Origin of the sequence: Pseudomonas sp. ANT_J12 (genome assembly GCF_008370045.1) — a bacterium.
Taxonomy (GTDB): domain Bacteria; phylum Pseudomonadota; class Gammaproteobacteria; order Pseudomonadales; family Pseudomonadaceae; genus Aquipseudomonas.
The window spans coordinates 1-111,851 of sequence record NZ_VOBN01000002.1 but is presented as its reverse complement, the minus strand read 5'-3'; the positions used below and the strand labels follow the sequence as shown (position 1 = coordinate 111,851).

The 111,851-nt window shown below is 58.9% G+C and carries 107 protein-coding genes, 4 tRNA genes, 1 pseudogene and 1 riboswitch (1 of these 113 running past the window's edge); of the genes and pseudogenes, 64 read left to right on the top strand and 48 right to left on the bottom strand.

Going from position 1 to position 111,851, the window contains the following annotated elements; translation table 11 throughout:
• On the top strand, positions 1 to 28 hold the 3' end of the coding sequence (locus tag FQ192_RS06405) for an intradiol ring-cleavage dioxygenase (RefSeq protein ID WP_256672232.1). Its footprint begins 713 nt before the window's first position; 28 of the gene's 741 nt are visible here — the last part of the coding sequence; its start codon lies beyond the left edge, outside the window; it ends in the stop codon at positions 26 to 28.
• A 187-nt stretch (positions 29 to 215) separates the two neighbouring features.
• On the top strand, positions 216 to 938 hold the full coding sequence (locus FQ192_RS06400) for an intradiol ring-cleavage dioxygenase (RefSeq protein ID WP_149657851.1): 723 nt from the start codon (positions 216 to 218) through the stop codon (positions 936 to 938).
• Positions 939 to 941: 3 nt separating this feature from the next.
• Here FQ192_RS06400 and FQ192_RS06395 read toward each other — a convergent pair whose 3' ends face one another.
• Together FQ192_RS06395 and FQ192_RS06390 are read right to left on the bottom strand one after the other, a co-directional pair.
• Positions 942 to 2,123 (bottom strand): aminotransferase class V-fold PLP-dependent enzyme, encoded by a 1,182-nt coding sequence (locus tag FQ192_RS06395; RefSeq protein ID WP_149657850.1) that lies wholly within the window; start codon positions 2,121 to 2,123, stop codon positions 942 to 944.
• Positions 2,124 to 2,139: 16 nt separating this feature from the next.
• A complete protein-coding gene (locus tag FQ192_RS06390; protein ID WP_149657849.1) occupies positions 2,140 to 2,376 on the bottom strand; it encodes a DUF3820 family protein in 237 nt (78 codons plus the stop codon).
• Positions 2,377 to 2,579: 203 nt separating this feature from the next.
• Here FQ192_RS06390 and FQ192_RS06385 point away from each other — a divergent pair, with 203 nt between their 5' ends.
• Entirely contained in the window at positions 2,580 to 3,047 is a 468-nt protein-coding gene (locus tag FQ192_RS06385) for a PA2169 family four-helix-bundle protein (RefSeq protein WP_149657848.1), read from the top strand.
• Positions 3,048 to 3,266: 219 nt separating this feature from the next.
• Here FQ192_RS06385 and FQ192_RS06380 read toward each other — a convergent pair whose 3' ends face one another.
• Both FQ192_RS06380 and FQ192_RS06375 read right to left on the bottom strand, forming a co-directional pair.
• The gene (locus FQ192_RS06380; protein WP_054044906.1) at positions 3,267 to 3,737 is read right to left on the bottom strand and encodes a MaoC family dehydratase; all 471 of its coding nucleotides are present in this window, start codon (positions 3,735 to 3,737) and stop codon (positions 3,267 to 3,269) included.
• 54 nt (positions 3,738 to 3,791) lie between these two features.
• A complete protein-coding gene (locus tag FQ192_RS06375; protein ID WP_149657847.1) occupies positions 3,792 to 4,736 on the bottom strand; it encodes an alpha/beta hydrolase in 945 nt (314 codons plus the stop codon).
• 225 nt (positions 4,737 to 4,961) lie between these two features.
• Here FQ192_RS06375 and fadD2 point away from each other — a divergent pair, with 225 nt between their 5' ends.
• A complete protein-coding gene (fadD2, locus tag FQ192_RS06370) occupies positions 4,962 to 6,650 on the top strand; it encodes a long-chain-fatty-acid--CoA ligase FadD2 (protein ID WP_149657846.1) in 1,689 nt (562 codons plus the stop codon).
• Between the two features lie 376 nt (positions 6,651 to 7,026).
• Positions 7,027 to 8,727 (top strand): long-chain-fatty-acid--CoA ligase FadD1, encoded by a 1,701-nt coding sequence (fadD1, locus tag FQ192_RS06365; RefSeq protein WP_149657845.1) that lies wholly within the window; start codon positions 7,027 to 7,029, stop codon positions 8,725 to 8,727.
• Between the two features lie 168 nt (positions 8,728 to 8,895).
• Here fadD1 and FQ192_RS06360 read toward each other — a convergent pair whose 3' ends face one another.
• On the bottom strand, positions 8,896 to 9,273 hold the full coding sequence (locus FQ192_RS06360; RefSeq protein WP_046032015.1) for a hypothetical protein: 378 nt from the start codon (positions 9,271 to 9,273) through the stop codon (positions 8,896 to 8,898).
• Between the two features lie 200 nt (positions 9,274 to 9,473).
• On the opposite strand from FQ192_RS06360, the gene FQ192_RS06355 reads away from it, so the two are divergent.
• The 3 genes from FQ192_RS06355 (at position 9,474) to def (ending at position 11,330) form a co-directional block, all read left to right on the top strand.
• Positions 9,474 to 9,665 carry a CsbD family protein gene (locus FQ192_RS06355; protein ID WP_149657844.1) on the top strand — a complete coding sequence of 64 codons (192 nt, stop codon included), beginning with the start codon at positions 9,474 to 9,476 and terminating at the stop codon, positions 9,663 to 9,665.
• Positions 9,666 to 9,837: 172 nt separating this feature from the next.
• The gene (locus FQ192_RS06350; RefSeq protein WP_149657843.1) at positions 9,838 to 10,788 is read left to right on the top strand and encodes a YihY/virulence factor BrkB family protein; all 951 of its coding nucleotides are present in this window, start codon (positions 9,838 to 9,840) and stop codon (positions 10,786 to 10,788) included.
• Positions 10,789 to 10,790: 2 nt separating this feature from the next.
• Entirely contained in the window at positions 10,791 to 11,330 is a 540-nt protein-coding gene (def, locus tag FQ192_RS06345) for a peptide deformylase (protein ID WP_149657842.1), read from the top strand.
• An 83-nt stretch (positions 11,331 to 11,413) separates the two neighbouring features.
• Here def and FQ192_RS06340 read toward each other — a convergent pair whose 3' ends face one another.
• Both FQ192_RS06340 and FQ192_RS06335 read right to left on the bottom strand, forming a co-directional pair.
• Positions 11,414 to 12,235, bottom strand: coding sequence for a class I SAM-dependent methyltransferase (locus tag FQ192_RS06340; RefSeq protein ID WP_149657841.1), 822 nt, complete (start codon positions 12,233 to 12,235; stop codon positions 11,414 to 11,416).
• 60 nt (positions 12,236 to 12,295) lie between these two features.
• The gene (locus tag FQ192_RS06335) at positions 12,296 to 12,733 is read right to left on the bottom strand and encodes a GNAT family N-acetyltransferase (RefSeq protein ID WP_149657840.1); all 438 of its coding nucleotides are present in this window, start codon (positions 12,731 to 12,733) and stop codon (positions 12,296 to 12,298) included.
• A gap of 412 nt (positions 12,734 to 13,145) precedes the next feature.
• Between FQ192_RS06335 and FQ192_RS06330 the strand changes: the two genes are divergently transcribed.
• The 4 genes from FQ192_RS06330 to FQ192_RS06315 all read left to right on the top strand — a co-directional run bounded on the left by FQ192_RS06330 (position 13,146) and on the right by FQ192_RS06315 (position 16,694).
• A complete protein-coding gene (locus FQ192_RS06330) occupies positions 13,146 to 14,087 on the top strand; it encodes a fatty acid desaturase (RefSeq protein ID WP_149657839.1) in 942 nt (313 codons plus the stop codon).
• 18 nt (positions 14,088 to 14,105) lie between these two features.
• Positions 14,106 to 14,897: a phosphate/phosphite/phosphonate ABC transporter substrate-binding protein gene (locus tag FQ192_RS06325; protein ID WP_149657838.1), complete on the top strand. Its 792-nt coding sequence runs from the start codon at positions 14,106 to 14,108 to the stop codon at positions 14,895 to 14,897.
• Between the two features lie 244 nt (positions 14,898 to 15,141).
• Positions 15,142 to 15,684 carry a sigma-70 family RNA polymerase sigma factor gene (locus tag FQ192_RS06320; RefSeq protein WP_149657837.1) on the top strand — a complete coding sequence of 181 codons (543 nt, stop codon included), beginning with the start codon at positions 15,142 to 15,144 and terminating at the stop codon, positions 15,682 to 15,684.
• Positions 15,681 to 16,694 (top strand): ABC transporter substrate-binding protein, encoded by a 1,014-nt coding sequence (locus FQ192_RS06315; RefSeq protein ID WP_149657836.1) that lies wholly within the window; start codon positions 15,681 to 15,683, stop codon positions 16,692 to 16,694. Before FQ192_RS06320 ends, FQ192_RS06315 begins: the two co-directional genes overlap by 4 nt.
• Before the next feature lie 51 nt (positions 16,695 to 16,745).
• On the opposite strand, the gene gstA is transcribed toward FQ192_RS06315, so the two are convergent.
• Complete coding sequence (gene gstA / locus FQ192_RS06310; protein ID WP_149657835.1) at positions 16,746 to 17,348, bottom strand: glutathione transferase GstA; 603 nt, start codon at positions 17,346 to 17,348, stop codon at positions 16,746 to 16,748.
• A gap of 99 nt (positions 17,349 to 17,447) precedes the next feature.
• Here gstA and FQ192_RS06305 point away from each other — a divergent pair, with 99 nt between their 5' ends.
• From FQ192_RS06305 to FQ192_RS34945, 3 genes and pseudogenes are all read left to right on the top strand, one after another.
• Entirely contained in the window at positions 17,448 to 18,320 is an 873-nt protein-coding gene (locus FQ192_RS06305; RefSeq protein WP_149657834.1) for a LysR family transcriptional regulator, read from the top strand.
• A 529-nt stretch (positions 18,321 to 18,849) separates the two neighbouring features.
• Positions 18,850 to 19,626, top strand: a pseudogene (locus tag FQ192_RS34950) (PAS domain-containing protein); the annotation flags it as partial.
• Positions 19,600 to 20,169, top strand: a complete 570-nt coding sequence (locus FQ192_RS34945) for a methyl-accepting chemotaxis protein (RefSeq protein WP_372242328.1) — start codon at positions 19,600 to 19,602, stop codon at positions 20,167 to 20,169. The pseudogene FQ192_RS34950 and the gene FQ192_RS34945, both read left to right, overlap by 27 nt.
• Before the next feature lie 180 nt (positions 20,170 to 20,349).
• On the opposite strand, the gene FQ192_RS06295 is transcribed toward FQ192_RS34945, so the two are convergent.
• From FQ192_RS06295 to FQ192_RS06275, 5 genes are all read right to left on the bottom strand, one after another.
• A complete protein-coding gene (locus tag FQ192_RS06295) occupies positions 20,350 to 20,892 on the bottom strand; it encodes a hypothetical protein (RefSeq protein ID WP_149657832.1) in 543 nt (180 codons plus the stop codon).
• 182 nt (positions 20,893 to 21,074) lie between these two features.
• A complete protein-coding gene (locus FQ192_RS06290; RefSeq protein ID WP_149657831.1) occupies positions 21,075 to 21,626 on the bottom strand; it encodes a hypothetical protein in 552 nt (183 codons plus the stop codon).
• 137 nt (positions 21,627 to 21,763) lie between these two features.
• Entirely contained in the window at positions 21,764 to 23,188 is a 1,425-nt protein-coding gene (locus FQ192_RS06285; protein ID WP_149657830.1) for an MFS transporter, read from the bottom strand.
• Between the two features lie 178 nt (positions 23,189 to 23,366).
• A complete protein-coding gene (locus FQ192_RS06280) occupies positions 23,367 to 23,999 on the bottom strand; it encodes a glutathione S-transferase family protein (RefSeq protein WP_149657829.1) in 633 nt (210 codons plus the stop codon).
• A gap of 42 nt (positions 24,000 to 24,041) precedes the next feature.
• Positions 24,042 to 24,473, bottom strand: coding sequence for a PACE efflux transporter (locus tag FQ192_RS06275; RefSeq protein WP_149657828.1), 432 nt, complete (start codon positions 24,471 to 24,473; stop codon positions 24,042 to 24,044).
• Positions 24,474 to 24,592: 119 nt separating this feature from the next.
• Here FQ192_RS06275 and FQ192_RS06270 point away from each other — a divergent pair, with 119 nt between their 5' ends.
• Positions 24,593 to 25,468 carry a LysR family transcriptional regulator gene (locus tag FQ192_RS06270; protein ID WP_149657827.1) on the top strand — a complete coding sequence of 292 codons (876 nt, stop codon included), beginning with the start codon at positions 24,593 to 24,595 and terminating at the stop codon, positions 25,466 to 25,468.
• A 463-nt stretch (positions 25,469 to 25,931) separates the two neighbouring features.
• Positions 25,932 to 26,180 carry a DUF6124 family protein gene (locus tag FQ192_RS06265; protein WP_149657826.1) on the top strand — a complete coding sequence of 83 codons (249 nt, stop codon included), beginning with the start codon at positions 25,932 to 25,934 and terminating at the stop codon, positions 26,178 to 26,180.
• Between the two features lie 155 nt (positions 26,181 to 26,335).
• On the opposite strand, the gene FQ192_RS06260 is transcribed toward FQ192_RS06265, so the two are convergent.
• The gene (locus FQ192_RS06260) at positions 26,336 to 27,367 is read right to left on the bottom strand and encodes a LacI family DNA-binding transcriptional regulator (protein WP_149657825.1); all 1,032 of its coding nucleotides are present in this window, start codon (positions 27,365 to 27,367) and stop codon (positions 26,336 to 26,338) included.
• Positions 27,368 to 27,583: 216 nt separating this feature from the next.
• Here FQ192_RS06260 and FQ192_RS06255 point away from each other — a divergent pair, with 216 nt between their 5' ends.
• Together FQ192_RS06255 and FQ192_RS06250 are read left to right on the top strand one after the other, a co-directional pair.
• Positions 27,584 to 28,117, top strand: a complete 534-nt coding sequence (locus FQ192_RS06255; RefSeq protein ID WP_149657824.1) for a gluconokinase — start codon at positions 27,584 to 27,586, stop codon at positions 28,115 to 28,117.
• Between the two features lie 82 nt (positions 28,118 to 28,199).
• Positions 28,200 to 29,552 carry a GntP family permease gene (locus tag FQ192_RS06250; RefSeq protein ID WP_149657823.1) on the top strand — a complete coding sequence of 451 codons (1,353 nt, stop codon included), beginning with the start codon at positions 28,200 to 28,202 and terminating at the stop codon, positions 29,550 to 29,552.
• A 214-nt stretch (positions 29,553 to 29,766) separates the two neighbouring features.
• On the opposite strand, the gene alaC is transcribed toward FQ192_RS06250, so the two are convergent.
• Positions 29,767 to 30,984, bottom strand: a complete 1,218-nt coding sequence (alaC, locus tag FQ192_RS06245; RefSeq protein ID WP_149657822.1) for an alanine transaminase — start codon at positions 30,982 to 30,984, stop codon at positions 29,767 to 29,769.
• Between the two features lie 139 nt (positions 30,985 to 31,123).
• On the opposite strand from alaC, the gene FQ192_RS06240 reads away from it, so the two are divergent.
• From FQ192_RS06240 to FQ192_RS06230, 3 genes are all read left to right on the top strand, one after another.
• Positions 31,124 to 31,783 carry a LysE family translocator gene (locus FQ192_RS06240; protein WP_149657821.1) on the top strand — a complete coding sequence of 220 codons (660 nt, stop codon included), beginning with the start codon at positions 31,124 to 31,126 and terminating at the stop codon, positions 31,781 to 31,783.
• Positions 31,784 to 31,850: 67 nt separating this feature from the next.
• Positions 31,851 to 32,339 carry a GyrI-like domain-containing protein gene (locus FQ192_RS06235; RefSeq protein ID WP_149657820.1) on the top strand — a complete coding sequence of 163 codons (489 nt, stop codon included), beginning with the start codon at positions 31,851 to 31,853 and terminating at the stop codon, positions 32,337 to 32,339.
• Between the two features lie 313 nt (positions 32,340 to 32,652).
• Entirely contained in the window at positions 32,653 to 33,141 is a 489-nt protein-coding gene (locus FQ192_RS06230; protein WP_149657819.1) for a GNAT family N-acetyltransferase, read from the top strand.
• Between the two features lie 112 nt (positions 33,142 to 33,253).
• Here FQ192_RS06230 and FQ192_RS06225 read toward each other — a convergent pair whose 3' ends face one another.
• On the bottom strand, positions 33,254 to 33,859 hold the full coding sequence (locus tag FQ192_RS06225) for a pyridoxamine 5'-phosphate oxidase family protein (protein ID WP_149657818.1): 606 nt from the start codon (positions 33,857 to 33,859) through the stop codon (positions 33,254 to 33,256).
• A gap of 18 nt (positions 33,860 to 33,877) precedes the next feature.
• The gene (locus tag FQ192_RS06220; RefSeq protein WP_149657817.1) at positions 33,878 to 34,363 is read right to left on the bottom strand and encodes an N-acetyltransferase; all 486 of its coding nucleotides are present in this window, start codon (positions 34,361 to 34,363) and stop codon (positions 33,878 to 33,880) included.
• A gap of 141 nt (positions 34,364 to 34,504) precedes the next feature.
• On the opposite strand from FQ192_RS06220, the gene FQ192_RS06215 reads away from it, so the two are divergent.
• The 4 genes from FQ192_RS06215 (at position 34,505) to FQ192_RS06200 (ending at position 37,107) form a co-directional block, all read left to right on the top strand.
• A complete protein-coding gene (locus FQ192_RS06215; RefSeq protein ID WP_149657816.1) occupies positions 34,505 to 34,930 on the top strand; it encodes a nuclear transport factor 2 family protein in 426 nt (141 codons plus the stop codon).
• 79 nt (positions 34,931 to 35,009) lie between these two features.
• A complete protein-coding gene (locus FQ192_RS06210; protein ID WP_054044847.1) occupies positions 35,010 to 35,354 on the top strand; it encodes a YciI family protein in 345 nt (114 codons plus the stop codon).
• 26 nt (positions 35,355 to 35,380) lie between these two features.
• Positions 35,381 to 35,872 (top strand): SRPBCC family protein, encoded by a 492-nt coding sequence (locus FQ192_RS06205; protein WP_149657815.1) that lies wholly within the window; start codon positions 35,381 to 35,383, stop codon positions 35,870 to 35,872.
• A complete protein-coding gene (locus FQ192_RS06200; RefSeq protein WP_149657814.1) occupies positions 35,872 to 37,107 on the top strand; it encodes an RNA polymerase sigma factor in 1,236 nt (411 codons plus the stop codon). The genes FQ192_RS06205 and FQ192_RS06200 overlap by 1 nt, the downstream gene beginning before the upstream one ends.
• A 178-nt stretch (positions 37,108 to 37,285) precedes the next feature.
• Here the strand turns inward: FQ192_RS06200 and FQ192_RS06190 are convergent, their stop codons facing one another.
• Positions 37,286 to 38,140 (bottom strand): LysR family transcriptional regulator, encoded by an 855-nt coding sequence (locus FQ192_RS06190; protein ID WP_149657812.1) that lies wholly within the window; start codon positions 38,138 to 38,140, stop codon positions 37,286 to 37,288.
• An 89-nt stretch (positions 38,141 to 38,229) separates the two neighbouring features.
• Here FQ192_RS06190 and FQ192_RS06185 point away from each other — a divergent pair, with 89 nt between their 5' ends.
• Positions 38,230 to 38,664 (top strand): multidrug/biocide efflux PACE transporter, encoded by a 435-nt coding sequence (locus FQ192_RS06185; protein WP_149657811.1) that lies wholly within the window; start codon positions 38,230 to 38,232, stop codon positions 38,662 to 38,664.
• A gap of 167 nt (positions 38,665 to 38,831) precedes the next feature.
• On the opposite strand, the gene FQ192_RS06180 is transcribed toward FQ192_RS06185, so the two are convergent.
• Positions 38,832 to 39,743 (bottom strand): LysR family transcriptional regulator, encoded by a 912-nt coding sequence (locus FQ192_RS06180; RefSeq protein WP_149657810.1) that lies wholly within the window; start codon positions 39,741 to 39,743, stop codon positions 38,832 to 38,834.
• Between the two features lie 114 nt (positions 39,744 to 39,857).
• Between FQ192_RS06180 and FQ192_RS06175 the strand changes: the two genes are divergently transcribed.
• On the top strand, positions 39,858 to 40,709 hold the full coding sequence (locus tag FQ192_RS06175; protein ID WP_149657809.1) for an NmrA family NAD(P)-binding protein: 852 nt from the start codon (positions 39,858 to 39,860) through the stop codon (positions 40,707 to 40,709).
• A gap of 146 nt (positions 40,710 to 40,855) precedes the next feature.
• Here FQ192_RS06175 and FQ192_RS06170 read toward each other — a convergent pair whose 3' ends face one another.
• Entirely contained in the window at positions 40,856 to 41,614 is a 759-nt protein-coding gene (locus FQ192_RS06170; protein WP_149657808.1) for an SDR family NAD(P)-dependent oxidoreductase, read from the bottom strand.
• A gap of 118 nt (positions 41,615 to 41,732) precedes the next feature.
• Here FQ192_RS06170 and FQ192_RS06165 point away from each other — a divergent pair, with 118 nt between their 5' ends.
• Positions 41,733 to 42,629, top strand: coding sequence for a LysR family transcriptional regulator (locus FQ192_RS06165; protein WP_149657807.1), 897 nt, complete (start codon positions 41,733 to 41,735; stop codon positions 42,627 to 42,629).
• A gap of 110 nt (positions 42,630 to 42,739) precedes the next feature.
• On the opposite strand, the gene FQ192_RS06160 is transcribed toward FQ192_RS06165, so the two are convergent.
• Complete coding sequence (locus FQ192_RS06160; RefSeq protein ID WP_149657806.1) at positions 42,740 to 44,359, bottom strand: inorganic phosphate transporter; 1,620 nt, start codon at positions 44,357 to 44,359, stop codon at positions 42,740 to 42,742.
• 349 nt (positions 44,360 to 44,708) lie between these two features.
• On the bottom strand, positions 44,709 to 45,731 hold the full coding sequence (locus tag FQ192_RS06155; protein ID WP_149657805.1) for a transporter: 1,023 nt from the start codon (positions 45,729 to 45,731) through the stop codon (positions 44,709 to 44,711).
• 275 nt (positions 45,732 to 46,006) lie between these two features.
• On the opposite strand from FQ192_RS06155, the gene FQ192_RS06150 reads away from it, so the two are divergent.
• Both FQ192_RS06150 and FQ192_RS06145 read left to right on the top strand, forming a co-directional pair.
• Positions 46,007 to 47,629, top strand: coding sequence for a methyl-accepting chemotaxis protein (locus tag FQ192_RS06150; protein ID WP_149657804.1), 1,623 nt, complete (start codon positions 46,007 to 46,009; stop codon positions 47,627 to 47,629).
• Between the two features lie 111 nt (positions 47,630 to 47,740).
• Positions 47,741 to 48,178 (top strand): hypothetical protein, encoded by a 438-nt coding sequence (locus FQ192_RS06145; RefSeq protein ID WP_149657803.1) that lies wholly within the window; start codon positions 47,741 to 47,743, stop codon positions 48,176 to 48,178.
• On the opposite strand, the gene FQ192_RS06140 is transcribed toward FQ192_RS06145, so the two are convergent.
• The 3 genes from FQ192_RS06140 to FQ192_RS06130 form a co-directional block, all read right to left on the bottom strand.
• A complete protein-coding gene (locus FQ192_RS06140) occupies positions 48,175 to 49,350 on the bottom strand; it encodes a GAF domain-containing sensor histidine kinase (RefSeq protein ID WP_149657802.1) in 1,176 nt (391 codons plus the stop codon). The two genes, FQ192_RS06145 and FQ192_RS06140, sit on opposite strands and share 4 nt — an antisense overlap.
• Before the next feature lie 309 nt (positions 49,351 to 49,659).
• Entirely contained in the window at positions 49,660 to 49,965 is a 306-nt protein-coding gene (locus tag FQ192_RS06135) for a PepSY domain-containing protein (protein ID WP_149657801.1), read from the bottom strand.
• A gap of 119 nt (positions 49,966 to 50,084) precedes the next feature.
• On the bottom strand, positions 50,085 to 51,212 hold the full coding sequence (locus FQ192_RS06130) for a glycerophosphodiester phosphodiesterase (RefSeq protein WP_149657800.1): 1,128 nt from the start codon (positions 51,210 to 51,212) through the stop codon (positions 50,085 to 50,087).
• A gap of 236 nt (positions 51,213 to 51,448) precedes the next feature.
• Between FQ192_RS06130 and FQ192_RS06125 the strand changes: the two genes are divergently transcribed.
• Complete coding sequence (locus FQ192_RS06125; protein WP_149657799.1) at positions 51,449 to 51,775, top strand: DUF2025 family protein; 327 nt, start codon at positions 51,449 to 51,451, stop codon at positions 51,773 to 51,775.
• Between the two features lie 102 nt (positions 51,776 to 51,877).
• Here FQ192_RS06125 and FQ192_RS06120 read toward each other — a convergent pair whose 3' ends face one another.
• Positions 51,878 to 52,597, bottom strand: a complete 720-nt coding sequence (locus FQ192_RS06120) for a CTP synthase (RefSeq protein ID WP_149657798.1) — start codon at positions 52,595 to 52,597, stop codon at positions 51,878 to 51,880.
• A gap of 31 nt (positions 52,598 to 52,628) precedes the next feature.
• Between FQ192_RS06120 and FQ192_RS06115 the strand changes: the two genes are divergently transcribed.
• Positions 52,629 to 53,594, top strand: coding sequence for a LysR family transcriptional regulator (locus tag FQ192_RS06115; protein WP_372242326.1), 966 nt, complete (start codon positions 52,629 to 52,631; stop codon positions 53,592 to 53,594).
• Here the strand turns inward: FQ192_RS06115 and FQ192_RS06110 are convergent.
• From FQ192_RS06110 to FQ192_RS06100, 3 genes are all read right to left on the bottom strand, one after another.
• Positions 53,591 to 54,136 carry a DUF1003 domain-containing protein gene (locus tag FQ192_RS06110; RefSeq protein WP_149657797.1) on the bottom strand — a complete coding sequence of 182 codons (546 nt, stop codon included), beginning with the start codon at positions 54,134 to 54,136 and terminating at the stop codon, positions 53,591 to 53,593. The genes FQ192_RS06115 and FQ192_RS06110 overlap by 4 nt on opposite strands.
• A 34-nt stretch (positions 54,137 to 54,170) precedes the next feature.
• Positions 54,171 to 55,253, bottom strand: a complete 1,083-nt coding sequence (locus FQ192_RS06105; RefSeq protein ID WP_149657796.1) for a diguanylate cyclase — start codon at positions 55,251 to 55,253, stop codon at positions 54,171 to 54,173.
• Between the two features lie 157 nt (positions 55,254 to 55,410).
• Positions 55,411 to 56,019, bottom strand: a complete 609-nt coding sequence (locus FQ192_RS06100; RefSeq protein ID WP_149657795.1) for a TetR/AcrR family transcriptional regulator — start codon at positions 56,017 to 56,019, stop codon at positions 55,411 to 55,413.
• A 214-nt stretch (positions 56,020 to 56,233) separates the two neighbouring features.
• On the opposite strand from FQ192_RS06100, the gene FQ192_RS06095 reads away from it, so the two are divergent.
• Complete coding sequence (locus tag FQ192_RS06095; protein WP_149657794.1) at positions 56,234 to 57,283, top strand: MBL fold metallo-hydrolase; 1,050 nt, start codon at positions 56,234 to 56,236, stop codon at positions 57,281 to 57,283.
• A gap of 62 nt (positions 57,284 to 57,345) precedes the next feature.
• Here the strand turns inward: FQ192_RS06095 and FQ192_RS06090 are convergent, their stop codons facing one another.
• The 3 genes from FQ192_RS06090 to FQ192_RS06080 all read right to left on the bottom strand — a co-directional run bounded on the left by FQ192_RS06090 (position 57,346) and on the right by FQ192_RS06080 (position 58,754).
• Entirely contained in the window at positions 57,346 to 57,564 is a 219-nt protein-coding gene (locus FQ192_RS06090; RefSeq protein ID WP_256672231.1) for an XRE family transcriptional regulator, read from the bottom strand.
• An 11-nt stretch (positions 57,565 to 57,575) separates the two neighbouring features.
• Positions 57,576 to 57,893 (bottom strand): helix-turn-helix transcriptional regulator, encoded by a 318-nt coding sequence (locus FQ192_RS06085; RefSeq protein ID WP_149657793.1) that lies wholly within the window; start codon positions 57,891 to 57,893, stop codon positions 57,576 to 57,578.
• A 93-nt stretch (positions 57,894 to 57,986) separates the two neighbouring features.
• Positions 57,987 to 58,754, bottom strand: coding sequence for a helix-turn-helix transcriptional regulator (locus FQ192_RS06080; RefSeq protein WP_149657792.1), 768 nt, complete (start codon positions 58,752 to 58,754; stop codon positions 57,987 to 57,989).
• 112 nt (positions 58,755 to 58,866) lie between these two features.
• Between FQ192_RS06080 and FQ192_RS06075 the strand changes: the two genes are divergently transcribed.
• The 5 genes from FQ192_RS06075 (at position 58,867) to FQ192_RS06055 (ending at position 64,046) form a co-directional block, all read left to right on the top strand.
• The gene (locus FQ192_RS06075; protein WP_149657791.1) at positions 58,867 to 59,676 is read left to right on the top strand and encodes a sulfite exporter TauE/SafE family protein; all 810 of its coding nucleotides are present in this window, start codon (positions 58,867 to 58,869) and stop codon (positions 59,674 to 59,676) included.
• A gap of 26 nt (positions 59,677 to 59,702) precedes the next feature.
• Positions 59,703 to 60,395: a hypothetical protein gene (locus tag FQ192_RS06070; protein WP_149657790.1), complete on the top strand. Its 693-nt coding sequence runs from the start codon at positions 59,703 to 59,705 to the stop codon at positions 60,393 to 60,395.
• Between the two features lie 93 nt (positions 60,396 to 60,488).
• Complete coding sequence (locus tag FQ192_RS06065; RefSeq protein ID WP_149657789.1) at positions 60,489 to 61,643, top strand: hypothetical protein; 1,155 nt, start codon at positions 60,489 to 60,491, stop codon at positions 61,641 to 61,643.
• A gap of 34 nt (positions 61,644 to 61,677) precedes the next feature.
• Positions 61,678 to 62,832 (top strand): hypothetical protein, encoded by a 1,155-nt coding sequence (locus tag FQ192_RS06060; protein WP_149657788.1) that lies wholly within the window; start codon positions 61,678 to 61,680, stop codon positions 62,830 to 62,832.
• A gap of 32 nt (positions 62,833 to 62,864) precedes the next feature.
• Positions 62,865 to 64,046, top strand: coding sequence for a hypothetical protein (locus FQ192_RS06055; protein WP_149657787.1), 1,182 nt, complete (start codon positions 62,865 to 62,867; stop codon positions 64,044 to 64,046).
• Between the two features lie 8 nt (positions 64,047 to 64,054).
• On the opposite strand, the gene FQ192_RS06050 is transcribed toward FQ192_RS06055, so the two are convergent.
• Positions 64,055 to 65,044 (bottom strand): hypothetical protein, encoded by a 990-nt coding sequence (locus FQ192_RS06050; RefSeq protein ID WP_149657786.1) that lies wholly within the window; start codon positions 65,042 to 65,044, stop codon positions 64,055 to 64,057.
• A 201-nt stretch (positions 65,045 to 65,245) separates the two neighbouring features.
• On the opposite strand from FQ192_RS06050, the gene FQ192_RS06045 reads away from it, so the two are divergent.
• The gene (locus FQ192_RS06045) at positions 65,246 to 66,343 is read left to right on the top strand and encodes an HNH endonuclease signature motif containing protein (protein ID WP_149657785.1); all 1,098 of its coding nucleotides are present in this window, start codon (positions 65,246 to 65,248) and stop codon (positions 66,341 to 66,343) included.
• Positions 66,344 to 66,480: 137 nt separating this feature from the next.
• Here FQ192_RS06045 and FQ192_RS06040 read toward each other — a convergent pair whose 3' ends face one another.
• From FQ192_RS06040 to FQ192_RS05990, 9 genes are all read right to left on the bottom strand, one after another.
• The gene (locus FQ192_RS06040; RefSeq protein ID WP_149657784.1) at positions 66,481 to 67,014 is read right to left on the bottom strand and encodes a Bro-N domain-containing protein; all 534 of its coding nucleotides are present in this window, start codon (positions 67,012 to 67,014) and stop codon (positions 66,481 to 66,483) included.
• Between the two features lie 723 nt (positions 67,015 to 67,737).
• A complete protein-coding gene (locus FQ192_RS06035; RefSeq protein ID WP_149657783.1) occupies positions 67,738 to 69,228 on the bottom strand; it encodes an Hsp70 family protein in 1,491 nt (496 codons plus the stop codon).
• Positions 69,229 to 70,548: 1,320 nt separating this feature from the next.
• A complete protein-coding gene (locus FQ192_RS06030) occupies positions 70,549 to 70,809 on the bottom strand; it encodes a PAAR domain-containing protein (protein WP_123404753.1) in 261 nt (86 codons plus the stop codon).
• Between the two features lie 179 nt (positions 70,810 to 70,988).
• Positions 70,989 to 71,312, bottom strand: coding sequence for a hypothetical protein (locus FQ192_RS06025; protein ID WP_178129026.1), 324 nt, complete (start codon positions 71,310 to 71,312; stop codon positions 70,989 to 70,991).
• Positions 71,313 to 71,371: 59 nt separating this feature from the next.
• Positions 71,372 to 72,649: a T6SS immunity protein Tli4 family protein gene (locus FQ192_RS06020; protein ID WP_149657782.1), complete on the bottom strand. Its 1,278-nt coding sequence runs from the start codon at positions 72,647 to 72,649 to the stop codon at positions 71,372 to 71,374.
• Between the two features lie 2 nt (positions 72,650 to 72,651).
• Positions 72,652 to 74,358, bottom strand: a complete 1,707-nt coding sequence (locus FQ192_RS06015; protein WP_149657781.1) for a triacylglycerol lipase — start codon at positions 74,356 to 74,358, stop codon at positions 72,652 to 72,654.
• Positions 74,359 to 75,493: 1,135 nt separating this feature from the next.
• Entirely contained in the window at positions 75,494 to 76,744 is a 1,251-nt protein-coding gene (locus FQ192_RS06000) for a ribonucleotide-diphosphate reductase subunit beta (RefSeq protein WP_092279009.1), read from the bottom strand.
• A 508-nt stretch (positions 76,745 to 77,252) separates the two neighbouring features.
• Positions 77,253 to 77,507 carry a hypothetical protein gene (locus FQ192_RS05995; protein WP_149657780.1) on the bottom strand — a complete coding sequence of 85 codons (255 nt, stop codon included), beginning with the start codon at positions 77,505 to 77,507 and terminating at the stop codon, positions 77,253 to 77,255.
• Between the two features lie 189 nt (positions 77,508 to 77,696).
• Positions 77,697 to 77,963 carry a DUF2790 domain-containing protein gene (locus FQ192_RS05990; protein WP_149657779.1) on the bottom strand — a complete coding sequence of 89 codons (267 nt, stop codon included), beginning with the start codon at positions 77,961 to 77,963 and terminating at the stop codon, positions 77,697 to 77,699.
• Positions 77,964 to 78,378: 415 nt separating this feature from the next.
• Here FQ192_RS05990 and acs point away from each other — a divergent pair, with 415 nt between their 5' ends.
• The 7 genes from acs to argR all read left to right on the top strand — a co-directional run bounded on the left by acs (position 78,379) and on the right by argR (position 86,448).
• Positions 78,379 to 80,334: an acetate--CoA ligase gene (acs, locus tag FQ192_RS05985; protein WP_149657778.1), complete on the top strand. Its 1,956-nt coding sequence runs from the start codon at positions 78,379 to 78,381 to the stop codon at positions 80,332 to 80,334.
• A 731-nt stretch (positions 80,335 to 81,065) separates the two neighbouring features.
• Positions 81,066 to 81,839, top strand: a complete 774-nt coding sequence (locus FQ192_RS05980; protein ID WP_149657777.1) for an ABC transporter substrate-binding protein — start codon at positions 81,066 to 81,068, stop codon at positions 81,837 to 81,839.
• Positions 81,840 to 81,930: 91 nt separating this feature from the next.
• Positions 81,931 to 82,620 (top strand): ABC transporter permease, encoded by a 690-nt coding sequence (locus FQ192_RS05975; RefSeq protein ID WP_123407311.1) that lies wholly within the window; start codon positions 81,931 to 81,933, stop codon positions 82,618 to 82,620.
• On the top strand, positions 82,617 to 83,315 hold the full coding sequence (locus tag FQ192_RS05970; RefSeq protein WP_123514330.1) for an ABC transporter permease: 699 nt from the start codon (positions 82,617 to 82,619) through the stop codon (positions 83,313 to 83,315). Before FQ192_RS05975 ends, FQ192_RS05970 begins: the two co-directional genes overlap by 4 nt.
• 1 nt (position 83,316) lies before the next feature.
• Positions 83,317 to 84,429 (top strand): M14 family metallopeptidase, encoded by a 1,113-nt coding sequence (locus FQ192_RS05965; RefSeq protein ID WP_149657776.1) that lies wholly within the window; start codon positions 83,317 to 83,319, stop codon positions 84,427 to 84,429.
• 27 nt (positions 84,430 to 84,456) lie between these two features.
• Positions 84,457 to 85,221, top strand: coding sequence for an ABC transporter ATP-binding protein (locus tag FQ192_RS05960; RefSeq protein WP_123407318.1), 765 nt, complete (start codon positions 84,457 to 84,459; stop codon positions 85,219 to 85,221).
• A gap of 246 nt (positions 85,222 to 85,467) precedes the next feature.
• Positions 85,468 to 86,448 carry a transcriptional regulator ArgR gene (argR, locus tag FQ192_RS05955; RefSeq protein WP_054044763.1) on the top strand — a complete coding sequence of 327 codons (981 nt, stop codon included), beginning with the start codon at positions 85,468 to 85,470 and terminating at the stop codon, positions 86,446 to 86,448.
• 37 nt (positions 86,449 to 86,485) lie between these two features.
• Here the strand turns inward: argR and FQ192_RS05950 are convergent, their stop codons facing one another.
• The gene (locus FQ192_RS05950; protein WP_149657775.1) at positions 86,486 to 91,522 is read right to left on the bottom strand and encodes a dermonecrotic toxin domain-containing protein; all 5,037 of its coding nucleotides are present in this window, start codon (positions 91,520 to 91,522) and stop codon (positions 86,486 to 86,488) included.
• A 308-nt stretch (positions 91,523 to 91,830) separates the two neighbouring features.
• On the opposite strand from FQ192_RS05950, the gene FQ192_RS05945 reads away from it, so the two are divergent.
• The 7 genes from FQ192_RS05945 to astE all read left to right on the top strand — a co-directional run bounded on the left by FQ192_RS05945 (position 91,831) and on the right by astE (position 99,807).
• Complete coding sequence (locus FQ192_RS05945) at positions 91,831 to 93,051, top strand: aspartate aminotransferase family protein (protein WP_149657774.1); 1,221 nt, start codon at positions 91,831 to 91,833, stop codon at positions 93,049 to 93,051.
• 297 nt (positions 93,052 to 93,348) lie between these two features.
• On the top strand, positions 93,349 to 94,368 hold the full coding sequence (gene aruF / locus FQ192_RS05940) for an arginine/ornithine succinyltransferase subunit alpha (protein ID WP_149657773.1): 1,020 nt from the start codon (positions 93,349 to 93,351) through the stop codon (positions 94,366 to 94,368).
• 61 nt (positions 94,369 to 94,429) lie between these two features.
• Complete coding sequence (astA, locus tag FQ192_RS05935) at positions 94,430 to 95,455, top strand: arginine N-succinyltransferase (protein WP_133837982.1); 1,026 nt, start codon at positions 94,430 to 94,432, stop codon at positions 95,453 to 95,455.
• Positions 95,452 to 96,921, top strand: coding sequence for a succinylglutamate-semialdehyde dehydrogenase (gene astD / locus FQ192_RS05930; RefSeq protein WP_178129042.1), 1,470 nt, complete (start codon positions 95,452 to 95,454; stop codon positions 96,919 to 96,921). The genes astA and astD overlap by 4 nt, the downstream gene beginning before the upstream one ends.
• 166 nt (positions 96,922 to 97,087) lie before the next feature.
• Positions 97,088 to 98,434 carry an N-succinylarginine dihydrolase gene (astB, locus tag FQ192_RS05925; RefSeq protein ID WP_149657770.1) on the top strand — a complete coding sequence of 449 codons (1,347 nt, stop codon included), beginning with the start codon at positions 97,088 to 97,090 and terminating at the stop codon, positions 98,432 to 98,434.
• Positions 98,435 to 98,496: 62 nt separating this feature from the next.
• Positions 98,497 to 98,784: a hypothetical protein gene (locus FQ192_RS05920; protein ID WP_010457234.1), complete on the top strand. Its 288-nt coding sequence runs from the start codon at positions 98,497 to 98,499 to the stop codon at positions 98,782 to 98,784.
• Positions 98,785 to 98,796: 12 nt separating this feature from the next.
• Positions 98,797 to 99,807 (top strand): succinylglutamate desuccinylase, encoded by a 1,011-nt coding sequence (gene astE, locus FQ192_RS05915; RefSeq protein WP_149657769.1) that lies wholly within the window; start codon positions 98,797 to 98,799, stop codon positions 99,805 to 99,807.
• A 117-nt stretch (positions 99,808 to 99,924) separates the two neighbouring features.
• Here astE and FQ192_RS05910 read toward each other — a convergent pair whose 3' ends face one another.
• On the bottom strand, positions 99,925 to 100,434 hold the full coding sequence (locus FQ192_RS05910) for a 6,7-dimethyl-8-ribityllumazine synthase (protein ID WP_149657767.1): 510 nt from the start codon (positions 100,432 to 100,434) through the stop codon (positions 99,925 to 99,927).
• Between the two features lie 102 nt (positions 100,435 to 100,536).
• Positions 100,537 to 100,707, bottom strand: a riboswitch (FMN riboswitch).
• A gap of 197 nt (positions 100,708 to 100,904) precedes the next feature.
• On the opposite strand from FQ192_RS05910, the gene ltaE reads away from it, so the two are divergent.
• The 7 genes from ltaE (at position 100,905) to FQ192_RS05875 (ending at position 106,870) form a co-directional block, all read left to right on the top strand.
• Positions 100,905 to 101,909 carry a low-specificity L-threonine aldolase gene (ltaE, locus tag FQ192_RS05905; protein WP_149657766.1) on the top strand — a complete coding sequence of 335 codons (1,005 nt, stop codon included), beginning with the start codon at positions 100,905 to 100,907 and terminating at the stop codon, positions 101,907 to 101,909.
• Between the two features lie 146 nt (positions 101,910 to 102,055).
• A complete protein-coding gene (gene alaS, locus FQ192_RS05900) occupies positions 102,056 to 104,674 on the top strand; it encodes an alanine--tRNA ligase (RefSeq protein ID WP_149657764.1) in 2,619 nt (872 codons plus the stop codon).
• A gap of 90 nt (positions 104,675 to 104,764) precedes the next feature.
• Complete coding sequence (locus FQ192_RS05895; protein WP_123407338.1) at positions 104,765 to 106,006, top strand: aspartate kinase; 1,242 nt, start codon at positions 104,765 to 104,767, stop codon at positions 106,004 to 106,006.
• 189 nt (positions 106,007 to 106,195) lie between these two features.
• Positions 106,196 to 106,384, top strand: coding sequence for a carbon storage regulator CsrA (gene csrA, locus FQ192_RS05890; protein ID WP_003178872.1), 189 nt, complete (start codon positions 106,196 to 106,198; stop codon positions 106,382 to 106,384).
• Positions 106,385 to 106,446: 62 nt separating this feature from the next.
• Positions 106,447 to 106,537 (top strand) — tRNA-Ser (locus FQ192_RS05885).
• 107 nt (positions 106,538 to 106,644) lie between these two features.
• A tRNA-Arg gene (locus FQ192_RS05880) sits at positions 106,645 to 106,721 on the top strand.
• A gap of 72 nt (positions 106,722 to 106,793) precedes the next feature.
• Positions 106,794 to 106,870, top strand: a tRNA-Arg gene (locus tag FQ192_RS05875).
• Between the two features lie 19 nt (positions 106,871 to 106,889).
• Here the strand turns inward: FQ192_RS05875 and FQ192_RS05870 are convergent.
• Complete coding sequence (locus FQ192_RS05870; RefSeq protein ID WP_149657763.1) at positions 106,890 to 107,408, bottom strand: cell envelope protein SmpA; 519 nt, start codon at positions 107,406 to 107,408, stop codon at positions 106,890 to 106,892.
• A 319-nt stretch (positions 107,409 to 107,727) separates the two neighbouring features.
• Between FQ192_RS05870 and mgtE the strand changes: the two genes are divergently transcribed.
• Positions 107,728 to 109,170 carry a magnesium transporter gene (mgtE, locus tag FQ192_RS05865; protein ID WP_149657762.1) on the top strand — a complete coding sequence of 481 codons (1,443 nt, stop codon included), beginning with the start codon at positions 107,728 to 107,730 and terminating at the stop codon, positions 109,168 to 109,170.
• 101 nt (positions 109,171 to 109,271) lie between these two features.
• Here mgtE and FQ192_RS05860 read toward each other — a convergent pair whose 3' ends face one another.
• Positions 109,272 to 109,598 carry an Arc family DNA-binding protein gene (locus tag FQ192_RS05860; protein ID WP_003178899.1) on the bottom strand — a complete coding sequence of 109 codons (327 nt, stop codon included), beginning with the start codon at positions 109,596 to 109,598 and terminating at the stop codon, positions 109,272 to 109,274.
• Positions 109,599 to 109,985: 387 nt separating this feature from the next.
• Here FQ192_RS05860 and phnN point away from each other — a divergent pair, with 387 nt between their 5' ends.
• Entirely contained in the window at positions 109,986 to 110,558 is a 573-nt protein-coding gene (phnN, locus tag FQ192_RS05850; RefSeq protein ID WP_149657759.1) for a phosphonate metabolism protein/1,5-bisphosphokinase (PRPP-forming) PhnN, read from the top strand.
• Here the strand turns inward: phnN and FQ192_RS05845 are convergent.
• Together FQ192_RS05845 and FQ192_RS05840 are read right to left on the bottom strand one after the other, a co-directional pair.
• Complete coding sequence (locus tag FQ192_RS05845) at positions 110,533 to 110,712, bottom strand: PA3371 family protein (RefSeq protein WP_149657758.1); 180 nt, start codon at positions 110,710 to 110,712, stop codon at positions 110,533 to 110,535. The two genes, phnN and FQ192_RS05845, sit on opposite strands and share 26 nt — an antisense overlap.
• Before the next feature lie 22 nt (positions 110,713 to 110,734).
• Entirely contained in the window at positions 110,735 to 110,968 is a 234-nt protein-coding gene (locus tag FQ192_RS05840) for a hypothetical protein (RefSeq protein WP_149657756.1), read from the bottom strand.
• A gap of 290 nt (positions 110,969 to 111,258) precedes the next feature.
• Between FQ192_RS05840 and FQ192_RS05830 the strand changes: the two genes are divergently transcribed.
• Positions 111,259 to 111,335, top strand: a tRNA-Arg gene (locus FQ192_RS05830).
• Positions 111,336 to 111,851: the final 516 nt, after the last annotated feature.

Genomic DNA, 111,851 nt, shown 5'->3' with positions numbered 1-111,851 from the left:
AGAAGACTTTTATAAAGACACCGTTTAAAACACAAAAGGAAGTGCCGGCAAAGTCCGGCACTTTTGTTGTGTACGTCCTGTACGACGAGGGCATCGGTTGTCTGCGTACAAGATCCTCCGCACCGACATAAAAAACATTTTCCGATACATAGTTATCGCCTCCCGCACGGCCTCTCTCTCTATCCTTGGCAGCATCTTATGGAAGAGAGAACCTCATGGATTACACCTCAGCTACTCCCCGCGAACCGGTTTGCCTGCTCACCCCGGAACAGATCGCCGGCCCGTATTTTCGCAACCCCAAGCTCATCCGAAGAAACATCAGCGAAGGCCAGGACGGCATTCCGCTGGTGCTGCGGCTGGTGATTGTCGATGCCATGACCGGCGAGCCGGTAACCGGGGCGTTGGTGGATATCTGGCACTGCAATGCCAGGGGCGCGTATTCGGGCTGGAGCAAGGTCAACCCGGACCAGGAAGTCGATGCTGACAGCATCGGTTCGATTCCACGCACCGACGACGACACTTACCTGCGCGGCGGGCAGTTCAGCGACAACAAGGGCGTGGTGCGCTTTACCACGGTTTATCCGGGCTTCTATGCCGGCCGTGCGCTGCATATTCATGTGGCGGTGCGAATCACCGGTGGTAACAACTATCTGGAAGAGCGGCACGTTGCCTGGGTCGGGCAGCTTTATTTTCCGGAGGTCGCCTCACGGTCGGTGCTGAACGCCAAGGCGTATAGCGGCCGGACAGTGACGGCGCCAACCAACGCTCAGGATGAGATCTACGCCAACATGGGCGGTGAAGCCTCGACCCTGACCGTTCACAGCATCGGCCGTGATACCCATGAAGACGGTTTCTTCGGGCACCTGACCATCGGCATCGACACCTTTGCAGTGTCGACGCAGATCAGGCCCGAGGACTTCGACAAGTACACGGTGTAGGCCTCAACGCAGCTCGGTCAGCGCCTGGGCCAGCCGCTCCACGTCGGCGGCGGTGGTGGTCAGTCCCGGGGTGATGCGGATGCACGGTCCGCTGGCGGCGCCGCTGCGGGCCACGGTGAACAGGTTGTACTCATTGAGCAGCCGTTCGGCCATGAGGTGCTGATCGGCGTGGCGGGTAAAGCGCATCGAGGTAATGCCGCAATACAGCCGGGGATCGTCCGGGGTCATGACTTCGATGCCCGGCAGGTCGCGCACGGCGTTGACCCAGCGATTACGCAGGTAGTTGAGCCGTGCGCCCTTGGCGGCGGAACCTCCCATGGCCTGATGCTCTTCGAGCACCAGTGGCAGGGTCATCAATGCCGGGATGTTCGGTGTGCTGTACGGCGTGCGGGCGCGGATGTCGTTGATCGGGAAATGCATCTCGCCCATGTCCGGGTCGATGTCGGCCAGACGCTGGGGCGCGATGTAAATGAAGCCCAGGGTCAGCGGGGCGCCGATCCATTTGTGCAGGTTGTAGCCGGCGAAGGCGATGCCCAGGGATTCCAGATCGAATTCCATCTGGCCCAGGGCGTGGGCGCCGTCGAGGATCACATCGACGCCGTGCTCCTTGGCGAGCGCGGCAATCGCCTCCACCGGCATCACCAGGCCGGTGCGGTGGGTGACGTGGGTCAGGGCCATCAGCTTGAGGCGCGGATAACGCACGAACGCTTCGCGGTAGGTGGCGAGCAAACTGTCGAAAGTGGCAGGGTGCTGGTGGTCGATTTCGATCACTTCCACGCCGCGATGACGGGCTAGCCAACGCATGGCGCCTTTGACCGTGTCGTACTCCAGATCGCAGAGCAGCACCTGATCGCCGGGTTGCAAGCGGTTGTAGTTGCGGATCAGCGATTGCAGGCCGTCCGAGGCGTTGCGGGTGAGGGCGATGGAATGCGCCCGCACGCCCATCATCTCGGCCAGCTGCGCCCGGATGTCCAGGCTTTCGGTCTGCTCGAAATGCTGGCGCACATGCACCGAGTTACTGCGGTTGATCAGCTCGATATTGCGCTGATACTCCTCGACCACCGTGCGCGACATACGCCCGAAGTAACCGTTCTCCAGGTTGATGGGGCCAGGTTCGACCGCGTAACGGTCGGCAAAGGTTTGCCAGAAGGACTCATCACGGGCACGGCGGGTGTTATCGGGCATGGGCTACTCAGTCGGTTCAGTGGCGGGGGGCTGGCTTGCCATGTTTGGCGCGCAGCGGGTCGAGCAGTTCCGATAAACCGTTGTGGTCGATTTCCTGCATCAGCGCCAATAAGCCGCCCAGTTCGCCGTGAGGAAATCCTTCGCGGGCGAACCAGTTCAGGTACTGGCCGGGCAGGTCGGCGATGATGCGGCCCTTGTATTTGCCGAAGGGCATTTCGCGGGTAATCAGCAGTTCGAGCTTTTGAGGATTCATCAATCAGTCGTCTTGATTCAAACAGCTTCGAAAATACAGGCATTCTGCATGCAGGCCAAATGACAGATCATGCAAATAAAGCGGATACAGATTTTTACTTATAAATTAACTTATTGAAAAATAAGGAATAAATGTTCAATTCAAAGCTGGCATGCGGGCTGCAATAGCTATTGCATCTTTCATCAAACCGCGAGGAATTGAAAATGACCGACGTGAATAAAGAAGCCATCTCTGTACTCAACGACCTGATTGAAACCAGCAAAGACGGTCAGGAAGGGTTCAAGACTTGCGCTGAAGACATCAAGCACCCAGAACTCAAAACGCTGTTCGTGACCCGTTCTGCCGATTGCGCCACCGCAGCTGCCGAACTGCAAGCGGAAGTTCGTAGGCTGGGCGGCGATCCGGAAACCTCGACCAGCGTCAGCGGTGATCTGCATCGTCGCTGGGTGGACGTGAAAGCAATATTCACCGGCAAGGATGAAGAAGCCGTGCTGAACGAAGCCGAACGCGGTGAAGACCATGCGTTGAAGGCGTACAAAGAAGCGCTGGAAAAAATCACCAAGCATAACCTGGTGGGTATTCGTGACCTGGTTGAACGTCAGTACCACGGCGTGCAACGTAATCACGATCAGGTCAAAGCCCTGCGTAACCAGGCGCGTGCTCGTTCTTAAGCACTTGTCGCGGTAATAAAAAACGCCAGTCTGACTGGCGTTTTTTTTGTGCTCGCAGTTAGTGCGGCCACATCGACCATTGTGGCGAGGGGGCTTGCCCCCGTTCGGCTGCGCAGCAGTCGTGAAACCGGTATTCGCGGATTACCAGACCAAACGAGGTGCCGGTTTTTTTGGGGGGGGCGCTTCGCCCCCCAACGGGGACAAGCCCCCTCGCCACAGTCAGCCAATGCTGATCGCTGGCAACACTGGCAACGTCACGGTCTGCTGCTTGCGCGGTGCCAGAATCTCGGCCTCGCCATCCACCACCAACTCATCGCGCTGGTTGAACACGCGAGTGGCAATGCGCACGCGAAACTTCGGCAGTTTCTCGAGGATTTCCAGACGCACGGTCAGGGTGTCGCCGATTTTTACCGGTTTCTGGAAGCTCATCTGCTGACCGATATAAATAGTCCCCGGCCCGGGCAACTCGCAGGCCACGGCGGCACTGATCAGCGCGCCGCTGAACATGCCGTGGGCGATGCGTTCCTTGAACATGGTGCCGGCCGCGAATTCGGCGTCCAGGTGCACCGGGTTGTGATCGCCCGACATCGCGGCGAACAACTGAATGTCGCGCTCTTCGACGGTCTTGCTATAGCTGGCGGTCTGGCCGACTTCAAGGGCTTCGTAAGGGGTGTTGGTAACCTGGGTCATCTGTCTCAATTCCTGTGACGAATAAAAAAATCCACAAAAAAACTGTTCGAAAAACTATTCGGTTCTGGCCGGACGGCGGTGGCTGAGCGCCTGGGCGATCCAGTTCAGTACATCGGCGGTCACTTCATCGCGGTTGCTCTCGTTGAACAGTTCGTGGCGCGCCTGCGGGTAAATATTCAATTGCAGGTTCTGGCTGCCGGCCGCGCGCAGCGCATGGGCCAGATCTTTCAGACGCTTGCCTTCGCTCACCGGATCACATTCGCCGCCCATTACCAGCAAGGGCAGGCCCGGATCGACCTGGGCGAGATTGGACGCTTTGCTGATTTGCTGCAACCCGCCGAGCAAGTCGATCCACAGTTGATTGGTGCAGCGAAAGCCGCAGAACGGGTCGTTGGCGTACAGATCGACTTCTGTCGGATCGCGGCTCAGCCAATCGAATTTGGTACGCGCGGGTTTGAATTGCTTGTTGAACGAGCCGAACGACAGGAACTCGATCAGCGCGCTGCGGCCCTTCGGTCCCTGACGCAGCCGTTCGAGCCGGGCGATTTGCCGCGCCGCGCGATAAAGCGCCACGGGCTGGAAGTTCGAACCACTGAGAATCGCCCCGTGCAGGCTGGCGCTGTGGTGCAGCAGGTAGGCCTGGGCGATGTAGCTGCCCATGCTGTGGCCGAGCAATACGATTGGTACGCCAGGGTGGTGCTGGCCGATGTGCTGGTTGAGGCTGGCGAGGTCGCCGACGACTTTGCACCAGCCATCGTCATCGGCGAAATGGCCGAGCGTGCCGTTTTCGGAAGTTTTGCCATGTCCTCGCAGGTCCGGGGCGTAGACGCCATAGCCCTGAGCGCAGAGTTTTTCCGCGAGCCGGGCGTAGCGACCGCTGTGCTCGGCCATGCCATGGGCCAGCAGGATCACCGCTTTTAACGGCGGGGTGGGCAGCCACTGGTTGACGAAGAGGCGGCTGTGATCACTCGCGGTCAGCCAGAAAGTGTCGTGGATCATGGCGATTCCTTTGCACGATGTGGTTGCATTGTATAGCGCATCCTTTGCTTGCCGTCTGATCAGGCCACACCACGTTAGGAAGATTCACACGATCTATGACGCTTTTGCCATATTTGCCTGATTGGCCATAACTGCTAGTGTCCGTGAAGCTCCGCTTTTCGTGTTCCTTTACAGAAGTGACAGAGAAGTGGCCCCGGATAGATTCAGGTAAAGAGGACAAGAACAATGCAACCTGATTTCTGGAATGACAAACGCCCGGCCGGCGTACCCCTGGACATTGATCTTGGGGCCTACAAGTCGGTGATCGAGGTGTTCGAGCGTTCCTGCAAGAAATTCGCGGACCGCCCGGCCTTCAGCAATATGGGCGTGACCCTGACCTACGCCGAACTGGAACGCTACAGCGCGGCGTTCGCCGGTTACCTGCAAGCGCACACCGACCTGGTGCCGGGGGATCGCATCGCGGTGCAGATGCCCAACGTCCTGCATTACCCGATTGCCGTGTTCGGAGCGTTGCGCGCCGGGCTGATCGTGGTCAACACCAACCCGCTGTACACCCCGCGGGAGATGCGTCATCAATTCAAGGATTCCGGGGCCCGGGCGCTGGTGTACCTGAACATGTTCGGGGCCAAGGTCCAGGAAGTGCTGGCCGACACCGATATCCAGTATTTGATCGAAGCGAAGATGGGCGACCTGATGCCTGCCGCCAAGGGCTGGCTGGTCAACACAATGGTGAGCAAGGTCAAGAAACTGGTCCCCGACTACTCTTTGCCCCAGGCGGTTTCCTTCAAGAGCGCGCTACGCCTAGGCCGGGGCCTGGGCATCAAGCCGCTGAAGGTCGGCCTCGACGACATCGCGGTGCTGCAATACACCGGCGGCACCACTGGCCTGGCCAAGGGCGCGATGCTCACCCACGGCAATCTCGTGGCGAATATGCAGCAGGCGCGGGCCTGCCTGGGCCAGTTCGGCAGTGACGGCCAGCCGCTGCTGCGCGAAGGCCAGGAAGTGATGATCGCGCCACTGCCGCTTTACCATATCTATGCCTTCACGGCGAACTGCATGTGCATGATGGTGACCGGCAACCACAACGTGCTGATCAGCAATCCGCGGGACATCAAAGGCTTTATCAAGGAGCTGAAGAACTGGCGATTCTCGGCGTTGCTGGGGCTCAACACGCTGTTCGTGGCGTTGATGGATCACCCGGACTTCAAGACCCTGGACTTCTCCAGCCTCAAGCTCACCAACTCCGGCGGCACCGCGCTGGTCAAGGCCACCGCCGAGCGCTGGGAACAGCTCACCGGTTGCCGGATCACCGAGGGTTACGGCCTGACCGAAACCTCCCCGGTGGCCTGCACCAACCCGTACGGCGACAAGTCGCGGATCGGCACGGTCGGCCTGCCGGTGCCGGGCACCACGCTCAAGGTCATCAACGATGACGGCGTCGAGCAGCCGCTGGGCGAGCGGGGCGAGTTGTGCATCAAGGGCCCGCAGATCATGAAGGGCTACTGGCAGAAACCCGAAGCCACCGCCGAAGTGCTGGATGCCGAGGGCTGGTTCAAGTCCGGTGATATCGCAGTGATCGACCCGGACGGTTTTGTGCGCATTGTCGATCGCAAGAAAGACATGATCATCGTCTCGGGTTTCAACGTGTACCCGAATGAAATCGAAGACGTGGTCATGGCCCACCCGAAAGTCGCCAACTGCGCCGTGATCGGCGTGCCGGACGAACGTTCGGGGGAGGCGGTGAAGTTGTTTGTGGTGGCCCGGGAATCCGGTGTCAGCCTTGAAGAGTTGAAGGCTTACTGCAAGGAAAACTTCACCGCGTACAAAGTGCCCAAGCACATTGTGTTGCGTGAGTCGTTGCCGATGACACCGGTGGGCAAGATCTTGCGGCGGGAGTTGCGGGATATCGCGTAAGCGTTGAATGGCCGCGCTTCGCGCGTTCGCGGGCAAGCCTCGCTCCTACAGGTTCACCGTCATTCACATTGACGCGATACCCGTAGGAGCGAGGCTTGCCCGCGAAGCTTTTAAGGGCTGAAAAGCCCGATTTAAGGGCTTTTAGAGGCTGTATAGAATTTTTGCTCTAAAATGACTGCCGGTTATTCTTGAGTCATTTATGTGACTGTAGAGGCTGCTTTTGGCTCTAGTCGGCCCTTGGCAAAGCTGCTACTCTCGGCGCGCTTTTGTGACTTCTCGGCCTATATAAAAGCCAGACTCACCAATAAAAAACACACACCAATAATAATCGCATCAAATGCGGTGATGAATTCGCGTTGCTGAGGAGTGGGCTTCCATGAACGAAGACTTTTGGAAGGATAAGTACCCTGCCGGGATTGCTGCCGACATCAATCCAGACGAGTATCCGAATATTCAGGCAGTGTTGAAGCAATCCTGCCAACGCTTCGCCGACAAACCGGCTTTCAGCAACCTGGGCAAGACAATCACCTACGGTGAACTGTACGAATTGTCCGGTGCCTTTGCCGCTTACCTGCAACAGCATACCGACTTGCAGCCCGGTGATCGAATCGCCGTGCAACTGCCTAACGTGTTGCAGTACCCGGTAGCCGTGTTCGGTGCGATCCGCGCCGGGCTGATCGTGGTCAACACCAACCCGCTGTACACCGCGCGGGAGATGGAACACCAATTCAACGACTCCGGTGCCAAAGCCCTGGTCTGCCTGGCCAATATGGCTCACCTGGCGCAGACCGTGGTGCCGAAAACCGGCGTCAAGCACGTGATCGTCACCGAAGTCGCCGACCTGCTGCCGCCGCTCAAGCGCCTGCTGATCAACAGCGTCATCAAGTACGTGAAGAAGATGGTCCCGGCGTATCACTTGCCCAAGGCCGTCAAGTTCAACGACGTGCTGAGCAAGGGCCACGGCCAGCCCGTGGCCGAAGCCAACCCGGACAGCGGCGATGTCGCGGTGCTGCAATACACCGGCGGCACCACCGGCGTGGCCAAGGGCGCGATGCTGACCCACCGCAACCTCGTCGCCAACATGCTGCAGTGCAAGGCACTGATGGGGTCCAACCTCAATGAAGGTTGCGAGATCCTGATCACGCCGCTGCCGCTGTACCACATCTATGCCTTCACCTTTCATTGCATGGCGATGATGCTGATCGGCAACCACAACATCCTGATCAGCAACCCGCGCGATTTGACGGCGATGGTCAAGGAACTGTCGAAGTGGAAGTTCAGCGGCTTCGTTGGCCTGAACACCTTGTTCGTGGCCCTGTGCAACAACGAAGCGTTCCGCAAGCTCGATTTCTCGGCGCTGAAAGTCACCCTGTCCGGCGGCATGGCCCTGCAACTGGCCGCCGCCGAGCGCTGGAAAGCGGTGACCAATTGCCCGATTTGCGAAGGCTACGGCATGACCGAAACCAGCCCGGTCGCCACGGTCAACCCGATCCAGCACATCCAGGTCGGCACCATCGGTATTCCGGTGCCGTCGACCCTGTGCAAAGTCATCGACGATGCCGGCGTTGAACAGCCGCTGGGCGCGATCGGCGAGCTGTGTGTGAAAGGTCCGCAGGTCATGAAGGGCTACTGGCAGCGCCAGGACGCCACCGATGAAATGCTCGACAGCGAAGGCTGGCTGAAGACCGGTGACATCGCGCTGATCCAGCCCGATGGCTACATGCGCATTGTCGATCGCAAGAAAGACATGATCCTGGTCTCCGGTTTCAACGTGTACCCGAACGAGTTGGAAGACGTGCTTGCGACCCTGCCGGGCGTGCTGCAATGCGCGGCCATCGGCATCCCGGACGAGAAGTCGGGCGAGGCGATCAAGATCTTCATCGTCGCCAAACCGGGCGTGACCCTGACCAAGGAACAGGTGATGGAGCACATGCGCGCCAACGTCACCGGCTACAAGGTTCCGCGTTCGGTGGAATTTCGCGATGCGCTGCCGACCACTAACGTCGGTAAGATCCTGCGTCGCGAACTGCGTGATGAAGAGTTGAAGAAGCTGGGCGTGAAGAAAGTAGGCGCCTAAACAAAAGCCCCGCAGATGCGGGGCTTTTTTTGGCCTGACGGATCGTTCCCACGCTCTGCGTGGGAATGCCTCAATGGACGCTCTGCGTCCGCTGTTGGGACGCGGAGCGTCCCGGGCTGCATTCCCACGCAGAGCGTGGGAACGATCAATCAGCGTGGGAACGAGCGGTCAGAGTCGAAACGGTGCGAAGTTGACGTTGGTACCCGCCGGGCGCATGTCCTGCAGGTACGAGTCCTTGTCGGCGCTCAGTTCCAGGCTCAACGCCGCTTTGCGCTTGCCTTCATTGCGCACCACCAGGCCTTCGAGTTTTTCACGCAGAAACACCGTCGGCACTTTCAGGTGCAGCAGTTCGTCGGTATCCGGGGTGTGCATCAACAAGTGCACCCACTCGTACTGACCCACGGCCAGGCGTGCCACCGGGATGTCGAACCACCAGATGTTGCGATTGCGGTTCAATTCGGTGAAATGGCAGTTGTTGACGCCAAGCACAGCACCGCCGAGTTCCTGGTTTCTGCGGGCAATGGCCTGCTTTTTATCGAGTTTCATAACATTCCTACGGGGTTGGATCTTCAGCGCCAAGGCCTGAATACGTTGCGCATTCTCGGGGGTTGCACGGCAAACATAAAGCCCAACCTTTAATCGGCGATGAAATGATGCAGTGAAAATAAATGAAACTCCGTGCAAACGCCTTCGGTCAATCTTTGTGTAACGACTATTACCCTTGAATTGTTCACAGGAGAAACACCATGAGCAGCACTGGCGATAAAGTTAAAGGTATGGCAAACGAAGCGGTCGGCAACGTCAAGCAAGGCGTCGGCAAGGCCACTGACAACACCAAACTGCAAGTCGAAGGCAAAATCCAGGAGAAGAAAGGCGAAGCCCAGCAAGCGGTGGGCAAAGCCAAGGACGCCATCAAGAAAGGTGTCGACAAGGCTTGATTCGGCCTTTCAAGACATTAAAGAAACGGCCATCCGAGGATGGCCGTTTTTGTGTCAGCCCCACCGGTTAAATAACGAAATTGTTTCAAAGTCGCCAAGTAGGCTACTTTGATGTAGAAAACGGCCCCTGAGTCGCCACGACTTCAACCTTTTGCGGCGAAAGGAGACGCTAATGATTTTCCCGGACATGAGAGGCCTGCCCATCCACCGCGTGATGGTGCGCACGGTCAAAGAATTCATTGACGATGAGATGTCGACCTACGCCTCGGCGCTGGCTTATCAAATGCTGTTCTCGCTGTTCCCCTTCATTCTGTTCCTGATCGCCCTGATCGGTTTCCTGCACCTGCCGGACTTCTTCTCCTGGCTGCGCCTGCAATCGGAACTGGTGCTGCCGCCCCAAGCCCTGGAGCAGGTGAACCCGGTGATCGACCAGTTGCAGCAGTCCAAGGGTGGCTTGCTCTCGATCGGTATCGTCATCGCCCTGTACACCGCCTCTTCGGGCGTGCGGCTGATGATGAGCGCGATGAACGCTGCCTACGACGTGGTCGAAGGCCGCCCGGTGTGGAAGCGCTTTCCGTTGTCGATTTTCTACACCATTGGCATCGCCGGCATGCTGCTCGCCGCCGCCGCGCTGATGGTGCTCGGGCCGCAGGTGATGGGCTGGATTGCCGCGCAGGTCGGGCTGGAAGACTTCATCGTCACGGTGTGGACCATTGCGCGTTGGCCGGTGATCGTGATCCTGATGATGATCGCGGTGGCGCTGATCTATTACGTTATGCCCGATGTCCGTCAGGAGTTTCGTTTCATCACCCCCGGCTCGGTGCTGGCGGTGGTGGTGTGGATCATCGCCTCGTTGGGTTTCGCGTTTTACGTCAAGACCTTCGCCAACTACAACGCCATGTATGGCAGTATCGGCGCGATCATCGTGCTGTTGCTGTACTTCTACATTTCCGCCGCGGTGCTATTGCTCGGCGCGGAGATGAATGCGGTGATCGAACACATGTCGACCGAAGGCAAGGACCCTGGCGAAAAGGTCCCCGGCGAGCACGACCACGAAACCAAACAACACGTATCGGGACTGGGACGAGACCACTCGCTCAAGCCGAACACTGACGAAGCCTGACCATGATCCGTGAAATCCTGAAAATGGGCGATGAACGCCTGCTGCGTATCGCGCCACCGGTGCCGGCCGAGATGTTCGACAGCCCCGAGTTGTGGCAACTGATCGATGACATGTTCCAGACCATGGAAAGCGTCGGCGGCGTTGGCCTGGCCGCGCCGCAGATCGGTGTCGACCTGCAACTGGTGATCTTCGGTTTCGAGCACAGCGAGCGCTACCCTGACGCCGAAGCCGTGCCGCAGACGATCCTGATCAACCCGCTGATCACACCGTTGAACCCGACCCTGGAAGAGGGCTTCGAAGGTTGCCTGTCGGTGCCTGGATTGCGTGGAGCGGTGAATCGTTATCAGGACATACGCTATGAAGGGTTTGATCCGAAGGGCCAGCCGATTGTGCGGATTGCCTCCGGTTTTCATGCGCGGGTGGTGCAGCACGAATGCGATCATTTGATCGGCCGGTTGTACCCGTCGCGGATCACGGATTTCACCAAGTTCGGGTTTATCGAAGTGATGTTTCCGGACCTTGATCCGAACGCTGACGAGTAAGACAAAAGCAAAGATCGCAGCCTTCGGCAGCGCCTACGCGCCTGTGGGCGCCGCCGAAGGCTGCGATCTTTTGATTCTGCTTTTTATTTCCCCGGTTTAACAAACCGCAACGTCATTCGGTCCGACTCCCCGATCGCCACGTACTTCGCCTTGTCCTTCTCCCCCAACGTCAACGCCGGCGGCAAGGTCCAGACGCCTTCGGGATAATCCTTGGTGTCCTTCGGATTGGCATTGATCTCGCTTTTTTCCTCCAGCTTGAACCCCGCATCGGTCGCCAGTTTCACCACATACGCGGTGGTCAGGTAGCCGCTGTGCTTGATGTCGTCCAGCGACGCCCCGTCTTTGGCCCGGTGATCCACCACGCCGAGCACGCCGCCCGGTTTCAGCACCTTGAAGAACGACTCGAACATCAGCGGCGCCGTGTCGGCCAGCACCCAGTTGTGCACGTTGCGAAAGGTCAGCACCGTGTCTGCCGAACCGGGTTTGCCGAGCACCGGGGCCTTGGGATCAAACTCGACCACCTGGGCCTTGGCATATTGCGTCGGGGCGGCGGTGAATTTGGCCTTGAGGGTTTCTTCGTTCTTGCGCGCATAGTCGCTGACCGTCGGCGCTTGCACGGCGGCAATGTAGTGGCCGTGCTCCTTGAGCAGCGGCGCCAGCAGTTCGCTGTACCAACCGCTGCCGGGGGTGATTTCGATGACGGTCTGGTTGGCGCGCAAGCCGAAGAATTGCAGGCTCTGCTGCGGATGGCGGTAGACGTCGCGCACCACGTTCTGCGGCGCGCGCCAGGTGCCTTTGAGCACCTCGGCGTATTGCGCGCTGGAGATGGACGGGGTGTCGGCGGCGTGCGCCAGAACAGGGGTGAGCAGGGCGGTCAGGGTCAAGGCGAGCAGGGCAGGTTTCATGGCGCATCCAGGCAGATTCGAAGTCGACCCCGAGGCTAGCACGCAGCAATCAAGAGCTGATCACACATTATCGATGGACGACCTCACCAACGGTTCTAAGCCCATGGCGATCATCGGTTTGCTGCGGGCGTAACGGGTCAGGCGTTCGACCATGGCGTAGGGCATTTGCGGGTCGAAGATAAAACCCCGACGCTCATAAAAGCCGCGCAAATCCGGGTGGCAATACAGCCAGACCGGGCTGTCGAGGCCCTTCACCGCTTCGGCGATCAGCGCGGCGGCGATGCCTTGTTCACGACACGCTGGATCGACGAACAAACCCGTCAACCAGTACCCGCCCGCCACCGGCCGTAAACACAAGGCCGCGACAATTTCGCCGCGCCGGGCCACCCACAATTGAGCTTCGCGCACGGCTTTCATCGGCGATTGGTGGGCGCGGTAAAACTTGTTCATCAACGGCCATAACGGTTCGTCGAGCAAGGCGTACTGAGTGTCTGGCATGGGCGTTGGCTGTCAGTTGGCAAAGTGGGCGATTATAAAAGAACGCGAGCGGCGCGATAGGTGTATACCTGACTTCACATCCCGTATGAGTGGAGTACGTATCATGGCCAAAGGCATGGATTCAAAAAAAGCAGCGAAGAAAAAACCGGCAAAAACCGCCGATGAAAAGCGCGCGGACAAGAAGGCCAAGAAGGTGGATGTGTTCGGGCACTAAAACCTGAGTCACCGTGCCGATCGTTCCCACGCTCCCGCGTGGGAATGCCTCTGGGGACGCTCCGCGTCCAGTGACGCGGAGCGTCACGGGCTGCATTCCCACGCGGAGCGTGGGAACGATCGTTAAACCAGAAAATAATCTGCAAGATTTCCCCACCCCATTGCACAGAGAGGGACACGTCCCGTTCTGAGCAAAGCCATGTCCCATTACTTCGACGCCGCCCATCGAGAAGAAATCGAAACCCTGCGCCAACGCCTGACCGCTCGCACCGAGTGGCCGACCTGGTTGCTGCTGACCGGCGTCTACGCGGGCTGGTTCGGCCTGATCCTGGCCAGCGACCGATTGGGCCTTTGGTGGAGCACCGTGCTGTTGATTCCACTGGTGGTGCTCTGGCTGTCGGTGCAGCACGAACTGCTCCACGGCCATCCCACGCGTTGGCTGGCCCTGAACAAAGTCCTCGGTTATGCACCGTTTGCGGTGTGGTTCCCGTACACCCTGTATCGCGACAGCCATTTGCTGCATCACCACGATGAAGACCTGACCATCCCCGGCCGCGACCCGGAAAGCCGTTACCTCACCGCCGAGCACTGGCAGCGCAGTTCCGTGTTCAAGCAGGTCCTGCACCGCTTGAACAAAACCGTGCTGGGGCGCGTCATGGTCGGCGCCCCCCTGGCGTTACTGGCGCTGGCGCGCAAAGAGCTGCGACGTCTGCAAGCGGGTGAGCGGCAGGCCTGGTTGATGTGGCTCACCCATGGCGCGCTCACCGGGTTGATGCTGGCGTTCATCGCGCGTTTCAGCGTGCTCCCGGTGTGGCATTACCTGTTGCTGATCAGCGTGCCGGCGCTGTCGATTGCGATGATTCGCTCCTACTATGAACACCGCCCCAACGCCCGACCCGAGCAACGCACCGTGCTCAACGAAGCGGCGTGGCCGTGGAGTTGGCTGTTCCTGAACAACAACCTGCACCTGGTGCATCACGACATACCGAGCCTGCCCTGGTACGACTTGCCCAAGGCTTATCGCACCCGTCGTGAGCAATGGCAGGCACGCAGCGGCGGGTTTCTGGTGCGGGGTTATGGGCAGTTGTGGCGCCAGCATGGGCTCAGGGCGATCGACAGCCCGCAACATCCGTTTCATTGATTGGCTGAAGGAATTTCGATGACCCAGCACCTCGCCGAACTACTGATGTACGTCGCCCCGGAATCGATCCGTCGCGCCAATGAACGCTGGCTGACTGGCATCGCGCAACGCCTGGGCGCCTCCCGCAAAAGCGCCGAGGGCCTGTCGCTGCCGGACCTCTGGCTCTCCCCGCAATTGCTGCTGACGCAAACCTGCGGCTATCCGCTGATGACCTTGTTGCGTGGTCAGGTCCGGGTTGTCGGTCGTCCTCGCTATGAATTGCCGGACAGCAACGGCGGCAACCATTGCAGCCTGCTACTCAGCCGCGCCGATGATCCTCGCCGCAACTTGCCGGCCTTTTACAACTGTCGCGGGGTGATCAATGACGAAGGCTCCAACAGCGGCATGAACCTGCTGCGCCATCGCCTGGCGCCACTGCACCGCGACGGTCAGTTCTTCGCCCGTGTCGGCATCAGCGGCGGCCACCGTGAAAGCCTGCGCTGGCTGCGTGAAAACCTTGCCGACCTGGCCGCCATCGACAGCGTGACCTTCGCCTACCTGGCGCGGCACGCCGAAGCCGAAGTGGCGGGTTTGCGCGTGGTTGCCCGCAGCGCGTTCAGCCCGACCTTGCCGTACATCACGGCGGCGAGTGCCAGTGATGAGCAGGTCGAGCAACTTCGGCGGGTGATGAACGAAACATTGCGCGAGCTGCCGGACGTCGCCGAAATCCTCGGTCTGCAAGAGGTATTGCCCGCGACGGAAAGCGACTATCAGGTGGTGCTTGATTACCAGCAGGAGGCCGAGGCGTTGGGGTATGGGCGGTTGCGTTAACGGTGGGGGATTTTCGTTGCCTGTCAGAACGCTCTCGCGGGCAAGCCTCGCTCCTACAGAGTTGACCACCGTTCCTGTAGGAGCGAGGCTTGCCCGCGAAAGCAATCTCACAGGCGCCATGCATCTAAATTTCTTAATCGAATATAAAAATACCTTTTAAGTATTATTAAAGAATAAGGCTCCCGTCTAGAATCGCGCCACCGGATCACCGGACATTCAGCGACCCCTAACCCCAGGAGCCCCTATGTCCGGCGCCGACCTTTCCCATCGCAACCACGTGGGCGGCTTGTTCCGCGCGCATTACTCCTGGCTGTGCACCCGGTTGCGCCGGCAGTTGGGCGCCAGCGCCAGCGTCGAAGACATCGCCGCCGAAACCTTCACCCAATTGCTCGAATCCCCGGGGTTGACGCCGATCCGCGAACCTCGCGCCTTGCTGACCACCATCGCCCAACGCCTGATCTATCAACTCTGGCGTCGTCGCGATCTGGAGCGCCAGCACCTCGATCAATTGCAACATGCCGATGCCGGTCAAGCGCAATCGCCGGAAGCACTGCTGCAATTGACCCAGGCCCTGCATCGGCTCGACAGCACCCTCGACCGCTTGCCGGGCAAGGTCCGGGCGACGTTCCTGTTGTCGCGGATCGATGGCCTGACCTACCCGCAAATCGCCGCCGAGCTGGGCATTTCCCAGCGCTCGGTCAGCGTCTACATGACCCGCTCCCAAGCCTTGTGCGCCCAGCACAGTGCCAATGAACCCTTAAATAGAACGACCCAGAGGTCCGCATGAGATCGATCAAAACCCTGCTCGGCAGTTCGCTGCTGGCCCTGAGCCTGGTCGCCACCCAGGCGCCCGCCAGCGAAAAAATCGCGCCGATCCACTTCGGCGACATCGCCTGGGAAAGCGGCAGTTTCATCACCGAAGTCCTGCGCCTGATCGTCGAGAAAGGTTACGGCTACCCGACCGATACCTTGCCAGGCAGCACCGTCAGCCTTGAAGCGGCGCTGGCCAAGAACGATATCCAAGTGATCGGCGAAGAGTGGGCCGGGCGCAGTCCGGCGTGGGTCAAAGCTTCGAACGAGGGCAAAGTGTTCGGCCTCGGTGACACAGTCAAAGGCGCCACCGAAGGCTGGTGGGTGCCGGAATACGTGATCAAGGGCGACCCGGAACGCGGCATCAAGCCACTGGCCCCGGAGCTGAAATCCGTGGCTGACCTGCCACGCTACAAAGACGTGTTCCGCGACCCGGAAGACCCAAGCCGCGGCCGCTTCCTCAACAGCCCCACCGGCTGGACCTCGGAGATCGTCAACAGCCAGAAACTCAAGGCCTATGACCTGACCGCCGATTACGTCAACTTCCGCACCGGCTCTGGCGCGGCGCTGGATGCCGAGGTCGCGTCGTCGATCCGTCGCGGCAAACCGGTGCTGTTCTACTACTGGTCGCCAACGCCGTTGTTGGGGCGGTTCAAACTGGTGAAACTCGAAGAGCCGGCGTTCGATGCCGAAGCCTGGAAGACCCTGGCCGACGCCAATAACCCGCATCCGAAGGGCACTCGCTCGATGCCGGCGAGCTTGGCGATTGGCGTCTCCGCACCGTTCAAGGCGCAGTACCCGGACTTGGTGGCCTTCTTTGAAAAGGTCGATTTGCCGATAGATCTGCTGAACCAGACCCTGGCGCAGATGAGCGAAAAACGTCAGCCACCGCGTCAGGTCGCCGAGGCGTTTTTGCGCGATCAGCCGCAGGTGTGGAAGGGCTGGGTGCCGGGGGAAGTGGCGAGCAAGGTGAGTGGGAGTTTGTGATTTATTGAATCCTGTAGGAGCGAGGCTTGCCCGCGAAGGCGGCCTCCAGCCCTACAACAACTCCGCCGCCAACGTCGCCTTCACCGCCGGGCGCTGATCAATCCTTGCCTGAAACCGCACCAACGCCGGCCACTGCTCCAACTCAATCCCAAACCCCGCCGCCCAACGCAGCACCGTAAACAAATACGCATCCGCCACGCTGAACCCCTCCGGCATCAAATAGTCCTGCTGTTCCAGCGTGCGAACCAACACCGCAAACCGCTTGAACAATTTCTCCTTGATCAACCGCTTCACCTCCTCGGGAAACTGCGCATTGAACAGCCATCCAAGCCCGCCATGAATCTCGGTCGAGACGAAGTTCAACCATTCCTGTAACCGCACCCGTTCGAACGTCCCGTTCTGCGGCGCCAGATTCGCCTCGGGTCGCAGGTCCGCCAGGTATTGCAGGATCGCCGGTCCTTCGGTCAGCACCTGGCCGTTGTCCAGTTGCAGCGCCGCGACGTAGCCCTTGGGATTGATGGCGAGGAAATCCTCACCCGCAGCGGTTTGCTTGGTGCGGTTATCGACACGGATCAATTCGAACGGCAGATCGAGTTCGCGCAACACAATGTGCGGCGCCATCGAGCAGGCTTGCGGGGCGTAATACAGCTTCATGGGCAGGGCTCTGGTTGAGGATTTGCGCCAGTGTCATAGTGCGCGCCGGTCTTCGTAAAATTAATCTTCCAGAACACTGCCATAAGGACAGCTACTGCCATGATGAATCTGATGCACTGGCGAATGGTGGTGGCGGTGGCCGATACCGGCAACATTACCCGGGCGGCCGAGCGGGTCGGCATGACCCAGTCCGGTGCCAGCCAGGCGTTGGCGCTGATCGAGGAAACCCTGGGCGTTCAACTGTTCAGCCGGGAAAACCGCCAGACCCTGCCGACCGCCATCGGCCTGCCGGTGATCGAGCAGGCGCGGACCATGCTCGGCGCGTTGGAGGCCATTCGCAGCACCGTCGACGCTGCAAAAGACATCCAGCGCGGCAGCATTCGCCTGGCCAGTTTTCCCATGGTGCTGGCGACGTTTCTGCCGCCGCTGTTGCGTCAGTTCAATCGGCTCTATCCCGGCGTTCAGGTGGTGGCCCTGGAAGTCAGCGACGACGAAGTGGAAACCCTGCTCGACGCCGGGCTGGTGGATGTCGGCGTGGTGCTGAACCCCGCGCCCGAGCGCAATGCCGCGGTGTTGGGGCGCGATGCCTGGGTGGCGGTGCTGCCCGGCGGCCATCCCCTGCCACGGGGTGCACACGAAGAAGGCATCAGCCTGGCGCAATTGGTGACGCACCCCTTTGTGCTCGCCACTGGTGGCTGTTCGACCAACGCCCGCAGCCTGGCGGCCGACGCCGGTTTGCAACTGAGCGATGTCCGGGCCGAGGTCCGGGAGTGGAGCAGCGCCTTCACCCTGGTGCGGGAAAACATCGGCGTGACCCTGGTGCCGGAAATGACACTGCCGGCCAATCGCCAAGGGTTGCGGGTCATTGCGCTGCTACCACGGATCGTTCGCGAATTTGCCCTGGTGGTGGCACCGCACAAGACCCCTTCTGCCCCGGTGCAAGCGCTGCTGAGCATGCTCGCCGACCAATGATCGGCCTGTGTCGCTGAACCGATTTTGTGCTGATTATTGGCCGACTAATGGCATTGCGCCTGTCAGTTCACTGGCTATGCTCACCCATAGCTCACTTCTTCAGTCACAAAAATGAATGGTTCGTGACCGGAAGCGTGAGCGCCGTGACATCAGCCGAAGAGTGCGCACCCAAAGCACCGACACTCAACAATCAGGAGCCGTGCCGTAAATGGAGTTACTTACCAAAACGTTAGGGTTGGCCCGACCGGGCTATCAAGAGAAGGATGTCTTGATAAGAGCGTCGCTGCATGGACACTCCGATTGAACATCATTTATCACCTGACACATCCTGCCCTTGGCGGGATGCGTGTGCCTGTTCCGTGGAACGTAGTGGTGGATCTGAAATGACCGAGAACGTTCTCCCGGCATTTCCCCTGTAGGAGCAACGCTTGCTCGCGATAGCGCCGGACCTGACACACCGCGTCATCGTGCATCGCGGGCAAGCTTTGCTCCTGCATCAATCAAAGATCGCGCTGAAGGTGATAGAACCATGTTTAACCTACATCACAAGGCTGACCTGCTGGAGATCGAGCGCTTCAACTGCGCGCTGAGCGAGGCCAACGCCAAGTTGGCGGCGGTCAGTCGCTCGATGGCGATGATCGAGTTCAGCCCCGAGGGCATCGTGCTCGACGCCAATGAAAACTTTTGCGCGGTCATGGGCTATAGCGCCGTAGAAGTGCGCGGCAAACACCACCGGATCTTCTGCGAAGAAGCGTTTTATCGCAGTGAGGAATACGCCAAGTTGTGGCGTGACCTGGCCCGTGGCGAACCGGTCAGCGGTACGTTCCTGCGTTTGAACAAGGCGGGTCGCGAGGTGTGGCTCGAAGCCAGTTACATGCCGGTGTTCGGGCCGGATCGCCAGGTGCGTAGCGTGATCAAAGTGGCCTCGGACATCTCCGCTCGTATCCATAAAGAGCACGAAGAAGAAAGCATGCTCGCAGCCATCGGGCGCTCCATGGCGGTGATCGAATTCACCCCGGACGGCCGGGTCATCACCGCCAACGACAATTTCCTGAAAACCATGCATTACTCGCTCAACGAAGTGATTGGCCAGCATCACAGCCTGTTCTGTCACCGCGCCGAAGCCGAGTCGCCGCAGTACAAGGCGTTCTGGGCCTCACTCAATCGCGGCGAATATCACTCGCACCGTTTCGAGCGCAAGGATAAGCACGGTCATACGGTGTTTCTGGAAGCCTCCTACAACCCGCTGTTCGACAGCAAAGGCCGGTTGTACAAAGTGGTGAAGTTCGCCAGCGACATCACCCAGCAAGTCACCACCCTGCGAGCCGCCGCGGAATCGGCCCACAGCACCTCGGTACAAAACGACGTCTGCGCGCAAAAAGGATCCCAAGTGGTCCAGCAGACGGTGCAGATCATCCAGGACATTTCCCGCGACCTCAACGAAGCGGCCCTGAGCATCGACGCGGTAAGCAAACAGTCGGACATCATCGGCACCATCGTCCAGACCATTCGCGGCATTGCCGACCAGACCAACCTGCTGGCGCTCAACGCCGCCATCGAAGCGGCCCGGGCCGGGGAGCATGGGCGCGGGTTTGCCGTGGTGGCGGATGAAGTGCGCAGCCTCGCGGCGCGCACCAGTCAGGCGACGCTGGAGATCGTCGACGTGGTGCGCAGGAACCATGACTTGTCGTTGAGCGCGGTGTCGAGCATGCAGTCGAGCCTGAGTCGCACCGGGCTGGGTGTGGAACTGGCGAACGAAGCGGGGGAGGTGATTCTGGAGATTCAGCAGGGATCGCGGCATGTGGTGGATGCGATCAGTCAGTTTAATTCGACGTTGCAGTTGAATTAGCGCAAAGGAAAAACAGCCCCTCAGGCACTTGCTACAGGTTGAGGGGCTTAGATATTACTGACGGGTTTGAACCCATTATTGAGCACGACCTAACATTATGGGTTGGTTAAATCAGGCAGACCTTGATGTGCTCGCTCCGCCGGGGAGTGGTGTTGAGTTTTAGAACATGGACCATGCCTGTCATTCTGGGACAGTGGTGAAGTTGAACTCTCCGGTGATAGTCACCAATCTTCCTGGTCCATCGTGTGACTGTATGGTAAAGGTGCCGGCGTATTCACCTTTGTCTTTGAAAGCACCATTGTCGACGGTAATGTTTAACTTGCCACCATCGACGGGGTAGCTAATAAGTTGATGGAGAATAACGGCGTTAGTTGCACTGAGTGTCAGGTCGTGAGTGCCGTTTGGTAATCCTTCCGGGAAGGTGAATAGGAAGCGACTAAGATGATGTTCATAGGAAGTAGCTTCGATAGATGTGGTCGGAAGAGGGGGGGCATTCGGATCCGCGTATAGGTCGCGACCTGTAAAGTCCGGCAATGAAGGGGCTCCGGGCGGGCGTTCAAATTTTGCGGTGAATGTCCCTTTCCCTGATTCATTGCGCGTTTTAACAGGCGCTGACTCGTTTTTCCTCAATGTTGTTGTGGAGGTTACAGTGGCGGATTCACAGTGACTGGAACTGTTATCGTCAACTGACAATGTGGTTGATACCGTTGCGCTTGTCGCCATGGCGGCCTCCATTCTCTTGATAGTTGCGCGAATCTTCTGATTGCGCGGCGCAGTCATCATTGGATAGGTGGGGGAGGCTGTCTACTGTCAGAACTTACAGGTGGGCGTTATAAGCCGATGGGCGGTTATATCGCCAGAAAAAAAAAGGGTCCGCTGAGGGACCCTTTTTAAGGCGAACGCCGTTACAGCGAAGCCAGGAACTTATCGACCACCTGCGGCCCATCCTGCTTCTCGGTGCTGCCGTTTTCCTTGTCAGCCTGGGCCAGTTTCATTTTGTCCTGGAGGCGCTCGGCGATCTCTTTGCTCACGGCCAGTTGTTGCGCCGGCGGCATCGCTTGCAACTGCTCTTCAGTGATGCCCATGTCTTTCAGGATACTGTCGCGCAGCCGCTGTTCCGGCGTTTTGCTCATGTAGTCCTTGAAGTCGGTCATGGCGGTGCTGTCGGTGGACTTGGCCTTGTTGTCATCCGGCACGGTCGCTTGCAGGCCCACGCGGGTTTTCGCGAAGGCTTCATCGACATTGTCGCTGATGGTGCTCGCCGCGCTGACTTGCTGGGTGGCGGCGTTCAGTCCGGAGGACTGCGCGTTGGTGCTGTCCTGCTTGATTTGCGCCACGGTGTTCTGCGCGTTCTGGATCAAGCCACTGTACAGCGCGCTCGCGGCGGCCGTGGTGGGGTCCATGTCCGTGCGCTGGGTTTTTTGAATGATGGAAGCTTGATGGGCACTGACCAACATGATGGATAAACCTGTAGGTAATTGCTGTTGAGTCTGTCGGAGCAATTAGCGTGCCGCTGCTGAAACGCCCGGTTTTTGGCGCGATTCGGCAGCGGCGGCGGTCAATCCTTGCCGCTGGGCGGCAGACGGCAACCGCTTCAGCGGTGGGCGATGTTCTCCAGCGCCAGGTTGCGGGTGCGCGGCCCGAAGTAGCCGATGGTGATCATCACGATCAACATGCTGCTGACAATAAACGCCAGTACCCCCGGCGTGCCGAAGTGTTCGAGGAAAATGCCGATCAGCAGACTGCTGAACACCGTCGACAAACGACTGAACGAATAGCAGAAGCCCACCGCCCGGGCGCGGATGTTGGTGGGGAACAGTTCGCTCTGGTAGGAGTGATAGGCGAAACTCAGCCAGGCGTTGCAGAACGTGATCATCACCCCGCAGACAATCAACCCGACCGCGCTGGTTTGCAGGGCGAACAGCGTGCCGAAGGTCATGGCGCCGAGGGCCGAGCCGACGATCTGCCACTTGTTCTCGAAACGGTTGGCGAACTTGACGAACAGCAACGGCCCCAGCGGATAGGCGAGGGTGATGATGAAGGCGTACATCAAACTGTGGGTCACGCTCACGCCCTGACCGGACAATAACGCCGGCAACCAGTTGCCAAAACCGAAGAAGCCAATGGCTTGGAACACATGGAACACGATCAGCATCAACGCCCGGCGCCGATAGGGCGGTTGCCAGATATCGGCGAAGCGGCCCGTGCCCTGAATGTCCACCGCTGCCAGTTCCGGTTCGTCCAGCGCCTTGCCCTGATCCTTCACGCAACGGGCTTCGATGCTGTCGAGAATCCGGCTGGCCTCATCGAAACGGCCATGTTGCGCCAACCAGCGCGGCGACTCCGGCAAGCGTGAGCGCAGCCACCAGATAAACAGCGCAAACACCGCGCTCGCCAGCACCACCCAGCGCCAGCCCGACACCCCGAACGGGTCCTGCGGCACCAGCCACCAGGACATCAACGCCACCGCCGGCACCGACAGGAACTGCACGAAAAACGCGAAAGCAAACGCCGAACTGCGCATGCGTTTAGGCACCAGTTCCGAAAGGTAGGCGTCGATGGTCACCAGCTCGATACCCAGGCCGATGCCGACCAGAAAGCGCATGCAGATAATGCCCAGCGCCGAACTCTGTACGCCCATGGCCACGGTGGCGACGGTGTACCAGATCAGCGCAAAGGTGAAGATCGCCCGCCGACCGAAGCGGTCAGCCAAAGGACTGAGCAGGCTCGCGCCGAGGAACAATCCGAGAAAGGTCGCCGAGGCAAACGCCGCTTGATCGGAGAAGCCGAACACCCCTTGGCTGCCCGTGGCGAAGATGCCGTCGCGGATCAGGCCGGGGCTGATGTAGGCGGTCTGGAACAAATCGTAGAGTTCGAAGAAACCGCCAATCGACAGCAACGCCACCAGTTTCCAGATCGTGGAAACGGCTGGGAGACGGTCGATGCGAGCGGATATCTGAGCGGCGCGGACGGGGTCGATGCCGTCTGCTTGAACGGCGGTGAGGGAGTGAGCAGGCATGGGCTGATCCGATTCTTGTTGAAGGGAAAGCTTAGCCTGCTATCGGAAATCAATGATTGTTAATTTTTGTGGTGCTGTGACGATATCCGCTGGCTTATTGCCAAAACACCGCTGGTTTTAAGGGTTTATGGCGTGACGAGACCCTAAAGCTCCAAAAACAACCGCCTTCGCCACAGGTTTAAGGCAACCCATTGCACCCATGTTTCAGAAACCCCGGACGCTGTGCCAACCGCTGAAAATACTCATCGACGCCAGGAAAGTCCGGCCGCTCCATCGGCGTCATCAGCCAGCGATTGACCGACAGACCGATAACGATATCGGCCAGGGTGAACCGTGGCCCGGCGACATAGGCCTTGGTGGCCGCGAGCTGATGCTCAAGGATGCTCATCTTGTGGTTCCAGTCGTTCACGCCGACGGCAATCTGATGCGGGTCCTGGAACTCCGGATCCTTGCGCACCAGCGCGGTGAACGCATAACTCCACGACCGATTGAGCTCGGTGGCCTGCCAATCCATCCATTGCTCTACCCGTGCCCGTGCAGCCGGTTCGGTGGGCAGCAATTCGTGGTGGTGATGCTTGCCGGCCAGGTAGCGGCAAATGGTGTTGGATTCCCACAACACCCCGGCGTCATCGATGATCACCGGCACCTGGGCGTTGGGGTTGAGGCGGGTGAACTCGGGGCTGTGGGTCGAGGCAAAACCGCTGCCCCAATCCTCACGCTCGTAGGCAACACCCAGTTCCTCACACGTCCACAGGACTTTTCTGACGTTGATGGACGACGCCTTACCGAGAATCTTCAGTGCATGTTCCATGGAGCTACTCCTTTAGCGAATCGACGCCTCGGGAATCTACCACTAAGCGGGATCCGGCAGCGCCGACGCTGGCAAACCAAACGTGCGATCAAACAACCAGTTGAAGGCGAAGGTGTAACACGGGATGAAAATGATCAGCGCCAGGTCGAGCAAAAATGCCTGCACCAGGCTGATGTTCATCCACCAGGCGATCAACGGAATGAGGAACACAATCAAGGTTAGTTGAAAACCCACGGCATGGGCGATGCGCCGTCTGACGGTGCGGGTGCGCGAAGGCTGGCGGCTTTCCCAGCGCTCGAACAGCGAGGTGTAGATGAAATTCCAGGTCACGGCGATGGTGGTAATGATCACCGCCAACGGCCCGGTGCTGCCTGGCGACGTACCGGACAACAGCGCCAGGCCCAGGGCCGAGAAGGTCATGCCGATCACTTCATACAGCGACACGTAGACCAGTTTGCGTTTAACGCCTTGCATGGGGTTTGCCTCTTTCTTGCGGACTTGAGCCAGCAGCACTGGCGAAGGCGGCGAAAGATAGCTTCAATAGGGCTGACAGAAAAAGTCAGAAGCTTTCAGTTTTATTGATAGGACAGCGGATGAATTTCAACAGCGACAGCATCGAATTGTTTCTCGCGGTGATCGAGCGCGGCTCGTTTTCCGCCGCTGCCCGGGCGCTGGGCAAAGTGCCGTCGGCGGTGAGCATGGGCATCGGCAACCTTGAGGCCGAGCTGGGTTATCCGCTGTTCGACCGCAGCCATCGCGAACCGGTGCCGACGGCGATGGCCAGCGCGCTGGTGCCCCATGCCCGGCTGATTTTTGAACAGCTCAAGCAGTTGCAGGTGCATGCGGTCGAGTTGTCGTTGGGGCTGGAGAGCAAGCTGTCGATCGGCGTTGTCGCGGACATCGACAAGTCCCGTTTAATGACGGCGATCAAAGTCATTGCCGAGCGCCATCCGCTCCTGGAAATCGAAGTGCTCAGCGCGCCGCAGGATGATGTGCTGGCGCTGCTGCACAGCGGCCGGGTCAGCGTGTGCCTCGCGTTCGCCGGGTTGAGCATGAACGTGCTGGAGCGTTTCCAGTTCGTCGGCACGGAACGGATGATCGCCACGCTGGCGGCGGACAATCCGCTGGTTAAGGGGCAGGATCTGTTTCTGGAAGACCTGGTGCATGTGCGGCAGATCGTCGTTGCCAGCCGCGATTTGCCGATCAGCGAAACCCGGCCGCTGGTGGCCGAATCCTACTGGCGTACGGACACGTTGGCGGCGGCGCTGGAAATGGTCGAGGCGGGGTTGGGCTGGGGGAATTTTCCGTTATCGGTGGTGCAGCCGTTGCTCGATGCTGGACGGCTCAAGCGTCTGCGATTCAGGAACATCGAGAATGGCCTGGTGCTGCCGGTGCACGCGGTGTGGCTCAAGAGCCAGCCATTGCAGAAAGGCGCGTTGGCGTTCGTTGGCCTTATGTCCGACGCATAACCTGTGGCGAGCGAGCTTGCTCGCGCTGGACTGCGCAGCAGTCCTCTGCTTTTTTGGGGCCGCTTCGCAGCCCAGCGGGAGCAAGCCCCCTCGCCACAATGATTGGCGGTCGCCCTTGAGGCGTAGGAAAGGGTTGTAGGAAAGCGGTTTCGGCAGGTTTCAAAAGGCTACAGCTTCTTGCTCCATTGCCTACAACTACGCCAGAATCCGCCGGCTTGTGCGTCTGGTGCCCGGATTTTATTGTTCCCGTGTCGCTGCCAATTCAGCGATCGGGTCTAGCAGCCCGGGTACTTTAGACGCATGCGTTCACCGTTCGTGGCCCGTTCACGTTATGGCGGCTGTGCGTGGGAAGATCTTCGGATCTACCGGGTTCTAGAGTCCTGGTCTGCTAGCCCGCGCACGGCTGTCACCTTATTCGTCTAGCAGCGAATCGTGGCAGCTCCATCACTCTAGGAACATCACCATGTTCAAACCGACTCCCAACCCGCCGCGCAAAATCAGTCCCATGTTCAGCATCTCGACTGACCTCAACAACGAAACCCTGCTGGCCCACGCCTGCGAATCCCTGGCTTCGGCCAATGTCATGATCAATGACTTCGCGACCTTACTGGACAACCCTCATCGCAACACCGCGCTGGGTATTGCACAGATCATCCTGTCGGCGGAAATGGCGGTGAATCGAGCGCTGGATAAGCTCGACCCACACGACTGACCACTGACCTGTGGCGAGCGAGCTTGCTCGCGTTGGGCTGCGTAGCAGCCCTATATCAGACGACTGGTTTTTTCTGATAACCGCAGCGTCAGAATTGGGGCCGCTTCGCCGCCCAGCGGGAGCAAGCTCCCTCGCCACAATGGCTGCGGTTTTGCTCAGGTGCTTTCCCGCACCTTCAACTCAAACCCCATGTCCTGCACGGGTTTGGCCACCGCATTACCCGCCATCAACGTCAACATCTGTTCCGCCGCACGCCGGCCGATGGCTTCGCGCGGGGTGCTGATGCTGCTCAGGCGCGGGACCATGTGCGCCGAGGCCGGCAGGTCGTTGAAGCCGAGGATCGCCACTTGCTCGGGGATCTTGATCCCGCAACGCATGGCCTCCAGCAGTGCGCCTTGGGCCAGGTCGTCGTTGCCGAAGAAGATCGCATCGACCTCGGGGTGGGTGGCCAGCAGTTGCAAGAATAACTCGCCACCCAAACCGACGGAGGACGCACGGGGCGTCAGCACTTCCAGATCCGGGTCGTACAAACCGGCCTTTTGCAGGGCTTTGCGAAAGCCTTCGCCACGCAGCAACGTGCGTTGATCCAGTTGCGCGCCGATGTACGCCAGGCGTTTACGTCCACGGGACAACAAATGCTCGGCGGCGGTTTCCCCGGCGGCCAGTTGCGAAAACCCCACGCAATTCAGGCCCGCGGCGCTGTCCAGTTCCATCATGTACACGCAGGGGATGTTGCTCGCCTCGATCATCCGTCGCGAGCTTTCGGTGCGGTCGAAGCCGGTCAGCAACAAGCCACGCGGCTGATAGGCCATGTAGTTGCGCAGCAGGTTTTCTTCTTCATCACGCGAGTAATGGAAGTTGCCGATCAGCACTTCAAAGCCCTTGGGGCGAAGAACCTGATGAATGGCTTCCAGGGTGTCGATGAACAGCAGGTTGGACAGCGACGGCACCAGCACCACCACCGAATGGCTCTGGGCCGAGGCCAGGGCGCGAGCGGCGGGGTTGACCACGTAATTCAGTTCAGCCGCGGCTTTCTGGACTTTTTCCACCAGTTCGGTGGCCACGGTGCTGACCCCGCGCAAGGCGCGGGAAGCGGTGATCGGGCTGACGCCGGCCAGGCGTGCGACTTCGTTGAGGGTAGGGCGGCCAGTGGTTCGTGGATTTTTATCGTTTTTAGGGGTGGTCATCGGGGCGGCTTGCCAAACAAAATTCAAGGCACTAAGGTAGCGCTGTCCCGAAGCAGCTGCAAATGCGTAAGCGAGTTTTGCCTGAACCTCGCTTTTTGGCCTCGTGAGCGAACATGCTGCAACCCACAAAAATGACAAGAAGGCGTCGGCAACTTCTACTTTTGCACTAGAGTTTCACGTAGCAAAGGTAGCGCTGTCTGCGCGCTGAGGTGTTTCATGAATCATCCCATCACCGCCCTGGTTATCATGGGCGTTGCCGGTTGTGGCAAGACTTGCGTCAGCGAAGCCTTGTGCCAGCTCAGCGGCGCGACTGCCATTGAAGGCGACACTTTCCACCCTGCCGCCAATATCGAAAAGATGAGCGCGGGAATCCCCCTGAACGACGAAGACCGTGCCGGCTGGCTCGACAGCCTGTGCGATGAATTGCGCCGCGTTGACGCCAAGGGCGAGCGCCCGGTGTTGACTTGCTCGGCCCTCAAACACAGTTACCGCGAAGTATTGCGCAGTGCCTTGCCGGGCCTGGGCTTCGTGTTCCTTGAACTGACCCCTGAAGTCGCTGCCGAGCGTGTGTCCCACCGCCCGGGCCACTTCATGCCGTCGACCTTGATCGACAGCCAGTTCGCGACCCTTGAATCCCCCGTTGGCGAGCCGCTGACCCTGGCCCTGGACGCTTCGAACCACAGCGTCGAGCAATTGGCCAAACAGGCACATGTCTGGTGGCTTGAACACGGCTTGAAGCTCGCGGTATGAGTCTTCCTCCAAGAGATAGCGCTGTCCTTATGCCTTGCGAATTACCCGCTTTAATAACAACAACAATCAGGAGACACCCCTAATGTTTGGCATGTCCCACGAGTCGTTCCTGCTGCTAGACGCGGTGGTTACCGTGATCGGACTTATTGTCCTGATCACCAAGTTCAAGCTGCATCCATTCATTGCCCTGATCATCGCCGCCGGCTTCCTCGGCCTGACCTCCGGCATGCCGGTGGGCACCATTCTCAAAGCGTTCCAGGACGGCTTTGGCGGGGTGCTCGGCTTTGTCGGGATCATCCTCGCGCTGGGCACCATGCTCGGCAAAATGATGGCCGAGTCGGGCGGGGCGGATCAGATTGCCCAAACCCTGATTCGCGCGTTCGGCAAAGAGCGCGTGCAGTGGGCGATGATGTTCGCGGCGTTCCTGGTCGGCATTCCGCTGTTCTTCGAAATCGGCTTCGTGCTGTTGATCCCGTTGGTGTTCATCGTCGCCCGGCGTACCGGCGTGTCGATCATCAAGATCGGTATCCCGCTGCTGGCCGGTCTGTCGGCGGTACACGGCCTGGTGCCACCGCACCCGGGTCCGTTGCTGGCGATCGGCGTGTTCGGTGCCGACATTGGTAAAACCATTCTGTACGGCCTGATCGTTGCGCTGCCGACCGCCATCATTGCCGGTCCGATCTTCGGTACGTTCATCGCCAAGTACATTCCCGGCCATGCCAATCAGGAACTGGTGGATCAACTGGCCCGTGAGCCAGAAGCCACGACCCTGCCGAGCTTCACCATTACGCTGGTTACCGTGCTGCTGCCGGTGTTCCTGATGTTGCTCAAAACCTTTGCCGACGTCGCACTGCCGGACGGGCACTTCTTCCGCAGCTGGATGGACCTGATCGGTCACCCGATTTCGGCGCTGCTGCTGGCGTTGCTGTTGTCGCTGTACACCTTTGGCCATCGTCAGGGCATCGGCTCCAAGCAAATCCTGAAACTGCTGGACTCGAGCCTGGCGCCGACCGCTGCGATCATCCTGATCATCGGTGCCGGTGGTGGCTTCAAGCAGATGCTGGTGACCAGCGGTGTGGGTGACGTGATCGGCCACATGGCGGTGAACGCCCAGATCTCGCCGATCCTGCTGGCGTGGCTGGTAGCCGCAGTGATTCGCGTGGCGACCGGTTCGGCCACCGTGGCGACCATTACTGGCGCGGGCATCGTGGTGCCGGTCGTCGGGATGATTCCGGGCGTGAACCGTGAGCTGCTGGTGCTGGCCACCGGTGCCGGTTCGCTGGTGCTGTCCCACGTCAATGACGCGGGTTTCTGGCTGGTGAAGCAGTACTTCAACATGACCGTGGTCGAGACGTTCAAAACCTGGACGGCGATGGAAACCATCCTGTCTGTGGTCGCGCTGGGCTTTATCCTGCTGCTGTCGCTGGTTGTCTAAAAGCTTCGCGGGCAAGCCTCGCTCCTACAGGGATTACACCAACCTACCTGATCGTTCCCACGCTCTGCGTGGGAATGCCGCCATGGACGCTCCGCGTCCCCTGTGACGCGGAGCGTCACGGGATGCATCCCCACGCGGAGCGTGGGAACGATCAGGTAACGAGCAGGCACAAAAAAACCGCAGCGATGCGGTTTTTTTGTGGGTGTTTGATGTATCAGGCGTTGGTTTTGGTGACCAATCCATCCGCCCTGAACATCCCGCGAATCCCGCGCACGGCCTGACGAATCCGGTCCTGGTTTTCGATCAGCGCGAAGCGCACATGATCATCCCCGTATTCCCCGAATCCTACGCCCGGCGAGACGCAAACCTTCGCCTCTGCGAGCATTTTCTTGGCGAACTCCAGCGAGCCCAGGTGCGCATACGCCTCGGGAATCTTCGCCCAGACGTACATCGCCGCCTTCGGATTCTCGACCATCCAGCCCAGTTCATGCAGGCCTTTGACCAGCACGTTGCGCCGCTGGCGATACTGCTCGGCGATGTCTTTCACACACTGCTGATCGCCTTCCAGCGCCGCAATCGCTGCGACCTGCAACGGGGTGAAGGTGCCGTAGTCGTGGTAGCTCTTGATCCGCGCCAGGGCGTTGACCAGTTCGGCGTTGCCGACCATGAAACCAATGCGCCAGCCGGCCATGTTGTAGCTCTTGGACAGGGTGAAAAACTCCACCGCAATGTCCTTGGCGCCGGGCACTTGCATGATCGACGGGGCTTTCCAGCCGTCATAGACGATGTCGGCGTAGGCCAGGTCGTGCACCACCAAGACGTCGTACTGCTTGGCGAGGGCGATCACGCGCTCGAAGAAATCCAGCTCCACGCATTGCGCAGTCGGGTTCGACGGGAAGCCGAGGATCATCATCTTCGGTTTCGGGATCGAGCCGCGAATCGCGCTTTCCAGTTCGGCGAAGAAGTCCACGCCCGGAATCAGCGGCACCGAGCGCACCTGGGCGCCGGCAATCACGGCACCGTAGATGTGAATCGGGTAGCTCGGGTTCGGCACCAAAACGGTGTCGCCCTGGTCGAGGGTGGCCAGCATCAAATGCGCCAGGCCTTCCTTGGAACCGATGGTCACAATGGCTTCGGTTTCCGGGTCGATGTCGACCGCGTAGCGATCCTTGTACCAGTTGGAAATCGCCCGGCGCAGGCGCGGAATGCCCTTGGACGTCGAATAACCGTGGGTGTCTTCGCGCTGGGCGACGGTCACCAGTTTTTCGACGATGTGCGGCGGGGTCGGGCCATCAGGGTTGCCCATGCTGAAGTCGATGATGTCTTCGCCACGACGACGGGCGGCCATCTTCAGCTCGGCAGTGATGTTGAAAACGTAAGGGGGGAGTCGATCTATGCGCGCAAAGCGGCGCGGCGAACCTGGGTTAGCCATTGGTGCCTCGGATAACGTGAGCGCCCGGAACCGTCCGAGCGACGCTGGCCACTGCGGTGGCCTGTGGCGGAATGTAAGGGCTGTTGTGGCAAACTGTCCAGCCACTCTGTAAACAAATTTTTCCGAAGGAAACGGGTTGATGGAATTTAGCAGTGGCTTCTTGCTGAGCCTTTCGCTGTGCCTGGACATTGGCGTGGCCAACATCGCGATGATCACTTTGGCCATGCAACGCGGCTATTTCCAAGGCTTTGCGCTGGGGTTGGGGACCTGCGTCGGCGACCTGATCTACGCCGTGCTGGCCCTGGCCGGGATGACGGTTTTGCTGCAATACGAAACCGTGCGCTGGGTGCTGTGGATCGGCGGTTCGGCGTTGCTGCTGTACTTCGCGGCGAAGATGATTTACTCGGCGATCCACCACGAAGCGGTGCTGGCCCAAGGCGCGGAGGTAGGAAACAACTCCCATCGGCGTGAGTTTTTTCGTGGGATCTTCCTCGCCATGTCCTCGCCCAGCGCGATTCTCTGGTTTGCTGCCGTCGGCGGTACCCTGATCGCGCGTTCCGGCGGCGGCACCCTCAGTTCGGCGTTGTTCCTGGGCGGTTTTCTCTGCGCCGGGGTGCTCTGGTGCGTCGCGTTGTGCTTCGCCGCGAGCCATGGCGGCAAGTTGCTGGGCGACAAGCTGTTGCGCTACTCCTACATGGCATCGGCGGCGATCTTCTGCTATTTCGCGGTTTACGTGATCCTATCGGGCTACAACGAGTTTATCGGCGCGGCTGCCGTCGGGCAGGTTCCGGGCCTGTGACTGGGAGAATCGGGCAGGGCCTCTATACTCCCAGCCGAACCCACTTTTTTGTATCAGGAGTTGAGTCATGGATGAGCAATCAGGCGTCAAACCGGCCGAACCACGTTTTGAGAACGGGCATTTCCTGCTCATTGCCGGGCTTGGCGGGCGATTTACCCAGGAAACGTCGAAACAGATCCCCGACCTCTGGGATAAATTCATTCCCGAGATCGGCAAGATTCCCGGGCAGAAAAGTGAAGTGACCTACGGCATCTGCTGCAATCCCGACGGCATGGGCGGGTTCGAATACATCGCCGGCGTGGAAATCAGCAAGCTCGACGATCTGCCCGACAAGTACCGCTGGGTCGAGGTCCAACCCCAGCATTACGCGGTGTTCGAACACCAGGGCTCGCTGGACACCTTGCCCCAGACCTTTCAATACATCTGGAAAACCTGGCTGCCACAGTCCGGTCGCGCTGCGGCAGACGCCCCGGAGTTCGAACGCTACAGCGAGGACTTCAACCCGAAGCTCAACACCGGTGTGCTGGAAATCTGGTTGCCACTCAAACCCGAATGATCGCAACGAGAGGCGGACCGCGGGTCCGCCTCTCGACTCGTCATTTACCCTGCTTCATCCGTCGCGCCCGCAACAGGTCGATGGACAAGGTGATAAAGCCAAACGCGCTGATGCCCAACAGCATAAGAAGGCCGATCTGAACGCTGCTCATGGTGTGTTCCCCTATGGATGATCAGAGACAGGGCCTATCAATAATCCGCTTGGACGAGCAATGACAGCGTCTATACGCAGGCTTTACGGCGCCAGTGGTGATCGATATGAACACCTTATTCCTCTATCATCGGCCACCTTCCAACGCTGAATCCGAGCTGCCATGAACACCGTCATCCGCCACGTCACGCCTGCTGATCTGGACCGCTGCTACGCCATTGAAACCGTTGCCTACGAAGGCGACGAAGCCGCCACCCGGGAAAAGATCGCCACCCGCATCGCCACCTGGCCCGAAGGGTTCATCGTGGCCGACGTCGACGGCGTTGTAGCCGGTTTCATCAATTCCGGTGCAGCATTTGAAGTGGAAATGTCGGACGAAGCGTTCAAGGAACTGATCGGCCACGACCCGAAAGGCCCGCACGTGGTGATCATGTCGGTGGTGGTGCACCCGGATTATCAGGGGCAGGGTCTGGCGAAACGCCTGATGGGCGAATTCATCGAGCGCATGCGCGGGATGGGCAAGTCCAGCATTCATCTGATGTGCAAGGAGCGGCATATTCCGCTGTATGCGGGGTTCGGGTTCGCCTACATCAAGCCATCGGCGTCGGACCATGGCGGGATGGCGTGGCATGAGATGGTGCTTGAGCTCTGATTGATTCGGTGCGGCTGAAATTGCCTTCGCGGCAAGCCTCGCTCCTACAGGATTCGCGCAGGACCTGTGGGAGCGAGGCTTGCCCGCGAAGGCGATCGGAAGATCTCAATCTCTAATAGAGACTATCGCGCACCCGCGCTGGCGCTTCCCGGTCATATGTCTCGGCATCAAATTGCCCATCGTTCAGCCGCTTGTGAAACGCCCCCGCCGTCGGCAGGGCAGAGCGGTCCAGATAGCGTTCCGGGTTCCACAGCTGCGAACGCACAATCGCTTTGGAACAGTGGAAATACGCCGCCTCCACCGTCACCAGCAGCACCGTGCGCGCCGGTTTGCCGTTCACGGCGAAACTCTCCAGCAACGCAGGTTCGGCGCTGATCTGCGCGGTGCCGTTGACGCGCAAGGTCTCGCCGATCCCCGGGATGATGAACAGCAGCGACACCCGCGAATCGAGCACCACGTTGCGCAGGGTGTCGATGCGGTTGTTGCCCGGACGATCCGGGATCGCCAGGGTGCGTTCATCGATGATCCGCACAAACCCCGGCGCATTGCCCCGGGGTGAGCCATCCATGCCGTCCGGGCCGACCGAGCTGATGATGATCAGCGGCGAGGCGCGAACCATCGCCTGATAGTCCTCGTTCAGAAACGGAATCTGCTTGCGCACGGCACGGTCGTGGGGTTGGCCGTAAATTGCTTCCAGTGCTTCGATTGAATTGACCATCGTTATTCCCTCAACGATTCAGAAAACCAGACCCATCCGCCGCTCGTAACCGATGCGGCCCTTGTACGCCTCGCCGCTGTCGACGAAGCCGTATTTTGTGTACAGCGCGATGGCTGATTCATTGTCGGCATCGACCGACAACTCCAGCCCCTTTATTTCCGGAAATGCCTGACGCGCGGCTTCGGGCAACGCTTGCAGGCAGGCCTTGCCATACCCTTTGCCCTGGGCGCGTTGATCGACTTGCAAGGCGTGCAACGTGGCGCTGTGTTCATCCGCCCAGGCCGGTAATGCCGGTGGGCGCTTGAGCAGCAGGAAGGCGACGGGAATGTCCTCGACCAGCAAGGCAAAGCCTTTGACGCCGGGACCGGGTTTGGACAGCAGGGAGTGCAACGCACCGTGGATGTCGCCGGAGAACTTGATTTGTTCTTTGTGAACTTCGATGGCCTCGACCTGCAGGCGCTGGAGCGCGTTCAGGCTTTCGTAAGGCACGAGTAGGGCTGTCACTGGAGTGTCCTTTTTCCACTGCAAACGGGCTTCGGATTCTAGCGAGTTTGCGTGGCTGGATTATTTTTATTTCAGGTGTCGATTCAACGTTACGCCGAACGACTAATGGTGTCTTCACAACAAAAACCACGGAGAACCACCATGAACGCGCACACCCAAATCCATAACCTGATCGAAAGCTACCGCCAGGCCGTCATTGCCAAGGACGTGGAAAAAGTCATGGCCCTGTATGCCGACGACATCGTCTCCTTCGACGCGGTCAAGGCCCTGCAATTCAAAGGCAAGGCGGCCTACCGCGCGCATTGGCAGGAATGCATGGAAATGTGCCCCGGCCCGCACATTTTCGAATTCCCGCAGATCGACATTGTGTCTTCGCAGGACATCGCCTTCGCCCACTGGCTGGCCCATTGCGGCGGCACCAACGACAAGGGCGAAACCCAGGCCTGCTGGATGCGCGTGACCCAGTGCTACCGGCAAGAAGCGGGGTTGTGGCAGATCGTCCATGAACATTGGTCGGCACCGTTCGACATGGCCAGCGGCGCGGCCCTGTTCGGCCTCGAACCCTGAGCGTCGGGCTTGTTCGTCGGAAAACCGGCCAACCCGCCCAACAGCAGCCATAGTTGATCAGCCGATCACGGAGCGCCCCATGAAATACCTATGCCTGGTTTACAGCAACGAACAGGCGTTGCATTCGCTGCCCGACAGCCCCGAAGACGCCGAGTGCATGGCCTATGCCGAGTCGATCCAGGGCAGTGGCCGGATGATCGCCGCCGAAGCGCTGGAGTCGGTGCAGACCGCCACCACCGTGCGCATGCGCAACGGCAAATTGTCGATCACCGACGGCCCGTTCGCCGAAACCAAGGAGCAGTTGGCCGGCTTCTACCTGATCGATGCCAAGGACCTCAACGAAGCCATCCAGGTCGCCGGCGACATCCCGGCGGCCCGGGTCGGCTGTGTCGAGGTGCGTCCCGTTCGCCAGTTGAATCCCTGAACAATCAAAACAAACAGGAGATCTGCATGAGCCCGCAACCCTTTAAAAAACAGCCTGCCGAATTCGAACTGTCCATCAGCCGTCTGATCGACGCGCCACGCCGCAAGATTTTCCGCGCCTGGACCGAGCCGGCCTTGCTGGTGCAGTGGTGGGGACCCCACGGCATGACCACGCCAGAGTGCGAAATGGACCTGTGGGTCGGCGGCCAGTTTCGCACCCTGATGCGCGCCCCCGACGGCAGCGAATACCCGACCATGGGCGTGTTCCTGGAGATCGTCGCGCCGGAGCGGCTGGTGTTCACCGACGCGTTTATTCCCGGCTGGATTCCGTCGGGCAAACCGTTCATGAGCGCCGAAGTGACCCTCGAAGACCGGGACGGCAAAACCCTCTACACCGCCCGCGCCATGCACTGGAGCGAAGAGGATCGCCAGGCTCACGAGGCCATGGGCTTCCATGACGGTTGGGGACAGAGCCTCGACCGCTTGGTGACACTGGTGACCGAAGGCATGCCGGACTGATGTCCGCCGAGTCGGTCAAGGCGCGGGTCGAGCAGGTTTATCGCGAAGACTCGCGGCGAATCCTCGCGACACTGATCCGTTTGCTCGGCGATTTCGACCTCGCCGAAGAGGCCTTGCACGAGGCGTTCTTCGTCGCGGTCGAGCGCTGGCAGCGTGACGGTGTGCCGGACAACCCGCGCACCTGGCTGGTCTCCACCGGGCGCTTCAAAGCGATTGATGTGTTGCGCCGGCGTGCACGGTTCAAGGCGTCGCGGCCGCTGCTGATCGCTCAATTGGAAGAGTTGGAACAGGCCGATTGGAGTGACGAAGACGTGGAAGACGATCGCCTGCGCCTGATCTTCACCTGCTGTCACCCGGCCCTCGCGGCAGACGCCCAAGTGCCGCTGACCTTGCGCGAAGTCTGCGACCTGACCACGGAAGAAATCGCCCGGGCCTTTCTCTCGGCGCCGGCCACCATCGCCCAGCGCATCGTGCGGGCGAAGGCGAAAATTCGTGACGCGAAAATCCCTTATCAAGTGCCGTCCCTGGCGGAATTGCCCGAGCGCCTCGACAGCGTGTTGCGAGTGATTTACCTGGTGTTCAACGAAGGTTACTCGGCGTCCATCGGCGCGGAACTGACTCGGGAAGATTTGACCCGCGAAGCAATTCGCCTCGGGCGTTTGTTGGTGGAGTTGTTGCCCGAGCCTGAGGTGATGGGGTTGCTGGCGTTGATGCTGTTGCACGAGTCCCGGCGCCCGGCCCGGAGCACTGAAAACGGCGAGTTGATCCTGCTGGATGAACAGGACCGTTCGTTGTGGGACACCGAGATGATTGCCGAAGGCTGTGCACTGGTGGAGCGCGCGCTGACCCTGCGGCGTTTCGGGCCTTACTGCCTGCAAGCGGCGATTGCGGCGGTGCATGCCGAAGCCGTGACGGCGGGGGAGACGGATTGGCCGCAGATTGTCGGCCTGTATGACTTGCTGCTGCGGGCAGTGCCGTCGCCAGTGATCGAACTCAACCGTGCGGTCGCGTTGGCCATGCGCGATGGGCCGTTGGCGGGGTTGAGGGTGGTGGAAGGGATTCTGGCCCGGGGCGAGTTGCAGGATTACCACCTGGCGCATTCGGCGCGGGGGCAGTTTTGTCGGCAGTTGGGGCGGGTGGAAGAGGCGCGGGCGGCGTATCAGCGGGCGTTGGAATTGACGCAGCAAGCGCCGGAGCGGCGGTTTATCGAGGGGCGCCTGCAAGAATTGAAATGACCGATCGTTCCCACGCTCCGCGTGGGAATGCATCCCGTGACGCTCTGCGTCACCTCCAGAAGCGGAACGCGGAGCGTCCCTGGCGGCATTCCCACGCGGAGCGTGGGAACGATCATGGCCTAAGAATCCCCTGTAGCAGCTGCCTCGCGGTGCTCGACAGCGGCTACAGGGGGGCGATCTATTCCAACATCTTGCTAAGCAACCAACTCCCCGCCGGTCCCGGTGGATGCAGCCGTGACCACAGCGCATCGACAAACACCGGTTTCGGCCAGCCGCGCACCTCCAGCTCCACCAGCGACCCCGCGCCAAACCGTCCCACCAGCCAGCGCGGCAGCGGCGCCCAGCCGAAGCCGCCCTGGGCCATTTCCAGCAGCATCAGGTAACTCGGCGCCGACCAGACCCGGCCCTTCGCCCGGCTTTCATACGGGTTGACGATGGTCGCCAGGCGCAACTCCCGGTGCTGTTGCAGCACGTCCTGATCGATCCCGCGCTGCGTTGCCAACGGGTGGGTTTGCGCGACGAACAGGGCGATTTCCGTGCGTTCGTCGACGGTCGAACTGACCAGGTCCGGCGGATAGCTGTCCTGCATTTCGGCGAAGGCAACATGCGCTCGACCCCGTTGCACCAGTGCCACCAGGTCATCGCATTCGGCGATCAGGCATTCCAGCTCCAGGTCCGGGTAGCGCTGTTCAAAGGCACTGAGCGCCGCTTCGAAACGATCCGACTGATAGGTGTCGGAAATCGCCACCGTCAGCTTCGGCTCGACCCCTTGGGACAATTGGCTGGCGGTCATTTCCAGGCGACTGGTGGCGGCGAGGATTTCTTCGGCCCGTTGCAGCATCACGTGCCCGGCCGGGGTCAGGCTCGGTTTGCGACTGCTACGGTCGAAGAGGGTCAGGTTGAGGTCGATTTCCAGGCTCGCCACTGCTGCGCTGACGGTCGACTGGCTGCGCCCGAGTTTGCGTGCCGCCGCGGAAAACGAGCCTTGGGTCGCGGCCTGGACAAACGCCAGCAACACTTCGTGAGAGGCCATGAACTATCGCCTTGATCGATGGTTATTGATTATGAAGTATCGGTGTGCTGACAGAACATGGCAACCACAGTCACTCAGGGAGTCTGGCCATGAATGCCAACAAATCCATTACTGAACGTATTTTCCAGGCCATCGGTTTCGAACTGCTGGCCGTCCTGATCTGCACCCCGTTGCTGGCCTGGGTCATGGATAAGCCGATGCTGGAAATGGGCGTCGCCACCGTGGCCATCGCCGCCCTGGCCCTGGGCTGGAACGTGGTGTTCAACGGGTTCTTTGACCGGTTGCTCAAACGCTACGACATCGTGCGCAACGCCTGGGTGCGGGTGGTGCATGCGCTGCTGTTCGAGGGCGGCCTGATCGTGATGGGCGTGCCGCTGATTGCCTGGTGGCTGAGCATCAGCCTGTGGCAGGCGTTCTTGCTCGACATTGGCGTGTTGTTGTTCTTCCTGCCGTACACCTATGTTTACCACTGGGGGTATGACGTGGTGCGGGAACGGTTGTTGATGGGCCGGGCAATCCGCTGACGCCGGGTAGCTTTTGTGGCGAGGGAGCTTGCTCCCGCTGGAGCGCGAAGCGGTCCCAAAATGGCAAAACGCGGTTTATCGGAGGAACCGCGTTGATGGTTTTACGACTGCTTCGCAGCCGGGCGGGAGCAAGCTCCCTCGCCACAGGGATCGCGGCGACAAAGGAATCATCCGGCACACAACTCACTCACAAACCCCAAAAACGCCCGCACCTTCGCCGCCGGCAAATGCCGCGACGGGTACAGCGCATACAACGGAAATCGCTCGTCCGGCCAATCGGGAAACAACTCCACCAAGCGGCCTTCGGCCAACGCCGGGGCGATCCCCAAATCCAGCACCTGGGCAATCGCCTCGCCGCTTTCGCACACGCTGTGCAACGTGCCGACGTCATTGACCAGCAACCGGCAATGCGGCTGCACATGCAGCACCGCGCGGCCCGGGCGATGGAATTCCCAGCCAAACGGCCGCGCCGTTTGCGGGTCGCGGAACTGCACGCAGGTGTGTCGCTCGTCTTCCATGTCCAGCGGTGCCAGCGGTCGGCCGTGGCGCTTGAGATACGCCGGCGACGCCAGGGTCAACACGCGCACCTCCAACAATTTGCGCGCCACCAGCGATGACGACTGTGGATGGCCGAACCGCACGGCCAGATCAAACCCTTCCGCCACCATGTCCCCGAGCTGATCGCGGGTTTGCAGCTCCAGGTACAGCTCGGGATAGCGCGCCATGAACTGCCCCAGCTTCGGCCCCAGAATCAGCCGTGAAAAATACGGGTCCATGTTCACCCGCAACCGTCCGCGCACCTGGGTGGCGCTGGTTGAGGCCGAGTTGGCGGCTTCTTCCAGACTGGCCAGCAGCGGCGCGATTTCGCCATGCAAGCGCCGGCCTTCATCGGTCAGCGTGACCGTGCGCGTGGTGCGGTCGAACAGCCGGATGCCCAAGCGTTTTTCCAACCGGGCAATGGCGCGGCTGACACCCGACGGCGTCAGCTCCAGCGCCTCGGCCGCCCGCACGAAACTGCCGCCATCGACTACCGCGCTGAACACGCCCATGCCGCTGGCAAGGCTCGCATCAAAACTCATTGATGACCCCCGATCATTTGTTCAATGACATTCATGCTATCGGAGAATGTCCGCCCTGCGCCCAATAATTGCGTCCATCGCGACAACCGTCGCCATCGCGCAGGAGAACAACTGATGTACGCAGTCATGGGCATTACCGGGAAAGTGGGCGGCGCGGTCGCCCGGACGTTGCTGGCCGCCGGGCATCCGGTACGCGCGGTCGTGCGCAGTCTGGAGAAAGGTGCGGTGTGGGTCCGGCAGGGCTGTGAGGTGGCGGTGGCGGATGTCGATGACCGCAACGCCATGATCGAGGCGTTTACCGGCGTAAAAGGCGTGTTCGTGATGATGCCGTCGAATTTCGACCCGTCTCCAGGTTTCCCGGAAACCCGGCAAGTGGTGGAGAACATCCGTTCGGCGCTGGAAGCTGCAAAGCCGGGTAAAGTCGTGGGCCTCTCGACCATCGGCGCTCAGGCTTCCCAACCGAACCTGCTTAATCAATTGCGCTTGCTGGAGCTGGCGTTGAGCGAGCTGGCCTTGCCCGTCACCCTGTTACGGCCGGCCTGGTTCATGGAAAACGCGTTATGGGATGTCGAGCACGCCGTCGGTTCGGGTGGGATACCGAGCTTCCTGCAACCGCTGGATAAACCCGTGCCGATGATCGCCACCGCCGATGTCGGTCGCGTCGCCGCCGAGCTGTTGCAAGAGGATTGGCACGGTCAACGGGTCGTCGAACTGGAAGGCCCGCAACGGATCACGCCGCTGCAACTGGGCGCCGGGTTCAGCGAATTGCTGGGTAAACCGGTGCGCATGCACGTCGTGCCACGGCAGACTTGGCAGGGCTTGTTTGAACGTCAGGGGATGCGCCATCCATTGCCACGGATGCAGATGCTCGATGGCTTCAATGAAGGCTGGATCGAGTTTGAAGGCGAACCGCGCAAAGGCCGGGTCGAGTTGTTGACCGTGCTCAAACAACTGCTGGCGCGTTAAACCTGTAGGAGCAAGGCTTGCCCGCGAAGAGGCCATCACGTCCGACATTGATAGTGGCTGTGACGACGCCTTCGCGGGCAAGCCTCGCTCCTACAGGTGATGGCGGTCATTCAGTCAACAAGTGCCTTCGCGGGCAAGCCTCGCTCCTACAAAAACATCCCACCCGACGCTTCAATGCGCTGGCCGTTGATCCACTGGCCGCCCGGCGACAGCAACAGCGCAATCGCCGCTCCAATATCATCCGGCTGACCGGCACGACCCAGCGCTGTGTTGCTCGCCACCATCTGATTCACCACAGCGATATCTCGCACTGCGCCGCCGCCAAAATCAGTCTCGATGGCCCCCGGCGCCAGGATGTTCACCGCAATCCCGCGCTCGCCGAGTTCCTTGGCCTGATACCGGGTCAGCACTTCCATCGCGCCTTTCATCGCCGCATAAGCGCCGTAACCCGGCAGGCTGAAGCGCGCCAGACCGCTGGAAATATTGACGATGCGCCCGCCGTCATTCATCAGCGGCAGCAAGTTCTGGGTCAGGAAAAACGGGCCTTTGAAATGGATATTCACCAGCAAGTCGAACTGCTCGACGGTGGTGTCGACGAAATTGGCGTGTACACCGATCCCGGCGTTATTGACCAGGAAGTCGAAGTGCTGACGATCGAAGTGGTTCTTCAGCACCTTGGCGACTTCGCTGCTGAAGGCGGCGAAGCTTTCACTCTGGCCGACGTCGAGTTGCAGCATGGCGGCGCGGCCACCGAGGCTTTCGATTTCCGCGACCAGTGCCTGGGCCTCATCGGCGCGGCTGTGGTAGGTGCCGATGACGTCGATGCCTTGGGTGGCCAGGTGCAGCGCGGTGCTTTTGCCCAGGCCGCGGCTGGCGCCAGTGATCAATGCGATTTTACGGTTCATGGGATTTCCTCAAGCGGTGGGTGAGCGATGTGAGGAAGTGTATTTATCCGCCTGGCAGTGATAAACAGGAGTCAATCGGAATCACTGGTCGGTTAATCCGAACAATAAAGGTCGGCCCATGAACAAGCTGGAACTGCTGCGCACCTTCGTCCGTGTCAGCGAAATGTCGAGTTTTACCCTCGCCGGCGAGAGCCTTGGCCTGCCTCGCTCAACCGTGTCCGAGCACATCCAGGCCCTGGAAACCCTGCTCGGCACACGCCTGCTGCAACGCACCACGCGCAAGGTCCAGGCGACCCAGGATGGCCTGGCGTTGTACGAGCGCAGCAAGGATCTGCTGTCGCACATGGATGAAATCGAAGGCCTGTTCAAGCAGGACGAGGCCTCGCTGGCGGGGCGGATTCGCATCGACATGCCGAGCATCATGGCGCGGCGCTTCGTAATGCCGCGCCTGCCGGAGTTCATGGCCAAGCATCCGCACTTGGAACTGGAGATCAGCAGCACCGACCGCCGGGTCGATTTGCTCAGCGAGGGGTTTGATTGCGTGGTGCGGGTCGGGGCGCAACCGGATCAATCGGTGGTGGCGCGCCGGGTGTGCGAGTTTTCCATGGTGAACTGCGCCAGCCCGGCGTACCTGGAGCGTTATGGCGTGCCGGAACACCTCGATGATTTAGCCCGGCATCGGCTGGTGCATTACGTCGGTGTGCTGGGTTCACGTTCGGAAGGATTCGTGTACGAGGCGGCGGGGCAAACCCGTCGCGTGCCGATGGCCGGCAGCATCACGGTGAACAACTCCGATGGCTACGAATCGGCGTGCCTGGGTGGTTTCGGTTTGATCCAGGCGCCGTTGCATGGCATGCGGCCGTATCTGCTCACGGGGGAGCTGGTTGAGGTGCTGCCGCAATGGCGAGCCCCGTCGATGGACGTATCACTGCTGTATGCGCGGCAGCGGCATTTGCCGTTGCGGGTGCGGGCCTTCATGGAGTGGCTGGAACACGTTATCCAGGCAACCCACTGACCCCTGTAGGAGCGAAGCTTGCTCGCGAAAGCGGTCTATCAGTCAACATTTACGTTGAATGTTAAGCAGCCTTCGCGGGCAAGCCTCGCTCGTACACGGGGCCGGGCGGGTCAGAACAGTTTGGTGAACAACCAGTACAAACTGCCCGACAACAGGATTGCCGCCGGCAAGGTCAGGACCCAGGCCATCAGCAGGTTGCGGATGGTCTTCATCTGCAAGCCGCCGCCGTTGGCGACCATCGAACCGGCCACCCCCGAGGACAACACGTGGGTGGTCGACACCGGCAAACCGAACATGTCGGCGGCGCCGATGGTCAGCATCGCCACGGTTTCCGCCGATGCACCCTGGGCGTAGGTCAGGTGGGTCTTGCCGATCTTTTCACCGACCGTCACCACGATGCGCTTCCAGCCCACCATGGTGCCCAACCCCAGCGCGATGGCCACGGCGATCTTCACCCACAGCGGAATGAAGCGCGTGGAGTTGTCGATCTGTTGCTTGAACAGTTGCAGCTTGCCGCTGGTGTCGGCGTCGAAGTTGCCGACCTTGTTCTTGTCCATCAGGCGAATGGTTTCGCTGGTCAGGTACATGTCGTTACGCACGTTGCCCACGGCCTCGGCCGGGACTTTCGACAGCGAACCGTAGCCCTTGACCTCGGCGCCGATACGGCCGGTCAGTTCGGCGAGGGCGGGGACCAATTGTGGCGTGGCTTCCTTGCTGCGTACGTAGTCGGAAAGGATCGCTCGCGGATCCGCCGGGGCCGGCTGCGGCGATGCTTTGACCAAGGCTTGCTGGGTGACTTCGGCCACGGCGGCGAACTGCAACGCCTGATCGGCGGGCATGGTGCGGTTCAGCGCGTAGGCCATTGGCAGGGTCCCGACCAGGATCAACATGATCAGGCCCATGCCTTTCTGGCCATCGTTGGAACCGTGGGCGAAGGACACGCCGGTGCAGGTCAGGATCAACAGGCCGCGAATCCACAATGGCGGCGGTGCGTCGCCTTCCGGTGCCTTGTACAGCGCGCGATTCTTGACGAAGGCGCGCAACGCCAGCAGCAACAGCGCGGCACAACCGAAGCCGACCAAGGGCGAGAGCAGCAGCGCGTAACCGATCTTGGTCGCTTGTGCCCAATCCACGCCGCTGGTGCCATCGCGGCCGTGCATCAGGGCATTGGCCACGCCGACGCCGATGATCGAACCGATCAGGGTGTGGGACGACGAGGCTGGCAAGCCCAGCCACCAGGTGCCGAGGTTCCACAGGATCGCGGCGATCAGCAGGGCGAAGATCATCGCGAAACCGGCGGAGGAGCCGACTTGCAGAATGAGTTCCACTGGCAGCAACGCGATGATGCCGAACGCCACCGCGCCGCTGGACAGCAGGACGCCGAGGAAGTTGAAGAACCCGGACCAGGCCACCGCGAAGTTCGGTGGCAGCGAGTTGGTGTAGATCACCGTGGCCACGGCGTTGGCGGTGTCGTGGAAGCCGTTGACGAATTCAAAACCCAGGGCGATCAGCAGCGCCACGCCGAGCAGCAGAAACGGGGTCCAGGTGGTCACCACCGTGCCGAGTTCGTGCATGTCGTGCATCAGGCTGTAAGCGGTGAACAACAACCCGCTGGCCAGTACCCCGAAGAAAATCACCAGGGTGAACAGGCCGGGTTTTTTATTGAGCTGCGGTCTGGCGCTGCTGCCGCTGGCGGGCGCCTGGGCAGTGGTATAGGAAGGAGTAGCCATCACGGACAATCCTGATGAGGGAAGGAGTGTCGCCCATGATCGTTTCAAAATGTGACAGAGAGACTGCGGTGGGTCAGTGTTTGGGTTTTTTGTGTAACCACCCGTCCTGTAATGATCGTTCCCACGCTCCGCGTGGGAATGCCTCCCCGGACGCTCTGCGTCCGCTTTGGGACGCGGAGCGTCCCTGGCTGCATTCCCACGCGGAGCGTGGGAACGATCAACAGCGTGGGAACGATCAACGTCCTGTAGGAGCGAGGCTTGCCCGCGAAGAACGATAACGCGGTCATTCAGATAGACCGAGGCGTTCCATTCGCGGGCAAGCCTCGCTCCTACAGAGGAATGGGGTGCGTTAATAATCCTGGCGCTTACGAAACGCCCAACGCCCGGCAATCAAGGTAAAGGTCGCCACCAGCGCCACCAGAATCCAGAAACCTTCCGGGTCGCCGGAGAGCGGCACGCCACCCACGTTCATCCCGAAAAAACCGGCAATGATGTTGATCGGCAACGCCAGCACCGTGACCACGGTCAGGGTAAACAGCGTGCGGTTGCTCTGTTCGTTGAGGTTGGCGGCGATTTCTTCCTGCAACAGCTTGATCCGTTCACCCAGGGCCGTGAGGTCGTTGATGATCAGCGCAAACTCCTCGGTGGACTTGCGCAGCTCCTTCACGTCTTCCTTCTGCAGCCATTGCGGCGGCCGATTGAGCAAACGCAGCAACGACCCTGGCTCCAGCGCCAGCAGCCGTTGCAAACGCACCAGCACCCGACGATTGGCGCCCAGTTCGGCACGGTTGGTCGACAGTCGCGAGGAGAGTAATTCGTCTTCGATCTGATCGACGCTCTGGCTGGTCTTGCGCACGATCTGCGTCAGCACTTCGCCCTGATCGCGCAGCAGGTGCACGAGCAATTCCAGCGGCGAACGAAAGCACTCGCCGGCCTTCACCGAGGAACGCAACTTATCCACCGAGTGCAGCGGTTGCAGGCGCGCGCTGATGATCAATTTGCTGCGGGCGCAGACCCACAGCGTCGAGACATCCGAGGACACCATGCTGCTGAGGTTGAACACCACATCGTTGACCACCGCCAGCAATGCCGAATCCACATGCTCGATCCGCGTCGAACGCGAGCCCTCGTGCAGCGCCTCGAAAAACTCCTCGGGCAATTCCAGATGACTTTTCATCCAGCGCTCACACGCGGCGTGGGCCAGGTTCAGGTGCAGCCAGAGGAATTCGTCGCTGTCATCCGGTTGCTGCAAACAGCGTAGCGCCTCAGCCGAATCGATCTCCCGGCCGCGCTCACCCGGACGAAAACGGAAGCCGTACAGCAAGCCGAACAAGTCAGTGTCGCGGTGGGTGTGATCGATGCTGTGGTTCATGAGGTCTCGCTGGGAGGAAGTGCCTGTCGCGGGTTTCACAGGTTCACTTGAGCCGCATCATCGCAAGGTCTCTTGACGGTTTTGTGACAGTTGCGTGGCGCGCAAACGTGTGCGCTACCGATGATCGGAATTGATTCAAGAACCGCTCTGGCACGCCGATGACGCAGGTGTTAGGTTGCGCGGCTTCGGCCACGAGCCGGGACCGCAGACAGGGAAGTTTGGACGTCTTTCACGCCCAACCAGGCGTGCCTATTTCCTGTCATGAGTATCACTCGATGCTGCAAAAATCCCTGAGAGCCCAAATCCTCGCATTGCTCGGCGGCAGCCTGTTGGCGATGTTGCTGATCGCCTTGGCCTGCTTTCATTTCCTGTCCAGCGGCGTGCAAAGCTACGCCAATCTGATCGACGGGCCATTGCACACTTCGCAATTGATCGATGAGGCCAACCTGCAATTCAAAGTGCAGGTACAGGAGTGGAAAAACGTCCTGCTGCGCGGCAAGCAGCCGGCGGACCTGGATAAATACTGGAAGCAATTCGAAGACCGCCAGCGCGACGTGCAGGGCATCCTCGGCGAACTGGCCAGCCAGAAAGGCCTGGACGGCCAGCTCAAGACCCGCATCGAACGCCTGCGTGACGAACACCGTCAGTTGGGCAGCGCCTACCAGAAAGGACGCGATGCCTACGTCGCCGCCGGTGCCGACCCAACCGCTGGCGACACCGCCGTCAAAGGCGTGGACCGCGCCACCAGCGATCAGATGAGCGAATTGGTCGGCGAACTGCGCAAGCAGGGCACCGAGCAATCGGCACTGATCAGCGCCGGTGCCGAGCGCACGGTGATGTTGGGGATTATCGTGATGCTCGCCTCGGGTCTGTTGATTGGCCTGTTGAGCCTGTGGCTGATCAACCGCAACCTGGTGGACCCGATCCGCAAACTGATCGACTACGTGGCGCAACTGAGTCAGGGCAAGTTCGCCGACCGCGTGGCCAGCACCCGTCAAGATGAGCTGGGCAAACTGGCCATGGCCGCCAACACCCTGCGCGACTTCCTCGCCGAAACCTTCAACCGTTTGCAGCGCAGCGCCAAGGACCTGGACAGCGCCAGCGGCGAGTTGAACGCCATCGCCGGCCTGATGGCCAGCGGCACCAACGAACAGTTCAACCGCACCGACCAAGTGGCCACGGCGATGAACGAAATGTCCGCCACGGCTCAGGAAGTGGCGCGTCACGCCGCCGATGCGGCACGCGCCGCCGACGATGCCGACCAGTCCGCCCAGCAAGGCGAAAAAGTTATGCAAGGCACCATCCACACCATCACCCAAATGCGCGGCGAAATCGCCAATACGGCCACGGTGATCCGTCGTCTGGAAACCGACAGCGGCCGCATTGGCAAAGTGCTGGAAGTGATTCGCGGCATCGCCGAGCAGACCAATTTGCTGGCGCTCAACGCGGCGATCGAAGCGGCCCGTGCCGGTGAAGCCGGACGCGGCTTTGCGGTAGTGGCCGACGAAGTGCGCAGCCTGGCCCAGCGCACGGCGGCGTCGATCATCGAGATCAACCAGATCATCCAGACCGTGCAAACCGGTGCGGTGGACGCAGCCCAGGCGATTGAAAGCGGTCAGTCGCGCAGCGAAGAAAGTGTCGCGCAAGTGACCGAGGCCGGCGCGATGCTGGAGCGCATCACCCATGCCGTGGAAGCCATCCGCGACATGAACCGCCAGATCGCCACCGCTGCCGAAGAACAGACCTCGGTGGCCGAAGACATCTCGCGCAACCTGACCGAGATCACCACCATCGCCAGCACCAACCTGGACAACGTGCAACGTACCGAAGCCGCCAGCCACAACCTGCACGGCTTGTCGGGGCAGTTGAATGAAGTGACGGCGCGTCTGAGCGCTTAAGCAAAAACACTGTGTACCGGTTCGCTTACCAAACCGGTACACAGTCGATCTCAAGTGCGGCCAGTGGATGTCGATGATGGGTTTAACCTGAACCCACCTAGGATCAATCCCATGGTTAGCATCACCTCGGTTTCCATCAACCAGACCCTTTCCACACCGACCAGCAAAACCGCGATCAGCGACAGCACCGACGACGCGACCTCCGTGACGGCGGCGACCTCCAGCGATACCTCCAAGACTTCCGCGAGCGGTGCCGCGCCGGCGGCGGGTGGCGGCAGTTCGAGCAGCAGCACGGAATCCGACGCGGTGAAGGACTTGCGCAAGCAGATCGCCGAGCTGCAAAAGCAATTGCAGGAACAACAACAGCAACTGCAAGCCGCTCAGGCCAAACAGGAAAGCGCCGATGCCAAAGCCGCCGATGTGGCCGCCGCGCAATCGCAGATCGCGACCACCTCGGGTTCATTGCAGACCGCTACGGCGGCGTTGTTGCAGGCGTTGCAGCAGGAGGGCAGCAGCACGTCCGGGTCGATGGTCAGTACGTCGGCTTAACTCGCGGCCGGCAGGCTGAAGGTAAACAGCGTGCCGCTCTGCGCCGTGGACGCCACGTGCAGTTGGCCGCCATGGGACTGGGCAATCTGACTGGCAATGTAGAGGCCCAGCCCGAGGCCGGCCTGGGGCGTGTCGCGGGTCGGTCGCGAGTAGGGCTGGAACAGATGGGGCAGCACGGCTTCGGGGATCGTCCCCTGATTTTTCACCGCCAGCATCAAGGCACCCTGATCCACCTGCGCAATGACTTCGATGTCACCTCGGACATCGCCATGGGCAATAGCATTGGCCAGCAGGTTGGAGAGCAATTGCGCGACACGCTCGCGATCGCATTGGACGTCTCGCAGGTCGCCGATCGACGCGCGGATGACCCGTTGCGGGTGCACGCCCTGGATCTCTGAAATCACATGCTGTAGCGCATCGCCCAGGTCCGGGCAGGTCGCGATATCGAGCGGGATGCCATTGCCCAGGCGGCCACGGGCGAAGTCCAGCACGTCGTCCACCAATTGCGCGGCACGTCGGGCGCTGGTGAGGATGTGCTGCACCAGTTTGTCGCTGGCCGGATTGGGGGATTTGCGCTGGAGCATTTCGGCGGCGGCGCTGATGGCGAACAGCGGGTTGCGCAAGTCATGGCCGAGCACGGCAATGAACTGTTCGCGCAGTTCGGCGGTTTGCCGTTCCTGCTGCAAGTCCGCTTCGGTCTGTTGCAGGTTTTCTTCGGCTTCGATCTGCAGCGACAGCACCCTGGCGAACGACTCCATGGTGGTCTGGATCGCGCTGCTCTTGAGCTCGGCGGGGTTAGGGTCGAGGGCGCAGATGGTGCCGAAGAAACGCCCGTCGGTACGGAACACCGGGACCGAAATATAGCTTTCGAACTGGTACAGGCGCGGGGTGTGATGATCGCGGTACAGCGGGTCTTCACTGGCCTTGTCGATCACTACCGACACATGGGCCTGGCGAATTTCATGGCACAGGGTGGAGACCACATCCAGTTCGCCGCCGACCTTGAGGCCGAAGTCCAGTTGATCGAGCACGGCGCAGGCCGTCCAGGAATCCTCGGTGACACGGGCCACGGCGGCAAAGCGCAGGCCGGTCATTTCCCGGATCACCTGAAGAATCGCCGGCACGGCGCTGATGCGGCCGATGGTGGTGATGTCTGCTGCCGCTGTTTGCATGTTTCTTGTTCTCTGCTTGAACGCCGTGGACGGATTCTAGCGATCCTGGCGCGCGCAGGCACAAAAAAACGCACGACCGGATGATCGTGCGTTTTTTTGGATTTCGCATAACCCCTGTAGGAGCGAAGCTTGCTCGCGAAAGCGGACGATCAGCCAACATTGATGTCGCCTGATTCACCGCTATCGCGAGCAAGCTTTGCTCCTACAGGGATTGGGGTGTGTCAGTCACATCAATGCTGGATGTGCTGCCGCCTTCGCGAGCAAGCTTCGCTCCTACAGGGATGGCGGTGATCCACAGGGATTGGGGGATTATGTGTCTTGTTTGTTGCTCAGGACTTTGCCGGTGGCGGCATCGAAATCCACGTCCCATTCAACGCCTTTGGCATCTTTCAATTCGACTTCGTATTCATAGCCGTTGAAGTGGTTGTCCAGATCGGTGTCGGTGATGGTCGCACCCGGATGCAGTTTCAGCGCTGCCTGGCTCATTTCTTCCAGTGGCTTGATCTTGCCGCTTTTGACCAGCTCAGGGATCTGGTCGACGCGGATGTCAGCCTGGGCCATACCGGCAGTGAGGGTCAGGGCAGCGGCGGTGAACAGGGCAGTCAGGGTTTTCATAAAAGTCTTTCCTTGGGGTGATCTGTTTAAGTGGGCTCAGGTTAACCGGCGCAACTTAATTCACCCTTAAAAACGGCCTTCGCGAGCAAGCTCGCGAAGACGTTAATGCGGTGCGCCGATCAGTAGCCGTTGTTCTGCAGCAATTGCGCCACGGTGCCCGCCGCCGGGCGTTTGTAGAACTTGAGCAATTCGCTGGCGCGGTTGGTGAAGATACCGTCGACACCGGCGTCCATGACTTTCTGATAATCCACCGCATCGTCGATGGTGTAGACGTGCACCAGCAGGCCCTGATCGTGGGTGAACTGGTTCATCCATGGCTTGACCAGGTCCGAGTAGCTCTGATCGCCGCCCTTGGTCAACGCCGCCGAAGGACCGGTGCCGATCGCGCCCTGGGCCTTGGCGTACTCGACCCATTGCTGGAATTCGGCTTTGCTTTTCGGCTCTTGCTTGGCGTAGTAAGTGGCTTTGTCCTTGTCGCCGGACTCAGCGAAGGTCACTTTGGATTTCGGCTCGATGCTGCCGTCACCGACCCACAGCAACAGGATCTTCGGCACGTTCGGCATTTCTTTTTGCAGCAGTTCGAGGCTGCTCTTCTCGAAGGTTTGCAGCACGACCTTGCCTTTGCCCTGGCCGACCGCAATCTCGCTTTTCGCCAGTTTCGAACCGACCGGGCTCAGCCAGCCGCGATCCTGGAGTTTTTCCTTGAGGTCGCGCTCGATGCCGGGGAATTGCTTCGGCTCTTTGGTTTCGATGTACAGGCCGGGTTTGTGCAGCGGGTTGCCCTGGGCGATGTCGATGATTTCATCGAGGGTCAGGATTTTCAGGCCGACGTAGGAAGGACGCGCGCGATCCGGGTAAGCGGTGTTGAACCAGCTGCCAGCGTCGAGGGTTTTCAGCTCGGCGATGGTGAACTGATTGGCCGGGGCGTCCTTGCGCTCGGGGAACTTGGTGGCGACGTCGGTGGTGCGCTGCAGGTTGTTGTCGTGCAGGGCAAACAGCACGCCGTCCTTGCTGCGCTGCAGGTCCATTTCCAGGTAGTCGGCGCCCAGGTCGCGGGCCAGTTTGTAGGACGCGGCGGTGGATTCCGGGGCATCGAAGGACGCGCCACGGTGGGCAATCACGGCCGGATGCGGGATGCCCAGCGTGGTCGCACGCGCGGTGGGGCTGGGCTGGTTGGCGGCCTGTGCCTGGCCGAGGCCGAGCAACAGGCTCAGTACCAAGGCGCTCTTGGTGAAGGTAGCAGGCATGGTCGAGGTCCTTTCGCAGAGGTTTTCAAAGACGTACCTTTTAACAACTGAGCGCCGGGAGCGCCATCGCCAGACCGACATAAACGTGTTTAAAGCGATTTTTTTCAGCGCTTTTGTGCGGTTCTTTGCAGTACTCTTGGCCCCGGCAGTTTCCCCGGCAGAGGGAAGCCCGTTCCCCAGCCCTTGCGTGTAAACCATCGATCACCGGTCCCTTTGCGACCTTTTGTGAGGTTTATATGCGCATCACTTCCCAGCTCATCTGCCAGGCCGCCGACCAACTCAAGGGCTTCGTCGGCCTCAATCGCAAGACCGGCCAGTACATCGTGCGTTTCAGCGAAGACGCCTTCGGCATGGACGTGGCGGATGACGGCATCATCCCCACCAGCGAATTCGTCTGGGCGCCGGGACCCGAGCAGGCGATGACCCTCAAGCGTGAGCTGATTCAGCTGTTGCTGGATCAGAATATCGATGACCGGATCAACATCACCGAACCGTTGCGGGTGTATATGAACCGGCTGGAAGTGCCGGAGATTTCGGCGGTGCGCAGTTTGGTGAGGGGGTAACGTCAAAAGATCGCAGCGTTCGGCAGCGCCTACCGGGGATGTGTACACCCGAAGGCTGCGATCTTTTCCGCAGTTAAACCGAGATGACGGGGGGCGGGGCGATCATGTTTTCTGCCTCGCGCAGGCATCGATCAGGGCTCCCACCAATGGCGGCAACGTTCCTTTGAGCGCAGCACGTTCCGGCTGGAACAGGGTCGCGACAAAGAATGGATGACCTCTCAGTTCCACCGCCCGCAAATCTCCATCCGAATCGTGACCCACGGCGTTGAGTTGCCCGCTTAACAGCGCCTGCTCGAACTGCGGATTCACACCGTAGCGGCAGCGATAGCCTTCGTGAATCTCGGACGTTTCATACGCCGTGGCGAGCAACGAACCTTCAACCAGGTGAATGCTGTCGACGGCCTCCACCAGCGAACAGGTCAGCGGCGTGAGCAGCGCCCGTGCGGCGTCGGGGGATGTCTCGCCGTGCTCGGCATCGGCCCAGCCCAACACATTGCGCGCGTATTCCAGCACTGCGTGTTGAAAACCACCGCAGGTGCCGAGGAAGGGGCGTTGGTGTTCGCGGGCAAAACGGATCGCGCGTAATGCGCCGTCCATGTCGCGATAGGGGCTGGCAGGCACACACCAGAAGCCATCGAAGTGTTCCAGCGGCGTACCGGCATGGATGCGGTCGGTGGCCAGCCATTGGAATTGCACGTCCCGGCCCGAGTGTTCGGCGGCCATGCCGAGGGCAATGGGGATGGCTTGATGGGCGGTGACTTGCGGGTCGTAATCGCCGATCAAGGCGATGCGGATGGGATGGTCAGGAGAAACAGAGTCCATGTGATTTTCCTTGTCGGCTGAGATCTGCAAAATGGCGACCAAACCTGTGGCGAGGTTGTTCGTTTCTGGCAGTCACTATAGATTGGCGTTCGCGCACTCAATATTGGCGTTATCCCAATTGATCAATGCACCGACGCACTATCGGCTGGACTACCCGGACCTGGCCCTGATCCTTGCCCTGGTTCGCGGCGGCTCTCTGGCCCGGGCTTCCCAGCTCTTAAAGGTCGACGTATCGACGGTGTTCCGGGCCGTGCGCCGCTTGGAAGCCGCGCTAGGTCAACAATTGTTCGAAAAGAGCCGCGCCGGTTATCTGCCGACGACCTTGGCCCAGACCCTGGCCGAACAGGCGGAACGCGCCGAACAGGCACTGGACGCGGCGCGTGTCGGCGTGGAGCAGGGTGGTGAAATCATCAGTGGCACCGTGCGCCTGACCTGTACCGACTCCGTCCTTCAAGAGTTGCTGCTGCCGGCGCTGGCGCAGTTCATGCCGGCCTACCCGGCGCTGAACATCGAACTCAGCACCTCTAACGACTTCGCCAACCTCAGCCGCCGGGATGCCGACATCGCCCTGCGCCTGACTCGCACACCGCCCGAACACTTGGTCGGTCGATGCCTGGCGCAGGTGTCGTACCGGGTCTGTGGCAGTGCGGCCTATCTGAACACCGTCGATCCCACCGATCTGGCAGCGCTGACCTGGATCGCCCCGGACGACTTCCTGCCGGACCACCCGACCATCGCCTGGCGCCGCCAGCAATGGCCCGGCGTGGTGCCGGGTTATCGCTGCAACAGCCTGTTGTCGGTGACCGGGTTGGTGCGGGCGGGGCTTGGCGTCGCGGCATTGCCGGACTTTCTGATCGACGAGGGTTTGCAACCGTTGACCGGGCCGTTGCAGGGCTGCGACACGGCGCTATGGTTGCTGACGCGTCCGGACTGCCGCGCCTTGCGCTCGGTGGTGACGTTGTTTGACGAGCTGGGGCGAGCGCTGCGCTTGCCTTAGATCGGCGTTTTGGGTTCGTCCTTGCGCACAAAGTGCTGATGCATTTCCGACGTCAGGTTTTCGATGCGTTCGGTCAAGGCCTTGGTCATTTCGGTGAGGCGGGTGTTCTGTTCCAGCAGTTCCAGCAATTGCGCGGTGTTCTGCGCAGCCTGCGTCTGGCGCTCGCTGTTGGCGACGGCCAAGGCTTCGCGGTGTTGCGCGTCGGCGTCAGACTGGGCTTTGTCTCGCGCGGCCTGACGGGTCTGGGCCAGCAGGATCAACGGCGCGGCGTAGGCTGCTTGCAGGCTGAAGGCCAGGTTGAGCAGGATAAACGGGTAGACATCGAAGTGAGTCACGCCCGCCAGGTTGACGCCGATCCAGATAGCCACGATCAGGGTTTGCGCCCCGAGAAACGTCGGCGTGCCGAAGAACCGTGCAAACGCCTCGGCGCGCAGGGCGAATTTGTCATTACCGAAGGTCGGCGCCAGATGAGCGTGAGGGCGGTGGAAGCGCAGGTGATCTACGGGGGCGGCTGGTTGGGTGTCGGACTTGGTGGAATTCATGGTGCGCTCGGCAGGGAATCGGGACTAGGGATCACTATAGTCCTGCGTAAGCGTCGATTGGCTGAATCGATGTTGAATGACTCGACGCCATGCTGATCTTGTTACGGCCGGTGTTTTTTGCGGTGTAGAGGGCTTTGTCGGCGTCGTTGAGCCAGGCAATCGCGTCGGCGAAAGGCGTTTGGTACGCGGCCAGGCCAATGCTCAGCTTGATGCGCAGTTCGGGCGCGTGCGGGTGGCGATATTCGTTGAGCACTTCGCGCAATCGTTCCATCGCTTCCCTGGCTTGCTGCAATGACATGTTCGTCAGGATCACGCAGAATTCGTCGCCGCCATAACGGCCGGCCAGATCACTGTCACGCAGGGTGCGCTTGAGCTCCACGCTCAATTGCCGCAGCACCGTATCGCCGACGATATGCCCGTAGGTGTCGTTGATCGCCTTGAAATGATCGATGTCGATCAGGGCAATCACCGACGCGACCTGGTTCTGCCGGCATTGCTCGAACTTGACGTGCAACAGGTCCTTCCAGGCGCCGTGGTTGAGCAGGCCGGTCAGGCTGTCGGTGCGGCTCAACGCGCTCAAGGTGCGTTTGTGTTCGGCGAGTTTGAACGCCAGTCGATAACACACCATTCCCACTGCCAACGGGTAAAGAGTCAGCGACGGCAGGCAAGCCCACACCTGAATCGGCGTGGCCCTCGGGGTAAAGCCGATGCCGAACAGGAGCCAGGCAACAATGACGCCGACTATTTGCGCCAGGGCGCCGTGCAGAAACAACCTCGGGCCACCGGCGGCGACGTTGTTCATCGTCATCATGGACAGAATGGTGACGGTCACGATCGGGTTGAACTGAGCGGCAGCCGCCCAGAAGCCGCCGAACAGCGAGTCGCAAATGATGTTGCGGCGTTCGGCGCGATAGGGAAACGGTGACCGGGTGGCCATCTGGTAGGCGAGATGTGGCCAGACGAAGCCATTGAGCAGCATCAGCACCCAGACCCAGCCGGGCAGGTTCAATGGATAAAGCGCGGCGGTCACACAGATACAGCCGATGCCCAGACCGACCGTTCTGGGCATGTAGATGCGTCGGGCAAACGAAAGGCCCTTGCCGCGTTGGTTTTCCATAATTCCCTGCGCCAGATTCATTCTGAAACACTTTGCCGTGTTTTATTCAGAGTTACCGTTCATCGGTAAAGCGGCTGACATTGTCATTTATTCCAACGGGAATAATCAGTGTCCTTGGGAGCCATTTAACACGGGCGCAGGCGTGGCGGGACTTGTTCTAGAGCTGGTAGCAGGCCAGGAACATGTCCATGGCCGACTCGACGACCGTGCTTTGTACCTCGGGCGAAAGGCCGGTCTGGCCCATGGAAATCTGCGGCCAGAACCCGAAGGATTTGAGCAAACCCTGAACCTGCTGTGCAGCAAATTCCGGGGCGACCGGTTTCAGTCGGCCATCGGCCTGGGCGGCGCGAATCCACAGGGTCAGGCCCTCTTCGCGTTCGCCCATGCGGGTGATCATGTTCTGCGCACGTTCGGGGGAATGGATGGTCGCGGCTATGGCGACCCGCGCCAGGTCGAGAAAATTGTTATCACCCATCATCTGCATTTTCGCCAACAGGAGCTGCCGAAGCTGATCGCGCAGGGGCAGGTCAGGGCGGTACGAGGTGTCCTGTTCTTCCGTAACCCGCGCCCATAACTGGTTGAGAATTTCGGCAAACAGCTCTTCTTTGCTCGGGAAATGGTTGTACACCGTGCGCTTCGACACACCTGCCGTGGCGGCGATCCTGTCCATGCTGGTGATCTCGAAACCGTTGGTACGGAATTCGGCAATCGCCGCCTGGATGATGGCTTCGCGTTTTCGGTCGGTCAGGCGTTGTGGAGCTGTCATAAGTACGCTTCGGCAGGAAAAGGTGGGAATTACACTCGGCAGTTTACTTGTCATCAGGATTGATGCAACCTAGAAACTACACTGTGCAGTGTAATCCGCTGTTAATCCTGCACGGCTAAAAACAGATCTTCGGCTGATGCGTGCGTGCCTTGGCCATTTAACGTCCCAAAGCGGAAACCCGTGAATCGCGCGGTTTTTCTGGAGTCATTCCTTCATGGCCAATACAAATTCCTCTGCACAAATCGCCATCCGACCTGAAGCCTCTCGTCAGGTAGAAGGGCATTTCCGAAATCACCAACCGGTCCAGCGCGAAGGCTTTCGCAAAATGCTGCGCATCATGTGGAACATGATCTTCCACAAACCTCGCAGCACCCGCCCGAGTGCTGCCATCCCGGTGCACACCCTGACCCAGGCCGCGTTGATCGCCGCTCCGAACCACAGCGTCTACCGCCTCGGTCACTCCACGGTACTGCTCAAACTGCGAGACAAATTCTGGATCACCGACCCGGTATTCGCCGAGCGCGCCTCCCCCGTGCAATGGGCCGGCCCCAAGCGTTTCCACCAGCCGCCGATCAGCCTGGAAGAATTGCCGCCGATTGAAGCGGTGATCCTGTCCCATGACCACTACGACCACCTTGATTACAACGCGGTGCTCAAACTGGCGGACAAGACCAAATACTTCCTCACGCCGTTAGGTGTGGGCGATACCCTGATCAAGTGGGGCATCGATGCCAGCAAAGTTCGCCAACTGGACTGGTGGCAGGGCACTGAAGTCGATGGCCTTCAATTCATCGCCACACCGTCGCAGCACTTCTCCGGTCGCGGCCTGTTCGATGGCAACAGCACGCTGTGGGCCTCGTGGGTGATGATCGACGGCAACACCCGGATCTTCTTCAGTGGTGACACGGGCTACTTCGACGGCTTCAAACGCATCGGCGAACAGTACGGCCCGTTCGACCTGACCCTGATGGAAACCGGTGCCTACAACGTCGAATGGCCACACGTGCACATGCAACCCGAACAAACCCTGCAAGCGCACATCGACCTCAAAGGGCGCTGGCTGCTGCCGATTCACAACGGCACCTTCGACCTGTCGATGCACGCCTGGTACGAACCCTTCGATCGCATCCTGGCGCTGGCCTGGGAGCGGAACGTGTCGATCAGCACGCCGCAGATGGGCGAGGCGTTCAACGTGATGTATCCGCAGCGCGGCAGCCCTTGGTGGTCGGAACTGGAAAGCGTTGGCGATCAGGTGACGGCGTAGAGCGCTTGATGATGTGGGACCGAGCCGCCTGCCATGGAGGCGGCCCGGGTCTCATCATTCCGTTAGCGAGGCTCATCCTGTCGCTGATTCAGGTGCCCCGAGATCTTTGCCATGGTCACATCTCGACGTTGTCCTAGAAGCACTTCATCGAGATCCGCCTGAGACAGCCCAAGCTTTTGCGCCGCTTCGGCATTGCTTAGTTCACCGGCTTTCAGAAGCATGCCTATTTTCATCACGTATTCGGCTTTGGCTCGCACGGCCCCTGCATCGATATCACTCATCTGCGGACACCTCACTCAACCATCGCATAATCCGGCCGCGCCACCGGATTGGGTGTCGCCCCCTTCACATTCATCCCCCTGCCTGGCGCAAACCCGGGGAAGAACACCAGTCCTTCCGATTCAAACCGATACGCCAACGCCAGTCGGGTGACATCCAGCACGTCGCGTTCGGCCTCGAATCGTTCTATGGCGTCCACGGACACCCCGGATTCCCGAGACAGTTCTTCCACGCTCCAACCCAGCATCGCTCGGGCCTGGGCGCTGTGGGCCGGGGTGAATTGGAAGAGGGCGATACGTTCCAGGGTGATTTTCATCGCAAGAGAGGCCATGGTGTTCTCCGGGCTCGAGAGTGCTGATTCAAAATGTACTGTGTTTTTGTACAGTTGTTTTGATCCCGGATCAAACGCATTTTTTGATTTGTGCTATTTCGCCGCATCCATCCAGACGGACGGTGCCTGCCCCAGTACCCGGCGAAACATCGTCGAGAACGCCGCCGGGCTGTCGTAGCCGAAGTCCACGGCAATCCGCGTCACCGGCGTCCCCACCGCTAGCCGCGCCAGGGCCAGCACCACGCACGCTTGCTGGCGCCATTGGCTGAAACTCAGGCCGGTCTGTTGGCGAAACAGGCGGTTAAAGGTGCGCAGGCTGATGTGCAACTGATCGGCCCAGTGCTGCGGCGCTTGATGGATGTTGGGCTGCTGGAGAAACGTCTGACACAACCCGAGCAATCGTCCTTCGACGGGCAGCGGAATATGCAGCGGCAGATGAGCGCTACGGGCCAGTTCGTGCAGCAACAAGTCGATCAGCACACCGTCGCGCCCGGACTCATCGTAGGCCAACGGCACCTCTACAGCCTCCATCAATAGATGCCGCATCAACGGCGACACACTGATCACCTGGCAACGACTGCCCAGATCAACCGCCGCCGGCTCGATGTACAAACTCCGCGTACTCACCCCGAGCATCAACACTTCATGGGCCACCCCGGCCGGGATCCAAACCGCCCGTTGCGGCGGCACCACCCAGTTGCCATCGTGGGTGCTGACCTGCATCACGCCAGTGGCGCCATACAGGAGTTGTGCCCGTCGATGTGTATGAAGGGGCAACACATGACCGTGGGAATAATCCGTACCGATCGCCACCACCGGTCGCGGGGTGTCGTCCAGCAGATTGATCGAAACATTGCGCATCGGGCGATATCCAGCAGTTGGCGTAAACGCGAGCATTATTGGCTGACTTGCTGAAGCAGGCCAAGCGGCACCGCTTTATCGTCGACCGCTCCCTACTATTGGACGATGCGCGATGTTCTACCTCTTACTGACACTGTTCGGCTGCATGACCGGCATCACCGCCGTGCTGTTCGGCTTCGGCGGCGGCTTCGTCGTGGTGCCGTTGCTGTATCGGATGCTCATGGCCAGCCATGGGGCCGACGACCCCATCGGTCAATCGGCAATGCACATCGCCGTTGCCACTTCGACTTGCGTAATGATCGTCAACGCGCTGATCGCCACCGGAAAACATCAGCGCGCCGGTAGCCTGATTCGCCATTATCTGTGGCCGTTGGGTGGGTACATCGGGTTGGGCGCGATGGTCGGCGCTGTTGCAGCGATGTGGGCCAAGGGTGAGGTGATTCGCTATGCCTTCATCGTGTACTTGGGCATTACGATTCTGGACTGCCTGTTCAGGCGCGGTTTTCTCACGCACTCGGGTAACGCAATCCCACGACGATTGGGAAGGGTGGAGGTATCTGGTGTAGGAATCGGCGCTATCGCCACCTTTCTCGGCGTGGGCGGCAGCGTCATGACCGTGCCATTGTTGAGGCGATGCGGCCTGAGCATGACCCAAGCCACATCCATGGCCAACCCACTGAGTTTGCCCGTGGCCTTGGCCGGGACGCTGACTTACATGGCGATGGCCGGGTTCACCGAGTTTGATCTGGGGCCGTGGTTTGTGGGGTATGTGGATGTGTTGGCGTTTGCGATATTGGGGGCTGGATCGATTATCGGCATGAGGCTGGCTACGCCTTGGATCGGGCGGATACCTGATCGCATACATGCTTGGGTCTACATCGGTTTGCTGCTTTTAGTGATGCTTGGTATGTGGGTTAATTAAGTACACCTAACGCTTGAGGGCCATTGATGTTGATCTTTAACTGCACCGAAGCAGCCAGCCAGTTTTTCAGTCGCGTCCAAAAGGGTAAAACAATCACGCCCGTGGACTTCAATCCACCATCGCCCACCCCGGAAGAGGACGAACCGGCTGATCTGACAGAACAGTGGCTGGTCCATGTGATCACCGTACAGCGCAAGCACGTGCTGTTCGTCATGCACATCAAAACCCGTTACTGCATGATTTTCGCGGACGCGAAAAAGGCTGACGTTGCCGGATTTATTCAACGCTTCTCTGAGCGCTGGCTCTACGGCTTGATGCGCCATGCGACGCAGAATGACTTGTTTCAATGGATCGACGGCGATCTCATGGAGCAGCGTTATGAGCAGGCCTGTAGCGAGTATGTTTTCTATAAGCGCCGGCATCGCGGTGCGCAAAAGCACATCGACGAAGTCTCTTGGATTTTCCAGGATTACGCCGCCGAATGGGGTTCGCTACCGGCTGACGAATACGAGGCTGGCCGCTTCGACGCTCGGAGGAATGACACCCCGCGACTGAGTAAAGGCCATAAGGACTATTACTGGCCCGATGAAGAAATGATTGCGCACTGGTTACGCACTTACTCCGGCCAGGATGAACAAAGTGTTCAGGCTGCACGTGATCGGCGTAAAGCAGTGAAGCGCGAGATTGGGCAGTTGCAGTCGCAACTGGCGCAGCAATGATCGACATGGCGGCATCGATTGTTTGACGCCTCTTCGCCATAATCCGCGCCCATTACTACCGAGCAAACGCTCGCTTCGTTCAAGGATGATTTGATGTTCAACGGATTGTGTCGTCTGACTGGCGTTATCGCGCTGGCGTGCTCAACGTTTTCTATGCCGCTGTGGGCGGAAAACAGCGCTCAGGTGTACACCGGAACCTTGGGCAAAACGCCGATTGTGCTGCAGATGGACCCCGAAACGGCGACCGGCCGCTACTTCTACCAGAAGTACCGCAAGGATCTGGCGCTCAACGGCACAAAGGAAGGCAAAGCCCTTGTTCTTAAAGAGGGTGAAGAACCTTACGGCGAGGACACGCCGCGCCCGACAATTCGCTTGCAGCCCACGCCTGAAGGCTGGGCCGGCGAATGGATCAGCCCTGAAGGTAAAGTGCTGAAGATCGAGTTGGAGCGAGCCAAACGTCCACCACTACCGGCCAATACGTTGCCCTATCTAACCAGGCTCCATGATCAGGAACCTTATGAGTATCTGCGCCTGCAAGGTCTGAAACTCAAGCAAGGCAAGACACAGACGTTTAATGGCTATTCGTTGCAGTGGTGGAGTGAGCCGCAGACGAAGTTGACGATATTTGAAGTGGTTTCCGGCTACACCCCTGAAGCGCGCGATCGCATTAATCAGCAGTTGATGAATCAATTGTGGCGGCAAGTGGTGGGGTACTACGGGTGTCTCGCTGGCGGTAGTGATACGTCGCTTATCCAAGCGATGACACCGCTGCTGATCACCTCATCGGTTATCAGCGTGAACGTTGAAACCGAGGGGCGTTGTGGCGGCCAGCACCCGGATTACAGCGAGGCGCCCATTAACCTGGATGCCAAAACCGGTAAGTCTCTGACGTTAGAAGACGTCCTTTGGGTCGGGCAGGGTAAACCGCTGCATTACGAAGAGCTGAATGACCAAACCCTGGAAGCGCGCGAAGTTTATTCCGAGTACCGCACCCAAAAACTTGCACCTTGGCTAGTCGAACAGTTGCATAAGCTTCACCCCGATCAGATACCTGGCAGTGACGAGAACTGCGATTACGGTGAAGCAGACCGTTGGATTCTCCCGACTTGGTATTTCACTGAAGAAGGCATCAAGTTAGAGCCGTACTTCTCTCACGCCGAAGCGCCGTGTGGGCATGTGGAATGGAGTGTTTTGCCCTATAGCCTTATCAAGCAGCACGCTGGCGGCGTCGCGCTGCAATTGCCCTGAGGCTGGATACCGCCATTTATCCAAGGAAGATTTGATGTTCAACGGATTGCGCTGGTTGGCCGGGGTTGTCGTCCTGGCGTGCTTAACGGCTTCGCCTGTGATTTGGGCTGACGGCAGTACTCAGGTCTATACCGGGACTTTGGGCAAAATGCCGATTGTGCTGGAAATGAATCCTGACTCTGGCGACGGTCGCTACTTCTACCAAAAGTACCGTAAGGACTTGGTTCTGAGCCTTACAAAAGAAGGGGAAAAACTGGTACTGGAGGAGGGCGGTGGAAGTCAGCCTTACCCGACCATGCGCCTCAAACCCACGCCGGATGGCTGGTCTGGCGAGTGGACCAGCGCCAAGGGCAAAGTGCTGAAGATGGAGCTGCAGCAAGCCAGACTTGCGCCAGCGCCCGCCGATACCTTGCCCTATCTCGTCGAACTTCATGACAAATGGCCCTACGAATACCTGCGCTTGCTAGGCCTGAAACTCAAACAAGGCCAGACCGAAAATTTCATGGGCTACACGTTGCAATGGTGGAGCGAGCCGCAATCAGAAGTGCAACTGTTCGAAGTCGTTTCGGGTTATCCCGCTGAAGTGCTTCAACGCATCAATCAGCGACTGATGGCGCGCTTGTGGCAGGGCGTCGGGGGAACTTTGGAGTGCACTGTCGATGGTGCCCCGGGGTCCTATTTTCAAACAAGTCATCCCGTATGGATGTCGCCTTCGGTGATGAGCGTCATTACCGCCACCGACTTCTATTGCGGTGGTCTTCATCCGAATCTGGACAACGAATCGCTAAACTTTGATACCAGGACCGGCAATGTCCTAACGCTTGATGATGTGCTGTGGGTGGGGCAGGGCAAACCCGTGCATTTCGAAGAGGGCTTTGATTACTCATCCCCGGCGTTCAAAGCTCATTATGAATATCGTAATAAAGAACTGGCGCCGTGGCTGGTGGCGCAATTGCTCAAACTCAACCCCAGCGAAATGACGCCAAAGCCCGAAGTGGAGGAGAACGATTGCGTCTACAACGACGATAACCTTTGGAATTCCCCTCTCTGGTACTTCACCGAAAAAGGCCTCAAGTTGGAGCCCGTTTTTGTTCACGCGGCGGCAGTGTGCCGAGACATTGACTGGGGCGTTCTGCCTTACAACCTCGTCAAACAACACCCCGGCGGCGTAGCGCTGCAATTACCCTGAGAATGCCCAGCCATTTACCCAAGGATGATTTGATGTTCAAAGGATTGTGTCGTCTAACCAGCATTGCCGCGTTGGTGTGTTCAACGTTTTCTACCGCGCTGTGGGCCGAAAGTGGCAAGCAGGTCTACACCGGCACCTTGGGCAAAACGCCAATCGTGCTGGAAGTAAACGCCGATGGCGGCGACGACGTGGGGGGCCGCTACTTCTACCAAAAGTACCGCAAGGACCTGATGCTCAGCGGCAAAAAGGACGGGCAGACGCTGGTGCTCGACGAGGCTCCGCTGCGGGGTTATCAGGACGCTCCCCACCCGACGATTCGTCTACAGCCCAAGCCCGACGGTTGGTCCGGTGAATGGCGCAGCCCCAAAGGCAAGGTGCTGAAAGTCGATCTACAGCAAGCCAACATTGCACCCGCGCCCGCCGCAACCGTGCCCTTTCTCACCACCCTGCGTGATCAGTCACCTTACGAGTACCTGCGTCTGCAAGGCCTGGACCTGAAGAAGGGCAAGGCCGAAACCTTCATGGGCTACTCGCTGCAATGGTGGATTGAACCAACATCCGAAACGACACTGTTTGAAGTGGTATCGGGGTACACCGCCGCGGAGCGCCAGCGCATCAATCAACAATTGATGGGGCGCCTGTGGCAAGAAGTGGCGGGGAAGTTCGACTGTGAGGCCAGTGCCGGCGAGACGTTCTACGCACAAACGGTAGAACCCTTGTGGATGGGGCCGTCGACCATCAGCGTGAGCATTGCCACCGAGTACAGTTGCGGCGGCGCCTATACCGATGAAAACGACATGCCACTCAATCTGGACGTCAAAACCGGCAAGACCCTGACCCTTGAAGACGTGCTGTGGCTCGGCCAGGGCAAACCGCTGCACTACGAGCGCGAGTACAACGACGCCACGCCGTCTTCCGAATCGTACGACGCCTATTCCGACTACCGCACCAAAACCCTGGCGCCGTGGTTGGTCCAGCAACTCAGCGCGCTCTATCCCGACGAAATGAAAACCACCACAGAACGTGAAGACGGCTGCATCTATGGCGAGGAACAACCATGGGCATACCCGTCCTGGTACTTCACCAAAAGCGGCATCAAGTTAGTGCCATCGTTCCCGCACATCTCTTCCATGTGCCGCGACACAGCGTTCAGCGTCCTGCCCTACAACCTCATCCAGCAACACCCCGGCAGTGCCGCGCTGCAATTACCCTGACGCGCGCGTTACTTATCGTCCAACCCCGGCGCTTCACGAACAATGAAGTGATCCAGGTTCTCGATATTCGCACTGAACACCCCGAACGTCTGTTCGGGGTTTTTCTTGCTCGGCACCTGCTTCAACTCCGGCGTCACCCCATAGAAAAAGCAAAACAACTCTTTCCCGCTTTCAATGGCGTGCTTGATCTCTTCCAGAAACGCCTTGCGCTTGCGGTAGTTGTCGATCAACTTCTTGCTCAAATAAACATTCACCGAATACGGCTTCTTCTTCGCCTCATCCGCCTGCTTGAACCAGACCTTCTGCTCGAAATCGATACGAAAACTCTGGGTGTAATCCTTGATTTCCTTGATCTTGCCCCAGTAAATCAGCCCCTTGTTGTCCGTCAGGTATTCGATCTTCTTGAAGAACGACCCATAAGGCGCCGTGTGCTCGCCAATCTTCAGCGGCATGCGCTTGAGCAACTCCTTGTCTTCGAAGTTCGACACAAAACACTCCACCGGGTGGGCGAAGACACTGGTCTTGTCCGGCGCCGACTCGCGGCTCGGGTGTTCCGTGTGCTTATCCACCGACGCGGGTTTCGGATCATCCCGCACCACATCCGCCGCCACCGCCGGGTTCGACGGCTTGCGCACATACTCACGCCGAGTCAGTAACAATTCCGACGGAAAATGCTCCTCACGACTGTCATCCGATTCCGCACCGTCCGTGTCCACACCTGACGCCGATGCCTTGAGACTGACATAAGGACAATCCGCCACATGCCGCGTGCTGGGCGTGTTCTTGAAGTGCGGGGTGCGAACGTAGTTCACGTTTTTGGCGTTGAACGTCGTCAGCACATTCGCCGCATCGAACGCCGCCCGGCAGGCGTCATTGGGACACTGGAAGTGTTCCTTGGCGGAATCGAACTCCATCGTCTCGTCAAAATTCAAATCCCGCACGTCATAGATCGACAGCTTGTCGTCGAGGCTGAGGCAGTAGGCGAGGTCGAATTTCATGGTGGGCTCGGGTCCTTGAGTGGGGGAGGTATTAATAGCGGGTAGCGAGTCATGACGCACGTGTTGAATCAATCAAAAGATTGAAAAGGCCGCCATCACAGAGAAATAGTGGCTTTTCGCTCTGTTACGTATTGAAACCCTTTGGTACTTTGACGGCGGTAGGAATTTTCCTACGGCAAATGTCGATGAAGGGCAGCACTCGTGGCGATCAAAGCGGTTTCGAAGGAACGAATAGACAAAGCGATGCTGGAGTTTGATCGTAAGTATCGGAGTAGGCGTGAGTGGCAGGGCTGGGAAAATAACCTAGCTCATCGTTATGCCATTCATGCGGGCGGCGAACTGTATCCGGCGAAGAAAATCGTCTCTTTGGCGACCGGCATTGCCGTAGGCGAATTCTCTGGAGGACGCCCGACCAACAGTTACCTGGAAAAGCGAGGCTTCACTATTGTGGAGTTACCGCGTGGGGAGGGCGACCCGGTGCTGCAGTTCACGCCGGGGGCTATTTACGACAGAAAAACTGAGATCAATGGACCGTTCGGTGGGAGCCTCCAAAGCGGCATCGCAAAGTCCGCGACCTACCCAGCGATATTTTTGTTCACTGGCGATAGTGGTGAGCAATACGGGTATGCCGACGGTTGGGACAAAGGCGCGTACCTTTATACCGGTGAAGGACAACGCGGGCCGATGACTTTGATCCGAGGCAACAGATCCATCGCTAATCATGCGGAGTATGGTCTAGCGCTGCACTTGTTTAAGTCCCTCGGCAAAGGTAAAGGCAACGAATACATGGGTGAGTTTTCTTGCGCCGACATGTTTGAGCGGACCCAGCCTGATGTGAACGGCCAGGATCGGACGGCGATTGTTTTTCGGTTAGTCCCTGTGGGCATTCCTAGTGAAATAATTGAAGCTGAAGATCAGGATGAAGATGAGGCTGACCTTTCTGGGTCTCTGGCTGCAGCGCGGTTGGCTGCTCTGGCTGCATGTAAACCTAGCAGCGATGATCTAGGGCAATCCGCTCCGCGTAAGATCTATCAACGCAGCCGTAAGGTCGCGCACTATGTACTGATGCGCGCGGAGGGTGAATGTGAGAGCTGTGAGAAGCCGGCTCCTTTTATGAAAAAGGACGGCACACCCTACTTAGAGCCGCATCACGTAAACCGGCTCTCCGATGGTGGGTTAGATCATCCACGCTACGTGGGGGCCGTGTGCCCAAGTTGTCATCGGGAAATTCATTCTGGCGTGCACGGAACACTGATGAATGAGAGGTTGAAGCAGCGGTTGGAGGTAATTGAACGCTGATTGAGCGATGCGCCAAGGCGATTGGCCTTAATCTCAAGGGCACTCCAGGCGCTTTCTTTCCTCTTTGCGCTCATAACATCGCCGAGGGTTGAAAGCCCTCGGACGATACTGACTGGGGGGCGTCTGCGAAACCAGGTCTAGCCGATTGAGTGCTTCGAAGAGTAAACCGCCTCCAAGACCTTGCGCCACCAAGGCTTAACCGCTGGAACGCGCCGCCGCGTGCGATTGAGCAACAGATAAGGCATATCCCGCAGCCGAATCCAGCCCTCATCCTGCCAATGCAACAGACTCAACGACATCTCCGGCCAATCCAACAAACTCAACATCGGTCGATCAGCGTTCTTCGATGGCAGGGCATCACGTAAGGCCGGCACCACTTGATGAGTCAACCATTCGCGCAACAACCGATTCCCTGGCACGTAGTGATAGACCAGCAACGCATACACGCCGGACTCGCTGAGCATCAAGCGCTTCTCCGGCTGGCCGTGATAATTGATCAGCAACGTATGCCGCTGATCCTCGTCCAGCTTGCTGACCAATCGATCATTCAAATGGAAACCCATTAAGCGACCCAGATCGCGGGCACAGAACCATGGCTGGTTTTCCAGGAGGAGGGCGTGAAGGTATAAGTTTTGGCGGGTGAAGACAGTGGGGATGAAGGGATCAGACATGACCGATCTCCAAAATGCCAGGAGAGCGGATTGCTTGTTGTGTGGGCATATCCATTACCTCTACGAATGAATTGGATAGAGCCAGACCCAACGTAGAGGAGGTAAGAAATCCCAACAGGCATTCTCTTTCACACAAGTTCACGCGCAAGTCTTCAAGACAAAACGCGTTTCTGTGTGAATAAGTCAGCTTCTACGTTGGGCGTTTCTTAGGCACCTGGATTGAGCTTAGAGGTGCATTGAAGTGGGATCAATCAGGAAACGGCTGGATATGCTGTAGGAGTTTTAGCCAGGTGATGTAGGGACGACCAAGTTTTCTTCTAGGCATTAAAAAGCCCCGATTAGATCGGGGCTTCTAGGTTTTCGATTAGCCTCCGTAAGATTTCATGTTGCGCCAAAATTCATCTCTGATTTCAGAGGGCTTCCAACATCTATTTTTCAAAATCACTGAATTTCTTTTTCAGCGTTAATAAAATTGTGTAGTGGGTTTCACTAAAGACTGAATTGAGTTTTTGGATGGGGGGCTACAGTCGAAATTCTTCGGCGTGATACAGCTCAATCTAAAATTGAAAGTCACTCGAACGTGACCGTTCGGTCCACACACCTTGCTGGCACGTCGCTTCAGGCAATGATGACTACCATTACCTGCTGTCGCTCAGCAAGAAGCTATGGCTGCTGATGCACCGCGAATGGCCAAATATGATCATTCTATAAACCGGATAAATCCTAGGAATCCTGAGTCAACGATGCATAAACCGAAAGCCCATCGACAACTCCCAGTGACGCTTCGCTGGGAACCATTTCGCATTGTGGGAACGCTTGCCTTACCGCTTCAACCACATATGGCGCTCGAGACATACCTCCGGTCAAGAACAGCACGGGAGCAAGGCTCTTGATTTCTGTGCTGACTTGTGCCAGAAGTTGCTGAAATGTGCGCATGAAACTCTCTGCCCCCAATGCCAAGTGGGTTTCGTTCGCCCGCGCCACTAGTCCCGTTTCGATGTAATCCAATGAGCGCTCGCTATATGCAGCTCGACTCAGTTCAATCTTCAGTTTCTCAACATCACTGTTCAAGCGAACTGGGATGCCCGGGTTCTGCAACGCAGCCAATCGCGCAGCGTAAGGAAGCGGTGTACGTGGGAAGCTGTGCTTCCGAAACGACTTTTGACGATTAAGATCACTCACCGATGCGGCGTCCATGAATACCGGTGCCAACAGCTCTGAGCATACCCCTTTACCGAATAGCGGCATTACTGAGCGGAGCGAAAGACCTAGATCAACGTCAGTACCGCCCTTGGGCTCACCCCACGTTTTCAGAATATGAGGCTGCGGCCCCCCAGCGCCGACTTCAGCCAATGCAATGTCGGTGGTTCCCCCCCCTATATCTATTATCAATGCTTGGTGAGCGATAGTTGAACTGGAGTGATAACCCACGGCAGCGGCGGACGGTTCATGCAGAAAATCGACCCTCCTAAATCCCGCAGCAGTCGCGGCCTCAGTTAGCATAGAAATGGCCTGCAACCCTCCGTCCGGGCCTAGAGAGCTCCGAAACTTAACCGGCCTACCAAGAGTCGCCTGCGTGACCTGCACCCCGAGCTGCAAGCTGGCTTGTTCCCGAATGTGTTTAAGAATTCTTGTGACAATGCTGGTTATATAGCCACGCTGAACCTTCTCTAGGCGAAAACCAAGCATCGACTTCGGGGACTGGATCAATCGACCGGACTCGTAAATGAACAGAGCATTAATGGCTTCCTCGCCAAAAATTGCAGCATCAAGGCGAATGTCAGCCTCTTTTGCCTTCGCAGTCTCATCGCTAAGCCAACGACGCTTGATCGAATTAATGGCAGATTCACGAAGGTCCTGATCGCTGCTCAGGAATGGCTTAGCAATCATGGCTCGGCGCTCTTCCTTGTCCTGCGCGGACATCGGTTTTTTTAAGCGAGCTGCGGCTCGAGCCCGCATTTCTATCGCGACGATATCCTTGTTGTAATCCGACAATCGTCTGGCATAAGCCGCTTTGGCTGAGCGAATTCCATCGCTGACTTCTTGCTCGTGAAGCGATGTAAGTTCGAACCTGGAGAGGTCGGCGGCGCGATCGGGAAAGAATACCGCCGTCCTAAATTGCGGCTGCCCATCGAACATGATGTGTTCGATCTGGCCATTGCGAAAAACCGCGGCGCTGGAGTAACTGGTGCCAAAATCGATGCCTATCTTCATGAGCGGTTCCTGCCTTGGAGGTGCAATACGACAGGAATCTATAGAAGAGTGACGATACTGTCAGCGCTGTAGTAGCAAAAAACCATCATTTTTTCTGTATTCAACTACGAGCGTACGAGAAACTCTTGCCGCTAACCCGTGTAATAGCTGCCTAAGGACCTTATGCATTCCACTCGACAGCCGAAAATCGCGAACAAAAAACCTGCCTTCATCCCCCAAAAACGGATGTATAGCGCATCAGAGCTTTAGATTTACGGTTACTGATTCGTGCAATAACGGCACATTGCGCACACCAATGACCAGCCCGTATCGCCGCCAAAGACGCTCGCCAGTGATGGCCTCGATGACACAACCATTCCATGTACGCAGCGTTATTCTCATAGGCCATGGAAAGGCACTGACCTCCGTGCGCGGATGCCGCGCTCTTTGCATCAGCCAGCGTTAACCGTCGCTTATCAATGCTGCATATCGGGCACCATGTGCCTCTGATCACCCGGCGGCCAAGCGTTTCCCATTCATGCCCCGCTTTGCAACGAAAAAGCACACGTTGTCGTACACCTAGATATTCCCCATCACTCAAGCAAATCCCGTCATGACTGGCGGCAATAGCTCGAAGACGTTCGAATCCTTTCGGGTGCAATCGTTGTTTAGAAAACTGTTCGATTGCGCAACGCTGGCACCATGAATCTCGTAAGATCTCATTGCCGATGGCATACCAGGTATGTTCTTGAGCGCAAATAAACTGATGACGCTGGCCAGTTCCCAAATAGGCTTCACTCAGGCACCGACCTCCCTTTTTCGCCGCCGCCTCTTGAAGCCTTTCCAGGCCATCACTTAATCGAGTCTTCTGGTAGCGAGCTCGTTTAACGCATGCAGGACAACCTGGATGGCGCAAAGAATTCCTGCCACTGCGTTGCCATTGATGGCCGCATCCACAGAAAAAATCGTACAGGCTTTTCTCGCCCTTCCACTGCGTAGAAAGGCAAGACACTCCCAGTGACTGGATCGCATCTAGCAAAACTTGCATGGAGCGCTGCGCGCTGCACTCTGGGCAGCCTTTGGCGGTCGGACTCATTAGCGTGACGGGAGTCGTGCTAAAGAGGTGTCCGTCCGCGCAAGTGAATTGGTATTTCACATGCCAACCAGACCAAAGAGTTTCATCGCTCGACAAACCCAAGCGTTGAGTGGCCTGGCGCAATCGCATGGAACGGTCTAGGACCACATGTAGCGGTGGTTTTTTTGACATAAAAGCTTCGTTTAGCTGATTAGACTCAAATGCAGCACAGGCTAAGCGCCCATCGAAAATGCCCTCTGCAATTCTCAACTATCTGCGTTGCCGTTGGGATTGCTAGCGATCAGGCTGGCACCGCAGGCGGTTTTCATGCCGTGGAGCGCTACGGGCACACCACCGACATCCAGCGTGGCGCTTCCCTCAGATATGGGAAATGTTCCTTTGCATTTAGGACAGTCAACCTTATGCCCCACTCCAGACATGGGTTTGCCATATAAGTCAGTTTGGCTGAAAGCTTCAATTACGGTTCCGCCGTGACTGGTGGAGTCGCCGAGTCGAATGATATCCATGTGTCTTCCTTTGAGTTGCACCCACTGTGCGGAACTATAAACGTTTAAAGATTGCGATTTGGGTGAGCCCCTACGGGTATCTGACCGCAGGGGCATTGCTCGTCTATCTATCGTGAGCGGGAGATGGTGTTGAAGTTAACCATCGCGGTCTCCGGTATTAGTGGGTCATTGCATCCGCACTACCAAAATCGAAGTTCTCCACCGAACATGAAGAAAATTAGCGTCATTCCAAATTCGCCTAACAGTAGCGGTGCGATCGTAATCAGACCTTGAGTCACGACGGCAACTTTCAAGCCGCTCGACAAGCCATAGCGCCGCCAATACATCACATGCAGGACCATCGTCAGACCGTTCGCTACCCAGACTGCGCCAATGGCCATCAGGTATTCCTCCTGTGCAATTCGCAGCAACATGAGCAGCAAGCCGAAGAATACGACGAGAGCGGACCCTACAATAAGTGGAGAATAATCCCGCTTTATCGGGTCAGATACAGGTTGGTGCATTGCGTTTCCATCCATATAAGCGCAAAGAAAAGTTAATCAGTTTAGTGAATTAGCAGATCCTACAATTTATCCATCCAGTTCTCAGATGATGAGAGACCGGCCAGAAATTCCTCCATAGAGTAATCATCTGTTCCAGTCTTGGAGTTATGGATGGATGTCACCGGGTTGGGGCTTGTCGGGCTGCTGGGGGGCTTTCTACCGGCAGGCGGTGGTGTCAAGGCTCCAGGGCGGAAGCGGACGCTGTTAATAATGGCATCCCAAATTTCGAAGAATTCCGCTTCGGTGGGACCTCCAGACACATCCTCAGCATTAGGAAAGTCACCCAGTGACGACGGCTTTCGTGACGTCAGATAAGTCGTATCCATCGCGAGATTAATACTTGGCAACGGTGTAGGAGTTCCGCGCCCGACAAAGTCCCACTCACCACCCGCATTGGTCTTGAACTCATGAGGCCCTTCACCTTCCGTTCCCCCCATGACGTATTCCTCACCGGCCAGATCCCCAACCACACGCTTCGATGCTCGATATTCCTTGCGCCCAGCAACGACGCCTGGCTCCGACAGCAGACGAGCTATGAGCCCTGCCACCTCTATATCCGACTCACGACGTTTTTCAAGCATAGGCTGTCCCGGCGTCCAGACCAGCGCATGCCGTACTACTACGCCGAGCTTGCGAGGTAGCACAAACCCCCAGCTCACGTCCTCCTGCTCCCCATCAGCGAGATCGTAGTAGCCCTCTACGAAGGCGCCACTCAGGCATAAACCTGGGCTCTTGGGTATTTCGTCGGTTGCCCGAGCATGCAGACGTGGAAGAAGCTTAGCGATCTCGTCCGTGCCATTTAGCTGGGGTTTAATTTTGAACAAAGTGCCGTCACGCCAAAAATAACCCTCTGCGTCATAGTTGATATCATTGCGCCAAACCCCATAAAAATCAGGACCATCGGCGTGTCGAAAACCATAGGTAAATACCGCACTGTTATCGAGCGGACTGGACCTTTCTGCTGGGCGCTTAATATCTTCGCTATTGCTTTGCCGCGCTTCGACCTCTTTCCAACGTTGTTCCACCTGCTCAAGGAACTCTCGCTGACTGACCCCTGTGGTTACGGAGAGGGCCACGTCGCCCAATTGCGCACCACTAGCCTGCGGCGTCCAGCTTGTGCCTGCTGGTAGGTCGATCAGTAAACGACCTACACAATGGGTCTGCATATTTTTGGTCAATTCACTCATTGCATAGCTCCGATCAGGGTGGGTCAAGCGCCAGTGGTGCCAGCCGTAAATGCAAGCACCCAGTGCCGAGACAACAAAAAAAGTACGCAGCAGATGACGTCGAACGATCATGCTTAAAGCTCCTTGGCGGCTGCTGCAATACGCAAAATCGAGTACAGGGTGATGTGCTGTACATTCAGGTTTTTGTAGGATCCCTGATGGTCGTAGCCTGTCATCTGGGCGGCGAACACTGCCTTTGGCCCAGCATCTTCGGCGGCATGCGCCGGGACAGTACCATCACCTGCTTGGTCCTGCCCCTGGAGATCGGCGAAGTACTTATCCCCAAAGGAGCTACGGGTGACACCGCTGCCATTCTGATTAACCCACTGCTGTTCATTTACGTCATTAACAATCCATACACGCCCCTCATGGCCGTCACCACCCAATCGCAAAGCAAGTGCATGTTCGCGTGACGGGGGCGGAACCAACGAGCGAGGCCCGCTTAGAGTGGGCGGTATGGTGATATTCCAAGTAACTCGATGGAAGGCTTGATGGCTCTCATCCGCGCCATAATGCACATAGCTGTTAGGATGATAGTAACTAGATAGCTTGCCATGAAATTTTTGAGCTTCTAGCAATCTATCGCGATAGTTCCCCCACGCTCTAACTAATGCCGATTCGTTTTGTGCCGCAGCAGTTGCCGGACTAATCCATGCAGGGTCCATTAGGCGCCACCATGCTCGGCTTTCTAAATAAATCTGAGAGTACGGATCAGCGCCTCCAGAGCCAGCCGTAGGTAACTGAAACGACTCCTTTCCTTCACAAGTGACACGCAACCAGCCCGCGCCATATCGCTGGTTAGGTAACAATTCTAATGGTCCGGCAGCATTGGCAAAAATAGGGATAATTTTTTTACCCGTTCCGCCCAGCCCGATTGCGCCGACAGTATCTTCCCAACCTGCACGGACTCGCCGGTAAGCTGTTGCGGCCCCGATGGTCGGTTGGACACCGTGTACCACCCCTTGGATCAAGTTGGGATTGCGTTTCGCGCACATACGCGCCACCAACCCGCCCATAGAGTGGGTGACCAGAATCACACCATGCTGACACTTAACACCCAGGTCTTTTCGGCATCGTTCCAGAACGGCCTGAATTCGATCAGCAAGGTAATCAGCCGCCTGGGAGTTGGAGTTCAGCCAGTTGTAACCTACTGCATACACGGGGTAGCGAAACTCGGCAGCAACCAGCAAATCATCCTGTGTCAGGCGGTTATACCCCTTGAGCTGACCCCAATGTGAAAGGTCATACGGCATCGCCCCCTGAATGCCCGGATAGGGTTTGTTTTCTGGCGTCATGATGAAACGTAGCGTCCCTTCCAACGCATTGAGAATATTTCCATAGGAGTCGAGCATCACAGACCCCCAGCCACGATTCAGCGCCTCTTCAACCGGTAGTGCAGTTACATATTTGCTCACCGTTTTGCGGTCTGCATCCTCAGGCATCGACAGTGCGCGAGTATTTTGTGGATCGAGCAGTTGCTTGCGTTCGGCTGGCGTCAAACTGTTGTAGCTTTTCCATTTGGTGATCCCCGCTACCCAGCCTTTAGCATCATCGGGGAACCATGCCCATCGGTTGTCACTGCCCATGATGCGAGCGTTAGAACCAGTTGCCAACAACGGACTGCCCATGATGCCAGGCACGAAGACTATCGGAATTGCTTGGTCCGGAGGCGCATGGACTTCAGCGCGAACATTGTTGGAAGTGCGGCTCATCGTCACACGTGCAGTAACGTTCCCATCTGGGCCAATTTGGGTGGGTACTGGCCTTGTTGGCTCGCTCATTTAGGCTCTCCCTGCCATTGCTTCCTGATTTTCACTAATGATCCTGGCTTTTTAATACTGCGGATTTGCATGACGGTCATGTCTCACTTGGACCAAGCAGATGGAACTCATAACCTTCTGTTGAGAGTCCTTGCTGCATGGGGGCCCAACCATCGCCGTCAGTAACACCTTCCACCTTGGCGCCATCACTTCGCGTGAGAGCGTATCGGTAATTAGGAACGGGCTTTCCATTACGTACTACCCGTACACGCTCGTTAAACGGAGTTTGTTCCCACGTATTGAAGGTGGTGGACGCGTGAGCTGGGGCGATAAAGCTGTGCTTAGCCGACTTAACGATAAAATTGCCGGGCATACCCAGTTCGATGTTGCCTCCCTTATCCGCCCATTTCAGCGGGGAATAGAGGCTGGAGGCATTCGGGCTGTTGGCAGTGACCCGCGGCCTCAGAAAACAGCCGCAGTTTAGTTTCTGTGGGTATATGTTTGCGATCTGCCATGGTTGGGAGCCGATGTGCCTAGAAGTGTTGTAGAAAAAACCGCCTGAGTTGATCAACAAAGATACATGCTGAGGCCGGTAATGACAGGCGGGGCCCTCTCAATAGCGGGCTTTGACATCGTCCGGAATACGACCCTGAGTAATCGGTCACTTCCTACGAAATGAACATAAATCTCTGAAGAATAAAAAAGGGCTGCCATTTGGCAGCCCTTTTTTGGTGCGTCCGTTTCACGATCAATGACAGCGTTTCACGGATTAATGATTTTGAGCGGGGGGCTGTGTTTTTTTGGCCACCCTGTCCACCAGTTTCATACACAGTCACCCTGTGTTGAAGAAATTGTCTGGTTGAAGCATCCAGTTGAGCAGTTTTTATAACTGACCTCTGCCTTCCATTTCTGACGTGGCAGAGGCCTCATCTTGGCGCGCCATTTCATTTTTTAATGAGACGGTTTCAGCTTTTGATGCGACTCCACGACATATGAGCAATAGCCATAGACACGGCGGTCGCCCGTGTTTCTAACGCTCCGCTTGGGATGCAGCCATCGTCCTCCCCAGGGCAATGGCTTTAAACCGTATTGGCGGGTTCGTTTCAGTACTCAGTGAAAAATTTCAGAGTTTGTTGAAAATTTACGGCCTCGGGAGTTAATCCCAGCTAAGCGCACCACCGGTTTGGTATTCAATAACCCGAGTCTCAAAGAAATTCTTCTCTTTCTTCAAGTCCATAATCTCGCTCATCCAAGGGAACGGGTTAGTCGTCCCTGGATACTCTTCCTTCAACCCAATCTGCGACAAACGACGGTTAGCGATGAACTTCAGGTAGTCCTCCATCATCGCCGCGTTCATGCCGAGTACGCCGCGAGGCATGGTGTCACGCGCGTATTCGATCTCCAGCTGAGTGCCTTGCAGAATCATCTGCGAAGCTTCTTCCTTCATTTCAGCGTCCCACAGGTGCGGGTTTTCGATTTTGATCTGGTTGATCACGTCGATGCCGAAGTTCAGGTGCATGGATTCGTCGCGCAGGATGTATTGGAACTGCTCGGCGACGCCGGTCATTTTGTTGCGGCGGCCCATGGAGAGGATTTGGGTGAAGCCGCAGTAGAAGAAGATGCCTTCCAGGACGCAGTAGTAGGCGATCAGGTTGCGCAGCAACTCTTTGTCGGTTTCGACGGTGCCGGTTTCGAACTTCGGATCGGAGATCGAGCGGGTGTATTTGAGGCCCCAGGTGGCTTTTTTCGCGACCGATGGGATCTCGTGGTACATGTTGAAGATCTCGCCTTCATCCATGGCCAACGATTCGATGCAGTACTGGTAGGCGTGGGTGTGGATCGCCTCTTCGAACGCCTGGCGCAGGATGTACTGGCGGCATTCCGGGTTGGTGATCAGGCGGTACACGGCCAGGACCAGGTTGTTGGCAACCAGGGAGTCGGCGGTGGAGAAGAAGCCGAGGTTGCGCATGACGATGCGGCGTTCGTCGTCGGTCAGGCCTTCCGGGTCTTTCCAGAGGGCGATGTCGGCGGTCATGTTGACTTCTTGCGGCATCCAGTGGTTTGCGCAGCCGTCCAGATACTTCTGCCAGGCCCAGTCGTACTTGAACGGGACGAGTTGGTTGAGGTCGGCTCGGCAGTTGATCATGCGCTTTTCGTCGACGGCAACACGGGCGGAGGCGCCTTCGAGTTCGGCCAGGCCTTCGGCAACGTCGAGGTTGTCCAGGGCGGCCTTGGCACGGGCGATGGCGGCGGAGTCGGAGGCGGTCACGGCGCGCGCTTCTTGGGCGGCAACGCCACCGGCGGTGTCGAGGCGGTCCATGTTGGCTTCAGTCGCGTGGCCGGCGTTGGCGCCTTTTACGGCTACTTCGCCCGTGTCTTCTTTGTCGAATTCGTCCCAGCTCAGCATGACGTGTCGTCTCCTGCGTGAGGGCCAGATTGCCCATGTGATGGTTTGTCACACGGTCGTACTGGCCGCGTTGGATCTAAGAAAATGTAATTGCAGCTAAGGCAGGCAAAAACAGGAATTTTTTACGGGGCCGAAGCCGCTGACGGGCGCAGAAAAACGCAATCGCTTCTGCGTGGGCTTCAGACTGGCTGCTGATCCGTGTAAGGGAATATTGCAGGCCCGTTTAACGCCGCATTATAGGGAAAAAAACAGGGCTGTGGTGCGACGAAATGGCACTGAGATCGGACGGTGGGGGAGGTTTTTTTGGTCGGAGCGAGGGTTTACAGGGCTTTGGCTGGGTATCGCGGGGGCAGATTTTTTTTCATTAATTTTGGCGCGTTGGTTTTTTTGCTCAAAAAATAGCCAAAAAACCGGTTTTTCACTACATGTTGTGTTTTGAGGCGCTTTTCGATGGCTCCAGACACAACTGAGCCCGACCGAAGTCGGGCAATGCTGATTCAGCCAAATGTCAGCTGAAAGTCGCCGAGTTGGTGCGTTCGAAACCATCGGCAGCGAAGGTCGCCGAACCGGTTTTGTCGTAGCCGTCTTCTGCAACGGTGGCGGAACCGGTGCGATCGTAGCCATCCGCAGCAACCGCGGCAGAGCCGGTGCGATCGTAACCGTCAGCGGCGACGGCGGAGCCCGTACGGTCATAACCATCAGCAGCGAAAGCGCTACCGGCCAGTACGGAAAGGGTCAGGGCGAGGATCAGTTTGGTTTTCATGGTGGTGGCTCCAGGTTCGTTGGCGTTTTGTGCCTTGGGTGTGGAATTCATACTACGCCGGTGAATTTGATTAAAAAGCGCAAATAATCGCACTAAACAATCGTATTTATCGATGTATACGGTTCGGCGCTTCATCGGCCTTAAACAGCGGGCAGGTGGGTCGAACCGTTAAGGGAAAGTGCGGGAAGATCAGCCGTTAGAGCAGCCGTTACCCATGACGCTATAACGCAGGATGTGGCGTTGGCCTTTAGAGTCGTCGTATTCCATTTTCATCGGAACCACTTCGCACACGTTCGGGACTTCGCTCATGGACACTACATTGGCGATGTCCAAGTGAGTGGAGTAGGTGTATTCCTCTTCTACCACGGGTTGTTGCTGTGCGACATCAGTCGGGACCTCGTCTGCCATGGCGTTTAAGCACAAGCTGCTGAGGGCCAGAACTAATAAAGCTTTCATTTCAGTTTTACCTTTCTAAAGTCGTGAGGGGGCACGCAATCTTTTTGGGATTGCGTGTGGAACTTCAGTACTTGGTGTTTTGATTAACTGCCTTCGTGGGGGCTGCAACTTGGTTAATCAGGGTTGCCTTGTTGGCGGGGCTGATTTTAGGCGTGGGGGGTGGATTCATATAGCCGTGGTTTTGATAAACACCTTTCGCGGATTTGGTAACAATCCCTGCAATGAGCGAAAGTTCACAGGCTTCGCCAGCGCCTACGGGGGCGGGGAGGCCCGGATTGCGGGGGTTTAACCCAAAAAGGGGCGTAACCACGACGTTTTGTAGGGGCTTGTTACTACCATCGTCGAATGGTTCTATAGGCCCGGCCCGGCTACAACAGAGCCATACAAAAACAACTATTCCACCGAGGTAAGAAAGATGAGTGCGGCTTCTTTGTATCCCGTTCGTCCCGAGGTAGCAGCCAATACGCTGACTGACGAGGCCACCTATAAGGCCATGTACCAGCAGTCGGTCGTCAACCCGGACGGCTTCTGGCGCGAGCAAGCCAAGCGCCTCGACTGGATCAAGCCTTTCACCACGGTGAAGCAGACTTCCTTCGACGATCACCATGTCGACATCAAATGGTTCGCCGACGGCACCCTGAACGTTTCCTACAACTGCCTCGACCGTCATCTGGCCGAGCGCGGCGATCAAATCGCGATTATCTGGGAAGGGGATGACCCGGCCGAGAGCCGCAACATCACCTACCGCGAGCTGCACGAACAAGTCTGCAAGTTCGCCAACGCCTTGCGCGGCCAGGATGTGCACCGCGGCGACGTGGTGACTATCTATATGCCGATGATCCCCGAAGCCGTGGTCGCCATGCTGGCCTGCACCCGGATCGGCGCGATTCACTCGGTGGTGTTCGGCGGTTTCTCGCCGGAAGCCTTGGCCGGTCGCATCATCGACTGCAAATCCAAAGTAGTGATCACGGCTGACGAAGGTGTTCGTGCCGGCAAGAAGATCCCGCTCAAGACCAACGTCGACGATGCGCTGACCAACCCGGAAACCAGCAGCATCCAGAAAGTCATCGTGTGCAAGCGCACCGGCGGCAACATCAAGTGGAACCAGCATCGCGACATCTGGTACGAAGACCTGATGAAAGTGGCGGGCAGTGTGTGCGCGCCGAAAGAAATGGGCGCTGAAGAAGCGCTGTTCATCCTTTACACCTCCGGTTCGACCGGTAAGCCAAAGGGCGTGCAGCACACCACCGCCGGTTACCTGTTGTACGCGGCGATGACCCACGAGCGCGTGTTCGATTATCGTCCGGGCGAAATCTTCTGGTGCACCGCCGACGTCGGCTGGGTCACTGGCCACAGCTATATCGTCTACGGCCCATTGGCCAACGGCGCGACCACGTTGCTGTTCGAAGGCGTGCCGAACTATCCGGATATCACCCGGGTGGCGAAGATCATCGACAAGCACAAGGTCAACATCCTCTACACCGCGCCAACCGCGATCCGCGCAATGATGGCGTCGGGGCAAGCCGCTGTTGAAGGCGCCGATGGCAGCAGTTTGCGCCTGCTCGGTTCGGTCGGCGAGCCGATCAACCCGGAAGCGTGGGACTGGTATTACAAGAATGTGGGCAAGTCCCGTTGCCCGATCGTCGATACCTGGTGGCAGACCGAAACCGGCGGCAACATGATGAGCCCGCTGCCGGGTGCTCACGCCCTCAAGCCGGGTTCCGCAGCACGTCCATTCTTCGGTGTGGTGCCGGCGTTGGTCGACAACCTGGGCAACATCATCGAAGGCGTCGCCGAGGGCAACCTGGTGATTCTCGATTCGTGGCCAGGCCAGGCGCGCACGTTGTATGGCGATCACGACCGTTTCGTCGATACCTACTTCAAGACCTTCCGTGGCATGTACTTCACCGGTGACGGCGCCCGTCGTGACGAAGACGGTTACTACTGGATCACCGGTCGCGTGGATGACGTGCTTAACGTTTCCGGGCACCGCATGGGCACGGCCGAGATCGAGAGCGCGATGGTCGCGCACCCGAAAGTCGCCGAGGCTGCCGTGGTTGGCGTGCCGCACGACATCAAGGGGCAGGGCATTTATGTCTACGTCACCCTCAAGAATGGCGAAGAGCCGAGCGAGCAACTGCGCCTGGAGCTGAAAAACTGGGTGCGTAAAGAGATCGGCCCGATTGCTTCGCCGGATGTGATCCAGTGGGCACCGGGGCTGCCGAAAACCCGTTCGGGCAAGATCATGCGCCGGATCCTGCGCAAGATTGCCACCGCTGAATACGATGGGTTGGGGGATATCTCCACCCTGGCGGATCCGGGTGTGGTGCAGCATTTGATTGATACGCACAAGACGATGAACGTCGCGTAAGCAGCGGTTCTGAGTCGCACAAGCCCCGCCAGGCAAAACGTCTGGTGGGGTTTTTTATTGCCTGGGTTTTTGGGGTGGCAGGTCCGGCCTCTTCGCGGGCAAGCCTCCCGCCTACAGAGGTAGGATCGTTCCCACGCTCCGCGTGGGAATGCATCCCGTGACGCTCTGCGTCACAGCGTCAACGGCGGAGGCGGAGCGTCCATGGCGGCATTCCCACGCGGAGCGTGGGAACGATCAACGGGTGAGCCGAATAATTATCGGCATCACCTGTAGGCCATTTCCCACTGTTACCTCCACCCATGAGTGTGTCTGAATGTGTAACCGCCCCCGCCGATCCGGGGCGTAGGGAAACGCAACGTCCCGTTTCAGGGCATCGGAAACGCCCATGAAAAATAAGACATAACGCTGCGCTTGCCGGATTAGAAGGCTTTGCCAATAATAGGCCCGCAATTTGCAGCATAGATCGGTTCACAATCTTTTGCTCTTGCATGAAATTGCAAGGCTGTCAACGTGCCCAAGCGGCATTCTCAGTGCATCTGTAATTAGTTGTCGCATTGAAGAAATATCGACTTCGGGCCTGTCGTTAGAATGCCGATCACTCGCTCGTCGTTGCTCGCGTTGAAATCAGCGCGGGTTTCTCAGGACGCAGCACCGCTTTCCCGTTTAACCCATTCGCATATTGGGCTTGTGCTCACTCTGCCGTTTTTGCCCTTTACCGATGGAGTCCCAAGATGAAGAAACTTGTGCTGCTTGGCGCCCTGGCACTGTCCGTGCTGTCCCTGCCGACCTTCGCCGATGAAAAGCCCCTGAAGATCGGTATCGAAGCGGCGTACCCTCCGTTTGCCTCCAAGGCCCCGGACGGCAGCATCGTCGGTTTCGACTACGACATCGGCAACGCCCTGTGCGAACAGATGCAGGTCAAGTGCGTCTGGGTCGAGCAAGAGTTCGACGGTCTGATCCCGGCACTCAAAGTGCGCAAGATCGACGCGATCCTGTCGTCCATGTCGATCACTGAAGACCGCAAGAAGTCCGTGGACTTCACCAACAAGTACTACAACACCCCGGCGCGCCTGGTCATGAAGGCCGGCACTCAAGTCAGCGAAAGCCTGGCTGAGCTCAAGGGCAAGAACATCGGCGTGCAACGTGGTTCGATCCACGAGCGTTTCGCCCGCGAAGTCCTGGCCCCGCTGGGTGCTGAGATCAAGCCTTACGGTTCGCAGAACGAAATCTACCTCGACGTGGCCGCCGGCCGCCTCGACGGCACCGTGGCAGACGCTACGCTGCTGGATGACGGTTTCCTGAAAACCGACGCCGGCAAAGGTTTCGCCTTCGTCGGTCCGGCCTTCACCGACGTCAAATACTTCGGCGACGGCGTGGGTATTGCCGTTCGCAAGGGTGATGCGCTCAAAGACAAGATCAACACCGCGATCACCGCCATTCGCGAGAACGGCAAATACAAGCAAATCCAGGACAAGTACTTCGCCTTCGATATCTACGGCAAGTAACACGTCCGAGCGACAAGTCCGAAATGGCGCAAGCAACAGGATCTCTGAGGTTTGCGCCATTTTTTCATCCCAACTTTCGAGGACCTGAATCATGTTGAAAGGCTACGGGGCTGTCATCCTCGATGGCGCATGGCTGACGCTTCAGCTCGCCTTGTCGTCCATGGTCCTGGCCATTGTTCTGGGCTTGATCGGCGTTTCGCTGCGTCTGTCCCCGATCCGCTGGCTGGCCTGGCTGGGCGACCTGTATTCCACGGTGATCCGCGGGATTCCCGATCTGGTGCTGATCCTGCTGATTTTCTACGGTGGTCAGGACCTGCTCAACCGCGTCGCACCGATGCTCGGCTTTGACGACTACATCGACCTGAACCCATTGGCCGCCGGTATCGGCACCCTGGGCTTCATCTTCGGTGCGTACCTGTCGGAAACCTTCCGTGGCGCCTTCATGGCGATCCCGAAAGGTCAGGCAGAAGCGGGCATGGCCTACGGCATGAGCAGTTTTCAGGTGTTCTTCCGGGTGTTGGTGCCGCAGATGATTCGCCTGGCGATTCCGGGGTTCACCAACAACTGGCTGGTACTGACCAAGGCCACCGCGCTGATTTCGGTGGTCGGTCTGCAAGACATGATGTTCAAGGCCAAGCAGGCGGCCGATGCCACCCGCGAACCTTTCACCTTCTTCCTCGCAGTGGCGGCGATGTACCTGGTGATCACCAGTGTCTCGTTGCTGGCATTGCGTCACCTTGAGAAGCGCTACTCGGTAGGCGTAAGGGCGGCTGATCTATGATCTTCGACTACAACGTCATTTGGGAGGCCCTGCCGCTGTACTTCGGCGGCCTGGTGACCACCCTCAAGTTGCTCGCGCTGTCGCTGTTTTTCGGTCTGTTGGCGGCGTTGCCGCTGGGGCTGATGCGCGTGTCCAAGAACTCCGTCGTCAACATGAGTGCCTGGCTGTTCACCTACGTGATCCGCGGCACGCCGATGCTGGTGCAACTGTTCCTGATCTACTACGGCCTGGCGCAGTTCGAAGCCGTACGTGAGAGCTTCATGTGGCCGTGGCTGTCCAGCGCGACGTTCTGTGCGTGCCTGGCCTTTGCGATCAACACCAGCGCCTACACCGCGGAAATCATCGCCGGCAGCCTGCGGGCCACGCCGAACGGCGAGATCGAAGCGGCCAAGGCCATGGGCATGTCCCGCTACAAGATGTACAAGCGCATCCTGCTGCCGTCGGCCTTGCGCCGGGCGCTGCCGCAGTACAGCAACGAAGTGATCATGATGCTGCAGACCACCAGTCTGGCGTCCATCGTGACCCTGATCGACATCACCGGTGCCGCGCGCACGGTCAACGCCCAGTTCTACTTGCCGTTCGAGGCGTACATCACCGCCGGCGTGTTCTACCTGTGCCTGACCTTCATCCTGGTGAAGATCTTCAAACTGGCCGAGCGCCGCTGGCTGGGCTACATGGCCCCGCGGAAGCACTGATATGGAACGCATCGATCATTCATTGCCGTGGAGTCACCTGGGCAGCGAACGCCAGATTTCGGTGTTCCGTTTCGGCACTGGCGAGCGCAAGGCCTACATCCAGGCCAGTCTGCATGCCGATGAACTGCCGGGCATGCGCACCGCGTGGGAGCTGAAAAAGCGTTTAGGTGAGCTCGAAGCCCAAGGCTTGCTCAACGGCGTGATCGAACTGGTGCCGGTGGCCAACCCACTGGGCCTCGGTCAACTGTTGCAAGGCAACCATCAAGGGCGTTTCGACGCGGGCAGCGGCAAGAACTTCAACCGCGATTTCGTCGAACTCAGCGCCCCCGTGGCCGCTGCGGTGGACGGGCGCCTGGGGGATGATCCCCACGCCAATATCCGTTTGATCCGCCAGGCCATGAGCGACACCTTGGCCGCATTGCCACCCGCCGCCAGCCAGTTGCAAGGCATGCAGCGCATCTTGCTCAGCCATGCCTGCACCGCCGACGTGGTGCTGGATTTGCATTGCGATGCCGAAGCGGCGCTGCATATGTACGCCTTGCCGCAGCATTGGCCGCAATGGCGTTCGCTGGCTGCGCATCTGGACGTGAAGGTGGGTTTGCTGGCGGAAGATTCCGGCGGCAGCTCCTTTGATGAAGCCTGTTCGCTGTCATGGCTGCGTCTGTCGCGGCTGTTCCCGGACGCGCAGATCCCTCTGGCGTGCCTGGCGACCACCATCGAGCTGGGCGGGCAGGCTGACACCGGTCGCCCGCAAGCCGAGTTCCACGCCGAAGGCATTTTGGCGTTCCTCGCCGAGCAAGGCCTGATCAGCGGCGAATGGCCGAAACCGGCGCACGAAGCCTGCGAAGGCATGCCGTTCGAAGGCACTGAATTGCTGTTCGCGCCGCACCCCGGTGTGGTGAGTTTCCTGCGTAAACCCGGTGAATGGATTGAAGCCGGCGATGAGATTTTCGAAGTGATCGATCCGTTGGCGGATCGGGTCAGCACGGTGTGTGCTGGTACGTCCGGGGTGCTGTTTGCCATTGAACGGCTACGTTATGCCCAACCCGGTTTCTGGCTGGCCAAGGTGGCGGGGCGCGAAGCGCTGCGTCACGGGCGCTTGCTCAACGACTGACTGACTGTTTTTGTGAGAACCGACCGCATGTACAAACTTGAAGTCCAAGACCTGCATAAACGCTATGGCAGTCACGAAGTGCTCAAGGGCGTGTCCCTGAAAGCGGCGGCTGGCGATGTGATCAGCATCATCGGCTCCAGTGGCTCCGGCAAAAGTACTTTCCTGCGCTGCATCAACCTGCTCGAGCAGCCGCACGCGGGCAAGATCCTGCTCAACAACGAAGAGCTGAAACTGGTTTCGAACAAGGACGGCGCGCTGAAGGCCGCCGACCCGAAACAGCTGCAACGCATGCGTTCGCGCCTGTCGATGGTGTTCCAGCATTTCAACCTGTGGTCGCACATGACCGCGCTGGAAAACATCATGGAAGCGCCGGTCCACGTGCTCGGCATGACCAAGGCCGAAGCGCGCGAGAAAGCCGAGCACTACCTGAATAAGGTTGGCGTGGCTCATCGTAAAGACGCTTACCCGGGCCATATGTCCGGCGGCGAGCAGCAGCGCGTGGCAATTGCCCGTGCACTGGCGATGGAGCCTGAAGTGATGCTGTTCGACGAACCGACTTCGGCTCTGGACCCGGAACTGGTCGGCGACGTGCTCAAAGTCATGCAGGCCCTGGCGCTGGAAGGCCGGACCATGGTGGTGGTGACCCACGAAATGGGCTTCGCCCGTGAAGTGTCGAACCAGTTGGTGTTCCTGCACAAAGGTGTGGTTGAAGAGAGCGGCAACCCGCGTGAAGTGCTGGTCAATCCACAGTCCGAACGCTTGCAACAATTCCTCTCGGGTAGCCTGAAGTAAACCGGGCTCCCGTTGTGCACCGGGATAGTGCATGCTTCGCGACCTAAAGGCTGGCCTGGATCCCTGTAGGAGCGAGGCTTGCCCGCGAAGAGGCCGTGTCAGTCGACATCATTTGTGAATGACACACCGCCTTCGCGGGCAAGCCTCGCTCCTACAGGGATCGCTGTTGGTTTTGAGATTTGCGTTCATTTACGGGCTAGCATTGGCCCATGCCTTCATCACTGTTTTCGTTTCGGATTGCCCGCCATGACTGCCCATCGAATTGGTTTCCTGATTTGGCCCAGCACTAAAGCTCTGACGCTTGCGCTGGCTGAGGAGGCCTTGCGTGTTGCCCAGCGTGTGCATCCGGACGTTGTCTACGAACTGTCGTTCTTGCAGGCCGAACCGCCGACCGAAGGTGCCTGGCAATTGCCCGGTGAGCCCTGGGCCGGCAAGCTCGAAAACTTCCAGAAACTGTTTTTGCTCGCCGATGAGCCGCCGACCGCACTCGCGCCAGCCCTCAGCAGTTCGCTGAAACAACTGGTGCGCGCCGGTTGTGTGATCGGTGGTTTGTCCGCCGGGGTCTACCCGTTGGCGCAGCTCGGTTTGCTCGACGGTTATCGCGCCGCCGTGCACTGGCGCTGGCAGGACGATTTCGCCGAACGCTTCCCGAAAGTCATCGCCACCAGTCATTTGTTCGACTGGGATCGCGATCGCCTCACCGCGTGCGGTGGCCTGTCGGTGCTCGACTTGCTGCTGGCGGTACTGGCCCGTGACCATGGCGCCGAACTGGCCGGTGCGGTGTCGGAAGAACTGGTGGTCGAACGCATCCGCGAGGGTGGCGAACGCCAGCGCATTCCCCTGCAAAACCGTCTCGGCTCCAGCCATCCGAAGCTCACCCAAGCGGTGTTGCTGATGGAAGCCAACATCGAAGAGCCCCTGACCACCGACGAAATCGCCCAGCACGTGTGCGTGTCCCGCCGGCAGTTGGAGCGGATCTTCAAGCAATACCTCAACCGCGTGCCGAGCCAGTACTACCTGGAACTGCGCCTGAACAAGGCCCGGCAGATGTTGATGCAAACCAGCAAGTCGATCATCCAGATCGGCCTGTCGTGTGGCTTCTCTTCGGGGCCGCACTTCTCCAGCGCCTACCGCAATTTCTTCGGCGCCACGCCGCGGGAAGATCGCAACCAGCGGCGCAGCAGCAGTCCGTTCGAATTGTCCTCGGTGCCTTCCGAGCGCGGTTGATTCGGTCGATGTGCGCCAGCAGGGCTGGCGCCGCGATTCAGTCTTCCACCGTCGATTCCTCCGAGTCCGACACCTCCAATTCAGCCAGTTGGATAACCTCTTCCACGCCGAAGTCGCAGTGGGTGTTCTTGAAGTAAGCCAGCAGCAGTTGCAGGCTCTGCTCGGAAAGCGGATTGCCGCGCAAGTTGATTCTTTCAGCGAGCTCCACCGGCGTCTCCAGAATGGCGTGGGGTAGCTCGACGATCCGGTTGTCGCTCAGGTTGGCAATGTCGAGCTCGGTGAGGTTCAGCAGGCCCGGGGGTAATTCGGTGATCTGCGTGTGATCGAGAATCAACGTGGCCATTTGAGGCATATGGCTGACGTCCGGGGCGAGCATCAGCGGGTTGCCACCCAGGTCGAGGAAATCCAGGTGCTCCATGCCCGCCAGCGCGTGGACCGTGTCGGCCGTCAAAGTGATTTCGCAATCCGGCAGGACCAGTGATTTGAGCGCGCCTATGTGGAACACCGATTGCGGAAGCTCCCCCAATCGGTAGTCACGAATGGTCAAGCCTTCGAGATTGGGGAAGCAGCGCAGGAAACCATCGCCGACCGAGGTCACGCCATCCATGCTGTGCAGGTAGAGGTGCGACACGTGGCTGAAGTCGGCGGTCAGTGTCGGCAGTTGGCCGATGACCACGTAGTCCAGGGCCAGTTCATAGGAGGCTTCCAGGGTTTCGTTGAAATCATCCAGCTCCGTCTCCTTGCGCCAGCCTTTCTCGATCATGCGCTTGAGGTCGTCACGGGTGCTGTGTTCGATCAGCTCTTCTTGCGCAGTCAGGGGTTGGCCAGTGACAGGGTGGACGGCGGGAAGGTCGGCAGTCCAGATGGCGAGCGCCGTCGTCAGCGTGTCGTACTCGGCTTCCAGGCGTGTGAGTTCGACACGTCCTTGCTCCAGCGTGCCCGGCAGTCGGTAGACGAAGTCGCTGGCCATCTCGCGATCCAGTTTCGGATACAGGTTGGCGGCGCGCTCCAGATCGGCTTGCGGGGCGTAGATCCCCCAATCTTCGTTCTTCGCTTGAAAATAGGCTTTCACGCGATCCCGGGTCTGGGCGTCGTAGGGGTTGCCGCCGAGGTCAAAGCCCCTGGCTTGGCTGGCGGGCAAGTCGAACAGTTCAAGGGGCAGTTCGGTCATCTGGTTGTCCGGCAGGATGACGCCATTGAGATGCTCCAGGCTCAGCAGACCGGGCGGCAGTTGGGTCAGGCCAGTGTCGCCAAGGTCGAAATAGCTCAGGTAGGTCATGGCCTGGGGGCTGACGATCAGACCCAGCGGGTTTTTCGACAGGTCCAGCACCTTGAGCCGACTCAACGAGCCGAGGGTGGCTTGGGTCTGGGCAGTCAGGGTGATGCCGCAGTTGCTGAGCACTATTTGGGTCAGGTTCGGCAGGTGGGCGATGGATTCCGGGAACGTGGCCAGGGGCAGGTTTCGAACCTCGATGCGTTCCAGGCCGGTGAAGTGACTGAGAAACGCTGCGCCGCCCCGGGTGTTCGGATGGCCCTCCAGAATCAGGAACGACACGTGGCTGAAGTCGGCGTGCAACTCCGGCAGTTCGCCGATGATCGGGCGGGTGCACCGGAACATGTAGCCGCGATCGCCTGCGTCCAGGTCGCCGTCATTCAGGGCCGTTTGCCGACGCCAGCAACGCTGCAATTCTTCCATCAGCAACCTGCGGTTTTGCAGGGCGTCCAGGCGCTGGGCGATGCTGAGCCTGGCCCCGGTTTGCTGGTCGAAATAGGGGGTGGCCAGGGTCCAGAGGTGCAGTTCGTCATGGAGCGTCCTGTATTCGTGGTAGCGCCGCGACAGTTCCATCCAGCCGCCATCGGGATGCTGCTGCAAGGCCTGCACGTAGGCGTCGACCTCTTCAGGAATAAACGCCGGGTAAAGTTCGCGGACCCGATCCTGCAGCGAAGGCGCTCCGGGTTGCAGGTGATGGTAGCCCTCCATGCCGCCGGGCAGGCGCATGGTGTGCGGGTCGTAATGCGGTTTGCGCAGCGGGTGCGGGGATAAGACTTTCTGCAAGGCCTCATGATCCAGCGCATGTTCGCGCACCAGTTGCTTGAGCCGTGGGCCCTGGCCGGTGCGCAGTTGCAGTCGCTGGCGTTCGCTGTCCGGCAGCGCCCACAGCACGCTGCTGTAGAAATCCTCGCGGTTGGCCAGTGCCTCGCCGCGTTCGTCGTAGGCCTGGTAACCGCCTTCTTCCAGTTGCACCAGCACTTTGCGCTCAGGGGCCTGTGGCATGCCGATGCTGTCGAGGCGTTCGCCGCTGAACGAGTAGCGCGTGACCTCGAGGCGAACCTGGCCCGACCAACCCGGCAGCCGTGGCAATGAATGCAAGGCCAGTCGAGCGGTGTCAGGGTTGTCCGGCGAGGACAGTTCCAGGCTTTCCCGGGCGCGCACCGCTCGCACGTGTTCCTGGGCCCAGCGTGCCCGCTCTTGAAGCTCGCGGCTGAGCGTGCCTTGTTCCAGTAGTTGCAGGTCTTTGCCGCTGGCGCTGTTGAGCAGTTCCTCGGCGACACTGGCCGGCAGGCCCCGAACCTCGTCCATCAGACGCCGCGCCCGGGGCTCGACGTTGCGCTCCAGCGCGCGATAACGGGACTCGAACAAGGTGCCGCGCCGTTCCTGCACGATGCGCGCGAGGCGGGCACGCAAGTTCGCGGCGCGAGCCTCCAGCGCCAGAACGGGGGCGCCGAAGCTCTCCTCGAACAGGGTTCTGATTTCTGCCTTGTTCAGAAAACTCAGTGCCATTTCCAGCACGTCGCCACGGCCCATCGGCAGGTCAAAAACCGGGGCGCCCTGGGTCAACCCGGTGTGACTGCGCCAGGCTGTTTGCCCGCTGCTGTCGATCAAACGCAGCCCTTTGCCCTGGGGCCATGGCAGTTGCTCGGTGAGCAATTGCAGTTGGGTTTGCGGGTCGGCCGAGAGGTACGTGCGCAGGTCCTGGCTGGCGATGCGCTCGATAAAGGTTTGCAGGTCCTTGTCGATCTTGAAGCGCTTGAGGGTGTCGGCCAGCAGCGGCGGCAGGGGTTGATGGTCGACATGCATGCGGCGCAAGGCATTTTCGTGATAGCCGCTGATTCGCAGCACTTGTTCGCGTTCACTGGCCGAGAGTGTGTCGGCCACCTGTCCGAGGCGTTGCAGCAGCGTTGCGCGATCCCAGGTCAGCGGCTGTTCGAGTTCGGTGTGCCAGGTGCCATTGCCGTTGGTTTCCAGGCGCGGCTTGTAGGCCTCGGGTCGGGTCGGATGCTCGATGCGAAACTGGCCGCGAGTGGCGTCATGGGAAACCTGATAGTGCGTGTCTTCCAGGGGCAGCAAGGTGTGCTCGCCGAGGGTGTGCAACCCTTGTGCATTGGGGCGGCTGCCGCTCGGCAGCGGGGTTTGCCGTTGGTAAGGCCCCAGGTCGCCGTTCCAGTAGCGGGTTTGACCGTCAGTGGATTTGACTGGTGTGAAGCGGTCAATGAAATCAATCCACGCCTTGGGTAACGCCTGGCGAAACGTCTGGGTCGCCACGGTGGCGCCGGCGGCGAAGATCCCCAGTTGCACCAGGGTTTCCAGCACGTTCATGGTGTGTTCGAAGGCTTGGTCGGTCAGGCCTTGCGCCCAGTCGATGATGCCCTCGAAGGTTTCGTCGAGCACTTGGTAAACGGTGTAGGCCAGCATCAACTCGCCGAGGAAGGGCACGAAGGGCACCGCAACGAACGCGGCAATCTGCAGCAGGGTAGACGCGATGTGAGTAAAGGATTCCCAGCGTTCCCAGCGCTGCTTTTGGTCACTGCTGGCGGTCGAGACGGCCAGGGTGCGGCCATCGTTGAGGATCTTGTCCAGTTGGCGCTGATACAGGTGTTGCCACAGATTGCCGCTGATGGCGTGGCAGGCAAACTGCAGGTTGCTGTGCGGTGCCGGGCTTTCGCGCCAGGTCGGTTGCGGGTCGCCGACGCTGTGCGGGTGCCAGGTGATCCGGGACAAGCGCTGGTTGAGGCCGGCGAAAAAATACCCGCGGTCCGCGTGATTAATGAAACGACTGAAAAACCGCTGGTAGTCGGGCGAGCGCAGTTTGCCGCTAAGGTCGGCCATGAAGTGCGCGGTGGACGGGTATTGCTTGAGCGGCGCCTGGGGATCATCCGGGATGTACGCCACCACCGGCACCGCACTGCGGTTGAGTTCCAGGTCGGGGGCGAACAGCAGGATGCCGGTCACGCTGGCCGACATGATCGTCAGGTCGTGGCACAGCAGCGGTTTACCGTCGAGCAGCATGCCCGGCACTTCATTGATCACGCCAAGCATCGCGTTATAGGTGTGCGGTGTTAACGGCTGGTCGTCGATCAACGCCAATTCCAGCGCCAGGCGCAGCGCTGCTTTGTGGCTGTCCTTGACCTGCTGTTGCAACACCGCCTGGGTCACCGGGTTGCTCGTCCCCAGGTTGTCTTCGAGCCAGTCCTGATATTGCTGGCCGATATCCAGTTCCCGGCACAGGCGCACAAAGTCCGGAATCGTCAGGCGATCCTTGAGGTGCCCAAGCACCTCGAAATGACCGGTCGCCGAGGGCTGGGTGATGTAGGTGGAGTTGGCCTCGTAAGCATCGGTTTCGGCCTCCGATGGCTCGAAGTTGTGCAGCGCGGCGTCGAGCAGCGACACCGTCCAGGCGCGGGTACCGCCGGACTGGATCGGGAACCAGGGAATCGACGCGGGCACGTACAGGCGCAAAAACGTGCGATTGACGTCCAGGTCGAGGCCGTATTGGTTTTTCAACGCGTCGCGCAACAAGGGTTCGCCGAAGGCGCGCGGGTCTTGCAGCTGTTGCAGGCGCTGGTCGACGCTGTTCTGGGCGGTCCAGTAGCTGGCGTTCAGCCGCTTCAGAATCTGGTGTTGCGCAGGCGAGGTGTTTTTGAAGGCCTGGCGGATCTGCGGCGCCGTGGCGCTCAGGGCGGCTCGGCGGGAAGGGCTGGCGTCGATCAGCCAGCGGGGCAGGGTGTTGGCGAGGTGGCCATAGTGGTTGTCGAAATGCTGCGGCCATAGAGGCTGCGCTTTGGAATCAGTCACGGGTTCGTCCCTGAACAGGTTGGGGGACGCCAGCAGACACCGAATCGACCGCGCAGGTGCGGTACATAGTTACCGCACATTCGCCAACCACTTGAAATCTAATGTCGCGCACGCTGCCGCTCATCCCGTGCATCGGTTTAAACTGCGCCTTTGCGACGGTATATGTCGCATTGCCGTAAACCCGGCTGAAACCGGGGTTTGCGCTATAAGAAGTTGTCGCTTGGCGGCAAGGCCGGGCTGAAAACTGTCCTTACAATCCCCTCATCGCTCGCCAGTTTCAGGCGAGTGTTCCTCTTCAGGAGACTCCGATGTCCGTTGAGCACGCTGCGGTACAACGCGCCGATTTCGACCAGGTAATGGTTCCCAACTACGCGCCTGCCGCATTCATCCCTGTGCGTGGTGCCGGTTCCCGCGTCTGGGACCAGTCTGGCCGCGAGCTGATCGACTTCGCCGGCGGGATTGCCGTTAACGTATTGGGCCATGCGCACCCGGCGCTGGTCAGTGCATTGACCGAGCAGGCGAACAAGCTGTGGCACGTGTCCAATGTGTTCACCAATGAGCCGGCCCTGCGCCTGGCGCATAAGCTGATCGACGCCACGTTTGCCGAGCGCGTGTTCTTCTGCAACTCCGGCGCCGAAGCCAACGAGGCCGCTTTCAAGCTGGCCCGTCGCGTCGCCTTCGATCGTTTCGGTACTGAGAAGTACGAAATTATCGCCGCGCTGAACAGCTTCCACGGCCGCACCCTGTTCACCGTGAACGTCGGTGGCCAGTCGAAGTATTCCGACGGTTTCGGTCCGAAAATCACCGGTATCACCCACGTGCCTTACAACGATCTGGCGGCTTTGAAAGCGGCTGTTTCGGACAAGACCTGCGCCGTGGTGCTGGAACCGATCCAGGGCGAGGGCGGCGTGCTGCCGGCCGAACTGGCTTACCTGCAAGGTGCCCGCGAACTGTGCACCGAGCACAACGCGCTGCTGGTGTTCGACGAAGTACAAACAGGCATGGGCCGCAGCGGCAAGCTGTTCGCCTACCAGCATTACGGCGTGACCCCGGACATCCTGACCAGCGCCAAGAGCCTGGGCGGCGGTTTCCCGATCGCGGCGATGCTGACCACCGAAGAACTGGCCAAACACCTGGTCGTCGGCACCCACGGCACCACCTACGGCGGCAACCCGCTGGCGTGCGCTGTTGCGGAAGCCGTGATCGACGTGATCAACACCCCTGAAGTGCTGGCCGGTGTCAATGCCAAGCACGACAAGTTCAAGGCGCGCCTGGAACAGATCGGCGAGAAATACGGCCTGTTCACCCAGGTCCGTGGCCTGGGCCTGTTGATCGGTTGTGTGCTGAGCGATGCCTGGAAAGGCAAGGCCAAGGACATCTTCAACGCCGCCGAGCGTGAAGGCCTGATGATCCTGCAAGCCGGCCCGGACGTGATTCGCTTCGCCCCGAGCCTGGTGGTGGAAGACGCCGACATCGATGCCGGCCTGGATCGTTTCGAGCGCGCTGCTGCAAAACTGACGCAAGCCTGATCCACCCTTCGACGCCTGACAATTCAGGCGTCGATCCAAATTTTTATGCCGGGTTAGCTTCAATGTGGGGGCGGGCTTGTTGTGGCGAGGGGGCTTGCCCCCGTTCGATTGCGCAGCAATCGTGAATCGGTTTCCACGTTCTGATTCGAGAGTGTGGTGACTGATTTAGGGCCGCTTCGCGACCCAACGGGGGCAAGCCCCCTCGCCACACAAGGGCTCCCACAGTTGGCTCTGAGAGATTTCAGGACTGACCCGGCTATTTTTCCTATAAGAGTTTTTCGAGAAAGGAGTGACACCATGCTGGTGATGCGCCCCGCGCAAATGGCTGATCTGGGCGAGGTACAGCGTCTGGCTGCGGACAGCCCGATTGGTGTCACTTCCTTGCCGGATGACGTTGAACGCCTGAGCGACAAGATCGCGGCGAGCGAAGCCTCGTTTTCCGCTGAAGTCAGCTTCAACGGTGAAGAGAGCTATTTCTTCGTCCTCGAAGACAGTGCCACCGGCAAACTGGCGGGCTGCTCGGCGATCGTCGCCTCGGCCGGTTATTCCGAGCCGTTCTACAGCTTCCGTAATGAAACCTTCGTGCACGCCTCCCGCGAGCTAAAGATTCATAACAAGATCCACGTGCTCTCCCAGTGCCACGACCTGACCGGCAACAGCTTGCTGACCAGTTTCTACGTGAAGCCGGAGCTGGTGGGTTCGCCGTGGGCAGAACTCAACTCCCGTGGTCGTCTGCTGTTCGTCGCCAGCCACCCGGAGCGCTTCGCCGATTCCGTGGTGACCGAGATCGTCGGTTACAGCGATGAAAATGGCGACTCGCCGTTCTGGGACGCCATCGGGCGCAACTTCTTCGACCTCAACTACGCCGCCGCCGAGCGTCTGTGTGGCTTGAAGAGCCGGACCTTCCTCGCCGAGCTGATGCCGCATTACCCGATCTACGTGCCGCTGCTGCCGGACTCCGCGCAAGAAGCCATGGGCCAGGTGCATCCGCGTGCGCAGATCACGTTCGACATCCTGATGCGCGAAGGCTTCGAGACTGATCACTACATCGATATTTTCGACGGCGGCCCGACCTTGCACGCCCGTGTCTCGGGAATCCGCTCGATCGCCCAGAGCCGTGTGGTCCCGGTGAAAATCGGTGAGCCGGTCAAAGGCGCCGGTCGTCAATACCTGGTGGCCAACGCTCAGTTGCAGGATTACCGCGCTGTGTTGCTCGAGCTCGATTACGCGCCGGGCAAACCCGTGACCCTGGATCTGGAAGCGGCCGAAGCCCTGGGCGTCGGCGAAGGTGCCAGCGTGCGCCTGGTCGCGGTTTAAGCTTGCTTATAAAAGCTGAGAGTTTCACGGGTGGCGCGAGCGGCCCGTTTGAGGAGATAGCATGATCGTTCGTCCCGTACGCAGCAGCGATTTACCCGCTCTGATCGACCTGGCCCGCAGCACCGGCACCGGCCTGACTACCTTGCCTGCCAACGAAGAACGTCTGGCCCATCGGGTCGGCTGGGCCGAAAAAACTTTTCGCGGCGAAGCCGGGCGGGGCGATGCGGACTACCTGTTCGTGCTCGAAGACGACAACGGTCGCGTGGTGGGGATTTCCGCCATCGCCGGCGCGGTCGGCATGCGTGAGCCCTGGTACAACTTCCGGGTCGGCCTGACCGTCAGCGCTTCGCAAGAGCTGAACATCTACCGCGAAATCCCGACGCTATTCCTGGCCAACGACCTGACCGGTAACTCCGAGTTGTGCTCGCTGTTCCTGCACGCCGATTACCGCAGTGGCCTCAATGGCCGCATGTTGGCCAAGGCGCGGATGCTGTTCATCGCTGAATTCCCGCAACTGTTCGGCAACAAGATCATCGCCGAGATGCGCGGTGTGTCCGATGAAGCCGGGCGTTCGCCGTTCTGGGAGAGCCTGGGTCGGCACTTCTTCAAGATGGAATTCAGCCAGGCTGATTACCTGACCGGCGTGGGCAACAAGGCGTTCATCGCTGAACTGATGCCGAAGTTTCCGCTGTACACCTGCTTCCTGTCGCCAGATGCGCGCAACGTGATCGGCCAGGTGCACCCGGACACCGAGCCGGCCCTGTCGATGCTCAAGAGCGAAGGTTTCAGCTATCAGGGCTACGTCGACATCTTCGACGCTGGCCCGGCGGTGGAATGCGAAACCGGCAAGATCCGCGCCGTGCGCGACAGCCAGGCGCTGGTGCTGGCCATCGGTACGCCGGGGGATGACGCCACACCGTTCCTGATTCACAACCGCAAGCGCGAAGACTGCCGGATCACTGCCGCACCTGCACGCTTCGCCGCCGGTACGTTGGTGGTCGATCCGCTGACCGCCAAACGTCTTCAACTCAACGCCGGCGATCAAGTGCGCGCCGTTCCGTTGTCCGCTGCTCGGGAGTCGAAATAATGAATTCGCTATACATCGCAGGTGAATGGCTGGCTGGCCAGGGTGAAGCTTTTCAATCGCTGAACCCGGTGACCCAGCAAGTGTTGTGGACTGGCGAAGGCGCCACCACCGCTCAGGTTGAATCCGCCGTGCAAGCCGCGCGTCAGGCGTTCCCGGGCTGGGCCCGTCGCACCCTGGACGAGCGCATCAGCGTGCTGGAAGCCTTTGCCGCCGCGCTGAAAAATCATTCTGACGAACTGGCCCGCTGCATTGGTGAAGAAACCGGCAAACCCCTGTGGGAGTCGGCGACTGAAGTCACCAGCATGGTCAACAAGATTGCCATCTCGATTCAGAGCTACCGCGAACGCACCGGCGAGAAGAGCGGCCCATTGGGCGACGCCACTGCCGTGTTGCGCCACAAGCCCCACGGTGTGGTCGCGGTGTTCGGTCCTTATAACTTCCCGGGCCACTTGCCCAACGGTCACATCGTGCCGGCGCTACTGGCCGGTAACAGCGTGCTGTTCAAGCCCAGCGAGCTGACGCCGAAAGTCGCCGAGCTGACGGTCAAGTGCTGGATCGAAGCCGGCCTGCCGGCGGGCGTGTTGAACCTGCTGCAAGGCGCTCGTGAAACCGGGATCGCCCTGGCGGCGAACCCGGGGATCGACGGTCTGTTCTTCACCGGTTCGAGCCGCACCGGCAATCACCTGCATCAACAATTCGCCGGTCGCCCGGACAAGATCCTGGCGCTGGAAATGGGCGGTAACAACCCATTGATCGTCGACGAAGTGGCGGATGTTGAAGCCGCCGTCTACACCATCATCCAGTCTGCCTTCATTTCCGCCGGTCAGCGTTGCACCTGTGCCCGCCGCTTGCTGGTGCCGCAAGGTGCCTGGGGTGACGCATTGCTGGCGCGCCTGGTGGCGGTCAGCGCGACGATTGATGTTGGTGCGTTTGATCAGACGCCGGCGCCGTTCATGGGCTCGGTGATTTCCCTTGGCGCGGCGAAAGCGTTGATGGATGCCCAGGAACATCTGCTGGGCAACGGCGCGGTGGCGCTGCTGGAAATGACTCAGCCCCAGGCGCAAGCCGCGCTGCTGACCCCAGGCATTCTCGACGTTACCGCCGTGGCCGATCGTCCTGACGAAGAGCTGTTCGGCCCGTTGCTGCAAGTGATCCGCTACGCTGATTTTGAAGCGGCGATCACCGAAGCCAACGACACCGACTATGGCCTGGCGGCCGGTTTGCTGTCGGATTCCGAAGCGCGTTATCAGCAGTTCTGGCTGGAAAGCCGCGCCGGGATCGTAAACTGGAACAAGCAGCTGACCGGTGCCGCGAGCAGCGCGCCATTCGGCGGCGTCGGCGCCTCGGGCAACCATCGCGCCAGCGCCTACTACGCGGCGGATTACTGCGCGTACCCGGTGGCTTCGCTGGAAACGCCGAGCCTGACGTTGCCTGCGACCCTGACGCCTGGCGTACGGATGGCGTAGCGCCCATTCGCGGGCAAGCCTCGCTCCTACAGGTTTTGTGGCGTCCGCATAATCGGCACACACCACAAATCCCGTAGGAGCAAGGCTTGCCCGCGAACGCCGCGACGCGGTCTTACTGAATTGTTACCAGATGCCTATAAAAACAGATTCTCGTGGAGCCTCGCTGATGAAATCCTATGAAGTCAATTTTGACGGTCTAGTGGGGCCGACCCATAACTACGGCGGCCTGTCCTACGGCAACGTCGCGTCCCAGAGCAACAGCCAGCAGTCTTCGAACCCGAAGGAAGCGGCGTTGCAAGGCCTGGCAAAAATGAAAGCCCTGATGGAAATGGGCTTTCAACAAGGCGTACTGGCACCGCAAGAACGCCCGGATGTCGCTGCATTGCGCCGTTTGGGTTTCAGCGGCACCGACGCCCAAGTGATCGAGCGGGCTGCCAAAGAAGCCATGCCGCTGCTGGTCGCCAGTTGCTCGGCGTCGAGCATGTGGGTTGCCAACGCCGCCACGGTCAGCCCGAGTGCGGACACTGCTGATGGCCGGGTGCATTTCACCGCCGCCAACCTCAATTGCAAATACCACCGCAGCATCGAACACCCGACTACCAGCCGCGTGCTGGGCGCGATGTTTGCTGACCAGAAACACTTCGCGCACCACGCCGCCTTGCCGGCCGTGGCGCAGTTCGGTGACGAAGGCGCGGCCAACCACACCCGTTTCTGCCGTGAGTACGGCGAGGCGGGCGTCGAGTTCTTCGTGTTCGGTCGCAGCGCTTTCGACAACCGCTACCCGGCACCGCAGAAATACCCGGCGCGCCAGACCCTCGAAGCGTCCCAGGCCGTAGCGCGTTTGCACGGCTTGAGCGATGACGGCGTGGTTTACGCGCAGCAGAACCCATCGGTAATCGATCAGGGCGTGTTCCACAACGACGTGATTGCCGTGGGCAACGGCGAAGTCTTGTTCTATCACGAGGACGCGTTCCTCGACACCGAACAGATGCTGGCCGAGCTTTCCGGAAAACTCGCCAAGGTCGGTGGGAAATTTCAGTCTGTGTGTGTTCCGCGTTCCGCGGTTACCGTGGAAGACGCGGTTCGGTCCTACCTGTTCAATAGCCAGCTTCTGTCGCGTCCTGACGGCTCGATGCTCTTGATCGTGCCGGAAGAATGCCGTGGCAACGAGCGCGTCTGGCAGTACCTGCAAGGTTTGACCAGCTCCGGCGGGCTGATCCGCGAAGTGAAAGTCTTCGATCTGAAACAGAGCATGCAGAACGGCGGTGGCCCGGCTTGCCTGAGACTTCGCGTCGCACTCAACGAAACCGAACTGGCGGCGGTCAATCCAGGGGTTATCATGACGGCACCGTTGTACGGCACGCTGACCGAATGGGTCGACAAGCACTACCGCGACCGCATGACCGAAAACGATCTGGCGGACCCGCAATTGCTGCTTGAATGCCGGACGGCACTGGATGAATTGACGCAAATCCTTAAACTGGGCGCGGTTTATCCATTCCAGATCAATTAAGGGCTGGCGGGCTCTTGTAAGGGGCGCGCCGCTTTTATCTCCCAACGAGAGCGTAAAAAAACATGAGCGATACCCTGCAGCTGATCCTTGAAGACACCGACGGCACGCAACTGGAAACGTCCTGCACCCGCGTCGCGGTCCTGTGGCAAGGCAAAGAGCTGTGGATCCAGCAAGATGGCCGCGGCCAATTGCTGATTGGCGTGGACGTCGAAGAGGGCGATGCCGAATACGCAAACCTGCTGCTGCGCCCATTGGCGACTAATCTGGTAAGTCTGCAACTGGAAATGGAACCGGCCGAAGTCGGTGACGAAGACCACGTGCACGGCCCGGATTGCGCACACGACCACTAAGGAAATCGCTCTATGCTCGCCCTCGGCAAACTGCTTGAACTGACCCTCGCCGGCCGCGAACCGGCGGAGAAGACTCAACTGACTGTCGAAGGCGTGCGCATGCGCTGGTTGAGCGAAGGTGCGCTGGAAGTCCGGCCACCTGAAGCGCGCGACAATGGCTTGGACCTGCTGCTATCGGCCGGTATCCACGGCAACGAAACAGCGCCGATCGAGTTGCTCGATCGGCTGTTGCATGACATCGCCCGCGGCGACCTTAAACCGCGCGCACGTATTCTGTTCCTGTTCGGCAATCCCGAGGCGATCCGCCGCGGCGAGCGTTACATCGAGCAGGACGTCAATCGGCTGTTCAACGGCCGTCACGAGCAAAGCAGCGGTTCCGAAGCCCTGCGCGCCTGTGAACTGGAACGGCTGGCGGCGAGTTTCTTCAGCCTGCCGGACCGTGACCGTCTGCACTACGACCTGCACACGGCGATTCGTGGTTCGAAGATCGAACAATTCGCGTTGTACCCGTGGAAAGAAGGTCGCCAGCACTCGCGCCTGGAACTGGCGCGCCTGCGCGCTGCCGGCATGGACGCTGTGCTGTTGCAGAACAAGCCATCCATCGTGTTCAGTTCCTACACCTACGACAAGCTCGGTGCCGAGGCATTCACCCTCGAATTGGGCAAGGCCCGGCCATTTGGGCAGAACGCCGGGGTCAATGTCGATCTGCTGGAAACCCGTCTCAAGCAGATCATCGAAGGCAACGAGCCGCCCGTGGCTGAAGCGACCCTGGACGGTTTGCAACTGTTCAGCGTGGCGCGGGAAATCATCAAGCACAGCGACAGCTTCCGCTTGAACCTGCCAGCGGACATCGAGAACTTTTCGGAATTGGAAGTGGGTTACGTACTGGCCGAAGACATCGCCCAGACCCGCTGGATCATCGAAGAGAAGGGTGCCCGGATCATCTTCCCGAACCCCAAGGTGAAGAACGGCCTGCGTGCCGGCATCCTGATCGTGCCGACCAGCGACGAAAACCTCGCCTGATTCCTGCGCCCTGATCGTTCCCACGCTCCGCTTGGGACGCTCCACGTCCCAAAGCGGACGCAGAGCGTCCATTGATGCGTTCCCACGCAGAGCGTGGGAACGATCATTCAACGCTGACTAGACTGCTACCGCTCGTGGCTCGCTACGACGCAACGCCCGCGTCTTGTGCAGTGTATCCGCACACGTCTTCGCCGCTTCCTGGCCTTTATGCACGAAATGCTCGAAGAAGAACTTCTGATGTTCTTCGCCGGAGTGGAAGTGGTGTGGGGTCAGGACTACCGAGAACACCGGCACTTCGGTTTCCAGCTGCACCTGCATCAGGCCGCTGATCACCGATTGGGCGACGAATTCGTGACGGTAGATTCCGCCATCCACCACCAGGCCGGCGGCAACGATGCCGGCATAACGACCGGACTTGGCCAGCAGCTTGGCGTGCAACGGGATTTCAAAGGCGCCGCCGACTTCGAAGAAATCGATGTCCGATTCCTGATAGCCCTGGGCAATCATTTCGGCGAGGAAGCCTTTACGGCTCTGGTCGACGATTTCCTTGTGCCAGCAGGCCTGGATGAACGCGACGCGCTCGCCGTGATGGTTTTTGCTTTTGCTGTCGATTGCGGTGGGTTGCATGTTCTGGTTCCTGTTTGTGTGAAAAACAGGGCTTATGAATCGAATGGGATTTAAGGGTACGCGTGCTCGCAACAATGCGTGCAAGCGGCCCTTTGGCGCCAATCCCGTTCTCTCTTCATCCGGACTATGACCGTCGGCCCCGGGATCACACCGGGTCTGCTGACCTTGTCGCCATTCACCGCCGAAGCCGTGCTGTCGCCAAGCGCTCGCGGGCTATGCGCATTGCGCGCAATTACCGCCGGTGGGGAGTTGCACCCCGCCCTGAGAACGTTTTGCCGCCAGAATATTTGGCGGCGAAGCGTTTTTAACACATATTTCCTACGTGCGCATTGCTGCTTTCTGATGATTGATATCGAGTTTTTCGAAGGCACAAAGCGCCTTTTCTACGCCCAAGGGTTGATTAATCGTCGGCATGCCCGCAGTACTTCGATCTTGAAAGGGACTTTCCCCTGCTTACCGAGGCCAGATTCATGAGCGTTATCGATCTTCGCAGCGACACCGTCACCCAGCCGTCCCAGGGAATGCTCGACGCCATGGCCAGCGCGGCCACCGGTGATGACGTTTATGGCGAAGATCCGACGGTCAATCGCCTGGAAGCCGAACTGGCAAAACGCCTGGGTTTCGCCGCCGCGCTGTTCGTCCCCACCGGCACCATGAGTAACCTGCTGGGTTTGATGGCCCATTGCGAGCGCGGTGAGGAATACATCGTTGGCCAGCAGGCCCACACCTATAAGTACGAAGGTGGCGGTGCGGCGGTACTCGGCTCGATCCAGCCGCAGCCGTTGGAAGTGCAGGCCGATGGTTCGCTGGACCTGGCCCAGGTTGCCGCGGCGATCAAACCCGACGACTTCCATTTCGCTCGCACTCGTTTACTGGCGCTGGAAAACACCATGCAGGGCAAGGTCCTGCCGCTGGAGTATCTGGCCCGTGCGCGCAGCTTCACCCGTGAACACGGTTTGGCCCTGCACCTGGACGGCGCGCGCCTCTACAACGCCGCAGTCAAACTGGGTGTGGATGCCCGGGAAATCACGCAACACTTCGATTCGGTTTCGGTGTGCCTGTCCAAAGGGCTGGGCGCGCCCGTTGGGTCAGTGTTGCTCGGCTCGGTCGAGTTCATCGCCAAGGCCCGTCGCCTGCGCAAAATGGTCGGCGGTGGCATGCGTCAGTCCGGTCTTCTGGCGGCGGCAGGCCTGTATGCTTTGGACCATAACGTTCAACGCCTGGCCGACGACCACGCCAATGCGCAGTTCCTGGCCGAAGGCCTGCGCGAGGCCGGTTATGAGGTAGAACCGGTGCAGACCAACATGGTGTACGTCGCCATGGGCGACAAGGCTGAAGCGATCAAGGCATTCGCGGGTGAACGCGGGATCAAGCTGAGCGCTGCCGGGCGTCTGCGGATGGTCACGCACATGGACGTCAGCCGCGCGCAAATCGAGCAGGTGATCGCTACATTCGTCGAGTTTTCGCGCAACTGACAGCGTTAGCCGTCCAATTGACCGTTTCTATCGTATAAACACGCTGTACCCCGCGCGCAGGGCCGATATAATGCGGCCCTTTGCCGTCGCTTCGTCTGTTGACGTTTTGCACAGGCCTTTGGCCGCAGCCTCCGTGGAAGAACCTAATGAAAAGCGCAGAAATCCGTGAAGCCTTCCTTCGCTTCTTCGAAGAGCAAGGCCACACCCGTGTAGCCTCCAGCTCTTTGATTCCGGGCAACGACCCAACCCTGCTGTTCACTAACGCGGGGATGAACCAGTTCAAGGACTGCTTCCTGGGCCAGGAAAAACGTGCGTACACCCGTGCGACCAGCAGCCAGAAGTGCGTGCGCGCCGGTGGCAAGAACAGTGACCTGGAAAACGTCGGTTATACCGCTCGTCACCACACATTCTTCGAAATGCTGGGTAACTTCAGCTTCGGTGACTACTTCAAGCAGGACGCGATCACCTACGCCTGGACCTTCCTGACCGACGTCCTGAAGCTGCCCAAGGAGAAACTCTGGGTAACGGTCTACGCCTCGGATGACGAGGCCTATGACATCTGGACCAAACAGATCGGTGTGCCTGTCGAGCGCATGATCCGCATCGGCGACAACAAAGGCGCGCCGTACGCGTCCGACAACTTCTGGACCATGGGCGATACCGGCCCGTGCGGTCCTTGCACCGAGATTTTCTACGATCACGGCGACCACATCTGGGGCGGCCCACCGGGCTCGCCAGAAGAAGACGGTGACCGTTACATCGAGATCTGGAACAACGTGTTCATGCAGTTCAACCGCACCGCCGACGGCGTTTTGCATCCGTTGCCAGCGCCGTCGGTAGACACCGGCATGGGCCTGGAGCGGATCAGTGCGGTGATGCAGCACGTTCACTCCAACTACGAAATCGACCTGTTCAAGAACCTGTTGAGCGCATCGGCCCAGGCGATCGGTTGCAGCAATGACGATCAGTCGTCGCTGAAAGTGGTGTCCGACCACATCCGTTCCTGCGGTTTCCTGATTGCCGACGGCGTGTTGCCGTCCAACGAAGGTCGCGGCTATGTACTGCGCCGGATCATCCGTCGCGCGTGCCGTCACGGTAACAAGCTGGGCGCGACCGGCAGCTTCTTCTACAAGATCGTTGCCGCACTGGTGGCCGAGATGGGCGAAGCCTTCCCGGAACTCAAGCAGCAACAATCCAACATCGAGCGCGTGCTCAAGGCTGAAGAAGAGCAGTTCTCCAAGACCCTGGAGCACGGCCTGAAGATTCTCGAGCAGGATCTGCTGGAACTCAAAGGCACCGTGGTGCCGGGCGACGTGGTGTTCAAGCTGTACGACACCTACGGTTTCCCGATGGACCTGACCGCTGACATCGCCCGCGAACGCAACCTGACCGTCGATGAAGTCGGCTTCGAGCGCGAAATGGAAGCCCAGCGCGTGCGTGCGCGTTCGGCCAGCTCGTTCGGTCTGGACTACAACACCTTGGTCAAGGTTGATGTGGCGACCGAGTTCACCGGCTACAAGGCCACCAGCGGTTCGGCGAAAATTGTCGCCATCTATAAAGATGGGCAGTCGGTCGACGTCTTGAGTGAAGGCGAAGAGGGCGTGATCGTTCTCAATCAGACGCCGTTCTACGCTGAATCCGGCGGTCAGATTGGCGATTGCGGTTACCTGCAAGTCGGCAGCAGCCGTTTTGACGTGCGCGACACCACCAAGACCGGCGGTGCTTTCCTGCACCACGGGGTGGCTGTGTTGGGCAGCCTGACCATCGGCGCGCCGGTAGAGACGCATGTCGATGCCGACGTGCGTCACGCCACTTCGCTGAACCACTCGGCGACGCACTTGCTGCACGCGGCATTGCGTCAGGTGCTGGGCGAACACGTTCAGCAGAAAGGTTCGTTGGTCGACAGTCAGCGCCTGCGTTTTGACTTCAGCCACTTCGAAGCCATCAAGCCTGAGCAGTTGAAAGCGCTGGAAGACATCGTCAACGCCGAGATTCGCAAGAACTCTGCGGTTGAAACCGAAGAAACCGACATTGAAACCGCCAAGAAAAAGGGCGCCATGGCGCTGTTTGGCGAGAAGTACGGCGACAACGTGCGCGTGCTGAGCATGGGCGGTGATTTCTCCGTCGAGCTGTGCGGCGGTATCCACGCCAACCGTACCGGCGACATCGGCCTGCTGAAAATCATCAGCGAAGGTGGTGTGGCTTCCGGCGTGCGTCGTATCGAAGCAGTTACCGGCGCCGCGGCGCTGGCATACTTGAACGCTGCCGAAGAACAACTCAAGGAAGCGGCCAACCTGGTCAAGGGTAGCCGCGACAACCTGATCGACAAGCTGTCGGCTGTGCTGGAGCGCAACCGTCTGCTGGAGAAGCAACTCGAGCAGTTGCAAGCCAAGGCTGCCAGTGCGGCGGGCGACGATCTGTCGGCTTCCGCGCTGGACGTCAAAGGCGTGAAAGTGCTGGCCGTGCGTCTGGACGGTCAGGATGGCAAGGCGCTGCTGGCGCTGGTCGATCAATTGAAAAACAAACTCGGCCGCGCAGTGATCCTGCTCGGCAGTGTCCATGAGGAAAAGGTCGTTCTGGTTGCAGGCGTAACCAAGGACCTGACTGGCCAACTCAAAGCCGGTGATTTGATGAAGCAAGCTGCTGCGGCAGTGGGCGGGAAGGGCGGTGGTCGTCCGGACATGGCGCAAGGCGGTGGTGTAGACGCCGGCGCACTGGACGCGGCATTGGCCCTGACCGTTCCATTTGTAGAGCAGGGTTTATAAGGCGGTTGGCCGGACGCGCGGTCTAGTGGCGGGTCCGGCAACTGTTTGAGTGATTATTGGGCGCCCTTCATGGGCAGAGGCGGCTTTGAAATGGCTTTGATCGTACAGAAATTTGGAGGCACCTCGGTCGGCACCGTCGAGAGAATCGAGCAGGTTGCCGACAAGGTTAAGAAATTCCGCGATGCCGGCGATGACCTGGTGGTTGTGCTGTCTGCAATGAGCGGCGAGACCAACCGTCTGATCGATCTGGCCAAGCAAATCAGTGGCGACAATCAACCCGTTCCCCGTGAGCTGGATGTGATTGTCTCCACCGGCGAGCAGGTAACGATTGCCCTGTTGGCCATGGCGCTGATCAAGCGCGGCGTGCCAGCGGTGTCCTACACCGGCAATCAGGTACGGATTCTGACGGACAGCGCGCACAATAAAGCGCGTATCTTGCAGATTGACGATCAGAAGATTCGCGGTGACTTGAAGGCAGGTCGCGTGGTGGTTGTCGCCGGTTTCCAGGGCGTCGACGAACACGGCAACATCACCACCCTCGGTCGTGGCGGTTCCGACACCACCGGCGTGGCGCTGGCAGCGGCCTTGAAGGCTGATGAGTGCCAGATCTACACCGATGTGGATGGTGTTTACACCACCGATCCACGCGTGGTCTCCGTGGCCCAGCGCCTGGACAAGATTACCTTCGAAGAGATGCTGGAAATGGCCAGCCTCGGTTCCAAGGTGTTGCAGATCCGTGCGGTGGAATTCGCCGGCAAGTACAACGTTCCGCTGCGCGTACTGCACAGCTTCAAGGAGGGTCCGGGCACCCTCATTACTATTGATGAAGAGGAAACCATGGAACAGCCGATCATTTCCGGCATCGCTTTCAATCGCGATGAAGCCAAGCTGACCATCCGTGGCGTGCCAGACACCCCGGGTGTTGCGTTCAAGATTCTTGGGCCGATCAGTGGCGCGAACATCGAAGTCGACATGATTGTGCAGAACGTTGCGCACGATAACACCACCGACTTCACCTTCACCGTGCACCGCAACGACTTCCAGGCCGCGCAAACCGTGCTGGAAAACACCGCTCGCGAGATCGGTGCCCGTGAGGTCGTGGGTGACATCAAGATCGCCAAGGTCTCGATCGTCGGCGTCGGCATGCGTTCTCACGCAGGCGTGGCCAGCCGCATGTTCGAATCCCTGGCCAAGGAAAGCATCAACATCCAGATGATCTCGACCTCGGAAATCAAAGTCTCCGTGGTGATCGAAGAGAAGTACCTGGAACTGGCTGTGCGCGCTCTGCACACGGCTTTCGAACTGGACGCGCCTGCCCGTCAGGGCGAGTGATGCGTTTACCGAAGGGCGCGGTCTGACCGCGCCCTTCGTCTTTTTTGAATAGCGCGACCCAGGACTCTGTTCTTTTGCTCGCGCTGGTCAATACTCAGGCATGTAGGGCTGCGATCGTTCCGGTTGTAGGTCGAGTGCCTTTTTTTTGCAGACTGTTGTCCCTGAACTGTAATGCGTGAGGAGAAAGGTATGCTGATTCTGACTCGTCGGTGCGCAGAAAGCCTGATTATTGGTGATGGCGAAATCACTGTGACCGTGCTCGGCGTCAAAGGAAATCAAGTGCGTATTGGCGTTAACGCGCCTAAAGAGGTTGCTGTTCACCGCGAGGAAATCTACTTGCGGATCAAGAAAGAGAAGGACGACGAACCAAGCCATTAATTTTTATCGTTTTTTATGTTTGCAAACGGGGAAAAGGTTGGTTAAGATACGCCCCGTGTTGCGGAGAGCTGGCCGAGTGGCCGAAGGCGCTCCCCTGCTAAGGGAGTACACCTCAAAAGGGTGTCGGGGGTTCGAATCCCCCGTTCTCCGCCATTATTTGCGTAGTACGTTGTAATCTGGCTTCTTCGGTAAGTTGTTGAAATTACTAGAAAAAGTGTTTGACATAGAGATTAGACGGCCTATAATGCGCGGCAACAAATGCACTCGTAGCTCAGCTGGATAGAGTACTCGGCTACGAACCGAGCGGTCACAGGTTCGAATCCTGTCGAGTGCACCATTTAAGAGTTGTTGGCAGTAATGCTAGCAACTTTGCTTCAGCCAGTTGTGGTCTGGTTTAAAAACACAAAATGCACTCGTAGCTCAGCTGGATAGAGTACTCGGCTACGAACCGAGCGGTCACAGGTTCGAATCCTGTCGAGTGCACCAAACACCAAAAAGCCTGCGTTTAACGCGGGCTTTTTGCCGTCTGGGATTTGGCTTTTCCCTTGACGCATCCTTTCTCGTCGAACTCGATATGTGCGCTGCGACCTCGCTTGAGGTCATAGCGGTAGCTCGTGGCCGAGTTGCGAATACTGATCTTGTCCGGCTTGCCGAGGGCGCTTTCGACGTCCTGCTGAGTCATGCCGGCAATCACCCGTTGATTGATGATCGCTTCTCGACGTTGCTTGGCGTTGATCAGGTTTCCACATTTGTCCTCTAATTGGCCGACGATGGTCGGTTCTCTTCTTTTTGCATTCGCACCTGGAGGTTGCTGGGTGGTGGCTTCGGGCATGATCGCGTGGGTGGTGCCTGGCATGAAGGGGTGAGCGGTATGGAGTGAAAGGCTCTCATTGGTCTTGCAGCTCATCGTAGTAAAGGTGATGCCTCCGTCAGGTGCCTCGCATCGGTGAACGGTCGCAGCAAGCAGTTTGATTGGCAGGCAGAGCAGGGTAGTCAGCAAGAGCAGGTGTGTGTTCGATGGCATTCGGCGTCCTCCATGACGTTCCATCTGAAGGGTAGCTGCTACTTTTTTCGAATGCCTTGTGTTTTCTTTTCAGGATAAGTCGTCGCAATTGATGTCTGAAGACAGCGCTCAGGTTTGTCTTGCAAGCGCTTGTTTCAGCCGCGATTTTTTAACGTTTTAAACCGTCAGGCGGTGTATCATTGCGCCCGTCAGCCCCGCCGGGGCTTATGGAAAACTTCCATGGACTTACCCAGTAGTTACTCAGTACCCCGTTTTTCCAATCATGAATTGACTGATTGATCCTTCCGGCGTGCCCCGCTGCTGGGAGTGGAGTTCGCCTATGTCTGAAGTTGAAGTAAAGAAAACGCAGGAAAGCTTGCAGGACCGCCTCGCTCAAGTCGTTGAGCTGTTGCAGCGTCAGCGAGTGGTCGAAGACCTGACTCATCGCCAGGAAGGTCCGCATCACGACCGGGTCGAGAACCTGGTTCACCGCCAAAACCTCGTTGAGCTGCAACGCAAGCTCGATGATCTGCACTCCGCTGACGTTGCCTACATCCTTGAAGCCTTGCCGCTGGACGATCGCCTGACGCTCTGGCAATTGGTCAAGGCTGATCGTGACGGCGACATCCTTCTCGAAGTATCCGATTCGGTTCGTGAAACGCTGATCGCCGACATGGACGATCACGAGCTCCTGGCGGCGGCCAAGGACATGGATGCCGACGAACTTGCTGACCTGGCTTCCGAGCTGCCGCGAGACGTCGTCCATGAGCTGATGGAAACCCTTGATGGTCAACAGCGTGAGCGCGTTCGCTCCGCATTGTCCTATGACGAGGAGCAGGTCGGTGCGCTGATGGACTTCGAGATGGTGACTATCCGTGAGGATGTCAGTCTCGAAGTGGTTCTGCGTTATCTGCGTCGTCTCAAGGAGTTGCCGGGGCACACCGACAAGTTGTTCGTGGTCGACTACGACGGCGTGCTCAAGGGTGTGCTGCCCATCAAGCGCTTGCTGGTGAATGATCCGGATAAACAGGTTTCCGAGGTCATGGCCAGTGATCCGGTCAGTTTCCATCCGGACGAAGACGCCTACGATGCCGCTCAGGCGTTTGAGCGTTACGACTTGATCTCTGCGCCGGTGGTCGACAAGAACGGCAAGCTGATCGGCCGTCTGACCATCGATGAAATGGTCGACCTGATTCGTGAAGAGAGCGAAAACGAAGTTCTCAACATGGCGGGTCTGCGCGAAGAGGAAGACATCTTTGCGTCAGTCTGGAAATCCCTGCGTAACCGCTGGTCATGGTTGGCGGTTAACCTGGTGACTGCGTTTGTAGCCTCGCGGGTAATTGGCCTGTTCGAAGGCTCCATCGAAAAGCTGGTAGCACTCGCTGCATTGATGCCGATCGTGGCAGGCATTGGGGGTAACTCGGGTAACCAGACGATTACCATGATCGTTCGGGCTATGGCGCTGGATCAGGTCAGTACCGGCAATACGTCCCGCTTGATGCGCAAAGAGCTTGCAGTAGGTTTGATCAATGGCCTGGTCTGGGGCGGGGTGATTGGTGTTGTCGCCTATCTGCTCTATGGCAGCTGGTCCCTTGGCGTCGTGATGACTGCAGCGATGACGCTTAACCTGTTGCTGGCGGCGTTAATGGGGGTATTGATTCCCATGACCTTGGCGCGCCTGGGGCGCGACCCGGCCATGGGGGCCAGTGTGATGATCACTGCCATGACCGATAGTGGCGGGTTCTTCATCTTCCTTGGGTTGGCCACAATCTTCCTGCTTTGATTCGCATCTCTGAAGCCCGCCAAATTGGCGGGCTTTTTAATGCCTCGAATTCCAGACAAAAAAAAGCCAGCGATTATGCTGGCTTGAATTTTTTGGGTGGATCAGGACGCGTCTGCGGCCATTTCAGCGTCATGGGCGATCAGCGAAACAAGAGCGTTTTGCTGACGGTGGGAGAGTTGGCGGAAGCGTTGCAACAGTTCGCGTTCGTGCAACGACAGCTCCGGGCTGTCCAGGCGCATGCTCAGCTCTTCGCCCAATGCACCTTCTTGAATAAGACTCTGCTCAAGGCGCGCAATGATTTCGGAGTTCATGCTGCGATGATGATTGCGAGCCACCTCGGCAATGCGCTCACGCATTCCGTCTGGCAGACGTACGACAAACTTGTCAGCCGTACGGCTGGAATAAATTGCCTGTTTCAATGGGCGCATATATTTAACCGGTTAGTTCAGGGGAGCGGTTCTCGGGATTGGCCGCAGGATGTCTGATAGGACAAGCACTCTGGCCAAATGTTCAACCTGAATTGATAGAGGCTCGCATCATGCCTCAAAGTAGCCAGTTCATTGGCGTCAATTCTGTGACAAATATTGAACTGGATAAAGGCGTTATGCCAGCACCAATTATCAGAAATGCGGACTGGTTTGAAAAGTTTGCCCTGGTCCGTATCTCTCACCGCGTCCTGTTGCCCGGCAGGTGGTGTCCTCGGACGCCTGAAGGTGCATGCTATGCGGATTCGATCATCGTTCCTTACCTTGTATAGGATAGTGGCAAATGGCCGATTTACTAGAGGCGAACCTGTAGTGCGGGGTGATTTCAGGATGGATGGCAGATTGATTTATCTGATGGGGCCATCAGGTTCAGGTAAAGACAGTCTCATCGAAGCGGCGCGAGGGCCGTTGCAGGCGCTGGGTTGCGAAGTGGTGCGGCGGGTCATCACGCGTTCAGCCGAATCCGCGGGCGAGGATGCCGAAGGGGTTACTCCTGAGGAGTTCGAGCGGCGCAAGGAGGAGGGTGGCTTCTCGCTCTTCTGGCGCGCCAATGGCTTGGATTACGGTATTCCCGTCGAAATCGATCAATGGCTCAAAAATGGGCGCCACGTTTTGGTCAATGGCTCTCGAGGGTATCTATCTATTGCGCTGGAGCGTTATCCGACAATGCTGCCGGTGTTGTTGACGGTCAAGGATGGTGTGTTGCGCGAGCGGTTGGTGCGCCGGGCGCGAGAGAGCCTGGAGGATATTGACGCCAGGCTTCGGCGTAACCAGTTATTCGCAGGTGAGGACTCGATCGGCGATACGCAAATCTTTCGACTCGATAACTCCGGCGACCTGGCTGACACGGTTTCCAATCTTCTGAGTATGCTGCGGCTCAGCGTAAAACCGGATCAAATTTGATTCGACGTCCAGCGATCAACGCTAGCACGAACAATGAGCCAAAGACGCCGCAGGCAATCAAGGGCGGGGTGAGCAATGCGTCCTGATCCAGGGATAGATGAAGGATGCCACTCAACAAGGCCAGGATAAAAAATCCAGTGGCTGATTTGGACATGCGGTGCTCCTGGTAGGGAAAGTCAAAAGATCAATCGTTCGGAAGCTGGCTTCTGTGGAGCAGAGCTCTCTTGGCTCATTTCCTGATTTACAAATACGTGCTGGTCACTCATGACTGCCAGTTGGGGCGCTTTCTGCAGTTGGAGGTAGTGGGGCATGCGCTGGGCAACCACCTCAGCGTTACCCTCGGGGATCAATTGAAGGCCAGCCAGCAAGGCCAAGGCGATCGCATTCGAGAGTAATAGGGCGCCGTTCATGGGGTTGTCCTCCATTGTTCTTGGAGAATAGCTAAAGCAGTCAGCATGCCAAGAGTCTAACGGCTATTAAATCCTTTAAAAACAATGGATTGGTCCTCAATAGCAGAAAGGTATCAGTGCAATTTGCAATGATGGCGTTTTGAGGTGATGCAATTTGCACGGCAGACGATGCCTTTGGGGTATGAGGCATTTGCCTACACTTAAAAAGCCTAAGGACGACATGACAAACGTGGGTCTGCCCGTTAACATGCTCGCCGTCCATCGCGCTGCGGTTCTCGCGAGCGATTTGTGTCTCAGTAGCTCAATTGGATAGAGCATCCCCCTCCTAAGGGGAAGGTTGGCAGTTCGAACCTGCCCTGGGACACCACCTTCATTTCAAGCTCGGCTCCTTCTACTCTGAATTCCCTTTCCGGCTCTCAATCGCTTCCTGAAGCGGGGCTTGAGTCTGGATGCGTTTTGCACCTGTTTCCGAGATGTTGAGGGTTTTAAGGTTCTCTTCTATATAGAGGGCGCGGTTTCTCTTTCTATATAGAAGGCAAAGACGAGCGTTTTTCGGCTTTCTGCAAGTTATTGATAGAAAAGCCAAATCAGTGCTTGACGGCAGATTCTGGAAGTCTATAATTCGCCCCACTTCCGGCGCAGTCGAAACGGAAAACTCCTTGGTAAACAAAGAGTTACGCAGTTTTCGGCAGCGAGTTGCTTCAGGTCATCGAAGCCCAGAAGGAGTTGATAGAGCGGTGTGGTTTGGCTCGATTGACGGTTCGATCTTCTCGGTCGAAAGCGGAACAAAAGAGGTGTTGACAGCAGCGAGTAACGCTGTAAAATTCGCCTCCCGCTAACGAGAGATCGGAAGCGCAAGTGGTTGAAGTTGCAAAGGAAACTT

Excerpts from the sequence above, each read along its gene's own strand:
- FQ192_RS06080 (WP_149657792.1), bottom strand. The coding sequence starts at position 58,754 with ATGCGCAATGTTTCGATCAATCTGCTGGACGACACCCCGCGACCGGTG.
- FQ192_RS06110 (WP_149657797.1), bottom strand. The coding sequence starts at position 54,136 with ATGAATTCCACCAAGTCCGACACCCAACCAGCCGCCCCCGTAGATCAC.
- FQ192_RS06120 (WP_149657798.1), bottom strand. The coding sequence starts at position 52,597 with ATGGACTCTGTTTCTCCTGACCATCCCATCCGCATCGCCTTGATCGGC.
- alaC (WP_149657822.1), bottom strand. The coding sequence starts at position 30,984 with ATGGCTAACCCAGGTTCGCCGCGCCGCTTTGCGCGCATAGATCGACTC.
- FQ192_RS06150 (WP_149657804.1), top strand. The coding sequence starts at position 46,007 with ATGCTGCAAAAATCCCTGAGAGCCCAAATCCTCGCATTGCTCGGCGGC.
- FQ192_RS06240 (WP_149657821.1), top strand. The coding sequence starts at position 31,124 with ATGGAATTTAGCAGTGGCTTCTTGCTGAGCCTTTCGCTGTGCCTGGAC.
- FQ192_RS06125 (WP_149657799.1), top strand. The coding sequence starts at position 51,449 with ATGCGCATCACTTCCCAGCTCATCTGCCAGGCCGCCGACCAACTCAAG.
- FQ192_RS06160 (WP_149657806.1), bottom strand. The coding sequence starts at position 44,359 with ATGGCTACTCCTTCCTATACCACTGCCCAGGCGCCCGCCAGCGGCAGC.
- FQ192_RS06015 (WP_149657781.1), bottom strand. The coding sequence starts at position 74,358 with ATGAGCGAGCCAACAAGGCCAGTACCCACCCAAATTGGCCCAGATGGG.
- FQ192_RS06000 (WP_092279009.1), bottom strand. The coding sequence starts at position 76,744 with ATGCTGAGCTGGGACGAATTCGACAAAGAAGACACGGGCGAAGTAGCC.
- FQ192_RS06395 (WP_149657850.1), bottom strand. The coding sequence starts at position 2,123 with ATGCCCGATAACACCCGCCGTGCCCGTGATGAGTCCTTCTGGCAAACC.
- FQ192_RS06060 (WP_149657788.1), top strand. The coding sequence starts at position 61,678 with ATGTTCAACGGATTGCGCTGGTTGGCCGGGGTTGTCGTCCTGGCGTGC.
- FQ192_RS06035 (WP_149657783.1), bottom strand. The coding sequence starts at position 69,228 with ATGAAGATAGGCATCGATTTTGGCACCAGTTACTCCAGCGCCGCGGTT.
- astA (WP_133837982.1), top strand. The coding sequence starts at position 94,430 with ATGATCGTTCGTCCCGTACGCAGCAGCGATTTACCCGCTCTGATCGAC.
- FQ192_RS06400 (WP_149657851.1), top strand. The coding sequence starts at position 216 with ATGGATTACACCTCAGCTACTCCCCGCGAACCGGTTTGCCTGCTCACC.
- FQ192_RS06025 (WP_178129026.1), bottom strand. The coding sequence starts at position 71,312 with ATGCACCAACCTGTATCTGACCCGATAAAGCGGGATTATTCTCCACTT.
- FQ192_RS05945 (WP_149657774.1), top strand. The coding sequence starts at position 91,831 with ATGTCCGTTGAGCACGCTGCGGTACAACGCGCCGATTTCGACCAGGTA.
- phnN (WP_149657759.1), top strand. The coding sequence starts at position 109,986 with ATGGATGGCAGATTGATTTATCTGATGGGGCCATCAGGTTCAGGTAAA.
- FQ192_RS06100 (WP_149657795.1), bottom strand. The coding sequence starts at position 56,019 with ATGACAGCTCCACAACGCCTGACCGACCGAAAACGCGAAGCCATCATC.
- FQ192_RS06280 (WP_149657829.1), bottom strand. The coding sequence starts at position 23,999 with ATGGAACATGCACTGAAGATTCTCGGTAAGGCGTCGTCCATCAACGTC.
- FQ192_RS06275 (WP_149657828.1), bottom strand. The coding sequence starts at position 24,473 with ATGCAAGGCGTTAAACGCAAACTGGTCTACGTGTCGCTGTATGAAGTG.
- astB (WP_149657770.1), top strand. The coding sequence starts at position 97,088 with ATGAAATCCTATGAAGTCAATTTTGACGGTCTAGTGGGGCCGACCCAT.
- alaS (WP_149657764.1), top strand. The coding sequence starts at position 102,056 with ATGAAAAGCGCAGAAATCCGTGAAGCCTTCCTTCGCTTCTTCGAAGAG.
- FQ192_RS06050 (WP_149657786.1), bottom strand. The coding sequence starts at position 65,044 with ATGAAATTCGACCTCGCCTACTGCCTCAGCCTCGACGACAAGCTGTCG.
- FQ192_RS06260 (WP_149657825.1), bottom strand. The coding sequence starts at position 27,367 with ATGACCACCCCTAAAAACGATAAAAATCCACGAACCACTGGCCGCCCT.
- FQ192_RS06185 (WP_149657811.1), top strand. The coding sequence starts at position 38,230 with ATGAATGCCAACAAATCCATTACTGAACGTATTTTCCAGGCCATCGGT.
- FQ192_RS06225 (WP_149657818.1), bottom strand. The coding sequence starts at position 33,859 with ATGGTCAATTCAATCGAAGCACTGGAAGCAATTTACGGCCAACCCCAC.
- def (WP_149657842.1), top strand. The coding sequence starts at position 10,791 with ATGATCCGTGAAATCCTGAAAATGGGCGATGAACGCCTGCTGCGTATC.
- FQ192_RS06295 (WP_149657832.1), bottom strand. The coding sequence starts at position 20,892 with ATGGCGACAAGCGCAACGGTATCAACCACATTGTCAGTTGACGATAAC.
- acs (WP_149657778.1), top strand. The coding sequence starts at position 78,379 with ATGAGTGCGGCTTCTTTGTATCCCGTTCGTCCCGAGGTAGCAGCCAAT.
- FQ192_RS06075 (WP_149657791.1), top strand. The coding sequence starts at position 58,867 with ATGTTCTACCTCTTACTGACACTGTTCGGCTGCATGACCGGCATCACC.
- FQ192_RS06105 (WP_149657796.1), bottom strand. The coding sequence starts at position 55,253 with ATGGAAAACCAACGCGGCAAGGGCCTTTCGTTTGCCCGACGCATCTAC.
- FQ192_RS06290 (WP_149657831.1), bottom strand. The coding sequence starts at position 21,626 with ATGTTGGTCAGTGCCCATCAAGCTTCCATCATTCAAAAAACCCAGCGC.
- FQ192_RS05895 (WP_123407338.1), top strand. The coding sequence starts at position 104,765 with ATGGCTTTGATCGTACAGAAATTTGGAGGCACCTCGGTCGGCACCGTC.
- FQ192_RS06270 (WP_149657827.1), top strand. The coding sequence starts at position 24,593 with ATGAATTTCAACAGCGACAGCATCGAATTGTTTCTCGCGGTGATCGAG.
- FQ192_RS06070 (WP_149657790.1), top strand. The coding sequence starts at position 59,703 with ATGTTGATCTTTAACTGCACCGAAGCAGCCAGCCAGTTTTTCAGTCGC.
- FQ192_RS06055 (WP_149657787.1), top strand. The coding sequence starts at position 62,865 with ATGTTCAAAGGATTGTGTCGTCTAACCAGCATTGCCGCGTTGGTGTGT.
- FQ192_RS05995 (WP_149657780.1), bottom strand. The coding sequence starts at position 77,507 with ATGAAAACCAAACTGATCCTCGCCCTGACCCTTTCCGTACTGGCCGGT.
- FQ192_RS06095 (WP_149657794.1), top strand. The coding sequence starts at position 56,234 with ATGGCCAATACAAATTCCTCTGCACAAATCGCCATCCGACCTGAAGCC.
- mgtE (WP_149657762.1), top strand. The coding sequence starts at position 107,728 with ATGTCTGAAGTTGAAGTAAAGAAAACGCAGGAAAGCTTGCAGGACCGC.
- FQ192_RS06330 (WP_149657839.1), top strand. The coding sequence starts at position 13,146 with ATGTCCCATTACTTCGACGCCGCCCATCGAGAAGAAATCGAAACCCTG.
- FQ192_RS06030 (WP_123404753.1), bottom strand. The coding sequence starts at position 70,809 with ATGGATATCATTCGACTCGGCGACTCCACCAGTCACGGCGGAACCGTA.
- FQ192_RS06085 (WP_149657793.1), bottom strand. The coding sequence starts at position 57,893 with ATGGCCTCTCTTGCGATGAAAATCACCCTGGAACGTATCGCCCTCTTC.
- FQ192_RS05970 (WP_123514330.1), top strand. The coding sequence starts at position 82,617 with ATGATCTTCGACTACAACGTCATTTGGGAGGCCCTGCCGCTGTACTTC.
- FQ192_RS06215 (WP_149657816.1), top strand. The coding sequence starts at position 34,505 with ATGAACGCGCACACCCAAATCCATAACCTGATCGAAAGCTACCGCCAG.
- FQ192_RS06255 (WP_149657824.1), top strand. The coding sequence starts at position 27,584 with ATGAATCATCCCATCACCGCCCTGGTTATCATGGGCGTTGCCGGTTGT.
- FQ192_RS06020 (WP_149657782.1), bottom strand. The coding sequence starts at position 72,649 with ATGATCGTTCGACGTCATCTGCTGCGTACTTTTTTTGTTGTCTCGGCA.
- FQ192_RS06155 (WP_149657805.1), bottom strand. The coding sequence starts at position 45,731 with ATGAACCACAGCATCGATCACACCCACCGCGACACTGACTTGTTCGGC.
- FQ192_RS06250 (WP_149657823.1), top strand. The coding sequence starts at position 28,200 with ATGTTTGGCATGTCCCACGAGTCGTTCCTGCTGCTAGACGCGGTGGTT.
- FQ192_RS06200 (WP_149657814.1), top strand. The coding sequence starts at position 35,872 with ATGTCCGCCGAGTCGGTCAAGGCGCGGGTCGAGCAGGTTTATCGCGAA.
- FQ192_RS05840 (WP_149657756.1), bottom strand. The coding sequence starts at position 110,968 with ATGAACGGCGCCCTATTACTCTCGAATGCGATCGCCTTGGCCTTGCTG.
- FQ192_RS06335 (WP_149657840.1), bottom strand. The coding sequence starts at position 12,733 with ATGCCAGACACTCAGTACGCCTTGCTCGACGAACCGTTATGGCCGTTG.
- FQ192_RS06320 (WP_149657837.1), top strand. The coding sequence starts at position 15,142 with ATGTCCGGCGCCGACCTTTCCCATCGCAACCACGTGGGCGGCTTGTTC.
- FQ192_RS06375 (WP_149657847.1), bottom strand. The coding sequence starts at position 4,736 with ATGATCCACGACACTTTCTGGCTGACCGCGAGTGATCACAGCCGCCTC.
- FQ192_RS06175 (WP_149657809.1), top strand. The coding sequence starts at position 39,858 with ATGTACGCAGTCATGGGCATTACCGGGAAAGTGGGCGGCGCGGTCGCC.
- FQ192_RS06165 (WP_149657807.1), top strand. The coding sequence starts at position 41,733 with ATGAACAAGCTGGAACTGCTGCGCACCTTCGTCCGTGTCAGCGAAATG.
- FQ192_RS06135 (WP_149657801.1), bottom strand. The coding sequence starts at position 49,965 with ATGAAAACCCTGACTGCCCTGTTCACCGCCGCTGCCCTGACCCTCACT.
- FQ192_RS06350 (WP_149657843.1), top strand. The coding sequence starts at position 9,838 with ATGATTTTCCCGGACATGAGAGGCCTGCCCATCCACCGCGTGATGGTG.
- astE (WP_149657769.1), top strand. The coding sequence starts at position 98,797 with ATGCTCGCCCTCGGCAAACTGCTTGAACTGACCCTCGCCGGCCGCGAA.
- FQ192_RS06305 (WP_149657834.1), top strand. The coding sequence starts at position 17,448 with ATGATGAATCTGATGCACTGGCGAATGGTGGTGGCGGTGGCCGATACC.
- fadD2 (WP_149657846.1), top strand. The coding sequence starts at position 4,962 with ATGCAACCTGATTTCTGGAATGACAAACGCCCGGCCGGCGTACCCCTG.
- ltaE (WP_149657766.1), top strand. The coding sequence starts at position 100,905 with ATGAGCGTTATCGATCTTCGCAGCGACACCGTCACCCAGCCGTCCCAG.
- FQ192_RS06265 (WP_149657826.1), top strand. The coding sequence starts at position 25,932 with ATGTTCAAACCGACTCCCAACCCGCCGCGCAAAATCAGTCCCATGTTC.
- FQ192_RS05870 (WP_149657763.1), bottom strand. The coding sequence starts at position 107,408 with ATGCCATCGAACACACACCTGCTCTTGCTGACTACCCTGCTCTGCCTG.
- FQ192_RS06090 (WP_256672231.1), bottom strand. The coding sequence starts at position 57,564 with ATGAGTGATATCGATGCAGGGGCCGTGCGAGCCAAAGCCGAATACGTG.
- FQ192_RS06390 (WP_149657849.1), bottom strand. The coding sequence starts at position 2,376 with ATGAATCCTCAAAAGCTCGAACTGCTGATTACCCGCGAAATGCCCTTC.
- argR (WP_054044763.1), top strand. The coding sequence starts at position 85,468 with ATGACTGCCCATCGAATTGGTTTCCTGATTTGGCCCAGCACTAAAGCT.
- FQ192_RS06180 (WP_149657810.1), bottom strand. The coding sequence starts at position 39,743 with ATGAGTTTTGATGCGAGCCTTGCCAGCGGCATGGGCGTGTTCAGCGCG.
- FQ192_RS06115 (WP_372242326.1), top strand. The coding sequence starts at position 52,629 with ATGGCGACCAAACCTGTGGCGAGGTTGTTCGTTTCTGGCAGTCACTAT.
- FQ192_RS06380 (WP_054044906.1), bottom strand. The coding sequence starts at position 3,737 with ATGACCCAGGTTACCAACACCCCTTACGAAGCCCTTGAAGTCGGCCAG.
- FQ192_RS06190 (WP_149657812.1), bottom strand. The coding sequence starts at position 38,140 with ATGGCCTCTCACGAAGTGTTGCTGGCGTTTGTCCAGGCCGCGACCCAA.
- FQ192_RS06315 (WP_149657836.1), top strand. The coding sequence starts at position 15,681 with ATGAGATCGATCAAAACCCTGCTCGGCAGTTCGCTGCTGGCCCTGAGC.
- FQ192_RS06130 (WP_149657800.1), bottom strand. The coding sequence starts at position 51,212 with ATGCCTGCTACCTTCACCAAGAGCGCCTTGGTACTGAGCCTGTTGCTC.
- fadD1 (WP_149657845.1), top strand. The coding sequence starts at position 7,027 with ATGAACGAAGACTTTTGGAAGGATAAGTACCCTGCCGGGATTGCTGCC.
- FQ192_RS06205 (WP_149657815.1), top strand. The coding sequence starts at position 35,381 with ATGAGCCCGCAACCCTTTAAAAAACAGCCTGCCGAATTCGAACTGTCC.
- FQ192_RS06285 (WP_149657830.1), bottom strand. The coding sequence starts at position 23,188 with ATGCCTGCTCACTCCCTCACCGCCGTTCAAGCAGACGGCATCGACCCC.
- FQ192_RS05910 (WP_149657767.1), bottom strand. The coding sequence starts at position 100,434 with ATGCAACCCACCGCAATCGACAGCAAAAGCAAAAACCATCACGGCGAG.
- FQ192_RS05845 (WP_149657758.1), bottom strand. The coding sequence starts at position 110,712 with ATGTCCAAATCAGCCACTGGATTTTTTATCCTGGCCTTGTTGAGTGGC.
- FQ192_RS06235 (WP_149657820.1), top strand. The coding sequence starts at position 31,851 with ATGGATGAGCAATCAGGCGTCAAACCGGCCGAACCACGTTTTGAGAAC.
- FQ192_RS05980 (WP_149657777.1), top strand. The coding sequence starts at position 81,066 with ATGAAGAAACTTGTGCTGCTTGGCGCCCTGGCACTGTCCGTGCTGTCC.
- FQ192_RS06040 (WP_149657784.1), bottom strand. The coding sequence starts at position 67,014 with ATGTCTGATCCCTTCATCCCCACTGTCTTCACCCGCCAAAACTTATAC.
- FQ192_RS06145 (WP_149657803.1), top strand. The coding sequence starts at position 47,741 with ATGGTTAGCATCACCTCGGTTTCCATCAACCAGACCCTTTCCACACCG.
- FQ192_RS06360 (WP_046032015.1), bottom strand. The coding sequence starts at position 9,273 with ATGAAACTCGATAAAAAGCAGGCCATTGCCCGCAGAAACCAGGAACTC.
- FQ192_RS06170 (WP_149657808.1), bottom strand. The coding sequence starts at position 41,614 with ATGAACCGTAAAATCGCATTGATCACTGGCGCCAGCCGCGGCCTGGGC.
- FQ192_RS05975 (WP_123407311.1), top strand. The coding sequence starts at position 81,931 with ATGTTGAAAGGCTACGGGGCTGTCATCCTCGATGGCGCATGGCTGACG.
- FQ192_RS06140 (WP_149657802.1), bottom strand. The coding sequence starts at position 49,350 with ATGCAAACAGCGGCAGCAGACATCACCACCATCGGCCGCATCAGCGCC.
- FQ192_RS06325 (WP_149657838.1), top strand. The coding sequence starts at position 14,106 with ATGACCCAGCACCTCGCCGAACTACTGATGTACGTCGCCCCGGAATCG.
- FQ192_RS05960 (WP_123407318.1), top strand. The coding sequence starts at position 84,457 with ATGTACAAACTTGAAGTCCAAGACCTGCATAAACGCTATGGCAGTCAC.
- FQ192_RS06385 (WP_149657848.1), top strand. The coding sequence starts at position 2,580 with ATGACCGACGTGAATAAAGAAGCCATCTCTGTACTCAACGACCTGATT.
- FQ192_RS06355 (WP_149657844.1), top strand. The coding sequence starts at position 9,474 with ATGAGCAGCACTGGCGATAAAGTTAAAGGTATGGCAAACGAAGCGGTC.
- csrA (WP_003178872.1), top strand. The coding sequence starts at position 106,196 with ATGCTGATTCTGACTCGTCGGTGCGCAGAAAGCCTGATTATTGGTGAT.
- FQ192_RS05860 (WP_003178899.1), bottom strand. The coding sequence starts at position 109,598 with ATGCGCCCATTGAAACAGGCAATTTATTCCAGCCGTACGGCTGACAAG.
- FQ192_RS05990 (WP_149657779.1), bottom strand. The coding sequence starts at position 77,963 with ATGAAAGCTTTATTAGTTCTGGCCCTCAGCAGCTTGTGCTTAAACGCC.
- FQ192_RS06210 (WP_054044847.1), top strand. The coding sequence starts at position 35,010 with ATGAAATACCTATGCCTGGTTTACAGCAACGAACAGGCGTTGCATTCG.
- FQ192_RS05965 (WP_149657776.1), top strand. The coding sequence starts at position 83,317 with ATGGAACGCATCGATCATTCATTGCCGTGGAGTCACCTGGGCAGCGAA.
- FQ192_RS06065 (WP_149657789.1), top strand. The coding sequence starts at position 60,489 with ATGTTCAACGGATTGTGTCGTCTGACTGGCGTTATCGCGCTGGCGTGC.
- FQ192_RS06230 (WP_149657819.1), top strand. The coding sequence starts at position 32,653 with ATGAACACCGTCATCCGCCACGTCACGCCTGCTGATCTGGACCGCTGC.
- aruF (WP_149657773.1), top strand. The coding sequence starts at position 93,349 with ATGCTGGTGATGCGCCCCGCGCAAATGGCTGATCTGGGCGAGGTACAG.
- gstA (WP_149657835.1), bottom strand. The coding sequence starts at position 17,348 with ATGAAGCTGTATTACGCCCCGCAAGCCTGCTCGATGGCGCCGCACATT.
- FQ192_RS06340 (WP_149657841.1), bottom strand. The coding sequence starts at position 12,235 with ATGAAACCTGCCCTGCTCGCCTTGACCCTGACCGCCCTGCTCACCCCT.
- FQ192_RS05920 (WP_010457234.1), top strand. The coding sequence starts at position 98,497 with ATGAGCGATACCCTGCAGCTGATCCTTGAAGACACCGACGGCACGCAA.